The 114,165-nt window shown below is 70.4% G+C and carries 102 protein-coding genes and 6 pseudogenes (2 of these 108 only partly in view); 62 read left to right on the top strand and 46 right to left on the bottom strand.

Translation table 11 applies throughout. The annotated features are described in order from the left end of the window. Positions 1-686, top strand: partial view of a LuxR C-terminal-related transcriptional regulator gene (locus AB0D59_RS08660; protein ID WP_362562471.1) — the 3' portion only. It extends 238 nt beyond the left edge of the window; the window shows 686 of its 924 coding nt (coding positions 239-924); its start codon lies off the left edge, out of view; it ends in the stop codon at positions 684-686. Here the strand turns inward: AB0D59_RS08660 and AB0D59_RS08655 are convergent. Then, on the bottom strand, positions 671-952 hold the full coding sequence (locus tag AB0D59_RS08655) for a hypothetical protein (RefSeq protein ID WP_362562468.1): 282 nt from the start codon (positions 950-952) through the stop codon (positions 671-673). The two genes, AB0D59_RS08660 and AB0D59_RS08655, sit on opposite strands and share 16 nt — an antisense overlap. A gap of 164 nt (positions 953-1,116) precedes the next feature. Between AB0D59_RS08655 and AB0D59_RS08650 the strand changes: the two genes are divergently transcribed. After that, positions 1,117-1,857, top strand: coding sequence for a class I SAM-dependent methyltransferase (locus AB0D59_RS08650; RefSeq protein WP_362562465.1), 741 nt, complete (start codon positions 1,117-1,119; stop codon positions 1,855-1,857). A gap of 243 nt (positions 1,858-2,100) precedes the next feature. Here the strand turns inward: AB0D59_RS08650 and AB0D59_RS08645 are convergent, their stop codons facing one another. Further along, positions 2,101-2,568 (bottom strand): MarR family transcriptional regulator, encoded by a 468-nt coding sequence (locus AB0D59_RS08645; protein ID WP_362562463.1) that lies wholly within the window; start codon positions 2,566-2,568, stop codon positions 2,101-2,103. A 162-nt stretch (positions 2,569-2,730) separates the two neighbouring features. On the opposite strand from AB0D59_RS08645, the gene AB0D59_RS08640 reads away from it, so the two are divergent. The 5 genes from AB0D59_RS08640 (at position 2,731) to AB0D59_RS08620 (ending at position 7,361) form a co-directional block, all read left to right on the top strand. Continuing rightward, the gene (locus AB0D59_RS08640; protein WP_362562460.1) at positions 2,731-3,951 is read left to right on the top strand and encodes an MFS transporter; all 1,221 of its coding nucleotides are present in this window, start codon (positions 2,731-2,733) and stop codon (positions 3,949-3,951) included. A 158-nt stretch (positions 3,952-4,109) separates the two neighbouring features. Next, positions 4,110-4,934, top strand: coding sequence for an aldo/keto reductase (locus AB0D59_RS08635; protein ID WP_362562458.1), 825 nt, complete (start codon positions 4,110-4,112; stop codon positions 4,932-4,934). 84 nt (positions 4,935-5,018) lie between these two features. Further along, positions 5,019-6,038, top strand: coding sequence for an aldo/keto reductase (locus AB0D59_RS08630; protein WP_362562455.1), 1,020 nt, complete (start codon positions 5,019-5,021; stop codon positions 6,036-6,038). Beyond that, entirely contained in the window at positions 6,035-6,448 is a 414-nt protein-coding gene (locus AB0D59_RS08625) for an SRPBCC family protein (RefSeq protein ID WP_362562453.1), read from the top strand. Before AB0D59_RS08630 ends, AB0D59_RS08625 begins: the two co-directional genes overlap by 4 nt. Positions 6,449-6,575: 127 nt before the next feature. Further along, positions 6,576-7,361 carry an alpha/beta hydrolase gene (locus AB0D59_RS08620; RefSeq protein ID WP_362562451.1) on the top strand — a complete coding sequence of 262 codons (786 nt, stop codon included), beginning with the start codon at positions 6,576-6,578 and terminating at the stop codon, positions 7,359-7,361. A gap of 95 nt (positions 7,362-7,456) precedes the next feature. On the opposite strand, the gene AB0D59_RS08615 is transcribed toward AB0D59_RS08620, so the two are convergent. Then, on the bottom strand, positions 7,457-7,933 hold the full coding sequence (locus tag AB0D59_RS08615) for a MarR family transcriptional regulator (RefSeq protein WP_362562449.1): 477 nt from the start codon (positions 7,931-7,933) through the stop codon (positions 7,457-7,459). A 67-nt stretch (positions 7,934-8,000) separates the two neighbouring features. Here AB0D59_RS08615 and AB0D59_RS08610 point away from each other — a divergent pair, with 67 nt between their 5' ends. Both AB0D59_RS08610 and AB0D59_RS08605 read left to right on the top strand, forming a co-directional pair. Then, entirely contained in the window at positions 8,001-8,924 is a 924-nt protein-coding gene (locus AB0D59_RS08610) for an alpha/beta hydrolase (RefSeq protein WP_362562446.1), read from the top strand. A 165-nt stretch (positions 8,925-9,089) separates the two neighbouring features. Further along, positions 9,090-9,266, top strand: a pseudogene (locus AB0D59_RS08605) (transposase); the annotation flags it as partial. Positions 9,267-9,484: 218 nt separating this feature from the next. On the opposite strand, the gene AB0D59_RS08600 reads toward AB0D59_RS08605, so the two are convergent. Continuing rightward, positions 9,485-9,907 carry a secondary thiamine-phosphate synthase enzyme YjbQ gene (locus AB0D59_RS08600; RefSeq protein ID WP_362562444.1) on the bottom strand — a complete coding sequence of 141 codons (423 nt, stop codon included), beginning with the start codon at positions 9,905-9,907 and terminating at the stop codon, positions 9,485-9,487. A 104-nt stretch (positions 9,908-10,011) separates the two neighbouring features. On the opposite strand from AB0D59_RS08600, the gene AB0D59_RS08595 reads away from it, so the two are divergent. After that, positions 10,012-11,088 carry an NAD(P)-binding domain-containing protein gene (locus AB0D59_RS08595; RefSeq protein ID WP_362562441.1) on the top strand — a complete coding sequence of 359 codons (1,077 nt, stop codon included), beginning with the start codon at positions 10,012-10,014 and terminating at the stop codon, positions 11,086-11,088. A 92-nt stretch (positions 11,089-11,180) separates the two neighbouring features. Here AB0D59_RS08595 and mltG read toward each other — a convergent pair whose 3' ends face one another. Both mltG and AB0D59_RS08585 read right to left on the bottom strand, forming a co-directional pair. Beyond that, on the bottom strand, positions 11,181-12,029 hold the full coding sequence (mltG, locus tag AB0D59_RS08590; RefSeq protein WP_362562439.1) for an endolytic transglycosylase MltG: 849 nt from the start codon (positions 12,027-12,029) through the stop codon (positions 11,181-11,183). A gap of 118 nt (positions 12,030-12,147) precedes the next feature. Then, a complete protein-coding gene (locus AB0D59_RS08585; RefSeq protein ID WP_362562436.1) occupies positions 12,148-14,073 on the bottom strand; it encodes an ABC transporter ATP-binding protein in 1,926 nt (641 codons plus the stop codon). A 94-nt stretch (positions 14,074-14,167) separates the two neighbouring features. Here AB0D59_RS08585 and AB0D59_RS08580 point away from each other — a divergent pair, with 94 nt between their 5' ends. Continuing rightward, positions 14,168-14,620, top strand: coding sequence for a MarR family transcriptional regulator (locus tag AB0D59_RS08580; RefSeq protein WP_362562433.1), 453 nt, complete (start codon positions 14,168-14,170; stop codon positions 14,618-14,620). 59 nt (positions 14,621-14,679) lie between these two features. On the opposite strand, the gene AB0D59_RS08575 is transcribed toward AB0D59_RS08580, so the two are convergent. Then, complete coding sequence (locus AB0D59_RS08575; protein WP_362562430.1) at positions 14,680-16,032, bottom strand: cation:dicarboxylase symporter family transporter; 1,353 nt, start codon at positions 16,030-16,032, stop codon at positions 14,680-14,682. A gap of 171 nt (positions 16,033-16,203) precedes the next feature. Further along, complete coding sequence (locus AB0D59_RS08570; RefSeq protein ID WP_362562428.1) at positions 16,204-17,796, bottom strand: peptide-N4-asparagine amidase; 1,593 nt, start codon at positions 17,794-17,796, stop codon at positions 16,204-16,206. A gap of 130 nt (positions 17,797-17,926) precedes the next feature. On the opposite strand from AB0D59_RS08570, the gene AB0D59_RS08565 reads away from it, so the two are divergent. Further along, positions 17,927-19,447 (top strand): M1 family metallopeptidase, encoded by a 1,521-nt coding sequence (locus AB0D59_RS08565; protein WP_362562426.1) that lies wholly within the window; start codon positions 17,927-17,929, stop codon positions 19,445-19,447. A 215-nt stretch (positions 19,448-19,662) separates the two neighbouring features. Next, on the top strand, positions 19,663-21,654 hold the full coding sequence (locus AB0D59_RS08560) for a peptidoglycan recognition family protein (protein ID WP_362562423.1): 1,992 nt from the start codon (positions 19,663-19,665) through the stop codon (positions 21,652-21,654). Between the two features lie 24 nt (positions 21,655-21,678). Here the strand turns inward: AB0D59_RS08560 and AB0D59_RS08555 are convergent, their stop codons facing one another. After that, on the bottom strand, positions 21,679-22,413 hold the full coding sequence (locus tag AB0D59_RS08555; protein ID WP_362562691.1) for a hypothetical protein: 735 nt from the start codon (positions 22,411-22,413) through the stop codon (positions 21,679-21,681). A gap of 238 nt (positions 22,414-22,651) precedes the next feature. On the opposite strand from AB0D59_RS08555, the gene AB0D59_RS08550 reads away from it, so the two are divergent. From AB0D59_RS08550 to AB0D59_RS08535, 4 genes are all read left to right on the top strand, one after another. Continuing rightward, positions 22,652-24,571: an ABC transporter transmembrane domain-containing protein gene (locus AB0D59_RS08550; protein ID WP_362562688.1), complete on the top strand. Its 1,920-nt coding sequence runs from the start codon at positions 22,652-22,654 to the stop codon at positions 24,569-24,571. Next, on the top strand, positions 24,568-26,349 hold the full coding sequence (locus AB0D59_RS08545; RefSeq protein WP_362562422.1) for an ABC transporter ATP-binding protein: 1,782 nt from the start codon (positions 24,568-24,570) through the stop codon (positions 26,347-26,349). The genes AB0D59_RS08550 and AB0D59_RS08545 overlap by 4 nt, the downstream gene beginning before the upstream one ends. A 195-nt stretch (positions 26,350-26,544) precedes the next feature. Continuing rightward, positions 26,545-27,015, top strand: coding sequence for a DUF5709 domain-containing protein (locus AB0D59_RS08540; RefSeq protein ID WP_362562420.1), 471 nt, complete (start codon positions 26,545-26,547; stop codon positions 27,013-27,015). A gap of 60 nt (positions 27,016-27,075) precedes the next feature. Continuing rightward, complete coding sequence (locus tag AB0D59_RS08535) at positions 27,076-27,336, top strand: type B 50S ribosomal protein L31 (protein WP_351742345.1); 261 nt, start codon at positions 27,076-27,078, stop codon at positions 27,334-27,336. Between the two features lie 26 nt (positions 27,337-27,362). Here AB0D59_RS08535 and AB0D59_RS08530 read toward each other — a convergent pair whose 3' ends face one another. Next, complete coding sequence (locus AB0D59_RS08530; protein WP_362562419.1) at positions 27,363-28,157, bottom strand: metal-dependent hydrolase; 795 nt, start codon at positions 28,155-28,157, stop codon at positions 27,363-27,365. A 145-nt stretch (positions 28,158-28,302) separates the two neighbouring features. Here AB0D59_RS08530 and AB0D59_RS08525 point away from each other — a divergent pair, with 145 nt between their 5' ends. Both AB0D59_RS08525 and AB0D59_RS08520 read left to right on the top strand, forming a co-directional pair. After that, entirely contained in the window at positions 28,303-30,816 is a 2,514-nt protein-coding gene (locus tag AB0D59_RS08525) for a DUF3516 domain-containing protein (RefSeq protein WP_362562417.1), read from the top strand. A 34-nt stretch (positions 30,817-30,850) separates the two neighbouring features. Continuing rightward, complete coding sequence (locus tag AB0D59_RS08520) at positions 30,851-31,717, top strand: acyl-CoA thioesterase II (RefSeq protein ID WP_362562416.1); 867 nt, start codon at positions 30,851-30,853, stop codon at positions 31,715-31,717. 53 nt (positions 31,718-31,770) lie between these two features. On the opposite strand, the gene AB0D59_RS08515 is transcribed toward AB0D59_RS08520, so the two are convergent. Both AB0D59_RS08515 and AB0D59_RS08510 read right to left on the bottom strand, forming a co-directional pair. Continuing rightward, positions 31,771-32,679: a DUF6397 family protein gene (locus tag AB0D59_RS08515; RefSeq protein WP_362562415.1), complete on the bottom strand. Its 909-nt coding sequence runs from the start codon at positions 32,677-32,679 to the stop codon at positions 31,771-31,773. Positions 32,680-32,805: 126 nt separating this feature from the next. Continuing rightward, entirely contained in the window at positions 32,806-33,219 is a 414-nt protein-coding gene (locus tag AB0D59_RS08510) for a roadblock/LC7 domain-containing protein (RefSeq protein WP_362562412.1), read from the bottom strand. Between the two features lie 95 nt (positions 33,220-33,314). Between AB0D59_RS08510 and AB0D59_RS08505 the strand changes: the two genes are divergently transcribed. Continuing rightward, on the top strand, positions 33,315-33,743 hold the full coding sequence (locus tag AB0D59_RS08505) for a PPOX class F420-dependent oxidoreductase (protein WP_362562410.1): 429 nt from the start codon (positions 33,315-33,317) through the stop codon (positions 33,741-33,743). A gap of 4 nt (positions 33,744-33,747) precedes the next feature. On the opposite strand, the gene AB0D59_RS08500 is transcribed toward AB0D59_RS08505, so the two are convergent. The 5 genes from AB0D59_RS08500 to AB0D59_RS08480 form a co-directional block, all read right to left on the bottom strand. Beyond that, positions 33,748-34,356, bottom strand: coding sequence for an ATP/GTP-binding protein (locus AB0D59_RS08500; protein ID WP_362562407.1), 609 nt, complete (start codon positions 34,354-34,356; stop codon positions 33,748-33,750). 215 nt (positions 34,357-34,571) lie between these two features. Beyond that, positions 34,572-34,985, bottom strand: a complete 414-nt coding sequence (locus tag AB0D59_RS08495) for a DUF742 domain-containing protein (RefSeq protein ID WP_362562405.1) — start codon at positions 34,983-34,985, stop codon at positions 34,572-34,574. Positions 34,986-35,001: 16 nt separating this feature from the next. Further along, positions 35,002-35,439 (bottom strand): roadblock/LC7 domain-containing protein, encoded by a 438-nt coding sequence (locus AB0D59_RS08490; protein ID WP_362562404.1) that lies wholly within the window; start codon positions 35,437-35,439, stop codon positions 35,002-35,004. After that, positions 35,436-37,937, bottom strand: a complete 2,502-nt coding sequence (locus tag AB0D59_RS08485; protein WP_362562402.1) for a nitrate- and nitrite sensing domain-containing protein — start codon at positions 37,935-37,937, stop codon at positions 35,436-35,438. The genes AB0D59_RS08490 and AB0D59_RS08485 overlap by 4 nt, the downstream gene beginning before the upstream one ends. 91 nt (positions 37,938-38,028) lie before the next feature. Beyond that, a complete protein-coding gene (locus AB0D59_RS08480) occupies positions 38,029-38,802 on the bottom strand; it encodes an MHYT domain-containing protein (protein ID WP_362562400.1) in 774 nt (257 codons plus the stop codon). 141 nt (positions 38,803-38,943) lie between these two features. Here AB0D59_RS08480 and AB0D59_RS08475 point away from each other — a divergent pair, with 141 nt between their 5' ends. Further along, positions 38,944-39,552 (top strand): class I SAM-dependent methyltransferase, encoded by a 609-nt coding sequence (locus AB0D59_RS08475; protein WP_362562397.1) that lies wholly within the window; start codon positions 38,944-38,946, stop codon positions 39,550-39,552. Here AB0D59_RS08475 and AB0D59_RS08470 read toward each other — a convergent pair. Next, the gene (locus AB0D59_RS08470; protein ID WP_362562394.1) at positions 39,549-40,298 is read right to left on the bottom strand and encodes an alpha/beta hydrolase; all 750 of its coding nucleotides are present in this window, start codon (positions 40,296-40,298) and stop codon (positions 39,549-39,551) included. The genes AB0D59_RS08475 and AB0D59_RS08470 overlap by 4 nt on opposite strands. A 117-nt stretch (positions 40,299-40,415) precedes the next feature. Between AB0D59_RS08470 and AB0D59_RS08465 the strand changes: the two genes are divergently transcribed. From AB0D59_RS08465 to AB0D59_RS08455, 3 genes are all read left to right on the top strand, one after another. Then, a complete protein-coding gene (locus tag AB0D59_RS08465) occupies positions 40,416-40,949 on the top strand; it encodes a PadR family transcriptional regulator (RefSeq protein ID WP_362562392.1) in 534 nt (177 codons plus the stop codon). 117 nt (positions 40,950-41,066) lie between these two features. Then, positions 41,067-41,351, top strand: coding sequence for a hypothetical protein (locus AB0D59_RS08460; protein ID WP_362562685.1), 285 nt, complete (start codon positions 41,067-41,069; stop codon positions 41,349-41,351). Positions 41,352-41,485: 134 nt separating this feature from the next. Continuing rightward, a complete protein-coding gene (locus AB0D59_RS08455; protein WP_362562390.1) occupies positions 41,486-42,328 on the top strand; it encodes a hypothetical protein in 843 nt (280 codons plus the stop codon). 52 nt (positions 42,329-42,380) lie between these two features. On the opposite strand, the gene AB0D59_RS08450 is transcribed toward AB0D59_RS08455, so the two are convergent. Further along, the gene (locus tag AB0D59_RS08450) at positions 42,381-42,563 is read right to left on the bottom strand and encodes a hypothetical protein (RefSeq protein WP_181809683.1); all 183 of its coding nucleotides are present in this window, start codon (positions 42,561-42,563) and stop codon (positions 42,381-42,383) included. A 414-nt stretch (positions 42,564-42,977) separates the two neighbouring features. Here AB0D59_RS08450 and AB0D59_RS08445 point away from each other — a divergent pair. Next, a pseudogene (locus tag AB0D59_RS08445) lies at positions 42,978-43,356 on the top strand (esterase-like activity of phytase family protein); the annotation flags it as partial. A 690-nt stretch (positions 43,357-44,046) separates the two neighbouring features. Here AB0D59_RS08445 and xylA read toward each other — a convergent pair. Then, positions 44,047-45,213: a xylose isomerase gene (gene xylA / locus AB0D59_RS08440; protein WP_362562388.1), complete on the bottom strand. Its 1,167-nt coding sequence runs from the start codon at positions 45,211-45,213 to the stop codon at positions 44,047-44,049. A 232-nt stretch (positions 45,214-45,445) separates the two neighbouring features. On the opposite strand from xylA, the gene xylB reads away from it, so the two are divergent. The 8 genes and pseudogenes from xylB to AB0D59_RS08400 all read left to right on the top strand — a co-directional run. Further along, on the top strand, positions 45,446-46,891 hold the full coding sequence (xylB, locus tag AB0D59_RS08435; RefSeq protein ID WP_362562386.1) for a xylulokinase: 1,446 nt from the start codon (positions 45,446-45,448) through the stop codon (positions 46,889-46,891). Between the two features lie 55 nt (positions 46,892-46,946). Continuing rightward, positions 46,947-48,155: an ROK family transcriptional regulator gene (locus AB0D59_RS08430; protein ID WP_362562384.1), complete on the top strand. Its 1,209-nt coding sequence runs from the start codon at positions 46,947-46,949 to the stop codon at positions 48,153-48,155. A 302-nt stretch (positions 48,156-48,457) separates the two neighbouring features. Beyond that, positions 48,458-49,963 (top strand): APC family permease, encoded by a 1,506-nt coding sequence (locus AB0D59_RS08425; protein WP_362562382.1) that lies wholly within the window; start codon positions 48,458-48,460, stop codon positions 49,961-49,963. Continuing rightward, positions 49,960-50,973, top strand: a complete 1,014-nt coding sequence (locus AB0D59_RS08420) for an acetamidase/formamidase family protein (protein WP_362562379.1) — start codon at positions 49,960-49,962, stop codon at positions 50,971-50,973. Before AB0D59_RS08425 ends, AB0D59_RS08420 begins: the two co-directional genes overlap by 4 nt. Positions 50,974-51,021: 48 nt before the next feature. Continuing rightward, complete coding sequence (locus tag AB0D59_RS08415; protein ID WP_362562377.1) at positions 51,022-51,627, top strand: peptidoglycan recognition family protein; 606 nt, start codon at positions 51,022-51,024, stop codon at positions 51,625-51,627. Positions 51,628-51,669: 42 nt separating this feature from the next. Beyond that, complete coding sequence (locus AB0D59_RS08410; RefSeq protein WP_362562374.1) at positions 51,670-52,962, top strand: GAF domain-containing protein; 1,293 nt, start codon at positions 51,670-51,672, stop codon at positions 52,960-52,962. Positions 52,963-53,057: 95 nt separating this feature from the next. After that, on the top strand, positions 53,058-54,581 hold the full coding sequence (adh, locus tag AB0D59_RS08405) for an aldehyde dehydrogenase (RefSeq protein WP_362562373.1): 1,524 nt from the start codon (positions 53,058-53,060) through the stop codon (positions 54,579-54,581). A gap of 42 nt (positions 54,582-54,623) precedes the next feature. Further along, positions 54,624-54,968 (top strand): annotated as a pseudogene (locus AB0D59_RS08400) (PaaI family thioesterase); the annotation flags it as partial. A 267-nt stretch (positions 54,969-55,235) separates the two neighbouring features. Here AB0D59_RS08400 and AB0D59_RS08395 read toward each other — a convergent pair. After that, complete coding sequence (locus AB0D59_RS08395; RefSeq protein ID WP_362562371.1) at positions 55,236-55,808, bottom strand: TetR family transcriptional regulator C-terminal domain-containing protein; 573 nt, start codon at positions 55,806-55,808, stop codon at positions 55,236-55,238. 243 nt (positions 55,809-56,051) lie between these two features. Here AB0D59_RS08395 and AB0D59_RS08390 point away from each other — a divergent pair, with 243 nt between their 5' ends. The 4 genes from AB0D59_RS08390 to AB0D59_RS08375 all read left to right on the top strand — a co-directional run bounded on the left by AB0D59_RS08390 (position 56,052) and on the right by AB0D59_RS08375 (position 58,997). Next, a complete protein-coding gene (locus AB0D59_RS08390; RefSeq protein ID WP_362562368.1) occupies positions 56,052-56,204 on the top strand; it encodes a hypothetical protein in 153 nt (50 codons plus the stop codon). Positions 56,205-56,278: 74 nt separating this feature from the next. Continuing rightward, the gene (locus AB0D59_RS08385; protein WP_362562366.1) at positions 56,279-57,322 is read left to right on the top strand and encodes a hypothetical protein; all 1,044 of its coding nucleotides are present in this window, start codon (positions 56,279-56,281) and stop codon (positions 57,320-57,322) included. A 60-nt stretch (positions 57,323-57,382) separates the two neighbouring features. After that, a complete protein-coding gene (locus tag AB0D59_RS08380; protein WP_362562364.1) occupies positions 57,383-58,054 on the top strand; it encodes an enoyl-CoA hydratase-related protein in 672 nt (223 codons plus the stop codon). 676 nt (positions 58,055-58,730) lie between these two features. After that, positions 58,731-58,997 carry a hypothetical protein gene (locus AB0D59_RS08375; RefSeq protein WP_362562361.1) on the top strand — a complete coding sequence of 89 codons (267 nt, stop codon included), beginning with the start codon at positions 58,731-58,733 and terminating at the stop codon, positions 58,995-58,997. 63 nt (positions 58,998-59,060) lie between these two features. Here the strand turns inward: AB0D59_RS08375 and AB0D59_RS08370 are convergent, their stop codons facing one another. Further along, on the bottom strand, positions 59,061-59,663 hold the full coding sequence (locus AB0D59_RS08370; protein ID WP_362562359.1) for a hypothetical protein: 603 nt from the start codon (positions 59,661-59,663) through the stop codon (positions 59,061-59,063). A gap of 390 nt (positions 59,664-60,053) precedes the next feature. Further along, positions 60,054-60,569 carry an AraC family transcriptional regulator gene (locus AB0D59_RS08365; protein ID WP_362562357.1) on the bottom strand — a complete coding sequence of 172 codons (516 nt, stop codon included), beginning with the start codon at positions 60,567-60,569 and terminating at the stop codon, positions 60,054-60,056. Between AB0D59_RS08365 and AB0D59_RS08360 the strand changes: the two genes are divergently transcribed. From AB0D59_RS08360 to AB0D59_RS08350, 3 genes are all read left to right on the top strand, one after another. Then, a complete protein-coding gene (locus AB0D59_RS08360; RefSeq protein ID WP_362562355.1) occupies positions 60,514-60,900 on the top strand; it encodes a nuclear transport factor 2 family protein in 387 nt (128 codons plus the stop codon). The two genes, AB0D59_RS08365 and AB0D59_RS08360, sit on opposite strands and share 56 nt — an antisense overlap. A gap of 28 nt (positions 60,901-60,928) precedes the next feature. Beyond that, positions 60,929-61,672, top strand: a complete 744-nt coding sequence (locus AB0D59_RS08355; protein ID WP_362562353.1) for a CocE/NonD family hydrolase — start codon at positions 60,929-60,931, stop codon at positions 61,670-61,672. A 354-nt stretch (positions 61,673-62,026) separates the two neighbouring features. Further along, complete coding sequence (locus AB0D59_RS08350; RefSeq protein ID WP_362562350.1) at positions 62,027-62,863, top strand: enoyl-CoA hydratase/isomerase family protein; 837 nt, start codon at positions 62,027-62,029, stop codon at positions 62,861-62,863. 169 nt (positions 62,864-63,032) lie between these two features. Here AB0D59_RS08350 and AB0D59_RS08345 read toward each other — a convergent pair whose 3' ends face one another. Continuing rightward, complete coding sequence (locus tag AB0D59_RS08345; protein ID WP_362562348.1) at positions 63,033-65,123, bottom strand: SpoIIE family protein phosphatase; 2,091 nt, start codon at positions 65,121-65,123, stop codon at positions 63,033-63,035. A gap of 477 nt (positions 65,124-65,600) precedes the next feature. Between AB0D59_RS08345 and AB0D59_RS08340 the strand changes: the two genes are divergently transcribed. The 5 genes and pseudogenes from AB0D59_RS08340 to AB0D59_RS08320 all read left to right on the top strand — a co-directional run bounded on the left by AB0D59_RS08340 (position 65,601) and on the right by AB0D59_RS08320 (position 70,672). Beyond that, positions 65,601-65,828 carry a ferredoxin gene (locus AB0D59_RS08340; RefSeq protein ID WP_319144940.1) on the top strand — a complete coding sequence of 76 codons (228 nt, stop codon included), beginning with the start codon at positions 65,601-65,603 and terminating at the stop codon, positions 65,826-65,828. Beyond that, complete coding sequence (locus AB0D59_RS08335) at positions 65,818-67,212, top strand: FAD-dependent oxidoreductase (RefSeq protein ID WP_362562345.1); 1,395 nt, start codon at positions 65,818-65,820, stop codon at positions 67,210-67,212. The genes AB0D59_RS08340 and AB0D59_RS08335 overlap by 11 nt, the downstream gene beginning before the upstream one ends. Positions 67,213-67,251: 39 nt before the next feature. Next, positions 67,252-68,457, top strand: coding sequence for a cytochrome P450 (locus tag AB0D59_RS08330; protein ID WP_362562343.1), 1,206 nt, complete (start codon positions 67,252-67,254; stop codon positions 68,455-68,457). Between the two features lie 67 nt (positions 68,458-68,524). Further along, positions 68,525-69,384: pseudogene (locus AB0D59_RS08325) on the top strand (IS5 family transposase). 315 nt (positions 69,385-69,699) lie between these two features. Beyond that, positions 69,700-70,672, top strand: a pseudogene (locus tag AB0D59_RS08320) (alpha/beta hydrolase). An 11-nt stretch (positions 70,673-70,683) separates the two neighbouring features. Here AB0D59_RS08320 and AB0D59_RS08315 read toward each other — a convergent pair. Continuing rightward, complete coding sequence (locus AB0D59_RS08315) at positions 70,684-70,872, bottom strand: hypothetical protein (RefSeq protein ID WP_362562340.1); 189 nt, start codon at positions 70,870-70,872, stop codon at positions 70,684-70,686. A gap of 819 nt (positions 70,873-71,691) precedes the next feature. Here AB0D59_RS08315 and AB0D59_RS08310 point away from each other — a divergent pair. The 3 genes from AB0D59_RS08310 to AB0D59_RS08300 all read left to right on the top strand — a co-directional run bounded on the left by AB0D59_RS08310 (position 71,692) and on the right by AB0D59_RS08300 (position 76,256). After that, positions 71,692-71,859, top strand: coding sequence for a hypothetical protein (locus tag AB0D59_RS08310; protein WP_362562338.1), 168 nt, complete (start codon positions 71,692-71,694; stop codon positions 71,857-71,859). Beyond that, entirely contained in the window at positions 71,856-72,500 is a 645-nt protein-coding gene (locus AB0D59_RS08305) for a hydroxylase (protein WP_362562336.1), read from the top strand. Before AB0D59_RS08310 ends, AB0D59_RS08305 begins: the two co-directional genes overlap by 4 nt. Before the next feature lie 378 nt (positions 72,501-72,878). Beyond that, positions 72,879-76,256, top strand: coding sequence for a S8 family serine peptidase (locus tag AB0D59_RS08300; RefSeq protein WP_362562333.1), 3,378 nt, complete (start codon positions 72,879-72,881; stop codon positions 76,254-76,256). Positions 76,257-76,399: 143 nt separating this feature from the next. Here AB0D59_RS08300 and AB0D59_RS08295 read toward each other — a convergent pair whose 3' ends face one another. Then, positions 76,400-77,398 carry a helix-turn-helix domain-containing protein gene (locus AB0D59_RS08295; protein ID WP_362562331.1) on the bottom strand — a complete coding sequence of 333 codons (999 nt, stop codon included), beginning with the start codon at positions 77,396-77,398 and terminating at the stop codon, positions 76,400-76,402. Positions 77,399-78,408: 1,010 nt separating this feature from the next. On the opposite strand from AB0D59_RS08295, the gene AB0D59_RS08290 reads away from it, so the two are divergent. The 3 genes from AB0D59_RS08290 to AB0D59_RS08280 all read left to right on the top strand — a co-directional run bounded on the left by AB0D59_RS08290 (position 78,409) and on the right by AB0D59_RS08280 (position 81,420). Then, positions 78,409-78,645 (top strand): winged helix-turn-helix domain-containing protein, encoded by a 237-nt coding sequence (locus AB0D59_RS08290; RefSeq protein WP_362562683.1) that lies wholly within the window; start codon positions 78,409-78,411, stop codon positions 78,643-78,645. A 645-nt stretch (positions 78,646-79,290) separates the two neighbouring features. After that, the gene (ltrA, locus tag AB0D59_RS08285; RefSeq protein WP_362562329.1) at positions 79,291-80,760 is read left to right on the top strand and encodes a group II intron reverse transcriptase/maturase; all 1,470 of its coding nucleotides are present in this window, start codon (positions 79,291-79,293) and stop codon (positions 80,758-80,760) included. Between the two features lie 378 nt (positions 80,761-81,138). After that, entirely contained in the window at positions 81,139-81,420 is a 282-nt protein-coding gene (locus AB0D59_RS08280; RefSeq protein ID WP_362562326.1) for a transposase, read from the top strand. A gap of 20 nt (positions 81,421-81,440) precedes the next feature. On the opposite strand, the gene AB0D59_RS08275 is transcribed toward AB0D59_RS08280, so the two are convergent. Beyond that, positions 81,441-81,986, bottom strand: a complete 546-nt coding sequence (locus AB0D59_RS08275; RefSeq protein WP_362562325.1) for a hypothetical protein — start codon at positions 81,984-81,986, stop codon at positions 81,441-81,443. A 701-nt stretch (positions 81,987-82,687) separates the two neighbouring features. On the opposite strand from AB0D59_RS08275, the gene AB0D59_RS08270 reads away from it, so the two are divergent. Together AB0D59_RS08270 and AB0D59_RS08265 are read left to right on the top strand one after the other, a co-directional pair. Beyond that, positions 82,688-83,086 (top strand): hypothetical protein, encoded by a 399-nt coding sequence (locus AB0D59_RS08270; RefSeq protein WP_362562322.1) that lies wholly within the window; start codon positions 82,688-82,690, stop codon positions 83,084-83,086. A gap of 291 nt (positions 83,087-83,377) precedes the next feature. Further along, entirely contained in the window at positions 83,378-83,845 is a 468-nt protein-coding gene (locus AB0D59_RS08265) for a hypothetical protein (protein WP_362562321.1), read from the top strand. Here the strand turns inward: AB0D59_RS08265 and AB0D59_RS08260 are convergent. Further along, the gene (locus AB0D59_RS08260; protein WP_362562319.1) at positions 83,817-84,263 is read right to left on the bottom strand and encodes a transposase; all 447 of its coding nucleotides are present in this window, start codon (positions 84,261-84,263) and stop codon (positions 83,817-83,819) included. The genes AB0D59_RS08265 and AB0D59_RS08260 overlap by 29 nt on opposite strands. Here AB0D59_RS08260 and AB0D59_RS08255 point away from each other — a divergent pair. The 9 genes and pseudogenes from AB0D59_RS08255 to AB0D59_RS08215 all read left to right on the top strand — a co-directional run bounded on the left by AB0D59_RS08255 (position 84,250) and on the right by AB0D59_RS08215 (position 90,921). Continuing rightward, positions 84,250-84,708: a DDE-type integrase/transposase/recombinase gene (locus AB0D59_RS08255; protein ID WP_362562316.1), complete on the top strand. Its 459-nt coding sequence runs from the start codon at positions 84,250-84,252 to the stop codon at positions 84,706-84,708. The two genes, AB0D59_RS08260 and AB0D59_RS08255, sit on opposite strands and share 14 nt — an antisense overlap. Continuing rightward, on the top strand, positions 84,705-85,730 hold the full coding sequence (locus tag AB0D59_RS08250; protein WP_362562313.1) for a transposase: 1,026 nt from the start codon (positions 84,705-84,707) through the stop codon (positions 85,728-85,730). Before AB0D59_RS08255 ends, AB0D59_RS08250 begins: the two co-directional genes overlap by 4 nt. A gap of 30 nt (positions 85,731-85,760) precedes the next feature. Next, complete coding sequence (locus AB0D59_RS08245) at positions 85,761-86,426, top strand: transposase (protein WP_362562680.1); 666 nt, start codon at positions 85,761-85,763, stop codon at positions 86,424-86,426. Between the two features lie 65 nt (positions 86,427-86,491). Next, positions 86,492-86,758, top strand: a pseudogene (locus AB0D59_RS08240) (transposase family protein); the annotation flags it as partial. A 69-nt stretch (positions 86,759-86,827) separates the two neighbouring features. Next, positions 86,828-87,073 carry a DUF2283 domain-containing protein gene (locus AB0D59_RS08235; RefSeq protein WP_362562311.1) on the top strand — a complete coding sequence of 82 codons (246 nt, stop codon included), beginning with the start codon at positions 86,828-86,830 and terminating at the stop codon, positions 87,071-87,073. 48 nt (positions 87,074-87,121) lie between these two features. Continuing rightward, on the top strand, positions 87,122-88,066 hold the full coding sequence (locus AB0D59_RS08230) for an ISL3 family transposase (protein ID WP_362562308.1): 945 nt from the start codon (positions 87,122-87,124) through the stop codon (positions 88,064-88,066). A 240-nt stretch (positions 88,067-88,306) separates the two neighbouring features. Then, positions 88,307-88,681 (top strand): transposase, encoded by a 375-nt coding sequence (locus AB0D59_RS08225; protein WP_362562305.1) that lies wholly within the window; start codon positions 88,307-88,309, stop codon positions 88,679-88,681. A 230-nt stretch (positions 88,682-88,911) separates the two neighbouring features. Further along, positions 88,912-89,199, top strand: a complete 288-nt coding sequence (locus AB0D59_RS08220; protein ID WP_362562303.1) for a hypothetical protein — start codon at positions 88,912-88,914, stop codon at positions 89,197-89,199. A 999-nt stretch (positions 89,200-90,198) separates the two neighbouring features. Further along, on the top strand, positions 90,199-90,921 hold the full coding sequence (locus AB0D59_RS08215; protein ID WP_362562301.1) for a phosphatase PAP2 family protein: 723 nt from the start codon (positions 90,199-90,201) through the stop codon (positions 90,919-90,921). A gap of 7 nt (positions 90,922-90,928) precedes the next feature. Here AB0D59_RS08215 and AB0D59_RS08210 read toward each other — a convergent pair whose 3' ends face one another. The 18 genes in view from AB0D59_RS08210 to AB0D59_RS08125 are tightly spaced (at most 15 nt apart) and all read right to left on the bottom strand, a layout consistent with a single transcriptional unit that may run on beyond the window. Further along, positions 90,929-92,254, bottom strand: a complete 1,326-nt coding sequence (locus tag AB0D59_RS08210; protein ID WP_362562298.1) for a glutamate-1-semialdehyde 2,1-aminomutase — start codon at positions 92,252-92,254, stop codon at positions 90,929-90,931. Between the two features lie 7 nt (positions 92,255-92,261). Beyond that, the gene (gene rfbC, locus AB0D59_RS08205) at positions 92,262-92,813 is read right to left on the bottom strand and encodes a dTDP-4-dehydrorhamnose 3,5-epimerase (RefSeq protein WP_362562296.1); all 552 of its coding nucleotides are present in this window, start codon (positions 92,811-92,813) and stop codon (positions 92,262-92,264) included. After that, positions 92,810-94,060 carry a polysaccharide pyruvyl transferase family protein gene (locus AB0D59_RS08200; protein WP_362562295.1) on the bottom strand — a complete coding sequence of 417 codons (1,251 nt, stop codon included), beginning with the start codon at positions 94,058-94,060 and terminating at the stop codon, positions 92,810-92,812. Before AB0D59_RS08200 ends, rfbC begins: the two co-directional genes overlap by 4 nt. Continuing rightward, a complete protein-coding gene (locus AB0D59_RS08195; RefSeq protein ID WP_362562293.1) occupies positions 94,057-95,004 on the bottom strand; it encodes a glycosyltransferase family 2 protein in 948 nt (315 codons plus the stop codon). The genes AB0D59_RS08200 and AB0D59_RS08195 overlap by 4 nt, the downstream gene beginning before the upstream one ends. Further along, a complete protein-coding gene (locus tag AB0D59_RS08190; protein ID WP_362562291.1) occupies positions 95,001-96,299 on the bottom strand; it encodes a hypothetical protein in 1,299 nt (432 codons plus the stop codon). Before AB0D59_RS08190 ends, AB0D59_RS08195 begins: the two co-directional genes overlap by 4 nt. 5 nt (positions 96,300-96,304) lie before the next feature. After that, positions 96,305-97,588, bottom strand: a complete 1,284-nt coding sequence (locus tag AB0D59_RS08185) for a DUF4910 domain-containing protein (RefSeq protein ID WP_362562289.1) — start codon at positions 97,586-97,588, stop codon at positions 96,305-96,307. Beyond that, the gene (locus tag AB0D59_RS08180; RefSeq protein WP_362562288.1) at positions 97,576-98,610 is read right to left on the bottom strand and encodes an SDR family oxidoreductase; all 1,035 of its coding nucleotides are present in this window, start codon (positions 98,608-98,610) and stop codon (positions 97,576-97,578) included. Before AB0D59_RS08180 ends, AB0D59_RS08185 begins: the two co-directional genes overlap by 13 nt. Positions 98,611-98,616: 6 nt before the next feature. Beyond that, positions 98,617-99,264 carry a PIG-L deacetylase family protein gene (locus AB0D59_RS08175; protein WP_362562286.1) on the bottom strand — a complete coding sequence of 216 codons (648 nt, stop codon included), beginning with the start codon at positions 99,262-99,264 and terminating at the stop codon, positions 98,617-98,619. Beyond that, positions 99,261-100,055: a sugar phosphate nucleotidyltransferase gene (locus tag AB0D59_RS08170; protein ID WP_362562283.1), complete on the bottom strand. Its 795-nt coding sequence runs from the start codon at positions 100,053-100,055 to the stop codon at positions 99,261-99,263. The genes AB0D59_RS08175 and AB0D59_RS08170 overlap by 4 nt, the downstream gene beginning before the upstream one ends. Beyond that, positions 100,052-101,302 carry a class I SAM-dependent methyltransferase gene (locus tag AB0D59_RS08165; RefSeq protein WP_362562281.1) on the bottom strand — a complete coding sequence of 417 codons (1,251 nt, stop codon included), beginning with the start codon at positions 101,300-101,302 and terminating at the stop codon, positions 100,052-100,054. Before AB0D59_RS08165 ends, AB0D59_RS08170 begins: the two co-directional genes overlap by 4 nt. Further along, complete coding sequence (locus AB0D59_RS08160; RefSeq protein WP_362562278.1) at positions 101,299-102,540, bottom strand: glycosyltransferase; 1,242 nt, start codon at positions 102,538-102,540, stop codon at positions 101,299-101,301. The genes AB0D59_RS08165 and AB0D59_RS08160 overlap by 4 nt, the downstream gene beginning before the upstream one ends. Positions 102,541-102,542: 2 nt before the next feature. Further along, positions 102,543-103,787 (bottom strand): O-antigen ligase domain-containing protein, encoded by a 1,245-nt coding sequence (locus AB0D59_RS08155; RefSeq protein ID WP_362562277.1) that lies wholly within the window; start codon positions 103,785-103,787, stop codon positions 102,543-102,545. A 13-nt stretch (positions 103,788-103,800) separates the two neighbouring features. Then, the gene (locus AB0D59_RS08150; protein ID WP_362562275.1) at positions 103,801-105,342 is read right to left on the bottom strand and encodes a right-handed parallel beta-helix repeat-containing protein; all 1,542 of its coding nucleotides are present in this window, start codon (positions 105,340-105,342) and stop codon (positions 103,801-103,803) included. Positions 105,343-105,349: 7 nt separating this feature from the next. After that, on the bottom strand, positions 105,350-107,335 hold the full coding sequence (locus AB0D59_RS08145; protein WP_362562273.1) for an alginate lyase family protein: 1,986 nt from the start codon (positions 107,333-107,335) through the stop codon (positions 105,350-105,352). Then, a complete protein-coding gene (locus AB0D59_RS08140; RefSeq protein WP_362562271.1) occupies positions 107,332-109,521 on the bottom strand; it encodes a bi-domain-containing oxidoreductase in 2,190 nt (729 codons plus the stop codon). Before AB0D59_RS08140 ends, AB0D59_RS08145 begins: the two co-directional genes overlap by 4 nt. 15 nt (positions 109,522-109,536) lie before the next feature. Then, positions 109,537-111,471 carry an asparagine synthase (glutamine-hydrolyzing) gene (gene asnB / locus AB0D59_RS08135; RefSeq protein WP_362562268.1) on the bottom strand — a complete coding sequence of 645 codons (1,935 nt, stop codon included), beginning with the start codon at positions 111,469-111,471 and terminating at the stop codon, positions 109,537-109,539. Between the two features lie 3 nt (positions 111,472-111,474). After that, positions 111,475-113,028: a Wzz/FepE/Etk N-terminal domain-containing protein gene (locus tag AB0D59_RS08130; RefSeq protein WP_362562265.1), complete on the bottom strand. Its 1,554-nt coding sequence runs from the start codon at positions 113,026-113,028 to the stop codon at positions 111,475-111,477. After that, positions 113,025-114,165, bottom strand: the 3' portion of a protein-coding gene (locus tag AB0D59_RS08125) for a Wzz/FepE/Etk N-terminal domain-containing protein (protein WP_362562263.1). The gene runs 230 nt beyond the window's last position; the window shows 1,141 of its 1,371 coding nt (coding positions 231-1,371); the start codon falls outside the window, past its right edge; the stop codon is at positions 113,025-113,027. Before AB0D59_RS08125 ends, AB0D59_RS08130 begins: the two co-directional genes overlap by 4 nt.

Below are 114,165 nucleotides of genomic sequence, written 5' to 3'. Positions count from 1 at the left end.
TGCGCTCCGGCTATCCGTTCGCCCACCACTACGCGGCCGGCCTCGGGCGTACGCCCGTCACGGCCCGGCGGCTCGCGGGCGAGGCCTGGGCGGCGAGCGAGACCGCGCGGGTCCTCGGCCGGGCCCTGGACCTGGACCAGGTCCTGGCGCTTCCGCTGCCGGGGACGGTCGCGCCGATCACCGGCTGCCTGGTCTACCGCTCCGGCACGGACTTCACCGAGGACCATCTACGGACCGCCGAGCGCGCCCAGCCGCTGCTGGCCGCCGTCGAACAACAGCGCCAACTACTGGAGCAGTGGCGCCGGTTGGCCGCGACGGCCGGTGAGCCGGAGGAGCGGGCGGCGGACTGCGCGCTGACGCCCCGTGAACTCACCGTCCTGCTCCTGCTCACCGACGCCCTGACGGCGGACGCGATCGGCCGCCGCCTGGGCATCTCGGCCCGCACGGTGCACAAACACGTCGAGAACATCTACCGCAAACTCGGCACCCGCGACCGCCTCAGCACGGTCCTGCACGCGCAGCGCCTGGGCTTGGTGCCCGCGCCCGACCGGTCAGCGGGCAGAAGGCCTGCGCCGGACCATGGGCGCGCGCCGGGCCATGTGCGTCTGCCGGTCCGCGGGCAGTCGCCGGGTGGTGGGCGCCCGCAGGGCGGCGGCAGGCGACCGGAGGATCACAACGGCCGGTAGTCCGAGAGCCGGCCGGTGACCACCACGACGCAGACCACGTCGCCGGAGGCCGCCCGGCCCAGCCACACCGACCAGGTTCCGTCGCCCTCGGTGTAGAAGGTGACCAGGTCGCCGCCGGTCTTCTCGTCGGCGACCCGCACGGTGCCGGTCCTGACCTCCTCGACGCCGTCGTCGCCGTCCCCTGCCCCCGCCGCCGAGAGCGGCCGGTACGGGCGGCGGGTGTCGGCGTCCCAGCCCTCCGCGTACGAGATGTCCACCGTGGTCATGTCCCCCACCCCATCTGCGGTGATCCGCCTGCGCCCTGCGCAAGAACCGTACCGACCGCCACTGACAAGCCACTGACAAGCCGCTGACAACGCGGAGTTCGAGGGAATCGGGGCCGTGAAATTGCGTGGACGGCTATTCCGGCCGCCCGGCAGAGTGGCCGTCCATGACGAGCAGTGAGCTGTGGAGCCGTGCCGAGGCAGACCGCTACGACGCGGAGGAGACAGAGATGACCTCGGCGGCCGTACTCGGCCCGACCGTCGAGTTCCTCGCCGAACTCGCCGGCGAGGGGCGGGCATTGGAGTTCGCCATCGGAACGGGCCGGGTCGGTGTTCCGCTCCGGGAGCGCGGGGTGCCCGTGGTGGGCATCGAGTTCTCCGAGCACATGGCGGCCGTGCTGCGCCACAAGGTCGACGCCGAGACGCTGCCGGTGGTGGTCGGGGACATGGCGATGACCACCGTGCCCGGCGAGTTCTCCCTGGTCTATCTCGTCTACAACACGATCTCGAACCTGCTCACGCAGGACGAGCAGGTCGAGTGTTTCCGCAACGCGGCCCGGCATCTGGTGCCCGGCGGCCGGTTCGTGATCGAGCTGGGGGTACCGCCGCTGCGGCTGCTGCCGCCGGGCCAGGCCGCGGTGCCGTTCGACGTCTCCGCGGGGCACATCGGTTTCGACACCTTCGACCTGGTCGGGCAGATCCTCGTCTCGCACCACCTCACCCGGGACGGCGAGGACGGCCGCTACCGCCGCGACGACTCCCGGCACCGGTACGCGTGGCCGGCCGAGTTGGATCTGATGGCCAGGATCGCGGGGCTCGAACTGGAGCGACGCGTCGCGGACTGGGACGGTTCCCCGTTCACCCAGGAGTCACCGAAGCACATCTCCGTGTGGCGCAGGCCGTCGTAGCCGGTGGGGCGGGGTCCGGCCGGCGCTGAGGCTCGGCCGCGAGCGCGGTGCGCGCCTTCACGACAGGTCGACGCGCCTCACCGACAGGGCGATGGGGGCGGGGTCCCACCTGTACCGTGCGTCGGCCTCGTCCTTGAGAAGAACTCTGTCTCCCACCGCGTTCTCCTCGTCCGTTCATCGAGCAGCGCCCCCGGGATCTCAGCAGCGGAAGTTCCCCTGTTCTCCCCAACCCGCCGCTTCTCCTCAACCCGCCCCGTTCTCCCTGTCCTGCCGCTGGACGACCCGTACGAGCGGGGCCAGGTCGGGCTCCGCCGCGGCGGCGTCGAGCGCCTCGCGCAGCGCCTCGTTGTTGGTCGGGCGGGCCGCCTCCAGTAGGGCGAGGCCCTCGTCGGAGACGTTGGTGTAGATGCCCCGCCGGTCGGTCGGGCACAGGTAGCGGGAGAGCAGACCCCGGTCCTCCAGGCGCGTGACGAGCCGGGTGGTGGCGCTCTGGCTGAGGACGACGGCGTCGGCGACCTGCTTCATCTGCAGGTGGCCGCCGTCCCCGTCGTGCTGGCGGCTGAGGACGTCGAGCAGGGAGTACTCGCGCACGCTGAGGCCGTGCCCTGCCTGCAGGGCACGCTCGACATGCGACTCGATCCTGCCGTGCAGCAGGGACAGCGCGCACCAGCCCTGAGCGAGGGCGGTGAGCGCGGGGTCGGTGGCGGTCATGTGGCACGTCCTTCCGTGAGGGCCCTCGGAGCCCTGTTCAGAGCCTCCTGAGAGTCCGACGTTGCGTACACCACTATACCGTGCTTGCAATTAACCCGCGCATGCAATTATTGTGGTCGCTCGTAAGGCGCTACCGCAACGTCCCCTCGGAAGGTTACTTCCATGCCTCTCGCGCTCCTGGCCCTCGCCATCGGGGCCTTCGGCATCGGCACCACCGAATTCGTCATCATGGGTCTGCTGCCCGACGTCGCCGCCGACTTCGGCGTCTCGGTGCCCACCGCCGGATTCCTCGTCACCGGATACGCCCTCGGTGTCATGTTCGGCGCCCCGCTCATGACCGTCCTCGGCACCAAGATCTCCCGCAAGAACATGCTCATGCTGCTCATGGGCCTGTTCATCGTGGGCAACGTCATCTCGGCCGTCGCCCCCGTCTTCGCCGTCATGCTCCTCGGCCGTGTGGTCGCCTCACTGGCCCACGGCGCGTTCTTCGGCATCGGCTCCGTCGTCGCCGCCGAACTGGTCGCTCCCGAGAAGAAGGCCGGCGCCATCTCCATGATGTTCACCGGCCTGACCGTCGCCAATGTCGTCGGCGTGCCCCTCGGCACGTTCGTAGGCCAGAGCGCCGGCTGGCGCACCACCTTCTTCATCGTCGCCGCGCTCGGCGTGATCGGCCTGGCCGGCATAGCCAGGCTCGTCCCCGACATGCCCAGGCCGGAGGGCGTACGTCTGCGCCACGAGGTGGCCGCGTTCAAGAACGTCCAGGTGCTGCTCGCCATGGCGATGACGGTGCTCGGCTTCGGCGGGGTCTTCGCGGCCATCACGTACATCGCGCCGATGATGACCGACGTCGCCGGTTACGCGGAGTCGTCCGTGACCTGGCTGCTCGTCCTGTTCGGCCTCGGCATGGTGGCCGGCAACCTGACCGGCGGAAAGCTCGCCGACCGCAAGCTGATGCCGATGCTCTACACCGCGCTCGGCGGCCTGGCGGTGGTCCTGGCACTGTTCACCGCCGGTGCGCACAACAAGGTCACGGCCGCTGTCGCCGTGTTCCTGATCGGAGCCCTGGGCTTCGCCACGGTGCCGCCGCTGCAGAAGCGTGTACTGGACTACGCACACGGGGCGCCCACCCTCGCCTCCGCCGTCAACATCGGCGCCTTCAACCTCGGCAACGCGCTGTCCGCCTGGCTCGGCGGCATCGTCATCGCCGCCGGCTTCGGCTACACCTCGCCCAACTGGGTCGGCGCGGTCCTCGCCGCCGCGGCCCTGGTCCTGGCCGCCGTCTCCAGCGTCCTGGAGCGCCGTTCCCCCGAACGCCACTCGCCCGCCACCACGCCGTCCCCGGCTCCGGCCGGGGCCGAGCGGCCCGTCGCCGCGCGCCACTGAACCCGCGCCGCTGACCGTGCGACCGCCGACCGCGCACCACTGACCGCGCGCCGACGACGCACAGCACAGACCATCGACTAAGTACCCACAGACCGTTCCCCCCGTCGCCCCATCACCATCGGCGACCAGCAAGATCGACAAGGACAAGGAAGAACATCGTGACCTCCATCCCCACCGTGGCCCTCAACAACGGCGTCACCATGCCGCAGCTCGGCTTCGGCGTCTTCCAGGTCCCCGACGAGGAGACCACCGCCGCCGTCGCCGGCGCCCTGCGGGCCGGCTACCGCAGCATCGACACCGCCGCGATCTACGGCAACGAGCGCGGCGTGGGCCAGGCGCTCGCCGACTCCGGCATCGCCCGCGACGAGCTGTTCATCACCACGAAGCTGTGGAACGCCGACCAGGGCTACGACACCACGCTCGCCGCCTTCGACGCCTCCCTGGACAGGCTCGGCCTGGACCACGTCGACCTGTACCTCATCCACTGGCCGACCCCGGCCCGTGATCTGTACCTCGACACGTGGCGTGCGCTGGAGAAGCTGTACGCCGACGGGCGCACCCGCGCCATCGGCGTCTCCAACTTCCAGCCCGCACACCTGGAGCGCCTGCTCGGTGCCGCCTCGGTCGTCCCGGCCGTGAACCAGATCGAACTCCACCCGGGCCTCCAGCAGGCCGAGCTGCGCGCCTTCCACACCCGGCACGGCATTGCCACCGAGGCGTGGAGCCCGCTCGCCCAGGGCGCCGTCCTCAAGGACGACGCGGTCACCACGATCGCCGCCGCGCACGGCAAGAGCCCGGCCCAGGTCGTCCTGCGCTGGCACCTGCAGATCGGCAACGTGGTCATCCCCAAGTCGGTCACCGAGACCCGTATCCGCGAGAACTTCGACGTCTTCGACTTCGAGCTCGGCTCGCAGGAGATCGACGCGCTGACCGCGCTCGACCGCGGCATGCGCACGGGCCCGGACCCCGACACCCTCAACTAGCCGACCACCAGGGCCGACGCCCCACCAAGAACGACGCCCCCTTCGTACGTACCCCCCACGCAGTAAGCAGATTGAGGCACCACCATGAGCATCCGCTCCTTCCTGCCGGGCCGCATCGGCTTCGGCACCGCACCGCTCGGCAACATGTTCCGCGCCATTCCCGACGAAGAGGCCGCCGCCACCGTGCAGGCCGCCTGGGACCAGGGCATCCGCTACTTCGACACCGCGCCCCTGTACGGGGCGGGCCTGGCGGAGATCCGGCTCGGCGACGTCCTCGCCGACAAGCCGCGCGACGAGTACGTCCTGTCCACCAAGGTCGGCCGGATCATCCTGGACGAGGTCGAGGACCCCGCGAGCCGTGAACTCGGTGAGAAGGGCGCCCTGTTCGAGCACGGCCGGCCCAACAAGATGGTCAACGACTACAGCGCCGACGCGACGCTGCGCTCCGTCGAGGAGAGTCTCAAGCGCCTCAGGACGGACCGCCTGGACATCGTCTGGGTGCACGACATCGCCCAGGACTTCTACGGCGACGACTGGGTCGGCGTGTACGAGAGCGCCCGCACCGGTGCGTTCCGCGCCCTGACCCGGCTGCGCGCCGAGGGTGTCATCAAGGCCTGGGGCGTTGGCGTCAACAAGGTCGAGCCGCTGGAAATGACGCTGGACCTGGACGAACCGCGCCCCGACGCGTTCCTGCTGGCCGGCCGCTACACGCTGCTCGACCACTCCCGCGCTCTCCAGCGCCTGCTGCCGGCCGCGGCCGAGCAGGACGTCGACATCGTCGTCGGCGGCCCCTACAGCTCCGGCATCCTCGCCGGTGGCAGCCACTTCGAGTACGCCGAGGCGCCCGCCCACGTCGTCGACCAGGTCGGCCGGATCAAGGCGCTCGCGCAGCAGCACGGCATCGGCATCAAGTCCGCCGCCCTCCAGTTCGTGCTGGCCCACCCGGCCGTCGCCGCGGTCATCCCCGGCGCGACCCGGCCCAGCCGTATCGCCGAGGACCTCGCCGCGCTCGTCCAGGACATCCCGTACGGCTTCTGGAAGGCCCTGCGCGAGCAGAAGATCATCGCGCACGACGCGCCGGTCCCCCTGAAGGACGCGTCATGACCGCCGCCCGCGTCACCCTCGACGTGCGGCAGTCCGCCGACCGGGTCTGGCAGCTCATCGGCGGTTTCGGCTCCCTGCCCGACTGGCTGCCGTACATCACGGAGAGCCGGCTGAGCGAAGGCGGCCGGCTGCGCACGCTGACGAACGCCGAGGGCGGCGTCATCGTCGAGCGCCTCGAGGCCTTCGACGAGACAGCCCGCGGTTACACCTACTCGATCGTGCAGGCCCCCTTCCCCGTCACGGGCTACCGCTCCACGCTTCAGGTCGTCGACCGCGGCGGCGACGGATCCCGGGTGGAGTGGTCGGGCACGTTCACCCCGGACGGCGTCACCGACGCCGAGGCGACCGCTCTCTTCGAGGGCATCTACCGGGACGGCCTGGCCGCCCTGGCGGAGACACTCGCTGCCTGACCGGGCCGGGCGACAGCCGACGAGAGGGGCCGGGATCCCAGCGATCCCGGCCCCTCGGCCGTTTTCCGCGGTGGAGCCGTTCTTTTATCGGGTGGCGGGTTCGCTGTCGCCCTGCCACCATCTGCGGATGCTCACACTCGCCGATGATCTCGGCAACCTCTCCTACGTCGTCGCCGGCGAGGGATCACCCGTCGTACTCGTGCACGCCGGCGTCGCCGACCACCGTATGTGGGACGCGGTCGTGCCCGACCTGGCGAAACGGCACACCGTCATTCGGTACGACCTGCGCGGCTTCGGGGAATCCGCACCACCGACCGGCCCCTTCAGCGAGACCGACGATCTGCGTCGCCTCCTGGACCACCTCGGCCACGAACGGGTCCGGCTCGTCGGCGCGTCCTGGGGCGGTCGCGTGGCCGTCGACTTCACTCTCACCCACCCGGGCCGGGTGCACTCCCTGGCGCTTTTCGCCCCGCCATGGCCGGGATACCACTGGTCTGCGGACATGGTCGCGTACGACGAGGCGGAAACGGCGGCCCTGGCCTCGGGCGACCTGGACGCCGCCGTCCGCACAAACCTGGACATGTGGCTGCGCGGGCCGGCTCGAGACTGGGAAGACGTCCCCGCCGGACTGGCCGACCGACTCCGCGGCCCGATGCGGACGTCGCTGGTGAACCAGGGCGTTGTCGCGGAGCACTCGCAGGGCGCCGCCTCCGGCGACATCACCGTCATATCCGTTCCCACCCTGGTCGGGATCGGCAAGCTCGACGTCGCCGACTTCCAGGACATCGGCCGGCGCTACGCCTCCGAGATCCCCGATGCCACGCTGGTCGAGTTCGCCACCGCTGCTCATCTCATCGCGCTGGACGCGCCCGCCGAACTCACCGCGCTGCTCGGCCCGTTTCTCGCCCGCTAGGGCGCGTATCGAGTCGTGATCAATCCGCGGGATTCACCCTCGTAACGAACGCTGATCACGCGGCTACGGGCAGTCGCACCGGATGCGCATGCCGGTCAGCCTGTGGGCAGGCCGATCTGGTCGCGTTCGAGTACAGAGCGCAACTCCGAGAAGATCTGTGCGGCGGCCGGTCCTGAGGGACCGCCCAGGACGTCTGCGGTCAGCTCGGCCAGGGTTTTAGTGAAGGTCACCTCCGCCGCCTCGACGAGTTGCAGGCCTCCGGCGGTCAGGTCCAGCAGTGATGAGCGGCGATCCGATGGATTAGTTCGCCGTATGACCCATGCCTGCTTCTCCAGGCGGTCGATGCCCTTGCTGGTCGCGCCGATCCCGATGGCGAATTCGGTGGCGAGGTCCGCGACCCGGCACCCGGGGTGGTCGCGCAGGAAGCGCAGGAACTCGAACTGCGAGGTGACGATCCCGTGCCGCTCGCGAAGGCGGTCGTTCAGCGCGTTGTAGAGGCGTGTCTCGCAGCGGACGAGATCGGCGAAGAAGCCCGGGAGGTCGATCGGGCCACGGCTTGACTTAGATGCCATGGCATATATTGTAACCTAAATGCCTGGGCATATAGTTCTTTGGCATGCACTCGCGATGGAGGCGACAATGAGCAGGCAGCAGCGCGCGGAGATCGACGCGATGGTCCGACGGCCTCAGCCGGAGGCCCCTCGGTCGGTGGAGGAGATCCGCGCCGGGTTCAGGGCGATGATGGGGGAAATGATCGTCCCGGCTGGGATCCGCACCCGGACTGCGACGCTCGGCGATCGCCCCGCGGTGCTCGTCGAGCCGGTCGGCACTGCGAAGGCCGGGACGATCCTCTACTTTCACGGCGGCTCTTACGTGGTCGGTTCACCGGAGACGGCGATGTCGCTGACGGGGAACCTGGTGACCAAAACAGGGTTCAGGGCGTTCTCCCTGGATTACCGGCTCGCCCCTGAGTATCCGTTCCCGGCCGCGATCGAGGATGGAGTGAGCGCCTACCGCGCACTTCTCGACAGCGGCGAAGACCCTTCGGCGATCGCCTTCGCCGGGGACTCCGCCGGCGGCGGCCTCACCGTCACCACCTGCCTCGCCGCCCGCGACGCGGGCCTGCCCATGCCCGCCGCAATCGTGGCGTTCTCCCCCGGACTCGACATGACCCGGACAGGCGAGAGCATGGACACCAAGGCGGGCATCGACCCGTTCTTCACGCGTGAGGGCCTGGAACACACCGGGACCATGTACCTTGCGGGACAGGATCCGCATCAGCCCATGCTCAGCCCCGCCACCCTCGCCGACCTGACCGGCTTCCCTCCAATGCTTCTGCAGGCGGGCACCAACGAAATACTCCTGGACGACTCCACACGCATGGCCACGCGCGCGAGGGAAGCCGGAGTGGACGTCATCCTGGACATCACCGCTGACGTTCCACATGTCTTCCAGGCGTTCGCCGGCGTCCTGGACGAAGCCGACGAGGTACTGGACCGCGCCGCTCTCTTTCTCAGTCAGCACATCCGCACCAGGGGCACGGCACGCACGTCGGCAGGCTGAAGCCCGCAGGCGGTCTCATACGGACCACGGTCCGAACCCCAGGCCCTGGCTCGCCGTTGCTATTCCTGGCGGCCGGCACCCCACCTCGCTCCGAGGGCCGTTCAAGCCCCCGGGGGTGCGTTCTCCGTGGGCGGTGGCTCATGCGGGGATGCTAGATCTTCTTACGTGACGCGAGTGCAACCGACCGACGACGAATGGGAGTTCGTCGCGCCGTACCTGCCGATCGGCGAGTACGGCCCGTACCCCGAGCGGCTGCGACAGCAGTTCGAGGGCGTGATCAGGCGGTTCAAGACGGGCGGGCAGTGGCGGGAGATGCCGACCGAGCTCGGTGCCTGGTCGACCGCCTCGATGATCTGGATCAAAGACCTCACCTGGACCACCCATTGATCACGACTCGCTACGCGCCCTAGTGCGATGACCGCGTCCGCGTCCTCGGGCGGCAAGCACACCGGGGGCGCGCGTCCGGGTCGCCGCCGACGTCACCTGCGCCGACGCGACGCCGGGGACGTCGTGGCAGTCTTCACGCGCGTCCGGCGCCGCACTTCCAGCAGGCGCTTGGCTCATCCCAGGAAGCCCAGTCTCACCTGACGGTTGACGTTGGAGATGTTGGTGTCGACCAGGCACACCGACTGCCAGGTCCCCAGTGCCAGGTGGCCGTCGATCACCGGAAGGGTGGCATGCGGGGGCACGAGGGCCGGGAGGACGTGGTCGCGGCCGTGACCGGGGCTGCCGTGCCGGTGCTGCCAGCGGTCGTCGGCGGGAAGCAGGGTGTGCAGGGTGGCCAGCAGGTCGTCGTCGCTGCCGGAGCCGGTCTCGATGACCGCGATCCCGGCCGTCGCGTGCGGCGTGAAGATGTTCAGCAGGCCGTCGCGGCCGGCCGCGGCCTCGCGCAGAAAGGCCTCGCAGTCGGCGGTGAGGTCGACGACCCGCTCGCGGGTCCCGGTGGCGACTTGGAGCACTCGTGTGGTGAAGGCATCCGGCATTCCCCCATCCTCGCCCATCGTCGCCCGTCCACCCGCCCCGCAGGGCCGCCGGTGCGGGCGACGGTGCCGGGAAGATCCCCGGCCGGCCTCCTGTTGGTAGAACCGTGAACAACGTGCGCGAGGTCGAGGTAGTCGTCATCGGCGCTGGTCAGGCGGGTCTGTCCAGCGCCTATCACCTGCGGCGCACCGGTTTCGAGCCGGACCGCGACTTCGTGGTCCTGGACCGCTCCCCCGCCCCGGGTGGCGCCTGGCAGTTCCGGTGGCCGTCGCTGACGTACGGCAAGGTCCACGGGATGCACGCGCTGCCGGGCATGGAACTGACCGGGGCCGACCCGGCGCGGCCGTCCGCCGAGGTCATCGGTGAGTACTTCGCGGCCTACGAGCGCACCTTCGACCTGCGGGTACGACGGCCCGTGAACGTCCGCGCGGTCCGCGAGGGCGACGGCGGACAGCTGCTCGTGGAGACGGAAGCCGGCGACTGGTCGACGCGGGCGCTGATCAACGCGACCGGCACCTGGAACCGGCCGTTCTGGCCGCGTTACCCGGGCCAGGAGACCTTCCGCGGGCGGCAGTTGCACACCGCGCAGTACGCCGGGCCCGAGGAGTTCACCGGAAAGAAGGTGGTGGTGGTCGGCGGCGGGGCCTCCGGCACCCAGCACCTACTGGAACTCGCCCCGTACGCGGCCGCCACCACCTGGGTCACCCGGCGGCCGCCGGTCTTCCGTGAGGGGCCCTTCGACGAGGGCGCGGGCCGGGCCGCGGTGGCACTGGTGGAGGAGCGGGTGCGGCAGGGACTGCCGCCGAGGAGCGTGGTCTCGGTGACCGGGCTGCCCCTCAACGATGCCATCCGGCAGGGCCTGAGGGACGGCGTCCTGGACCGGCAGCCGATGTTCGACCGGATCACACCGGACGGGGTGGCATGGAACGACGGCCGGCATGTCGACGCCGACGTCATCCTCTGGGCGACCGGTTTCCGCGCCGCCCTCGACCATCTGACGCCGCTGCGGCTGCGCGAGCCGGGCGGCGGGATCCGCGTCGAGGGGACCCGTTCGGTCGCGGATCCGCGGGTCCACCTCGTGGGGTACGGCCCCTCGGCCAGCACCATCGGCGCCAACCGCGCGGGCCGCGAGGCCGTCCGGGACATCAGGCGGCTGCTCGCCGGGGAGCCGGTCGCCGCGTGACGCGCGAGTCGTCGTGAGTCACACGTCGTGCGTGATGCCTTATGCGTGATGCCTTATGCGTGATGCGCGACGACGCATGACGTACCGGCGTCTCAGCTGGACGGCTGCGCGGCCTGCGGCGACTGCCGGGCCTTGTTCTTCCGCTCCGCGTTGAAGTCGGCGACATTGCGCTGGTGTTCGGCGTAGTCGGCGGTGAACCGTGTGTCCCCCGGCTTGACCGTGACGAAGTACAGCCAGTTGCCCGGCGCCGGGTTCATCGCGGCGCGCATGGCATCCTCGCCCGGGTTGTCGATCGGGCTGGGCGGCAGGCCCATGCGCTGGTAGGAGTTGTACGGGTTCTCGATACGGGTGTCGCCCACGGTGGTGTCGAGGGTGCTGCGGTTGAGACCATAGTTGAGGGTGGAGTCCATCTGCAGCGGCATGCCGCTCTGCAGCCGGTTGAGGACGACCCGGGCCACCTTCCCCATGTCCGCCTTGTTCGCCGCCTCGGCCTGGACGATGCTGGCGATGGTCACCGCCTGGTAGACGTTCATCGCGTCGCGCTGCGCGCCGGCCGCGATCGGCGCCCCGCCGAACCGCTGGTTGGCGGTGTCGACCATGAACCGCAGCACGGACTCCGGGGTCGCGTCCTTCGCCAGGGGATAGGTGGCCGGGAAGAGATAGCCCTCCGGGTTGCCCTCGGCATCGCCCGGCAGCTTCAGGCCGGCGGTGCCGACGGACCGCTTGGTGCTGCCGGCGGGGAGGGCGAGTGCCCTGTCGACGGCGTCGTAGATCTGGGACGCCCGCCAGCCCTCCGGGATGACCAGGGTGGCGGACCTGGCATCCGCGCCGTGGACCAGGGACAGCAGCGGCACCGTCACGGCGGCGCCCGCCACGACGATGCCGGCCACACCGAGGAGGAGCCGGCCCCGGCGCGTCAGCCGGATCGACTTCCGCCGCATCGCCCTCGGCCGGATCCTGTTCCGTCGGGGCGCGCTCCCTCGGACCGCGTTCCGGCGCGGAGTGTTCATCTGCATGCAGGAACGTTAGCCCGCACATCATCGCAAACCCGACATATCGTCAGCTTGTCGGCGGAGTCGCCCGCTGGCGCCCCCGGTCACCCCGCCGCCGCCCCGGCCGCCTCACCGTCTCCCACTGGGCCGCCTCACCGGTTCCGGTCGGCCGCTCACCCGCCGCCTCCACCGCCTCCGCCGTCTGCTCCACCCGGGCGTCCCGGCGCACCAGCGCCGCGTACCGTCCGTCGAGTTCCAGCAGTTCCTCGTGCGTGCCGCGCTCGGCCACGTGCCCGGAGTCGAGGACGACGATCTGGTCGGCGCCGCGGATCGTGGACAGCCGGTGGGCGATGGTGACGGTCGTCCGATTGGCCGACAGGGCGTCGATGGCTTCCTGGACGGCGTGTTCGGTGCGGGTGTCCAGGGCGCTGGTCGCCTCGTCGAGAATGAGGACCGGCGGGTCGCGCAGGATGGTGCGCGCGATGGCCAGCCGCTGCTTCTCACCACCCGAGAAGCGGTGACCGCGTTCGCCGACGACGGTGTCGTAGCCGTCGGGCAGTGCGGCGATGTGGTCGTGGATCTGGGCCGCGCGCGCGGCCGCGTGGAGTTCCTCGTCGGTGGCGTCCGGCTTGGCGAAGCGCAGGTTGTCGGCGACCGAGGCGTGGAAGAGGTACGTCTCCTGGGAGACGACGCCGACCGTGCGGGCGAGGGTGTCGAAGTCGAGGTCACGGACGTCGACGCCGTCCAGGGTGACCCGGCCGCCGGTGACGTCGTAGAGGCGGGGCACCAGGTAGCCGAGGGTGGACTTGCCGGCGCCGGTCGGGCCGACGATCGCCAGGCTGCCGCCGGCCGGGACGGTGAGGTCGATGCCGTCGAGGACGGGGCCGCTCTTGTCGTCGTAGCGGAACTCGACCTTCTCGAAGCGCACCTCGCCCTTCACCCGGTCGAGGTGGACCGGCTCGTCCCGCTCGGTGATGTCGATGGGCAGGTCGAGGTACTCGAAGATGCGCTGGAAGAGGGCGAGCGAGGTCTGGATCTGGACGCCGGTCTGCAGCAGGCTCACGGCCGGGCGGAACAGGCCCTGCTGGAGCGAGACGAAGGCGACGATGGTGCCGAGCGAGATCTGCGGGCCGCCCAGGTGGAGGGCCATGCCGGCGGTCCAGTAGATGACGGCGGGCATCGCAGCCATCACGATCGTGATCACGGCCATGCGCCAGCGGCCGGCCATGTTCGAGCGCACTTCCAGGTCGACGAGCTGCTCGGACTCCTCCGAGAAGGAGGCGGTGAGCGAGTCGGCGCGGCCCATGGTCCGGCCGAGCAGGATGCCGCTGACGGAGAGCGACTCGGTGACCGTGGCGGCCATCGCGGCCATCTGCTTCTGGCGCTCGGTGGTGATCTTCTTGCGCTCGTTGCCGACCCGGCGGCTGATCCACACGAAGGCCGGGAGCAGAACCATCGAGACGATGGTGAGCCGCCAGTCGAGGGCGATCATCGCGACGATGGTGGCGACCACGCTGGTCAGGTTGGAGACCAGGGAGGTGGCCGTCGAGGTGACGGTGGCCTGCATGCCGCCGATGTCGTTGGCTATACGGGACTGCACCTCGCCGGTGCGGGTGCGGGTGAAGAAGGCGAGCGACATGCGCTGCAGGCGGCCGTAGACGGCGGTGCGCAGGTCGTGCATGACGCGCTGGCCGACGGTGGTGGATATCAGCGTCTGCAGGACGCCGAAGACGCTGGTGAGGACGGCGCTGAGGATCATGCCCAGCGCCAGCAGGCCGAGCAGTCCGGTGCGGCCCTGCGGGATCGCGGTGTCGAGGATCGCCTTCAGGAGGAAGGGCGTGGCGACCGAGACCAGCGAGGCGGCGCCGACCAGCAGGCCGACGATCGCGAGCCGGCCGCGGTAGGGGCGGAAGAGGGCGAGGATACGGCGCACCTGGCGGGGCTGTCCGGCCGATGTGCCGTCGGGGGTCCAGTTGATCTCGTCTCGGGGCATGGCTCCTACGGAGGGTGCGGTGTGTACGGACTGACGGAGCATAGCTCACTGTTACCTATACTCACAATGAACATGGTCCTGATATTGTTCCCGTATGAGCATCCCCGACTCCGACGGCCCGCTCGCCGAGCAGTTGCTACGCCTCACACGCCGGGTGTGGCGTATCCAGAAGCGCCATCTGCAGGCGCGCGATCTGGGCGTCACCCCGGCTCAGTCTCGGCTGCTGCGCACCCTCGCGCACTACGAGACTCCCCCGCGCATGGCCGACCTCGCCGAACGGCTGGAGGTGGTGCCGCGCGCGGTGACCACGCTGGTCGACGGCCTGGAGGCCAGCGGCAAGGTGTGCCGGGTGGCGGATCCGACGAACCGCCGGGTGACCCGGATCGAGATCACCGACGAGGGGCACGAGACCCTGCGCGAGCTGCGGGCGGCGCGGAGGTCCGCGGCCGAGGAGATCCTGGCCCCGCTGTCGGAGGAGCAACGGGAGGTGCTGAGCGGCCTGCTGGACACGCTGGTCGACGGGGCGGCGGTCGCGAAGCACTGCTGAGACATGACGAAGCGGCTCCCCTCCGGCATTCCGGAGGGGAGCCGCTCTGCTTTCGCACGTCAGCGTTCGGACACCGACTCCTTGGCCGGCACCTGCGCGGGCACCTCGGCCTCGGTGACCGCGACCTCACCACCCAGCACCTGCTTCGCCCGCTCGACGTCCAGCGCGCCCTCCCAGCGGGACACGGCGAAGACGGCGACGCAGTTGCCGAGCAGGTTGGTGACGACGCGCATCGAGTCCATGATGCGGTCGACGCCGAGCAGCAGGGCGACGGCACCGGCCGGGATCGCCCCGAGCGAGGAGGCGGTCGCGGACAGCGCGAGGAAGGCCGAACCGGGGATGCCGGCCATGCCCTTGCTGGTGAGCATCAGCACCAGGACGACGGTGATCTGCTGACCGAGGCTCAGATCGACGCCCACGGCCTGCGCGATGAACAGGGTGCCGATGGAGAGGTAGAGCGAGGCGCCGTCCAGGTTGAAGGAGTACCCGGTGGGCAGCACCAGGCCGACGGCGTCGTCACGCGCTCCCGCCTTGCGCAGCTTCTGCATCACGCGCGGCAGCACCGACTCCGTGGAGGCGGTGCCGAGCGCGAGCAGCAGCTCCTCGCGGATGTAACGGACGAACTTCCAGAGGCTGAGTCCGGTGACCGCCTTGAGGGCGACCGCCAGCAGGGCGACGAAGAGCGCGGCGGCCCCATAGCACAGGACGATCAGCTTGGCGTAGGTCTCGATGACACCGAGGCCGTACTGGCCGATCAGCACGGCCATCGCACCGAAGACGGCGATCGGGGCGAGGCGCATCACGAAGCCGACGATCGCGAAGATGATCTCCTGGGCCTGCTCGATGGCCGGCAGCACCTGGGGCACCCTGGTGTGGCCGAGATGCAGCAGGGCCGCCCCCACCAGGCAGGCCAGCACGAGCACCTGAAGCAACGAGTTCTCTGCGAAAGCGCCTATGAAACTGGTGGGCAGGGCGTCGAGGACGAACTCGGTCGTCGAAGGCAGCGAGCCGCCGCCCGTCTTCGCGTCGACCGCCTTGGCGCTCAGCGTGGCCGGGTCGACATGCATCCCCGAGCCGGGCTGGACGACGTTGGCGGCGACCAGGCCGATGACCAGGGCGAGCGTGCTCGCCACCTCGAACCAGATCAGGGCCTTGAGCCCGATCCGCCCGAAGGCCTTCAGGTCACCGGCCTTGGCGATGCCGACGACGACCACGCAGAACACCAGCGGGGAGATGATCGTCTTGATGAGCCGGGTGAAACCGTCGCCGAGCGGCTGAAGGTCCGAGGCGAAGCCGGGCCACAGCTTCCCGACGACGATTCCGAGCACGAGCGCGCAGGCGACCTGCGCGAAGAGAGAGGTACGCAGCATGCGTGCGACGCGTCGCGGCAGGGACGGTACGGACTGCGGCACGGGCACTCCTAGTGGGGGTTTCGACTCGCGGAAGCCGAGCGGGACTTCTGCCATACGGAAAGCGGTTTCCGTGTCGATCACTCTGAAGGCCTTCTTGATCCCGTCCGAGACCACCGTGTATCAGCCGTGTAAATCACGCGCCCGGTGACGCATCGCACACCATTCGGCTCGTCAGCCGTCGCCATCCTCCGTCAGCACCCCCTGTTCGGTGGCCAGCGAACGGTCGTAGCACCCGCCGGACCCGTACAGCCGATAGCGCTCGCTCGACGTACCGACCGCGTGCCGCTGGTCGCGCGGCACATCGAGGGTGTACGTCGCGTCACCTCGGTAGGTGTCGTCCAGCCGCGACCAACCGCCCCCTGGCCGGGTGACCGCCGCCCGGTCGCCGAGGGCGAGTTCGGTGCGCAGCCGGTTGTCCGCGCCCACAGTGATGGCACCGTTCATCGTGTACGCCAGGTGGGTGCGGGTCGTCCGGGGCGCCCCGCCCGCCTTCACGGTGACGTTCTGGTCGTCCGTCCAGGTGGCGTCGAGCGCGTCCGTCGTCTCGCCGTCGTTCCAGCGGTGCGCCGAGGTGTTGGCCAGCGCCCGGCTGACGGTGGTGGTCACCCGGCCGTGCGAGGTGTCGACGTATCCGGAGACGGTGAGCCGGTGCCCGGCGTCGGTGTCGACCCGGTACTCCCCCGAACCCGGTGTGTACACCGAGGAGTTGACGGGGTCGGAGGACTTGGCCTCGGTGAGCCTGCCGGTGACGTGGGCGCGGTGCGCGTCCTGCCAGACCAGTACGTTCACGGGGGCGCTCCAGCCGGCCTGCCCCTCGGGCACCCCGGCGACGGAGACCTCGACCTGGTGCGGACGGCCGTCGTTGAGGAGCCCGGCGAACGGCGTCAGGTCGTATTCGATCGGCTTGACGTCGAAGGCGCGGGGGCCCGGAACGACGTACCAGAGGAACGGGTTGGACCAGCCGCCGGTCCAGACGTTCGGGAACGGCGCGGCGATTCCGGCCGGCCGGCCGTCGACCTTGATCTGCACCTCCCGGTAGGGCCCCTTGTCCGCCTTGCAGGAGTACGACGCCGGGTCGGCCACCGTCAGATACCAGAACTCCTCGCAGCCGCCGCCGGATCCGGTGGCGTACACCTCGGCGACGATGCGTTCGCTGTTGCGCGGGGTGGTGAGGGTGGTGCCGCCGTCCAGGGTCAGCACCTGGTCGGGGACCGTGGCCTGGGGCCGTCCCGCGTAGAACGTGAGCGTGACCTTGACGTCGATGACGCCGGTGTACGTGTCGTCGACGACGTTGCCGATGAGCATCTCGACGTCCTGCGTGCCGCGGAAGGTGTCGCTGTAGCGGGTGACGTCCTTCTCCACGTGCCACTCGATGCCGTCCGGCGAGGGCTCGGGGGTGGAGGTGCGCAGCACCTCGACGCCTCCGACGTGCAGATAGCCGAGCCGGTCGTACTGACGGCCCTTCACCTTGCCGTCTAGCCGCAGCACCACCTTGCTCCAGCGGTCGCCGCAACCCTGGGGTGGCGTGTAGGTGCGCCGGTACGGCGTGAAGTCGCGGAACTGGGCCTCGGCCAGGGTGACCTGGCAGGACTTGGCACCCTTGGGCACGGACACCGGCGGGGCCGCGGTCACCGGGTCGTGCCAGTCGGTGCCGAACTCGGCCGGGACGTCGGCGGCTACCGCGGCGGGGGCACCCGCACCGAGGAGCGCGCTCACCAGGAGGGCGAGCCCGGCAAGCATGGACATGACGATCCGTTTTCTCATGGCCGGTGTTCTACGGGGAGTTGACCGTCGGCCGCAATGAGGAGACCGGCCGACCGCTCCGCGACCTGCGCGGACGCAGCCTAGAGGTACAAAAAGTGCTATAAGCGGATCTTGCTGCCACAGTGCTCCCATGGAGATCACGACCACTCGCGTCCGTCGCGTGGCCCTCGCCCTCGCTCTCGGCGGTGCCGTCGCCCTCACCTGCGACGCCGTGCTCGCCGGACTCCCGCACCAGGGCCACGGCTCCCCCGCCCCCGGCCCCTCGGCCGCCGCCTCCGACCCGGCCCCGGCGCCCGGCGCTCCGGGCATCGGCGACCCGCTGATGCCACTGGACGGCAACGGCGGCTACACAGTGGACCGTTACACGCTCGACTTCGACTGGCAGGCCCCCAGGACGCCGTTCGAGGCCGGAGCCACCATCGGCGCCACCGCCACCCAGGCGCTGTCCCGCTTCGACCTGGACTTCGCGGGCAACACCCTGCACAAGGTCAGCGTCGACGGCGCACCGGCCACCGCCGTACGGGACGGCGACGAACTCGTCGTCACGCCCGCGCGGCCGATCCCGCGCGGCCGCGCCTTCGCCGTCCGCGTCACCTACACCGCCGACCCCACCCAGCGCCGGCGGCGCGGCGACGCGATCCGGGAGTACGGCTGGGTGCCCACCGCCGACGGCACCCTGCTCTGTGCGCAGCCCGACGGCGCCAAGCTGGTCTTCCCGGTGGACGACCACCCCAGCCTGCGGGCGCCGGTCACCTTCCGCATCACCACCCCCGCGGGGCTCCGCGCGGTGGCCAACGGCCGGCTGGTCGAACGCGTCCGGCGGCCCGGTGGACGCGTGCGCTGGACGTACGACTCCGAGGAGCCCATCGCGGCCCAGCTGATCCAGGTGGCGATCGGGAGGTTCACGGTCGTCGACAGCACGGGCCCGCGCGGACTGCCCGTCCGGGACGTGGTGCCGGACGGCCTGGTCGAGGACACCGAGACCGACCGCGCGCTCACCCCGGAACACCTCGCCTGGCTGGAACGGCGGCTCGGCCCGTACCCGTTCCGCCGCTACGGCGTGCTGGTCGGGGACACCGATCTGCCGGTGGCGTTGGAGACGCAGTCGCTGTCCCTCGTGCCCAAGGACGACCTGCTGGGCGACCGGGTCGACGCCGAACGCAATCTCGTCCATGAGCTGACCCACCATTGGACGGGGGACAGCGTCGCCCTCCGGCGGTGGTCCGACCTGTGGCTGAGTGAGGGTCATGCCCGGTACTACGAGCGGCTGTACTCCGCCGAGCACGGCGGGGTGAGCATGGAGGACGCCATGCGGACGGCCTACGAGCAGCACGACCAGTGGCGGCACGACGACGGAGCCCCCGCCGAGCCGACGGAGCCGACGCTGTTCAAGGTGATGCGGTACGACGGCTCGGCGCTGGTGCTGTACGCCCTGCGGGAGAAGGTCGGTGACGAAACGTTCGACCGGATCGAGCGCACCTGGGTGACCCGGTACCGGGGCCGCGCGGTCGGCACCAAGGACTTCGTCGCGCTCGCCTCCGAGGTCGCGGGCGAGGATCTGACGCCCTTTCTGACGCCCTGGCTGTACGGGCCGGACACCCCGCCCATGCCCGGCCATCCCGACTGGCAGGTGGACCCGGTCGAGGACTGAGCCCGGGACGGTGGGCGACCGTCCCTCGGACGCCGATCCGCTGCCGCCGACCGGGTGGCCTGTGCCGGACCGCTGGTCCACCCGGTTGACGTTCGGCGCGCCGTGCCGCGCAGGACACGGAAACGTACGAGGGGTGACGTTAAGGGCGTCCCCTTCGCCCTGGTTGCGACGAGCGTGGTTGGAGACCCTCAGCAAGCGGTTGGAGACCCTCCGGTATGAGAAGAAATGTCGCCCCACGTGTGCCCGGCGCCCTGCGGACCTGCCGGCTGACGGCCTGTCTGCTCGCGACGGCCGCGCTGCTGCCACCGCTGCTGATCCTCCCGGCGTCGGGCGCCGACGAGGCGGAGGACCAGCGCCTGCAGAACGCCTTCACCGATGCCGCCCGCGAGTTCCACGTGCCACGCAGTGTGCTCCTGAGCGTGTCCTACATGCAGTCGCGCTGGGACTCCCACCCGGGCACCCCCAGCGTCGCGGGCGGCTACGGGCCGATGCACCTGGTGGAGCCCGCCCGCAGCCACGCCCCCGCACCGGCGGCCGCGCCGACGGCGCCGAACGGCCGTGCGAACAGCTCCCCCACGGGGACGGTGTCCGCCTCGGGCGGGCACGCCGTGCAGCCGGCGGACCTGGCACGCGCCGCCCGGCTGATCAAGGTCCCGCCCGCGGCGCTGCGGACGGACGCCGTCGCCAACGTACGCGGCGGCGCGGCCCTGCTGGCCGCCGCGCAACGGCATCTCGGCAAGCCGCTCAGCGAGGACCCGGAGGACTGGTGGCAGGCGGTGGAACGTTTCCCCGGCACCCGTGACGTCACCTCGGCCACGACGTACGCCGACGACGTCTTCGCCCTGATCCGCCGGGGGGCGCACCGGACCACCGCCGAAGGCCAGGAGGTCACACTCCCCGCCAGCCCCGGCGTCCGCGCGCACCCCGGACCGCAGGTCCCCCACCGGCCCAAGGAGGTCGAGTGCCCTGCGGAGCTGTCCTGTGACTGGCTCGCCGCGCCCTACGAGGAGATCGACGAGGACGGCGACTACGGCAATCACGACCTGGCCGACCGGCCCCGGGACCAGAAGATCGAGTACATCGTCATCCACGACACCGAGTCGACGCTGCCGAACATGTTCAAGACCGTGCAGGACCCGACCGAGGCGTCCTGGCACTACTCGATCCGCTCCAGCGACGGCCACGTCACCCAGCACGTCAGGACGAAGGACGAGGCCTGGCACTCCGGCAGCAAGTTCGTCAACGGCCGTTCGATCGGCATCGAACACGAGGGGTTCCTCACCCACCCAGGCACCTGGTACACGGAGCAGATGTACCGGTCCTCGGCCCGCCTGGTGCGCTTCCTGGCGAAGAAGTACGGCGTACCGCTCGACCGGCAGCACATCTTCGGCCATGACAACGTGCCGGCTCCGACCGGCGACAGCATCCCCGAGATGCACGAGGACCCCGGCCCCTTCTGGGACTGGCAGCACTACTTCGACCTGCTCGGCGCGCCGCTGAAAGCCACGGCCGGACCGGACAGCGACATGGTGATGATCCTGCCGGACTACGCCACCCACAAACCGCGGTACACCGGGTGCGACGGCGACGGAAAGCGGTGCCAGCCGCACGGCTCCAGCGCCGTTCGCCTGCACACCGAACCGGCCGACAACGCCCCGCTGATCCAGGACCCGGGCCGCAGGCCGGACGGCGAGGAGTCCACCGAGGACGTCAGCGACCTCGGTTCGCGCGTCTCCACCGGCCAGACCTTCGCCGTCGCCGACCGCAGCGGCGAGTGGACGGCGATCTGGTTCCAGGGCAACAAGGCCTGGTTCAAGAACCCCCAGGACCACCCGACGGCCGTCGGTGCGAGCGGCCGCATGGTGACACCCAAGGAGGGCCTGGACGAGATCCCGGTGTACGGGCGTGCCCTGCCGGAGGAGGAGGCCTACCCGGAGGGAATGGAGGAGGAGTCCGACTCGCCGCTCCCGTACAGCCTCCGGGCGGGCCAGCGTTATGTGACGCAGTCCGGCGTCGACAGTTCCTATGTCGACAGGTCAACCTTCTCCGGCACGCCCCAGCCTGTGGTGGTGGGTCAGGAGAGGTACTACGAGATCCAGTTCGGCCACCGGCTCGCCTACGTCCGGGCGAACGACGTGGACCTGGTGCACGCGAGCACCGGCTCGGCGGGGGCGCCCGACCAGCAGCCCGGCCCGGCCGGCCGGTGACCCCACGCGGCAACCGGGGTCTCGTCAGGCCAGCAGGTCCGCCCGGTCCCCCATCACCACGACGGGATCGCGCTCCGGGTCGAGCGTGCGGAGCAGGAACCGCATGGCCTCCCCGGAGAGGCTGACGCAGGCCGAGGTACCGCTGCCGTGGTCGAGGTGCAGCCAGATGCCGCCGCCCCGCTCGGCACCCCAGGGGCGGGTGACGTCGTGCGGCGGTGCGCCCCGCAGCCGGTTGTAGTCGATGGCGATGACGTGGTCGAAGTCGTGCCGGTGCGCCGAGTCCCAGTAGTACGGGGGCGCGTAGACGTCCACGTCGTGGGTGTAGGAGAGCCGGGTGCCCGGGTCGGGGAGCACACCGCCCGCGTCGGTGACGGTGAACACGCCGACCGGGCTGCGTCCGTCGCCCGCGTAGTGGTCGGTGGTCCAGCCGTTCCGCCCGTTGTGGGCGGGCCAACTGCCCACCGGGCGCCAGCCATCGCCCCGCAGGCTGTACAGCACGACCATGGCATCGGCCGAGTCCTGGCCCTCGCCGTAGACGGCCAGGACCTGGCTGGAATCGGCGGGGATCTCCGCGCGCAGCCGCTCGCCGACACCGGGCAGCGCGGTCGGGTCGCCGACGGGGACGGCCGGCCTCGGCTGCGCGGCCCGGCCCTCGCCGGCTGCTCTGCCGGGCGCCCCCGGTACGCCGTTCTTCGCACCACCGCCGCTCTCCGGTCCCCCGCAGGCGCTCAGGGCCATCAGGACGGCCCCGAGGGCCATCGCGGTCACAGCGGCCGCACGCCGAACGCTCTTGATCTGCACCCAGCCATCCTGGCATCACATATGCACCCGTTAGCTGAATTTCCCGACGTGGACCGCGTGTTGGGCGGCAAGCCTTGGCCGGAAGACGGTGGATTCCGCCGATCGTCCGGGAAAACCGTTTGATTTCGACCACGCTCCGACGCGAACCTTTCACGGCTTGTCGCCACCTTCCCCCGACACGAGCCGCTGGGACGTCATGCACATTCAAGATCTTCCGTATTCCGATCCGGGCGTGCCGGACGCACGTTCGGGTCCTCGCTTCCTGTGGTGGCTCGGGCGGAATCAGCTGGGTGGCCAGCTCAAGGCGCTGGCCTGGGGACTACTGCACTTCACGGCCGTCTCCGCGCTGCCCTTCTGCGTGGGGTTCGCCGTCCAGGCCGTCGTGGACCGCTCCGGCACCCGTCTGGCGCTGACGGGCGGTCTGCTCGTGCTGTGCGGTGCGGCGATCGCCGTCGGCGACACCTTCCTGCACCGGGCCGCCGTCACCAACTGGATCACTGCGGCCGCCCGCGTCCAGCAACTGCTCGCCCGCAAGGCCGCCCAGCTGGGTTCGGCGCTGACCCAGAGGGTGGCGGCCGGCGAGGTGGTCGCCGTCTCCACCGGCGACGTCGAGAAGATCGGCTGGTTCGTCGAGGCGGTCTCCCGGTTCACCGCGGCCGCCCTGACGGTCGTCGTGGTCGGCGTGGGCCTGCTCTTCTACCAGCCCGCACTCGGCTGGGTGGTTGCCGCGGGACTGCCGCTGGTGGCGCTGGCCGTGCTGCCGCTGCTGCCCCGGGCGACCCGGCGCGCCGACTTCCAGCGCGCGAAGGCCGGCCGGGCCACCGAGCTGGCCTCGGACACCGTGGCGGGGCTGCGCGTGCTGCGCGGCATCGGCGGCGAGGACCTCTTCCTCGACCGCTACCGCCGTGCCTCCCAGGAGGTGCGGCGGGCCGCCGTGCGCAGCGCCCGGATGTGGTCCCTGATCGCCGCGATCCAGGTGCTGGTGCCCGGGCTGCTGCTGATCGCGGTGGTCTGGCACGGCGTCCACCTCGCCCGGCAGGGCCGTGTCACCGTCGGCGAACTGGTCACCGTCTACAGCTCGGTCATGATCCTCAATTACCCCTTGCAGCACTTCACCGAGATCGCGATGGCGTACTCCTTCTCGCGCCCCTCGGCGAAACGGGCCGCCCGGGTGCTCTCCCTGGAACGGGCCACCGACACCGGCGGCTCGCGCACGGACGCGGTGCCGGACGGCGACCTGTACGACCCGGACACCGGTCTGCTGGCACCCGCGGGCCGGCTGACCGCCGTGGTCTGCGGCGACCCGGACGCGGCCGGCCACCTCGCCGAACGGCTGGGCGGCCACCCCGCCGAGGCCGCCACCTCCGTGCTGCTCGGCGGCGTACCGCTCGACGAACTGCCTCTGGAGACCGCCCGCACCGCGGTGCTCGTCCAGGACAAGGACCCGGTGCTGCTCTCCGGTTCGCTGCGCGAACTGCTCGACGTCCCGGCCTCCGGCGCCGTGCGGGCCGAGGACGCGCTGGCCGCCGCCCAGTGCGCGGACGTCCTGGAAGCCCTGGTCCAGGGCTCGTTGGACGTCATCGACCCGCTGGACGCCCGGATCACCGAGCGGGGCCGCTCCCTGTCGGGCGGCCAGCGCCAGCGGCTCGCGCTGGCCCGGTCGCTGATCACCGACCCCGAGGTGCTCGTCCTGGACGAGCCGACCTCCGCCGTCGACTCGCACACCGAGGCGCGGATCGCGGAGGGCATCCGCGAGGTTCGGTCCGGCCGTACGACCGTGCTGTTCACCTCCTCGCCGCTGCTGCTCGACCGGGCCGACCGGGTCGTCCTCGTCCACGAGGGCGAGGTCGGGGCGGTCGGCGTGCACCGCGAACTGGTGCGCACCGAGCCCCGGTACCGGGCGGTGGTGACCCGGGAGACGGACGACGAAGCCGCCCTCCGGAACACGAGGGACCACGACGGCGCCCCGCGAGGCGGCGCGCTCAAGGAGAAAGAGGCCGCGCTGCGAGGCGGCACGCCCGAGCAGAAAGAAGCCGCGCTGCGAGGCGGCGCGCCCGAGCAGAAAGAAGCCGCGCTGCGAGGCGGCGCGCTGGAAGAGATCGAGGAAAGCGCATGATCGGCGTCGCACCACCGGCGTACGACCCGGCGGCCCCGACGACGGCCACCACGCTGCCCGTCGGCGCCACCTCGACCGTGCGCGCCTACGTGGCCGAACTGTTCCGCCGGCATCGCCGGGCCTTCTCCGTCCTCATCATGGTCAACACGGTGGCCGTGATCGCCTCCATGGCCGGCCCGTACCTGCTCGGCGGACTGATCGACCGGGTGTCGGACGGTGCCCGTGAACTCCATCTGGGCCTGACCATCGGCCTGTTCGTGCTCGCGCTCGCCGTCCAGGCCGTGTTCGTGCGCGAGGTACGGCTGCGCGGCGCCGTGCTCGGCGAGCGGATGCTGGCCGACCTGCGCGAGGACTTCCTCGTCCGGTCCGTCGGGCTGCCGCCGGGCGTCCTGGAGCGGGCGGGCACGGGCGACCTGTTGTCCCGGATCACCACCGACATCGACCGGCTCGCCAACGCCATGCGGGAGGCCGTGCCGCAGCTGTCGATCGGCGTCGTGTGGGTGGTGCTGCTGCTCGGCGGGCTCGTGGTCACGGCACCGCCGCTGGCCGCCGCCGTGCTGCTCGCCCTGCCGATCCTGGTGATCGTCTGCCGCTGGTACTTCAGGCGGGCGCCCTCCGGCTACCGCTCCGAGGCCGCCGGGTACGCGTCCGTGGCCGCCGCCCTCGCGGAGTCCGTGGACGCCGGGCACACCGTCGAGGCGCACCGGCTCGGCGCCCGGCGCATCGCCCTGTCGGAACGCCGGGTCAAGGAGTGGACGGCATGGGAGCGCTACACGCTGTGGCTGCGGTCGGTGCTGTTCCCGGCCGTGAACGCCACCCACACCACCGTGCTGGGCTCGGTGCTGATGATCGGCGGCGTCCTCGTCCTCAACGGCCGGCTCGACGTGGGCCAGCTGACCACGGGCGCCCTCATCGCCCAGATGCTCGTCGAGCCGGTGAACCTGATCCTGCGCTGGTACGACGAGGTGCAGGTCGCCCAGGTGTCGCTGGCCCGGCTGGTCGGCGTCCGGGACATCGAGCCGGACGCCGGTGACGCCTCGCTGGCCCCCGACGGCCGGGAGGTGCACGCGGACGAGGTCCGCTTCGGCTACCTGCAGGGAGTCGACGTGCTGCGCGAGGTCTCCCTTGAGGTCGCGCCCGGCACCCGGCTCGCCCTGGTCGGCCCCTCGGGCGCGGGCAAGTCCACCCTGGGCCGGCTGCTCGCCGGGATCTACGCGCCCCGCGACGGCCGGATCACCCTCGGCGGCGCCGAGCTGTCCCGGATGACCGCCGAACGGGTCCGCTCCCATGTCGCCCTCGTCAACCAGGAACACCACGTCTTCGTGGGCTCTCTGCGCGACAACCTGCTGCTCGCCCGGACCGGCGCCGAGGACGCCGAGCTGTGGGCGGCCCTGGGCGCGGTCGACGCGGACGGCTGGGCGCGGGCCCTGGAGCAGGGTCTGGACACCGAGGTCGGCTCCGGCGGTCTCACGCTGACCCCGGCACAGGCCCAGCAGATCGCGCTGGCCCGGCTGGTGCTGGCCGACCCGCACACCCTGGTCCTGGACGAGGCGACCTCGCTCCTCGACCCGCGCGCGGCCCGCCATCTGGAGCGGTCCCTGGCCCGGGTCCTCGACGGCCGCACCGTGGTCGCCATCGCCCACCGGCTGCACACGGCCCATGACGCGGATGTCATCGCCGTGGTCGAGAACGGCCGGATCAGCGAGCTCGGCAGCCACGACGAGCTGGTGGCGGCCGACGGCGCCTACGCGGCGCTGTGGCGGTCGTGGCACGGGTGACCGGCCGTGGCACGGGGTGCGCGTCGCAGGTCGCGCCCCGTGCCGTTGCGCGGGTACGAGCAGGGGTGGAAGGCTGGAGAGCGGCACCGGTTCGGGGACGGGCCGGGAACCGTAGGGTTCGCGGCGCGTGTGGCCCGTGCCGAGCGTGCCGGCGGCCCGCCCCTCGGACCGCCGCCTCACCCCCTGGAGGTAGCCGTGACCACCGCCGACGGATGGGGGGACGACGTCTACCAGCCCGACGGATCCGAGATCCGCGAGGACACGGGACTGCTCGACGTGGAGGACACGCTGGAGTCCGACGGCGTCAGCGATCCCCTGGACCGGGGCTGGTCCCCGCCCGAGCGGCCGTGGGCCGTGGAGCACACCGGGGTCACCGCGGCGGAGGGCCACCGCGGCGAGACCCTGGACCAGCGCCTCGCCGAGGAGCTGCCCGATCCGGCCGTGCCCGACGGCGACGGCATCGGCGACTGTCAGGGCAGCGACGGCGAACTGCTGGACAACGAGGTCGGCGATCTGCGCTCCGGCCGCCTCGTGGCACCCGACGAGGGGGCGCACGAGGACGACGAGAACGGTCTCGTCGCCACGGACGTCGGCATCGACGGCGCCGGCGCCTCCGCCGAGGAGGCCGCGATGCACATCGTCGACGAGGACACCGCCTACGGCTGACGCCGAATCCCTCTGCTCGACCGCCCCGACCGCCCCGACCGCCTTGTTCGAGGAGCCTCCATGCAGCAGGACAAGCACCCCGACTACCACCCGGTGGTCTTCCGCGACCGCGCCGCCGGATACGCGTTCCTGACCCGGTCCACCGCGACCAGCGACCAGACCATCGACTGGGACGACGGCCAGACCTACCCGGTGGTCGACGTGGAGATCTCCTCGGAGAGCCACCCCTTCTACACCGGGAAGGCCCGCACGGTGGACACCGAGGGCCGCGTCGCCGCGTTCGAGCGGCGCTACGGGGGTGGCTCGGGGCAGACCGGTTGACTCCGGAGCCCCTGGAGCCCCTGCGGTCAGATCACGTTCAGGGCAGCCGCGCAGCCTATGCCGCCCAGCACCATGAACACGGGCATCAGCACCTTGAGCTCGACCCAGCTGCCCGCGCGGAAACGCATCACCTTCGGCGGGCCCAGCGGGTACCAGCGCTTGCGGCCGATCGGGATGGGCCACAGGATCGGGCAGCCGGAGACGGTCAGCGCGTCCCCGATGTCGTGCACCAGCGCCCCCAGCACCACCGGCAGCCCCAGCCACAGGTACTCCTGGCCGGGCTGGGTGAACAGCCAGTCCGAGCCGTTGCCCGGCTTGTCCAGGATGCCCGCCAGGATCCAGGCGCTGGTCCCCGCGAGCAGCCACACCAGCACGTCGCTGCTGGAGCCGCGGGCGGCCCGCCACAGCAGGCCTTCGATCGCCAGCACCATGTGTGCGAAGAGGATCGCCAGCACTGCCCAGCGGCCACCGAGAATGGCCGCGGCGGAACAGCCCCCGCCGATCAGCGCCGCCCACACCCAGGTGTGGGTCAGCGTGCGGTGACCGCCGGAGCGGCGCGGGTCGCCCGGCTTCCGGGTCGCCTTGTAGACGGCGTAGGAGAGCTTGTCGACGATCTCGCAGAGCCAGCGCGACAGCGGTCCGAAGGCGCGCGAGATGGTGGCGGCCTTGTGGTCGAGGTCCGGAGCGAGGGCGGCGCCGGCGCAGATCAGTGCCCCGACCAGGAGCACCGGCCAGGGCATCCCGTGCCCGGCCGCGGCGGCCGCGGCTCCGACGCCGAGCCAGGCGGCGGCTCCCGACAGTGAGTGTGCTGGTCCCATCATGGCCGCTGTGCGCCCCATTCCTCGTGTGCCGCTGTCCAGTTGACCGGGTGCGATGACGCTCCGTCGGCGACACAGCATAGGGGTCGTGATCTTCGGGCTCGCAGCCGATTCCCCCCTCGGCGGTCGGGCCAGGCAAGATGGGTGCGTGACCCTCATCGATCGACTGCCGCCGACCGCCGACCCCGACGCCCTGTACGAAGCCTTCGAGTCCTGGGCTCAGGAGCGCGGTCTCACGCTCTACCCCCACCAGGAGGAGGCGCTGATCGAGGCGGTCTCCGGGGCGAACGTGATCGTGTCGACACCGACCGGCTCCGGCAAGAGCATGATCGCCGCGGGCGCGCACTTCGCCGCCCTGGCCCGGGACGAGGTCACCTTCTACACGGCGCCGATCAAGGCGCTGGTGTCGGAGAAGTTCTTCGAGCTGTGCAAGATCTTCGGCACCGAGAACGTCGGCATGCTCACCGGCGACGCCTCCGTGAACTCCGACGCACCCGTCATCTGCTGCACCGCCGAGGTGCTCGCCTCCATCGCCCTGCGCGACGGCAAGCAGGCGGACGTCGGCCAGGTCGTCATGGACGAGTTCCACTTCTACGCCGAGGGCGACCGCGGCTGGGCCTGGCAGATTCCGCTCCTGGAACTGCCGCGGGCGCAGTTCATCCTGATGTCCGCCACCCTCGGCGACGTCTCCTTCTTCGAGCAGGACCTCGCCCGCCGCACCGGCCGTCCCACCTCGGTGGTCCGCTCGGCGACCCGACCGGTGCCGCTGTCCTACGAGTACAAGTTCACCCCGCTCACCGAGACGCTCACCGAACTGCTGGAGAGCAGGCAGGCGCCGGTGTACATCGTGCACTTCACCCAGGCGCAGGCGGTGGAGCGGGCACAGGCGCTGATGAGCATCAACATGTGCTCGAAGGAGGAGAAGGAGCAGATCGCCGAGCTGATCGGCAACTTCCGGTTCACCACCAAGTTCGGCCGCAACCTCTCCCGGTACGTCCGGCACGGCATCGGCGTGCACCACGCCGGCATGCTCCCCAAGTACCGACGTCTGGTGGAGAAGCTCGCGCAGGCCGGTCTGCTGAAGGTCATCTGCGGCACCGACACCCTGGGCGTGGGGGTCAACGTGCCCATCCGCACGGTGTTGTTCACCGCCCTCACCAAGTACGACGGCAACCGGGTGCGTACGCTGCGCGCCCGGGAGTTCCACCAGATCGCCGGCCGCGCGGGCCGGGCCGGCTTCGACACGGCCGGGCTGGTGGTCGCGCAGGCGCCCGAGCACGTCATCGAGAACGAGAAGGCACTCGCGAAGGCGGGCGACGACCCGAAGAAGCGGCGCAAGGTGGTGCGCAAGAAGGCGCCGGAGGGCTTCGTCGCCTGGTCGGAGACCACGTTCGAGAAGCTGATCGCGTCCGAGCCGGAGCCGCTGACGTCGCGTTTCCGGGTGACGCACACCATGCTGCTGTCGGTGATCGCCCGCCCGGGCAACGCCTTCGAGGCGATGCGCCATCTGCTGGAGGACAACCACGAGCCGCGCAAGCAGCAGCTGCGCCACATCCGCCGGGCGATCGCCATCTACCGCTCGCTCCTCGACGGCGGCATCGTCGAGAAGCTGGACGAACCGGACGCGACCGGCCGTATCGTCCGCCTCACGGTCGACCTCCAGCAGGACTTCGCGCTCAACCAGCCGCTGTCCACGTTCGCCCTCGCCGCGTTCGAACTCCTCGACCCCGAATCGCCGTCCTACGCCCTTGACATGGTGTCCGTCGTCGAGTCCACCCTGGACGACCCGCGGCAGATCCTGGTCGCCCAGCTGAACAAGGCGAAGGGCGAGGCGGTGGCCGCGATGAAGGCGGACGGCGTCGAGTACGAGGAGCGCATGGAGCGCCTCCAGGACGTCACCTACCCGAAGCCCCTGGAAGAGCTGCTCTTCCACGCGTACGACACCTACCGCAAGAGCCACCCGTGGGTCGGCGACCATCCGCTGTCGCCGAAGTCGGTCATCCGGGACATGTACGAACGGGCGATGTCCTTCACCGAGTTGGTGTCCTTCTACGAGCTGGCCCGCACCGAGGGCATCGTGCTGCGCTACCTGGCGAGCGCGTACAAGACGCTGGACCACAACATCCCCGACGACCTCAAGTCCGAGGACCTGCAGGACCTGATCGAGTGGCTGGGCGAGATGGTCCGCCAGGTCGACTCCAGTCTGCTGGACGAGTGGGAGCAGCTCGCCAATCCGGAGGAGATGACGGCCGAGGAGGCCCAGGAGAAGGCCGACGAGGTCAAGCCGGTCACCGCCAACGCGCGCGCCTTCCGGGTCCTGGTCCGCAACGCGATGTTCCGGCGCGTGGAGCTGGCCGCCCTCGACCACGTCGAGGAACTGGGCGAGCTGGACGCGGAGTCCGGCTGGGACGCCGACGCCTGGGGCGAGGCCATGGACAAGTACTGGGACGAGTACGAGGACCTGGGCACCGGCCCCGACGCCCGCGGCCCCAAGCTGCTCGTGATCCAGGAGGAGCCGCAGAACGCGCTGTGGCGCGTCCGGCAGATCTTCGACGACCCGAACGACGACCACGACTGGGGCATCAGCGCGGAGGTCGACCTGACGGCCTCCGACGCCGAAGGCCGCGCGGTCGTTCGCGTCACCGATGTCGGCCAGCTCTGACCCGGCCCGTTCTGACCACAGGAGAACCCCACCGATGACGAACCCGGCCGAGAGACTGGTCGACCTGCTCGACCTGGAGCAGATCGAGGTCAACATCTTCCGTGGCCGCAGTCCCCAGGAGTCCATCCAGCGGGTCTTCGGCGGCCAGGTGGCGGGCCAGGCGCTGGTCGCCGCCGGCCGCACCACCGAGTGCGACCGCCCGGTGCACTCGCTGCACGCGTACTTCCTGCGCCCGGGCCGGCCCGGCGTGCCGATCGTGTACCAGGTCGAACGGATCCGGGACGGGCGGTCGTTCACGACGCGCCGGGTCACCGCCGTGCAGCACGGCCGCACGATCTTCAATCTGACCGCCTCCTTCCACAAGCCTGAGGTGGGAGCTTTCGAGCACCAGCTGCCGCCGGCCCGCGAGATGCCGCACCCGGAGTCGCTGCCGACGCTCGCCGAGGAGATCCGCAAGCATCTGGGTGAGCTGCCCGAGCAGTTGGAGCGGATGGCGCGCCGTCAGCCCTTCGACATCCGCTATGTCGACCGGCTGCGCTGGAACCCCGAGGAGATAGCGGGCGCCGAGCCGCGCAGCGCGGTGTGGATGCGTGCGGTCGGTCCGCTGGGCGACGATCCGCTGGTGCACACCTGCGCGCTGACCTACGCCAGCGACATGACTCTCCTGGACGCGGTGCGGGTCCCCGTCGAGCCCCTGTGGGGGCCGCGGAACTTCGACATGGCCTCGCTGGACCACGCCATGTGGTTCCACCGGCCGTTCCGTGCGGACGAGTGGTTCCTGTACGAGCAGGAGTCCCCCATCGCCACGGGTGGCCTGGGCCTGGCCCGCGGGCGGGTCTATGACCTGGAGGGGCGACTGCTGGTGTCAGTCGTCCAGGAGGGGCTGTTCAGGGCTCTGTAGAAGAGAAGAGCCGCGAGAGAGCCGCTTGGGCCCGGAGCTCCTTCAGGGCGTCATCAGTGGGCGAGGCGGGGGCTTCTGCGGCGCAGCCAGCCTCGCAGGCCGTGCGCGGGCCCCGATTGGGCCGGTGCCTGATGCTGCGCCTGCGCGACAGGGCGGGGCGGATGCGCGGCCGAGCGGTGCGGTTGCTCGGCAGGGTGGGGCGCGGGGCGGAAAGTGCGGGCTTCCGTCACGGCCCGTGCCAGGTCGTTGCGGAACCAGTCGATCTCGTCCGGCTCGTCCGCCGTCATCAGCTCCTCGGCGAGCAGCGCGGTCGGCGAGCCCGGTGCGCCGTGGGCGGGCGGGGCGGGCCGGAAGGCCTGGACATACGCCCGCTCGTGAGGATCCGTCACAGCGTCGTCGATCTCACCGGGGTCCAGGAAGCCGGCCACCACCCCGGCTCGCTCCCACGGCCCGCCGGCCGCCCGCAGCAGGAAACCGCAGTGGCGTCCGCGCCAGTTACGGGCCCGCTGGTCCGCTCCCGCCCTGAGCCGGTCACGCAACTCCTCGGGCGTACGGCCGGTGAACAGCCGTGCGTTCTTCTCGTCGGCCGCGAACTGCCGTAGCTCATCCGCCAGATAGAGCCAGACCACGGCCCGGTAGCGGTTCGGGTACCAGTTCACGGGAGTCACCAGGCCGAGTTTCGCGAAGCGGGTGAACCTGCCCGCCGGGATCTCCATCAGGGCCGCGCCCTCGGTCGTACCGACGGCTCGCACGCTCTCGCGGAGGGTGTCGGCCCGTACCTGGAGCCGCTCGATCTCGCTCCGGGAGACACGGCGGCCTCCGCCGCCCTCGTCAGGCACTGTGCGGATCCGGCCAAGATGTACCGCGAGGTCGAACTCGCCTCGCCTGAGGCCCAGTTCACGAGCGGCGCGGCTGAACGTGCAGGTGAGCTGGCGAGGTCGGGCGATGGTGGTGCCGGTCATGGTCGTTCTCCCCCGTGGAGCGGGTGGCTCGCGCCGGATGCGCTCGCCGTGGAAAAACCGTAGCCGCTCCGGCGGATCTCGTGGCGGGCCTGTGGATAACTCCGCGGCAGAGGATGAAATGGCAGGTCAGAGGTCTACTATCGAGGAACGCTCTGGTTGCCGGGCGTCCACGCCGAGGTGTTCACCGACCCGGTTGACGAGCAGTGTCATCTCGTAGGCGATCTGGCCGATGTCCGCCTCCGCGCCGCTGAGGACGCACAGACAGCTGCCGGTTCCGGCGGCGGTGACGAACAGGACGGCGTCGTCGTACTCGATCATCGTCTGGCGGACCTGGCCCGCGCCGAAGTGGCGTCCCGAGCCCTTGGCAAGGCTGTGCAGCCCGGAGGCGACGGCGGCCAGATGCTCCGCGTCCTCCCGGCGAAGGCCCGTGCTCGCTCCGGTGACCAGCCCGTCGTTCGACAGGACCAGCGCATGACGTACGTGCTCCACGCGCTCGGTCAGGTCGTCGAGCAGCCAGCCGAGTCCCTGGTTCTGCGCCATGTCGTAGCGTCTCCCCGTATGCCGTCTCCCCCTGGCTGGAGGATCTCCCCGCCAGCCTTCACCACCACCGGCGTCCGGGCAAGGAGGATGGGGACATGGCACAGAAGATGACCGACGAGGAATGGCGGGCGTTCGTCTCGCACGGCACCCGCACCGGCAAACTGTCCACCGTCAACGCCGACGGCAGTCCGCACGTGGCCCCCGTCTGGTTCCTGCTGGACGGGGACGACCTGGTCTTCAACACCGGCAAGGAGACCGTGAAGGGACGCAATCTCACCCGCGACGGGCGGGTCGCCCTGTGCGTGGACGACGACCGGCCCCCCTTCCATTTCGTGGTGCTGAACGGGCGCGCCCGGCTGTCCGAGGAACTGGGTGAGTTGCGTGATGCGGCCACCCGGATCGCGGCCCGTTACATGGGAGAGGAGCGCGCGGAGGAGTTCGGTGCCCGCAACGGCGTCCCGGGTGAGCTGCTGGTCCGGGTCACTGTGGAGAAGGTGGTGGCGCACAAGGACCTCACGGGCTGAGGCCTCAGCCCACCGAGTCGAGGAGCCGGGCGGTGTGCATCCGCCCGGCGTACTCGACGAGCCGGATCAGCACCTCCTTGCCGGAGTCCCGGTCCCGGGCGTCGCACAGCACCACGGGCGTGCCCGGGTCCAGGTCCAGGGCGCGGGAGACGTCGCGCGCACCGTAGGTCCGGGTGCCGACGAAGCAGTTGACGGCGACTACGAACGGGATGTGCCGGTGCTCGAAGTAGTCGACCGCCGGGAAGCAGTCCTCCAGGCGGCGGGTGTCGGCGAGGACGACGGCGCCGAGGGCTCCTTGCGACAGCTCGTCCCAGAGGAACCAGAAGCGGTCCTGGCCGGGGGTGCCGAAGAGGTAGAGGGAGAGCCCGGAGCGGATGGTGATGCGGCCGAAGTCCATGGCGACGGTGGTGGTGACTTTCTGGTCCACCCCGTCCGTGTCGTCCACCAGCTGGCCTGCTTCGCTGAGCATTTCCTCGGTGCGCAGCGGCCGGATCTCACTGACGGCGCCGACCAGGGTCGTCTTCCCGACCCCGAAGCCGCCGGCGACCAATATCTTGAGCGCCATGGCCGACGTGTCGTCGTCGGCGGCGGGCTCGGAGTACTCGGAGACCATGATCACTTCTCTCGGGAGGGCCGGCTGCGGTCGACATGCTCGGGAGGCAAGAGGGCTCGGGACGGGCGGTGGCGCGGCTCGGGCTGCGCGGGGCGCCGCTCGGGCTGCGCGGGACGCGAAGCCAGCATCATGACAACCGCAGCCCCCTCGCGGGCGGTTGTACCGGAACGCGTCTGTTCTGACCGGTGCGCGCCCGGTTGGTTCCGGATGCTCATCTACAGTGCCCGCAATCCCGCGATGACCTCGCGCAGAATCCGTTCGTCGGGAAGCTGGGCCGGTGGCACCGGACGGCTCACGGTGACACAGCCCAGTTCCAGCAGGTCGCCCAGGAGCACCCGGACCACGCCCACGGGAAGGTCGGCACCGGCGGCGAGCTCGGCGACGGACTGTGTCTCCACCCGGCACAGGTCGATCAGCGCCCGGTGTTCGGGGCCGAGCACGGTGTCGTCGTCGACACCGGGTGCGCCCGGGTCGAGTGTGACCAGGGCGATCAGGTCGAACCGCACTCCGGTGGGGCCGGGTTTGGTGCGGCCGCCGGTCATGGCGTAGGGGCGGACGAGAGGTCCGGCCTCGCCGTCGTACCACTGGCTGCCCGGCTCGCGCGGGGCGCCGATCGTGTGTTCGGTCATCGGTGGTGCTTCCGGGTCATCCGACGACGGGCGGCCGGGCGGCGACCCGGGGCGCGGTGTAGAGGTGCTCGCCGACCCGCTTGACGAGGCGTGCCATCTCGTAGGCGACCAGGCCGATGTCGGCGGTGACGGCGGTGAGCACGGCGAGGCAGGATCCGTCGCCGGCGGCGGCCACGAAGAGAAAGGCGTCGTCCATCTCGACCATGGTCTGGCGCACCCCGCCCGCCCCGAAGTGCCGTCCCGTGCCCTTGGCGAGGCTGTTGAAGCCGGAGGCGACGGCGGCGAGGTGCTCGGCGTCCTCACGCCCGAGGGCGGTCGAGGCGCCGACGGCGAGGCCGTCGTTGGACAGCACCACGGCATGCTGTACTTCCTCGACGCGCAGCACCAGGTCGTCCAGCAGCCAGTCGAGTTCGCCGGAGCGGCGGTCGGCCCTCATGCTCGGGTCCTGGATCATGCGCGGTCTCCTTCGGTGCTGTCGGTGCCCTCTTCGGGTTCCGGTGTGGCTGCACGGCCGGATTGCCTGCCGCCGCCGCGCGCCCAGCCGTCCCGGTAGGCCGTCATGCGGTCACGGACGAGTTCGGGGGTGCGTTCGTCCCGTCGCCGGACGGGCGCGGGTTCCTCGGTGCGTGGATCGCGCAGTTGGGAGGCGAGGTTCGCCTGCCGCACCCGGCGTGGGAGGTCGTCCTCGCCGGCCTCGGAGTCGTGCGGTGGGCGGTGCGGCCTCAAGGTCGTGACTCCGGGGGGTGGCGGCTCGGGCGCCGGGTGCGGGGTGGTGTGGGCGGTGGCGAGGGCGGGACGGGCGGCGGGGACGGCGGTCTGTGGAAGGGCGGGCCCGGGCACGCGCGCGTACTCGCGTTCCGGAGCCTGTTCGATGCCGGCCGCCGGACGGCCGGATCGTTCCGCCGCACCACCGTGCAGCAGGGCCTTCGGCAGCAGGACCACCGCGGTGGTGCCGCCGTAGGGGGAGGTGCGCAGGTGCACCTTGATGCCGTGGCGGGCCGCGAGCCTGCTGACGACGAAGAGGCCGAGCCGGTCGCTGTCGAACAGGTCGAGGGCCTCGGACTGCTCGATGCGCCGGTTGGCCTCGGCGAGGGTCTCCTCGCCCATGCCGAGTCCGCGGTCCTCGACCTCCAGGGCGTAGCCGTTGCCGACGGGTTCCCCGGTGACGCGCACGCGCGTGTGCGGGGGCGAGAACTGGGCGGCGTTCTCGACGACCTCGGCGAGCAGATGGGTGAGGTCGGCGACGGCCGCGCCGACGACGGCTGCCTCGGGGAGCTGGCGTACCTCCACGCGCGCGTAGTCCTCGACTTCGGACACGGCGGCCCGTACGACGTTGGTCAGGGACACCGGCATGCGCCAGGCCCGGCCGGGGGCCGCCCCGGAGAGGATGATCAGGCTCTCCGCGTGGCGGCGCATCCGGGTGGTGAGGTGGTCGAGGCGGAAGAGGTCGCTCAGTTCGTTGGGGTCGTCGGACCGGCGTTCCATGCTGTCCAGCAGGCTCAGCTGGCGGTGGACCAGGACCTGGCTGCGGCGGGCGAGGTTGACGAACACGCCCGAGATGCCGCTGGCGAGTTCGGCGCGCTCCACGGCGGCGCGCAGGGCGGCACGGTGGACGGTGCCGAGGGCCTCCGCGACCTGTGCGGTCTCGTCCTCCGCGGGCGGCCCCGGGGGTGCCTCCGCGCGGACGTCGATCTCCTCGCCGGCCCGCAGTCTGCGCATCGCCTCGGGGAGCTTGCGCCGGGCGATCTCGAGAGCGCCGTTGCGCAGGCTCACCAGCTCGACCACGAGGCCGCGTCCGATGCGTACGGAGATGACGAGCGAGGCGACCACCGCGAGGAGACCGAACAGGACGGCGGCTCCGGCCGGGGTGAGCAGACCGCGTGCGAACGGATCGGCCCGGCCCGCGACCGCGTGTGCCGTTCCGGTCTGGACGCTCCGCATTCCGTCCTGCACGCGTGCGTGAGCGGTGATCCAGGTCGCTTCCGGGACCGCGTCGAGCGCCTTGGCTCCAGGTTGACTCGCGAGGATCTTGTCCTCGGCGGCTTCCAGCGTGGTGTAGTCGTCGCCATGGGCGAGCCGGTGCCAGGTGGTGCCCTGTGCGCCTGGCAGGTCGGCGACGGCCGTGTCGGTGAGGACACGGCGGGTGTCGACGGCGCCGGTGAACAGCCGCAGTCGCTCGCCGTCCAGGCCGCCGGACGGCCGGGCGCCGGCGAGGATCGCGTCCTCCTGGGCCAGCGCCTCTCCCGCGCGGGAGAGTTCGAGCAGCACGCGCGCGTCGGCGCCCATGTCGTCGGCCTGGATGCCGGTGAGGGCGCCGTCCACGGCGAAAGCCATGGCGATGGCCTGTGTGTACCGCCCGTAGGTCTCGTCCCAGCCGACGCCCCGGTTCCGTACCGCCGTGCGCAGCGTGCGCAGCTGCTCGGCGCCGGTGACGAAGGCCTGAAGGCGCTGGGCGACGCCCGAGGGCAGTTCCTCGCTGTCGGCGACGGTGCTGTCCTTGCCGAGCCGCAGCCCCGCCACGGCCTGGTCGGTACGGGCACCGAGCCTCTTGAGGTCGCCGGCCTGTTCGGCGGTGGGGTCGGTCGCGTACCGGACGGCTGCGGTGCGCTCGGCCTGGAGCGCGGCGACAGCGCCTGCGACCGGGGTCCGCAACGCGGCGTCGACGCGTTGGGACTGGCGCAGCCGGGAGACGTCCTGTGCGGTGGTGACCGTGGCGTACGCCCACAGGGCCAGCAGGGACATGACCGGCACCATGAGCAGGCAGACGACCTTGGCCCGCACGGTCCGGGGACGGATTCGCCAGCCTCCGGTGGGCGCGTGGTCGGCCGCGATGCCGACGACGTCGTCGACCGGTTCGTCGGCGGGTGGTCCGGCGTGCGCGCGGCGGCCGCTGGGTGGCCGCTGGGACGGCGTCTGCGGGCCTGCTGTGGGGGTCCTACGGGGTGTACGCATGGCCTCCTCGCTCGGGAGTGGGTCGGGGACCGCGGGGCCGGGTCGGGTCGGCGGGCGGCACTCGGTCGGGTCGGCGCGGGACCGGGGCCGGTCAGCGTGCGGCGCTCGTGACGGGCCGCTGGGCCGAGGCGGACGCCTCGCGCTCCCCGGCCGTGGGCGAGAGCGCGACGAAGGCCGAGGTGAGGAACAGGTAGGACCCGAGGCCTACGGCGAGGGGGAAGATGAACTGCATCGCCGTGGCCCCGGGCAGGGAGGCGCCGGACGGCGTGACGTGCACGCTGACCGCGAACATCCCGGTGTAGTGCATGCTGCTGACGGCCGCTCCCATGACCAGCGACGCGATGGTTACCGCGACGGGTGACTCGATGTTGAGCGCCGCCCACAGGGCCGCGGTCGCGGCGGCCACGGCGATGAGCACGGAGAGCCCGACGAGCATCGGGTCGTAGTGCACGTCACCGTGCAGCCGGACCGCCGCCATGCCGAGGTAGTGCATGCTGGCGACGCCCAGGCCGGTGGTGAGCCCGCCCAGCAGAAGTGCTCGGTTGCGGTCACGGCTGTAGCCGACGGCGAAGACGCCGGCGGTGACCACGATGACGGCGACGAGCAGGCTGAGGATGGTCAGCGGCACGTCGTAGCGGATGTCGGTGCCGCTGACGCCGAAGCCGAGCATGGCCACGAAGTGCATGGTCCAGATGCCGGTACCGAGCGCGGATGCCGCGGTGAGGAGCCAGTTACGGCGCGCGCGGCCGGTGCTGCCGAGCGCGCGGACGGTGCAGCGCAGCCCCAGTGCGGCGCCTATGCAGGCCATGACGTACGACAGCACGGGGGTCAGCCAACCGAAGGTGGCGTGGTCCAGGTGTCCCATGGCCAAGGGACGCTAGGGGGCACGGGAGCACAAAGGGGGCGCATTTCGAAAGGTGTCGCAATATGACCCGGAGATGCGCCGGAACGATCGCGTCCCGCTCGAACGTGCGCGCAGGTTCGTCCTCCGTGACGGTGAGGGAACATGCGGAACATGAGCGAAGACCACACGCACGTCCGGGAGTTCTTCACCGCGCGAGCGGCCGACTGGGACGCCAAGTTCCCCGACGACGGTCCCGCGTACGCGGCGGCCGTGACCGAGTTGGGGCTGCGCACGGGTGACCGGGTGCTCGACGCGGGCTGCGGCACGGGCCGTGCGCTGACACCGCTGCGAGCGGCCGTGGGGCCCTCGGGCGCGGTCCTCGGAATGGACCTGACCCCGGCGATGCTCCAGGCCGCCGTGCAGGCCGGACGGCACCGTGACGGGCGGTTGTTGCTCGCCGACGTCGCCGCCCTACCGGTGCGCTCGGAGTCCCTCGACGCCGTGTTCGCCGCGGGTCTGATCGCTCACCTGCCCCGGCCCGCCCGGAATCTGCGGGAGTTGGCGCGCGTGGTCCGCCCCGGCGGCACGCTCGCCCTGTTCCACCCCATAGGCCGGGCCGCCCTGGCGGCGCGCCAGGGACGGCGGATCACACCCGACGACCTGCGCGCGGAGGGCAACCTCGGGTCGCTGCTGGCCGCTTCGGGCTGGCGCATGGCCTCGTACGTGGACGAGGACGCCCGATTCCTCGCCCTGGCGGTCCGCGGAGGCTAGCCGGCGACCGCCGCGGCGAAGGCGTCGGGACGGTCGAACATGATGTTGTGCCCGGCGCCGGGCACCGTCACCACCCGCACTCCGGACGCCTCCAGCCGGTCCCGCCCGGCGAGTTCACCGCTGAGCTCGCCCTGGAGGTAGACGCGGTCGGCCGTCAGCTCCTCCAGAAGGGTGCGCATCACCGGGTCCGAGCCGCGCCGGAGGCCCACCGCGCTGCGGTGCAGTGCACGCGGGTCGGCCAGCCGCATGGTCGCCGCCCAGACGGGACCCACCTTGTCGAGCACACGCGCGTGGCCGCCGTCGACGAACTCGTCCTCCTCATAGGCGGCGATTCCGCTGCTGCCGGCGGTCGGCGGCGGAAACGCGTCCAGGTTGGCCTCCGTGAGCACCAGCCGCGAGACCAACTCCGGCCGCCGGTGGGCGAGCACGACGGCGACGGAGCCGCCCATGCTGTGCGCGATCAACTCGGCGCCGGCGACTCCCGCCGCGTCCAGTGCGGTGGCCAGCGCGGCGGCGTGGTCGTCCAGCGTGTACCCGAAGTGGGCGGGCCGGTCGCTGATGCCGTGCCCGGGCAGATCGACGAACAGGCTGCGCCTGTCGGAGAGTTCGGGACGGGCCGCGATGTGCGCGTGGTACGCGGCCGATGCCGCCCCGAGCCCGTGGACATACACGCGCGCGGGTTCCGCACCGGGCGACTCCGTCCAGCGGATCCGGCTTCCCCTGCCGTCGAACTCGGCCTGCCGCACAGCACCCTCCCCGATCTCGTCACCGCGTACACCTCAGACAATACATCGCTGTCGAGGTATTGCAAGTCCGATGTATCTGAGGCTGGATGTACAGCGGGAGTGCGGGACAATGCCCGCATGCTGGAACTCGCCATCCTCGGATTCCTGTACGACGCCCCCTTGCACGGCTATGTCCTGCGCAAGCACATCGCCGCACTGACCGGACATGTGCGGCCCGTCGCCGAAGGCACGCTGTATCCGGCGATCAAGCGCCTCGAGAAGGCGGGTCTGCTGGCCCGGGCCACCGAGCCCGGCTCCGTGGCCGCACCGCGCCATGTGCTCACACTCACCGAGGACGGCAGGAGCGAGCTGCGCCGGCGTCTGGCCGAACCGGCGGAGCGCGACATCACCGACGAGAACCGCTGGTTCACGGTGCTCGCCTTCCTCCGTCACCTCGACGCCCCCGCCGCCCAGGCGGCCGTACTGCGCCGGCGGCTGGCCTTCCTGGAGGAACCCTCCAGCTTCTTCTACGACGGCGACCGGCCGATGCGCGCCGAGGAGGTGGACGATCCGTTCCGGCGCGGCATCCTCACCATCGCGCGTGCCACGAGCCGCGCCGAACTCGCCTGGCTGCGCGCCACCGTCGCCTCCCTTGAGGCCGAAGCCGGCTGAGGCGTGCCGTCGGCACCCTCTTCTGTTGCCGGAGCTTCAACCCTACGTTCGGTAGGGGAAGACGAATGTTCGCAAGCGACAGCCGACAGGGGGAAGGTGGCCGGAGTGTTCGACCGGATACGCAAGTACGCAGACCGATTTCGTGGCACCGGGGGCGGGGAACCGCCGGCGCGACGTGAGAGGCGTGGGCACAACTTGTTCGAGGCCGCGGCCGCCTATGTCGCGGCCCGCACGGAGGACGACCAGGACCGGATCGAGGAGGCGGCGGGCTGGGTGTCGCCGGAGGCGCTGTCGTTCGGGGTGAGCGAACTGGCTTGCCGTGCCGTCGTCGCGCTGGCGCGGGAGCGCGGGCAGTCGCCGCGGACGGTGGCGCGCGACCTCCTCGGGCTGCCGGTCGCCTGAAGCTTCGCCCCACCGAGGTCGATTCGTCCCGTCCCGGTGGAAAACTGCAGCTCCGGGTGTGGTGACGGGTCGTGACAACGACCTTCCGGTCACACTAGGGTGCGCGCCGTTGGACGAACGACTGGGAGGCAGGCATGACCGGGACGGACGAGGAGGCCCTCGCCGCCGCGGACGAGGCGCTGTATGTGCTCACAGCGGTGCTGCTGACGCCGGCGCAGTTTCCGAGCGTGCTGGGCGACGACTACCCGGAGGCCTGCGCGGCCCTGGAGCTGGCGCCGCGCGCCGACGGCTACGGCCTGGTCCTCGGCCAGGACGGCGTCGGGGCCCGCTGGACGGTCGTCGTCGACGACGTCTCGCTGGTCGCCGTGGCGATCGCTTCGTGGGACTGCGGCATGGAGCACGACCTCTCCCCGGACGAGCGCACGGTGGTCGTCGCTCTGCCCGGCTGGCCGCTCGCGGTCGCCGTGGCGGCCCCGAACGTGCCCGCACCGCACGACCCCGGCCCGGAGACGGCGGACCGCGCTCCGCTGACCCCGCCGGACACCAGCTCGTGGGGCGCGGCGCAGCGGCGGCTGGGCGCGGACGAGATCGCCCTCCAGTGGGCGGTCTGGCGGGAGCAGATCGGCGACGACCACTTCCCGGCACCCGCGGCCGAGGCCCCGCAGACCGCCGAGAACGCCTCCGGAGACGGCGAGGCGGCCCCGAAGGGTCACCTCGGGATCCGGCGCGTCCTGGCCGAGGCGCGGGCCTATGTGGACACGCCTCCGCCGCTGGGCCGGGTCCGCTCCTCGTTCGCCCCGGGCGACGCACGCACGCTGCGCGCCGACGGGCCCGGCTGGTCGATGGTGGCCCGCACCGACGACATCGCCTTCGTACTTCTCGACGAGGAGCCCGGCGAGGTCCTGCCCGTCGGCCGGGGCCCGGAGCTCCCCGGCCTCCTGGAAGCCCTCGGCAAGATCGCTGTACGACCCCTGTGAGCCCGCCCGAGGCCGCCACCCCACCGAGGGGTCGCGGCCTCAGGCGGACGGCTCAGCGGCCGATCTCCTTGCGCGTGACCCTGCGCAGCCTGCGCCGTTGCGAGGGGTCGAGGGTGAGGTAGGCGGCCACCGGGACGCCGACCACGATCAGGAACGTCACCCACCAAGGCAGCCATATCAGCAGGATGAGCCCGACCGCCACACCTCCTGCGGCGATCTTCGCGTTCTTCGACATCAGCGTCGCCTCCTTCGCGGCCACTGCCGCTCTCTGATCTGAAAACGGGTCCGCGCCTCCCGCGGTTCCGGACCGCGACCCTGAGACATCCCTGACGAGCGACCCCTACTGGTCCCCGAGACCGAGTCGAACAGTTTGTGAAGCAGTCCCGCTCTCAGCGTAGCCACTCCCGGTCGGCTGCCGGCACGGACTGCTCCGCGATCGCCGGTCTCGCGGAAGACAATGACCGGCCCTGCGGAAGACGATCGCCGGCCCTGCGGAAAACCCCACTCGCACAGGCCGGAACCGCCGGCGTGGTCCGATGGTTCGGGCCCCTGGGCTGAGCGGGGCTGCTGGATTCGCCGTAGCGGCGGAGCGCCCGGCGAACAGATGACACACCGGAACCTGACAGTCCGCCGTCCGGCGACCGCTCTCCTCCCCGACGAGGACCCCGGGGGTGCCTTGCTCACCACCCGTCTGCTGCATTTCTCGCCGTGCAAGGAGGCGGTCGGGGCCGAGTGCGTCTACCGGTTCGATCCGGTGAACCTGGCGGACCCCAGCGCAGCCGGCCGGGGCCCGGGCGCCGCCGGTGCCCCGGTGCTCGCCAAGCGTCTGGTCGTCGGCCTGGTCACGGTGACGGGCGTGCCGCTGAAGATCGTGAACCTCGCGCGCGTGGACCACGACACGCTCGCCCTGATCAACGACAACGACTTCGGGACGACCGACGGGGCGGACGCCTTCGACGCGCAGGGCCGGCCTGGCCGGCAGGGGCATCGAGACGCCCCTGGTGTACCTCCGGCTGCCCCAGTCTGTAGTCGGGTCCGGTTCGGCTGTGGTCACCTCAGCAGTGAGGGCAGCAACGAGTCCAGACCGCTCGGCAGCTCACTGGGGAGTCCCGACGGCCAATCGGAGGGGAGTTCGCTCGGCAGTCCCGACGGCAGGCTGCTGGGCAGCTCCGTCGGGAGGCTGAAGGAGGGCCGCGACGAGCCGGAGGCGCTCGGTCCGCTCGTGGTGGGCTTCTCGCCGGGTGAGCCGTCGCCACCGGACGCCATCAGGACGACGACGGCGACGGCCACCGCGGCCGCCACGACGACCAGTACGGCGTACAGCGGGCCCCTGCGGCGACGGGGCGGCTCCGGGGGCGGCTGTGGCGTCCAGCCGACGGCGGTGGGCGGGTCGTGGTCTCCGAAGCCCCCTCCCGAGGGTGGCCCGAACCCTCCGTACGGAGGCGGGTCGTAGCCGCCGTCCGAAGGTGGGGGGCCGTTCGGCGGGCGGGGCGGTACGGGTGGCATGGCCATACCGCCAAGAGTCACCGCGTACCGGTCATCGCGCGAGCCCCACGCGGGAGTTGATACGGACTCATGCAACGGATCGCACGATTCCGGAGCATTTCCCGCACGAACCGGTCATGCGAGTGCTGGCTACTCGTACAGGATGCGGGCAACGACACGCGCGCGTGCGGGCGTGTCGTTGCGAGAGCCACCCGTACGCGCGCGTGCGCGCGTCAGCCCCGGGCGCCCAGCAGGTGGTCCATCGCCAGCTGGTCGAGCTGCTCGAAGGCCATCCCGCGCGCGGCGACCGAGTCCGCGTCGAACTCCTCGAAGGCCGCGCGGTCGGCCAGAAGCGCCTGGAGACCGTCGGCGGCCGTCGCCTGGGCCAGCTGGTCCAGGCGGGAGGCGCGCAGGGCCTCCTGGACCTCCGGGTCCGCACGGAAGGCGGCGGCGCGCTCCTTGAGGATGAGGTAGTTGCGCATGCAGCCGGCTGCAGAGGCCCACACGCCGTCGAGGTCCTCGGTCCGCGGCGGCTTGAAGTCGAAGTGCTTGGGCCCCTCGTAGCCGGCCGTCTCCAGCAGGTCGACCAGCCAGAAGGCGGCACGCAGGTCGCCGGCGCCGAAGCGCAGGTCCTGGTCGTACTTGATGCCGGACTGGCCGTTGAGGTCGATGTGGAAGAGCTTGCCCGCCCACAGGGCCTGCGCGATGCCGTGCGGGAAGTTCAGGCCGGCCATCTGCTCGTGGCCCACCTCGGGGTTGACGCCGTACAGCTCGGGGCGCTCCAGGCGCTCGATGAAGGCGAGTGCGTGGCCGACGGTGGGAAGCAGGATGTCGCCGCGGGGCTCGTTCGGCTTGGGCTCGATGGCGAAGCGCAGGTCGTAGCCCTGGGAGATGACGTACTCGCCGAGGAGGTCGAAGGCCTCCTTCATGCGGTCGAGAGCGACGCGCACATCCTTGGCGGCACCGGACTCGGCGCCTTCGCGGCCACCCCAGGCTACGTACGTCTTCGCGCCCAGCTCGGCGGCCAGGTCGATGTTGCGGATGGTCTTGCGCAGCGCGTAACGGCGCACGTCACGGTCGTTCGCGGTGAACGCGCCGTCCTTGAAGACCGGGTGGGTGAAGAGGTTGGTGGTGGCCATCGGCACGGTCATGCCGGTCGCGTCGAGGGCCTGACGGAAGCGCTTGATGTGCGATTCACGCTCGGTGTCCGAGGACCCGAAGGGGATCAGGTCGTCGTCGTGGAACGTCACACCGTAGGCGCCCAGTTCGGACAGGCGCTGCACCGTCTCGACCGGGTCGAGGGCGCGGCGGGTGGCGTCGCCGAACGGATCCCTTCCCTGCCAGCCGACGGTCCACAGGCCGAAGGTGAACCTGTCCTCGGGGGTGGGCTGGAAGCTCATGCCGCGGCTCCTTGCTTGATGCCTGTGCTTGATGAGTGTGCTCGACGACCGTCGGACACACTGTCGGGCCGACTATTTCGTCATGGCCGTTTACAAATTAGTATGCCGACGCATCCCTGGGAAGGGTCACCCTGTCCCCGAGGGATGAAATCCGGGTCGCGACACCCCGGTGAACCAGGAAAACTGCAGGTCAGGTCAGACCGCGAGATGCGGAAAAAAGGGAGAGAGCCCGATGTCAGCAGCCGAGGGTCCGCTCGTCGTCGGCGTGGACACGTCCACCCAGTCCACCAAGGCGCTGGTGGTCGACGCGTCCACCGGCCAGGTCGTGGCGAGCGGCCAGGCGCCGCACACCGTGTCCTCCGGCGCGGGCCGGGAGAGCGATCCGCGTCAGTGGTGGGACGCGCTGTGCGAGGCGCTGCGCCAGTGCGGGGACGCGGCGCACGAAGCGGCGGCCGTGTCGATCGGCGGGCAGCAGCACGGTCTGGTCACGCTGGACGAGCGGGGCGAGCCGGTGCGGCCGGCCATGCTGTGGAACGACGTCCGTTCGGCGCCCCAGGCGCAGCGGCTGATCGAGGAGCTGGGCGGCCCCAAAGCCTGGGCCGAGCGGACCGGCAGTGTTCCGGGCGCTTCGTTCACCGTCACCAAATGGGCCTGGCTGGCGGAGCACGAGCCGGAGGCGGTCCGTGCGACCAGGGCCGTACGCCTCCCCCACGACTACCTCACCGAGCGCCTCACCGGCCAGGGCACGACCGACCGCGGCGACGCCTCCGGCACCGGCTGGTGGGCGTCGGTGACCGAGGCGTACGACGAGGAGACCCTCGCCCACGTGGGCCTGGACCCGGCGTTCCTGCCCCGGGTGGTCCGCCCCGGCGAGATCGCCGGCACCGTGCGCGACAGCCATGAACTGCCGTTCTCCAAGGGCACCCTGGTCGCGCCCGGTACCGGCGACAACGCGGCGGCCGCGCTGGGGCTCGGGCTGCGCCCCGGGACCCCGGTACTGAGCCTCGGCACGTCGGGAACGGTGTACGCGGTCTCGAGGCACCGCCCCGCCGACCCGACCGGCACCGTCGCGGGCTTCGCCGACGCGCACGGCGACTGGCTGCCGCTCGCCTGCACGCTGAACTGCACCCTCGCGGTCGACCGGGTCGCGGCGCTGCTCGGCCTGGACCGCGAGGCCGTCGAGCCCGGCACCTCGGTCACCCTGCTGCCGTACCTGGACGGCGAGCGCACCCCCAACCTGCCGAACGCCTCCGGGCTGCTGCACGGCCTGCGCCATGACACCACCGCCGGCCAGCTCCTCCAAGCCGCCTACGACGGTGCCGTGCACGCGCTGCTCGGTGCCCTGGACCTGGTGCTCGACGAGGACGCCGACCGGACCACGCCGCTGCTGCTGATCGGCGGCGGCGCCCGGGGCCGGGCCTGGCAGGAGACGGTACGGCGGCTGTCGGGGCGCCCGGTGCAGGTGCCCGAGGCGAAGGAGCTGGTCGCCCTCGGCGCCGCCGCGCAGGCGGCCGGCCTGCTGACCGGCGAGGACCCGGCGGCGGTGGCGCGGCGCTGGAACACGGCGGCGGGGCCGGTGCTGGACGCGGTGGAGCGGGACGCGGCGACGCTGGCCAGGATCTCCGGGGTACTCTCCGACGCGGCCCCGCTGCTGGAGCGGGCACCGGAGGACCGCTGACCGCACAGCAGGCCGACCGCAGAACCGTCCCGGGGGACTGAGGATTGATGGAGGCATGACCGCACCGCTGCACGAGGCCCGCCCGACGGCGACCGGCCGTGCCCTGCCGGACACCCAGCAGGGCATGCGCCGACGCAACCTCGCGCGTGTGATGCACGCGGTCAGTGCGGAGGGCTCGCTGTCGCGGGCCGCGGTCGCCTCACGCATCGGCCTCACCAGAGCGGCCGTGTCGACCCTCGTCGACGAGCTGATCCGCTGGGGACTCCTGGAGGAGCTGGGCCCCGAGCGGCCCAGCCGCGTCGGGCGGCCGGGCTCGGCGCTCGCGGTGAGCGGGCGCGGCCCGGCCGGTATCGGGGCGGAGGTCGGGGTCGACCATCTCTCCGTGTGCGCGATGGATCTGCGCGGCGAGGTACGCGCGCGTGCCGTGCGGCACGGCGCCAACCGGGGCCGGGCGCCGAAGCCGGTGGTCGAGGAGCTGACCGCGCTGGTCCGGCGGGTCGTGACGGACGCGGAGCGGGAAGGCCTGTGGCCGGCCGGTCTCGCGGTCGCCGTCCCCGGCCTGGTGGCGCGTGACGGGCACACGGTCGTCCATGCCCCGAACCTCGACTGGCACGACACCGATCTCGGCGCGCTGCTGCCCGCGGACCTCCCGCTGACGGTCGACAACGAGGCCAACTTCGGTGCCCTGGCGGAGCTGTGGCTCGGCGACGCCACCCCACCGGATTTCCTGCATGTGTCCGCGGAGATCGGTATCGGCGCCGCGGTCGTCGTGGACGGTCAGTTGCTGCGCGGGAAGCGGGGTTTCGCGGGCGAGCTCGGCCATGTACCGGTCCACCCCGACGGGCCGCACTGCGCCTGCGGCGGACGCGGCTGCCTGGAGCAGTACGCCGGCGAGGAGGCGGTGCTGCGCGCGGCCGGTCTCGAATCCCGCGAGGACGCGGTAGGCCTGCTCGCGCGGCGGGCAGCCGAGGACCACGAGGGTGTACGGCGTGCCCTGCACGACGCCGGCACGGCCCTGGGCATCGCCCTGACCGGCGCCGTCAATCTCCTCGACCCCGAGTCGGTGGTCCTGGGCGGCGCGCTGGCCGGCCTCGCTCCATGGCTCCTCCCGTCCCTGCAGACCGAACTGGCCGACCGCACGACCGGCCCGGCCTGCCCGGTCACCGTCTCCCACCTCGGCCCCGAGGGACCCCTCCTGGGCGCCGCCCACTCGGTGGTCCGCGCCGTCCTGGACGATCCGGCGACGGTGGCGGAACGGGTCTGAGGACCGGCTGCCCCAGCCGATCCGAGCACGGGCCGACCAGCCGATCCGAGCCCTGGCCGCCCGGCCGGTCCGAAGCCACGGCCAACCAGCCGGCCCGAAGCCTCGCCGACTGGCGGTTACCCTCGATCGACCAGGCGTCCCGCGCTTCTTGCCTCACCCGTTCGGATGGCGAGGTTTTCCACAACCGCCGCCCTGTCCACGGAATCACTCGGCGCTCTTCTGCCCAACCCGCGAGCGCCGTACCGTGATTCACGCGAAGCGGTCCGTGGGACCGATGGATTCACGCACGTCGGGGGGTGTGTATGGCCGAGGAGATGGCCGGAGGGGCGGCCACAGGGCTGCGGCGGGACGCGGTCGGGCTGCGGGAGGTTCTGTTCCAGAGCGTCACGGCAATGGCGCCTGCCGCCGCCGTCGCCGCGTCCATTCCGTCAGGAGCGGCCTTCGCCGGGGGCAGTCTGCCGCTGGCGGTGGTGATCGCTCTGGTGGCCTGTCTGTTCACCGCGTCCTGTGTGGCCGAGCTGGCTCGGGAATTACCGGCGGCGGGCTCCGTGGCCACGTATGCGGCGCGGGGGCTGCATCCGGCCGTGGGGTTCCTGGTCGGTTGGGGCTATGTGTTCGTGGAGGCGTTGGTACCGCCGTTGCTGCTGCTCCAGCTCGGGTTCACCGCGGCGGGCACCCTGCACGAGGAGTGGGCCTCCTGGCCGGCCGACCTGTGGTGGCCGTGGTCGCTCGCCGGCGCCGCCGTGATAGCCGTCACCGGGTATCTGGGGGTGCGTGCCTCGGCGCGTTTCGGGACGGTCCTCGGGGTCTTCGAGATCGCGGTCTTCCTCGTCTTCGCCATCTGGCTGATCGGCAAGGCCGGTTCGCACAACACCCTCTCCGTGTTCGGTACCTCGCACACGGCGAAGGGGTACGGGGGCATCAGCGGGGTGTTCGCCGGTTCCGTCTACACCGTGCTGGCGTTCGCCGGTTTCGAGGCGGCCGCGCCGCTCGCCGAGGAGACCCGCGACCCGCGCCGCACGATGCACCGCGCGGTGCTCGGTGCGGCCCTGGGGATCGGCCTGTTCTACGTGGTGACGACCTATGCGATGACCGTGTACTTCGGGCCGGACCGGTTCGCCGGCTTCGGCGCGGCGGGCGAGGCGTCCTGGGAAGGTGTCGCCCGGGCCTCCTTCGGGCTCTTCTGGGTGCTGGTGTTCCTCGCCGTGGTCAACTCGACGATCGCCAACGCCAACGCCTGTGCCAACGTGTCCACCCGGACGGCCTTCGCGCTGGCCCGCATCCGGGTCCTGCCGCGCGTCCTCGCCACGCTCCACCCCCGGTACCGCTCCCCCGTCGTCGGTATCGCCCTCCAGACGGTCGTGGCGGTCGGCGCCGTGCTGGGGCTGGGCTTCGGCTACGACCCGGTGACCGCGTTCCTGCTGCTGGCCACGGTGATCGTCACGGTGGTCATCGGCGTCTACATCGTCGTCAACCTCGCCTGTGCGGGCTACTTCCTGCGCCGCGGTCGCGCGTCCCTCCGACCGGTACGGCACCTGCTCCTGCCGCTGCTGGGCATCGTGGCCTTCGTGCCCGCCCTGCTCACCGCGGCCGGTCTGCCCGTCTTCGACTTCGTGACGAAGCTGACCGCCCCGGTGTCGTACGCCGGTCCGGTGGTCGGCGTCTGGATGGCGGCCGGAGTGGTCGTGCTCCTCGTGCTGATACGCCGTCACCCCGAGCGCATAGCCGAGATGGCGCGTGTCCATCTCGAAGAAGGCGACGACCGAGCAGACGCCGTCGACCGGCGGATCGGAGACCTCCCACGATGACCGACCCCCTCATCCTCACCGTCCGGCCCGGACCGGGCGAGTACGCGTGGACGTTCGGCGGAGCGCCGCCGGTGGCGCGGATCGCGCCCGGCACGGTGCTCGACCTGTACACGGAGGACTGCTTCGCCGGACGGGTGCGGTCCGAGAAGGACCTGGTGTCCGAGGTGTGCGAGTTCCCGTTCCTCAACCCGCAGACCGGGCCCTTCCACATCGAGGGCGCGGAGCCGGGGGACACCGTCGCCGTGCACTTCGTGTCGATCGAACCGGCACGGGACTGGGCGGCGTCCACGACGGTCCCCCTGTTCGGCGCGCTCACCTCGACGCACACCACGGCCACCTTGCAGCCTCCGCTCCCGGAAAAGGTCTGGATCTGGCAGCTGGACCGGACCCGGCGCACGGCCCTGTTCCGGGCTCACGAGGGCGATATCGAGCTGGAGCTGCCGCTGGACCCGATGCACGGGACGGTCGGCGTGGCCCCGGCCAACCTGGAGGTCCGCTCGGCCCTGGTGCCCGACGCGCACGGCGGGAACATGGACACCCCCGAGATGCGGGAGGGCGTCACCTGCTATCTCGGCGTGAACGTCGAGGGCGCGCTGCTCAGTCTCGGTGACGGGCACGCCCGACAGGGCGAGGGCGAGACCTGCGGGGTGGCCGTCGAGTGCGCGATGAACACCGTGGTGATCGTCGAGCTGCTGAAGGGGATCGCGACGCCGTGGCCCCGGCTGGAGTCGGACACGCACATCGTCTCGACGGGGTCGGCGCGTCCGTTGGAGGACGCCTTCCGGATATCGCAGCTCGACCTGGTGCAGTGGCTGGTGCGCGACTACGGATTCGCCGAACTGGACGCCTACCAGTACGCGACTCAGACGGTGGAATCACCGTTGGCCAACGTATGCGACACCAACTACACGTGTGTGGCCAAGCTCCGCAAGGAGTGGCTGCCCGCGCGCGAGACTTACCGCGGACTGCACACGCGGCTGCGCGAGACCGCGGCGGCCCTGCGCAGTTGACCGCGACTCCCCCATGCTTCAGGCACGCTTCCGAAAGGCACCTCACCCATGGACCGGGCACGACCGCTCCCCAGCAGGCGATGGCTCCTGAAGGGCGCGGCTCTCGCCGCTGTCCCGTACGCGCTGCTCCCCGAGAGCCGAGCGGGCGCGCAGACCGGAGTCGTCGACTATCCGAAGGCCGAGTGGCAGGCGGCGAGCAGTGAGAACCACACATCGGCCCAGCGCCCCGACGAGTACGACATCGACCGGGTGATCATCCATGTCACACAGCAGGCGTACGCCGGCACGCTGTCCATCTTCCAGAATCCGAAGAAGCGGGTGTCCGCGCACTATCTGGTGCGTTCGGCCGACGGCCATGTGGCGCAGTGCGTCCGGGAGTCGGACGTCGCCTGGCACGCGGGGAACTGGGACTACAACACACGCAGTGTCGGCATCGAGCACGAGGGCTGGGTGGACAAGCCGGAGTACTTGACCGACGCCCTGTACGCGGAGTCGGCGCGGCTGACGGCGTCGATCTGCGACAGATACGGCATTCCCAAGGACCGCGACCACATCATCGGCCATGTCGAGGTGCCGGGGACCAACCACACGGATCCGGGAAAGTACTGGGACTGGGTCCGTTACATGAGGCTGGTCGACCTGTCCTCGGAGTGAGAGCGGTCGAAACGGTTGTCGGCGCGAACACCCCGAGTGACGATGTCCCCAGCCGCATCGCCGTCCGGGGAGGCCGAGTTGACCGATCCGTGGGTGGCCCTGGAGCCGGGGGCCGACCCCGCCGAGCGTGTCCGGGTGCTGCGCCGGGCGCACGAGACGTTCACCACGGCGGGTACCGTGCCGCGCCCGGTGCGGTCGGTGGTGGCCGAGTCGTGGCGGCGTTCGGTACGGGCCGGGGTGGGACCGGACGGCGCGGCGCGGGTGGAACTGACGGACGGCGACCTCGGGGCCTACCGGGCGGAGCATCCGCTGGCCAGGGTGATGCCGCTGGTCCGAGAGCTGATGGGCACGTTCGCGGCGGACGGCGAGCATTTGCTGGCGGTATGCGACGCGGACGGCAGGCTGCTGTGGGTGGAGGGGCATCCGGCGACCCGGCGCCGGGCGGACCGGATGAACTTCGTGCCGGGCGCGCGCTGGTCGGAGACCGCGGTCGGTACCAACGCGCCGGGGACGGCGGTCGCCGTGGACCGGCCGGTACAGGTGTTCGCGGCGGAGCACTTCATCCGCCGGGTGCAGCCGTGGACGTGCGCGGCGGCGCCCGTCCACGACCCGCGCACCGGGCGGGTGCTGGGCGCCGTCGACATCACCGGTGGCGACCGGCTGGCGCATCCGCACAGCCTGGGCTTCGTCCAGGCTGTGGCGCGGGCCGCCGAGTCGCAGCTGGCGCTGCTGGATCCGCCGACACCCGCCGACGAGGCGCCCGCGCTGGCGGCGCTCGGCCGTGACGAGGCCGAACTCCGGCTGGGTGGGCACCGGATCAGGCTCGGCCGCCGGCACAGCGAGCTGCTGGTGCTGCTGTCCCGCCACCCGGAGGGGCTGACCGGCGACGAGCTGCTGTGCGCGCTGTACGAGGACGAGTCGGTGACACCGGTGACGCTGCGGGCCGAACTGGCCCGGCTGCGGCGGCTGCTGGGGCCCGGGCTGCTCGCGTCCCGGCCGTACCGGCTGACCGCTCCGGTCGAGTCCGACGCGACCGTCGTCGAGCGGCGGCTGGAGGCGGGGGCGGTGACGGCGGCCGTGACGGCGTACCCGGGTCCGTTGCTGCCCGGTTCGCAGGCGCCGGCGGTCGTACTGCTCAGGCAGCGGCTGGCGGACGGTCTGCGGGCCGCGCTGATCGCGCGCCGTGACCCCGATCTGCTCGCGGACTGGGCGCACGCTCCGTGGGGCGAGGACGACATCGAGGTGTGGCGGGCCCTCGCGGCGGTGCGGCCGACGGCGGTCGTACGGAGCCGGTTGACCTCGCTGGAGTCCGAGTTGGCGGCGCCCGCACGCTGACCTGCGGTGCAACGGGGGCGCAACGTCCGCTTCACTAGCCTGCGCGCCGGAGCTGCCCAACGGCGGGCAGCGCATCTGCAAGGAGGCAGGCCACCATGACCCGTTTCGCGGCGCCCGGCACCGAGGGCGCGATCGTCTCCTACCAGGCGCGCTACGACCACTTCATCGGCGGCGAGTATGTGCCGCCGGCCCGGGGGCAGTACTTCGAGAACCCGTCGCCGGTGAACGGTCAGCCGTTCACCGAGGTCGCGCGGGGCACCGCCGAGGACGTGGAGCGGGCGCTGGACGCGGCGCACGCGGCCGCGCCGGGCTGGGGGCGTACGTCGGTGACCGAGCGCTCCGACATCCTCCTCAAGATCGCCGACCGGATGGAGGCCCACCTCGAACCGCTCGCGGTCGCCGAGAGCTGGGAGAACGGCAAACCGGTGCGGGAGACGCTGGTCGCGGACATCCCGCTCGCCATCGACCACTTCCGCTACTTCGCGGGGGCGATCCGCGCGCAGGAGGGTTCGCTGAGCGAGATCGACGACGACACGGTGGCGTACCACTTCCATGAGCCGCTCGGGGTGGTGGCACAGATCATCCCGTGGAACTTCCCGATCCTGATGGCCACTTGGAAGCTGGCGCCGGCCCTGGCCGCCGGCAACGCCGTCATCATCAAGCCGGCCGAGCAGACCCCCGCCTCCATCCACTACTGGATGAGCCTGATCGCGGACCTGCTGCCGCCGGGCGTGGTGAACATCGTCAACGGCTTCGGTGTGGAGGCGGGCAAGCCGCTGGCCTCCAGTCCGCGAGTGGCGAAGGTGGCGTTCACCGGGGAGACCACAACCGGGCGGCTGATCATGCAGTACGCCTCGGAGAACATCAAGCCGGTCACCCTCGAGCTGGGCGGCAAGTCCCCGAACATCTTCTTCGACGACGTCTGGGCGCACGACGACGACTTCCGCGACAAGGCCCTCGAGGGCTTCACGATGTTCGCGCTCAACCAGGGCGAGGTCTGCACCTGCCCGTCCCGGGGTCTCGTCCAGCGCGGCCACTACGCCGAGTTCATGGCGGCGGCGGTCGCCCGCACCCAGCAGATCAAGCCGGGCCACCCTCTCGACACCGACACGATGATCGGCGCGCAGGCCTCCAACGACCAGCTGGAGAAGATCCTCTCCTACCTGGACATCGGCCGGCAGGAGGGCGCGAAGGTCCTCACGGGCGGCGAACGCGTCGAGTACGACGGCGAGTTGAAGGGCGGCTACTACGTCCAGCCGACGATCTTCGAGGGCGACAACCGGATGCGGATCTTCCAGGAGGAGATCTTCGGCCCGGTCGTGTCGGTGACGTCCTTCGACGACTTCGACGATGCCATCAAGATCGCCAACGACACGCTGTACGGCCTCGGTGCGGGCGTCTGGACTCGCGACACCAACACCGCGTACCGCGCGGGCCGCGCGATCCAGGCGGGCCGGGTGTGGACGAACTGCTACCACGCGTACCCCGCGCACGCCGCGTTCGGCGGCTACAAGCAGTCCGGGATCGGCCGCGAGACCCACAAGATGATGCTGGACCACTACCAGCAGACGAAGAACATTCTTTGTTCTTACAGCCCTAAGAAGCTTGGGTTCTTCTAGAGCCTGAAGTCGGGTTGCTTGGAGGCATCGTTGCGCTCCAGGCAACCCGAGCACGGCCGGGCAGTGTTCGTACTGGTGCCGGCCGAGGAGCACTACAACCCGATCGGCAGCGTCCACGGCGGCGTCTACGCCACACTGCTCGACTCGGCGGCCGGCTGCGCGGTGCAGTCCGTGCCGCCCCGGGGCATGGGATACACCTCGATCGACCTGACCTTGAAATTCCTGCGCCCGATCACCGTCGACACCGGCAAGGTCCGCGCCATCGGCACCGTCCTCAACAGCGGCCGCCGCACCGCCCTCGCCCAGGCAGAGCTCCGCGACTCCGACGACCGGCTCCTGGCCCACGCCACCAGCAGCTGCATCCTCTTCCCGATGCCGGTGCCCTGAGCGCGATGGGGCCCGAGAGAACTGGCCAGCCTGTCGAGGCTGCTGCATCGGTCAGGTGCTCTCCTTGCCGTCAGCGCCCTTTGCGCGCGCCTTCACCGAGAACGGGTTCGTCGTCCTGGGGACGCGATCCATCGGTCGCACAGGGAGGCATACGGCAGGAAGACGACGATCCTGGCGCCCCAGGACCCGTGCGACGACGTCCGGTACCGGCTGCGTCTCCCCACGACCGCACCCTCACCTGCGGGGTCCAGAAGCGGCCGGTCGCGATCAGCGCAGGAGGACGCCGAAGACCATGTGGAAGAAGGCGTCGAAGGGAGCGGAGGACTTGTCGGCTCGGGCCGCGATCAGCGTGCCCTCCCAGGCGCTGAGGATGAACAGCGCGGCCTCCTCGACCTCGAGAGCGGCGTCCAGCTCACCTGCTTCCCGGGCTTCGGTGAGGACCCGCCGGATGCGCGCGGCCCACCGCTGGAAGCCGCCCTGGACGGCGGAGCGGATCTCCTCGGAGTGGTCCGCCACCTCGGCGCCGAGGTTGCCCACCAGGCATCCGCGGGCGAAGCCGCTGTCGACCGTGTCCGCGCCCAGGAACTCGAAGTGCGCCCGAAGCCGCTCCAGCGCAGGGCGTCCGGGCGTGTCGAGCAGGTCGAACCGCAACCCTGCCGCGTAGCGGCTCAGTGCCTCAAGGGCGCTCTCCTCCTTGCTGGCGAAGTGGTTGTAGAACGAGCCCTTGGGAGCCCCGGCCGCCGAGGTGATGTCGCTGATACCCGTGGCATTGAAGCCCCGCGTGCGGAACTGCTCCAGGGCTGCCTGCGCGATCTCCTCGCGCTTGGACGCGCGTGCCATCCTCACCACCACCTCGGGGTCAATATGTCCGGTCGCCTTGCCGCAGGTCAAACCCTGTTCACCGGGGAAGCGGCTCCCGCCCCCGACGCCACGTGACCCACGGCTCCCCCCTCGGACCTGCTTGACTAAGCATAAAGCGACCGGTCATATTGAAGTGACCGGTCATATTGAACGGACCCCAGTCCCGCCCCCCAGCCCTCGGCCCTCCCCGGGCCGGCAGAGGCAGCACCGAGGAGAAGTGTCATGTCCGCGTACCGAGCCTTCGAGGCCACCGGTGTCCACCAGCTCCGGCTCGTCGAGCGCGAGTTGGTCGACCCCCAGCCCGGACACGTCCGGCTCAGGGTGCAGGCGTGCGGTGTATGCCACTCCGACGTGCTGTCCGACATGGACGCCTGACCACGCCACGACCTGCGTCGCCGGGCAGGCGAGTCCTGGCCCGCGCCCCTGGCAATCCCCTTGAGGTTCCCCCCATGACCGACATGGTCGATACGACAGAGCACACCGGCACGGCCCCGCGCGGCCGCGGGCCTGCGTGCCCAGCCGACGACATCGTCTCCGACATCAACGGTCCTCGTGCGACCCGCGCCGCTCGGATCAGGCTGCTCTCCATCTCCCTCGGCACTGCCGGCCTCGGCGGTGCCTGGCAGGCAGCGGTGACCACCTTCCCACCCGCTCTCCAGGTCAGCGACGCGCTGTTCACCGTCAGCGGTCTCATCTGGCTGGTGTTGCTGGCGCAGTACCTGCGCCATGGCGGGACCCGGTGGCGCAACCTGCGCCACGACCTGCGTCATCCCGGCGATGGCTTCACTCTCGGGTACGTCCCCATCATCGGCATGCTGATCGCAGGCCACTTCTCGCGGTACGGGATCACAGGCCCACGATGGGCCTACGCCGTGTTCGTCACCGTGGCCGCCCTCATCGCCGCACGCCTGCTGGCCCACTGGCTCACTGGTGCCCTGAGCGCAACCGTCCTGCACCCGGGCTACTTGCTGCCGGTGACCTCCGCACCGTTCGTGGCGAGTGCCGTCGCCTCCACGCTCAGGCTGCCCGGTGTCGCCGACGCCGCCTTCGCGGTGGGGCTGTTGTACTGGCTCGCCTTCGGCACCGTCATCCTCGGCAGCCTCGTCACTGGTGGCCCCCTGCCCGGGCCCGCCCGCCCGGCCCTCACCGTCCTGACCATCCCACCGGCCACCGGCGGAATCGCCTGGACCGCCGCTCACAAGGGCGTCTTCGACGCCGTCGGCTACGGCTTCGCCGGCACGCTGCTCTTCACTGTCCTCCTCGTCGTCTTCCTCCTCCCCGATCTGCGCCAGCCCTCGTTCCATCCGGGTCTGTGGATCTTCAGCTTCCCCATAGCGGCAAGCACCAATTTCGCCATCCGCTGGATCCACGCCTCCGCGCTTCCCGAAGGGCCGACCCTCACCGGCATCCTCCTGACCGGTGCGACCGCGGCTCTGGGTCTCCTGGCAGCAGCCACCCTGCTCCACCGCGCCCGGCGAACACTTTCCAGTTGACTTCCGCTTTGGCGGCGGAGAGACCTCCCTGCCCCACCGAAACGTCTCCAAGGAGCCCTCATGCCCATGCTCGACCGCCACGACGCCGTCTTCGTTCTCGACCTCGGCGACGGGGAGAACCGCTTCCACCCCGACTGGATCGCCTCGGTCAACACAGCCCTGGACGAGGTGGAGAAGTCAGAAGGCCCTCGCGCCCTGGTGACCGCTGCGACCGGGAAGTTCTACTCCAACGGTCTCGATCTCGAATGGCTCGCTGCGCACAGCGACGAGCACCTGGACTACGTCAACTCCGTTCACGGTCTGTTCGCAAGGTTCCTGTCCCTCCCGCTGATCACCGTAGCCGCCCTGCAGGGACACACGTTCGCCGCCGCAGCGATGTTCTCTCTGGCCCACGACTTCCGTCTCATGCGTGCCGACCGGGGCTTCTGGTGCCTGCCCGAGGCAGAGATCAACATCCCCTTCACTCGGGGCATGTCCGCCCTCATCCAGTCCCGGCTGACCCCGCAGACAGCCCAGCACGCCATGGTCTCCGCCCGTCGTTTCGGCGGCACGGAAGCCGCCGCCGCCGGAATCGTCGATCAGGCCGTGGACGAGGGCGCCCTGCGCACGGCCGCCCTCGAACTCGCCCAGTCTCACGCGAACAAGGCCGGCGACAGCCTCGGAACCATCAAGACGCGCATGTACGCCCCTGTCCTCACCCTCCTCCGCGACACGACCAACCCGCTGGGCTGACGCCGCGCCGGGGGCGGTCGCCGGCCTCGCGTTGGGGAGCAAGGCTTCTTACGACATGACAGTGCTCGCGCAGGAGCGCAAGCTGGGAGCAAGGCAGGGGTGACACCTGGCGATCGATGAGGCAAGGCTGCACACATGGCGCCGTGACTCGCCGTAGGTTGCGTCGTTCCTGCCCAGAACGTTCGCCGACTTCGTCGGGTGCTGAGAGACGAAAGGTCACTCATGCCGCAGTCCATGCGCGCGCTCGTAGCCGGAGAGGTCGGCGAGCCGAACGATGTCCTGCGCCTGGAATCCCGGCCTGTTCCCACGCCGGAAGCCGGCCACCGTCGATCCGTGTGAAGGCGACGCCGATTCACGCCAGCGATCTGCACGTGCTGCGGGGTCGCTACGGTTTCTCCCCGAAGTTTCCCAACTGTAGGCGGGCACATGGAATGCGTGGGCTGTATTGAGGCCCTGGGTTCGGACACCGAGGGACTGAAGATCGGCGAGCGTGACGAGGACCTGTTGCAGTGTGTGACTGAGGTCGCAGGACCGGCCGGCGTGTGCAAGGCCATCGTCTGCGTCGCCGGCCACGTAGGTGCCCAGGTGTCCCAGGCATTGGCTCCGGAAGGAGAGCTCGTGGTCTACGGCGCGCTCCACCCATCGGCAGACTGACCCGGCGGCCCTGACGATCCCGTTGCAGACGCGCTCGGTCATCTACGAGACCGAAGTGGTCCGTGGCTTCTGGCTGAACCGCTGGTTCGGCACTGCCTCACCTGCGGACGCGCTGCGCGCGCTGTCTGAAGTTCGCGGCCTCGTCACGGACGAAGTGCTGAGCATCCCCCAAGGCCGGCCCTTCCCGCTCGAACGCTTCACCGAAGCCATCTCGTTCGCCGAAACACCCGCTCATGACGCCAAACCGCTCCTCGTCTTCGAAGATGGCCGGGACAACGACGACGAGTAGGGCACGGTACTTGAACGAACTCATCGCCGTCATCGAGCCCATCGGCCAGGCGTTCTGCTGCTGTCAGCCGAAGTGGATGTCGCTGAGGTCGATCGAGACCATGACCTCATCGAGGATGGGGTGACCATCGGCATCGCGGCGGTAGGCCCGGCGCTTGGTGGGCAGCACGATGCCGTCCGCTTCCACGCAGTCGTAGACGTACTGCGCGGCGGCGAACCCGCCTGCCACATCGACGTGATAGTCGTGTCGGCGCAGCAGCCGGTCGGGGCCGAAGTAGAAGTCCTGGTGGGTGCTGTGGCTGGCGATCTCGGGTGGGAACGTAGCGCGAAGTCCTCGCCACAGTTCGTCTCCTTCCCGCCACGGCTCGATTTCGGTGACCGTGAAGCCGGGCATGGCCAGCAGGAACGGTGTGGTGAGGTAGGTCCACAGGGCGTAGCCGTTGAAGTAGGCCCGGTCCAGCGCGTCCCAGGGGGTCTCCAAAGTGTGGCCGCTGAAGGACGACCGTGGATCCTCACGTTCGGCCACCACTCGCCCGTCGAGCTTGTAGATGCTCACACATCCGGGCGTGAAGTCGGTCTTCTGGTCAGGGGCGCCGAAGGGTCTGACCGAGGCGTGCTCCTCGTGGAGGAGAACGGTCATCTCGCGCGGCGCGGGATCCTGCGGCAAGCCTTTGACGGCGAAAAGATGACCGCCGCTGACAAGGGTGACTCGCGCCCGAGTCAGCTGGCGCCAGCGTGCGTTCCCGCCGTGGGCTTCGATCGCCTCAGTGAGTAGTTCGTTCATGTAGGTCTCCTGAGGTGCGGCGCCTGCGGACAGGATGATGCGGTCAGCACAGACGGTTCGTCGACGGACCGCTGGCGAAAACGCTCTCCCGCCCAAATCCACGCACAGGCACCCCACGCGAGGGGAATCCGTGGGCCCGTGATCACCGGTGCGGCAGACGAGAACCTGAGTCCGGACGACCGTCCGTGACCAGCACCGATCGCTCATATTAGGTCGTAACCAGACGGCTTCAAGATGGTGGATCTTCATTGTATCGAGACTGATCACGGGCCGTCAGCGCAGTGCAGCCTCGCCCGAGTGGACGGCGCGCATGGCCCGATCGACGGTCTCCTGGTTTTCGCCGACCGGAGCAACGTAGCCGATGACGTCGCGCGCGGCATCCTCCCCGAGCATGCGGGCGATCACCCACGTGGCGAGATGCTGTGACGCCAGGCAGCCGCCCGCTGTGGCGATGTTCCCCTCGGCGTGGAACGGCGCGTCCGGAACGGGGACGTCGCAGGCTTCGACAAAGGGCCGGCTCTTCATGTCCGTGCAGGCCGGCATGCCGTCCAGCAACCCCAGCCGGGCGATCACCAGCGCGCCGGAGCACTGGGCACCGATCAGCTGTCGCGAAGGGTCGAGCCGCAGCCGGGAGATCAGTCGGTCGTCCGCGACGACGTCGCGCGTCTGCACGCCACTACCGTCGCCGCGAAGTGTCTTGCCCCGCGCCGGGAGTCCGCCACGCCTGCAGGGGTTGACGAACGCCTTCGCACAGAAGTCCGCCGCCGCATTCGGTGAGGCGTTCACCAAGGACGTGGTCCTGGAGGCGAGCGTCCTAACCCGCCCGGTGGAAGGCCGCAACCAGGTGAAGAAGGTAATGGGCGCGGCGAGCGTGATCTACGAGTCGCTCCGCTTCATCCGGGAGACCGTCAACGGCCCACGAACCTACCTGGAGTGGGAGGCCACCGCGTTCGGCGGCCTGCCGATCGAGGGCGTCACCATCCTGACCAAGAATGCGGACGGCCAGACCCTCCGAGCCGCCATCCACCACCGGCCACTGGGCGCCGCGCTCCGCTTCTCCGCGGAACTGCGTACCCGGCTGGCCGGCGAGATCGACGCCGACTACTTCCACCAGGGCTGAACGCCCACCCTACTAAGAAGGTGGTCCCATGATTCAGCGCAAGGATGTCCAGTTCGAGGCCGACGGCGCGGTACAGCTGCGTGGATGGCTCTTCCTGCCGGACGGCCCGGCCCCGCATCCGGCGATCACCATGGCCCACGGCTACGCCGGGGTCAAGGAGCACGGACTCGAGCCGTTCGCACGGGCCTTCGCCGAGAACGGCTTCGTCGTCCTGACCCATGACCACCGCGGCTTCGGAGCGAGCGACGGCCAGCCGCGCCAGGACGTCGACCCATGGCGGCAGATCGCCGACTGGCGGCGAGCCATCTCCTACCTGGAGAGCCTCCCAGAGGTCGACCCGGAGCAGATCGGCCTGTGGGGCACCAGCTACGCCGACGGCCACGCCATCGTCCTGGGCGCGACCGACCGCCGACTGCGGGCCGTGGTCTCCCAGGTGCCGACCATCAGCGGCTTCGAGCAGGGCCGGCGCCGCATCGTCCCCGAGACCGTCGCGGCCCTGGAGGAAAGCTTCTCCGAGGACGAGCGCGCCCAGTCGCGTGGCGAGGCCCCCCGCACCCTGGCCATCGTCGGCAGCGACCCGGCGGTGCCCGCGTCCTACCGGACACAGGAAGCCATCGACTTCTACCTCCAGCCCAAGCCCGACGGTGAGTGGGAGAATGAGGTCACCGTCCGCTCCACCCGGGCGCACGCATGTACGAGCCCGGAATCTGGGTCAACAGGGTCTCGCCCACACCGCTCATGGTGGTCGCGCTCAACGACACCGTCACCGTGACCGACCTGGCCCTCGCGGCCTACGAGCGAGGCTGGAGCCCAAGCGACTGCGGACGATCCCGGGTGGCCACTTCGACCCGTACACCACCCAGTTCGACAAGGCGAGCAGCGCCGCCATCGAGTGGTTCCGCGAGCACCTCGCCTGAGGGGCACCCCGCACGCCACCACGCCCGGCACACGGGGGCCCGTGTGCGATTTGGCGCTGCAGCCCAAAGGTGTCCTGCTGCTAGGCGCGTGCTTCGAGCCGTACCAGGCGCAGTGCGAATCGCGTCCGGGCACGGCCCTTGAGTGGTTCCAGTAGTACCTCGGCCACTTCCCGGCACCCCTCCGTACCCCCCACCCATAGGAAATGATCATGACATTCGCCTACTCGTCGATTCAGACCCGAGAGGAGGCCGGTGTCCTGTCCGCCACCCTCGACGCCGGCCCCCTCAACCTCCTCGGTGTCGACCTCGTCCGTGACCTCGTCTCCCTCGTCGACACGCTGTACACCGACCCCGGTGACGTGCGGGTCGTCGTCATCGACAGCGCCTCACCAGAATTCTTCTCGGCCCACGTGGACCTCACGGCGATCCCGCAGTACACCGCAGAGGCCGCGAAGGCCGGCGGTCCCGGTGACGCCTCGCTCGGCATGTTTCTGTACAAGCTGGCACAGGTGCCGGTGATCACCATCGCCAAGGTGCGTGGCAGGGCCCGTGGCGGTGGCAACGAACTTGCCCTGGCCTGCGACATGATCTTCGCCGCGCGTGAGAACTCGGTATTCGGGCAGTTCGAGTCCGGCACAGGCGCCCTGCCCGGCGCCGGCGGAATCCAGCACCTGACCCGGCGCTTGGGCAGGACACGTGCCATCGAGGTCATCACCGGCGCCGACGACTTCGACGCCGATCTCGCGGAGCGCTACGGCTGGATCAACCGCGCCCTGCCCGACGCCGAGCTGGACGGCTTCGTCGAGCGCCTGGCCAGGCGCATTGCAGGCTTTCCACCTGAGGGGGTCAAGGCCGCCAAGCGCTCGATCAATGACCTCACGCTGCCACACCCGTCGAACGTCCGCTCCGACTCGGCCACGTTCCTCAGCCTGGTTGCACTGCCCGAATCCCGTGAGCGCCTCGACTACCTCGCGAACCGGGGCCTTCAGACGCCTGGTGACCTCGAACGTGACCTCGGCAAGGCCGTGGCGGAGTTCCCCGGCTGACAGTGCCGGCTGCTGCAGGGTTGCTGGATCCGGACGGTTGCCCTGGCCAAGGTGGGAGCGGTGTCAATGCTGTGCTTCGCGGCGTCTTCGGCGGAATCCTGCCGAGCAGCTGCACCGACGCGCGCTTGCCGGCACGGTCGGCTGGCGACGATTCGGGCGACCTTGCTGTCTAGGACCGCTGTGGGGGACGGGGCGAGGTTGCGGGCGGGAGAGTCTGCTCGGCCCAGACGGTCTTGCCGTCGAGGGAGTAACGGACGCCCCAGGTCCGTGCGAGCTGGGCGATGATGAACAAGCCGCGCCCGCCTTCGTCGACCGTCTTCGCGTGGCGCAGCCGCGGCGCGAGGGCATTGCTGTCGTGGACTTCGCAGGAGAGCGTGCGGTCCTTGATGAGGCGCAACCGCACAGGCGGTGCGCCGTAGCGGATGGCGTTGGTGACCAGCTCGCTGACGATCATTTCGGCGGTGTACGCGGTTTCCTCGTCCACTCCCCAATGGCTCAGCTGGAGTTGGGTGTGGTCGCGCGCCACGGCGACAGCTTTGGGATGGTGGTCGAGATGCCACGCGGCGACCTCATCAGGGGGGAATGTGTGGGTGCGGGCGAGGAGGAGTATGACGTCGCCGTGGCGGGTGTCGCTCCGCAGCCGGTAGAGCACGTCGTCGCACAGATCCTGCAGCGGCCGGTCGGTGTGGGCCAGCACCCGTTGGAGTGTCTCCGGGGACCGGGAGGTGGTCAGGAGGGATGGGGTGTAGAAGGCGAGGACGCTGCCGTCGGTGACAGAGACCGTGGTGGCAGCGAAGGGGGGCCCTTCGGTGCTCCCCAGGCGAGGCCCGCTCGGCAGCTGAGGGATCTCGGTACTGCCATCGGGATGGGCGATCACGGGTGGGGGGTGGCCGGCCAGGGCGATGGTGCAGGTCTGGGCGAGCGGGTCGTAGACCGCGTACACGCAGCTTCCCGTCAGCGGCATGGGATCGCCGGGCGGCAGAGCTGTGCGTTCCTGGGCCAGGCTGATGGTCGTGTCGTTGAGGCGGGCGAGGAGTTCGTCGGGCTCCAGGTCGAGCGCGGCCAGGGAGCGCGTGGCGGTCCCTATCTGTCCCAGGGTGGTGGCCGCGTGGATGCCCTGGCCGGCTACTTCGCCGACCACCAGTGCGGTGCGGGCGCCGGAGAGGGCGAATGTGTCGAACCCGCTGCCTCCGCCGGTTTCAGAGGGCACCAGCATGTTCACGGTTTCAACGGTCGTCTGCGTCGCAGGCTCGGGAAGGAGCAGGTGGCGCTGGATGGTCAAGGCGATGGTGTGTTCGCGGGTGTAACGGCGGGCGTTGTCGATGCACAGCGCGGCGTGAGCGGCCACTGCGACGGCGAGGGTGACATCGCCCTGGTCGTAGACGTCACCCTGGCCGGTGCGGTACAGGCTCATCAGTCCCAGCACGGTTCCCCGCAGCGTCAGGGGCGTGGTGATAAGACTGTGGGCACCGGAGGCGAGGATCGCCTCGGCGCGCTGCGGGACGGCCGCCAGCCAGGGCGTTTCGGGGCCCAGGGCGACCAGGCGGGGCTTGAGGTCGGTGAGCGTCTGCGCGTAAGGCGTCGGAAACGGCAGAGCCCGCACATCACCCACCGGATGTGCCTGAACCTGTTCCTCGCCGCCACTGCGGCCGAAGGCGGCACGGCGCAGCGGCATCTCCCGTCCGAGAGGACTCGGCGGAGGTTCCTCGCCACGCACCGCTGCCTCCACCACTTCCACCACGGCGATGTCGGCGAGGTCTGGCACCACCGCCTGCACCAGTTCCTCGCAGGTGGCCACCACGTCGAGGGTCTGCCCCACTCGCTCGCGCACCGAGCCGAGGACGCGCAGCCGGGCGCGTACCTTTTCGCGTTCGGTGACATCGAGTATCTCCGTCAGTACCCCCAAGATCCTCCCCTTCGTGTCCTCAAGGCGACTTGCCGAGACGGAGACCTGGTACTCCGGCCCCGGCCCGCCCTTCGGACGCACCCCCACCGGTCGGCCCCGTGCGGGCGCGCCGCTCTCCAGCACGCCGCGCAGCATCGCCTCGACCTCACCAGGCGCGGAGAGGTCGTACACGTCGGTGAAGTGCCGGCCCATGATCTGTTCAAAGGGCGCTGTGTGCAGGACCGGCATTTTGACGCTGCCCCGCAGGATTCGCAGCTCCGTGTCCAGGACCATCAGACCAGTCGGGGACTGGTGGAACAGAGCCTCCAGTACTGCCGCATCCTCGACGGGCGAAATGTCTTCGTTTCGCGCCACGGCAACCCACCTCCCCTATCCAGCCTGCCTCTGCCTCCTGCGCGCCGCTCCCTCGCATTCCGGGACGTGCCCGAACGTCTGGGCCGAGCAGCCCCTCCCGCCCGCAACCGCGGCCCGACCCACCAGCGGTCGGCCGGTTTGTCGCTACACGTATCGTTCGGCGCCTGTCCGGAGTTCCCGCCGGACCGCCCCATCGGGTTGGTGGTCGCGCAGGTCCACCTCAACGCGGGGGCGAGCGCAGACGGCCGCTCGGGTCACGCCCGGCCCGTCCGGTGTTGAGGCGGCCGGCAGCGCCTTGTCTCCCTTGAGGGTGGCCGGTCGGGTGCGCATGGGCCTGCCCGGCAGCCGGCAGCCTCGCCTTGCGAGCGCCCTGCGCAGAGGCCCATCCTGAGAGAGGCATGTCGACCACCGTGTGGACCGAGCGCAGACGGCTGCGGAGCCGGCGGCGACCGCAGCCTCGCAGAGAGCGTGTTCCAGATGAGGCTTGTCGTCGATCTCAACCGGTGTCAGGGATTCGCGCAGTGCGTCTTTCTCGCCCCGGACGTCTTCTCCCTCCACGGTGAAGAGGCGCTGCTGTCCTCCCCTCGCTTCGACGAGGAACAACGTGACCGGGTGGAGAAGGCCGCTGCTGCCTGCCCGGTCCAGGCCATCCTCGTCGACTACTCCGACGAGCCGACCAAGGGTGTGCAGCCTCATGTCGGCTGACACGGACGTCCAGGCCCTGCGGCGCCAGGGCCGCATCGTCGTGGTCGGTGCCTCGCTGGCCGGTCTGCGCGCGGCGGAGACCCTGCGCGAGCAGGGCTTCACCGGGTCGTTGACCATGATCGGCGACGAGCCGTACGAGCCCTACGACCGGCCGCCGCTGTCCAAGCAGGCACTGCTCGGGCGGGCACGGCCCGAGGACACTGCGCTGCCGCGACGGCGCGACATCGACGCCGACTGGCGTCTGGGCGTCGCCGCCGAGAGCCTGGACCGGGCCGCCAAGCAGGTACGCCTGACGAACGGCGACACCGTCCCCTACGACCGCCTGCTGATCACCACCGGGACCAGGGCACGGCCCTGGTTCCACCCAGAAGAGGCCGCGCTGGACGGAGTGTTCGTGTTGCGCACCCGCGACGACTCCGCACGCCTGCACCGCAAGCTGACCGGCGGCGTGTCCCGGGCGCTGGTGATCGGCGCCGGTTTCACGGGCTCCGAGGTCGCCTCCGCCTGCCGGGAGCTGGGCCTCGACGTCACCGTCGCCGAACGTGGCCCGGCGCCGCTGGTCGGCGCGCTCGGCGGAGTGATCGGCGCGGTCGCGGACCGGCTGCAGCGCAAGCACGGAGTCGATCTGAGGTGCGGCGTCAGCGTCACCGCCCTCGAGGGCGACGACCTGGGACGGCTCAGGCGCGCCCATCTGTCCGACGGTTCGGCGATCGACGTGGAGGTGGCGGTCGTCTCGCTCGGTGCCATGCGGAACACGGAATGGCTTGCCGGCTCGGGGGTGGCCGCGGGTCCCCGGGGGATCGCGTGCGACGCCGGGTGCCGGGTGTTCGACGTCAACGGCATCGTCACCGACGACATCTACGCCGCCGGTGACGTCGCCCGCAGCCCCCACCCGCTGTTCGACTACCAGTTCCTGGCGCTGGAGCACTGGGGCAACGCGGTCGAACAGGCCGAGATCGCCGCCCACAACATGATCTGTGCGGGTCCGGACCGTCGTCCGCACCTGTGGCTGCCGATGTTCTGGTCCACCCAGTTCGGTGTCAACATCAAGTCGGTGGGTGTTCCCTCGCTGGGCGACCAACTGGTCGTCGCCCAGGGGGCGCTCGCCGAGGCACGGTTCGTCGCGGTGTACGGCTACCGCGGCCGCGTCATCGCCGCGGCGTCCTTTGACGGAGCCAAGTGGCTGGGGTTCTACGAGCAGCAGATCGCGTCCGGCGCCCCCTTCCCGCCGGAGTACCGCTCGGTCGACCGCCGGACCGAGACGTTGGAGCCGATCGACCCGGCCTTTCCCGACCCTCATCTGCCCAGCCACGGGCCCACCGTCACGCTGACGGGCCACTCACCGAGCGAGCGGCGTGTCACGTTCGTTCCGTCGCATGCCTGATCACCGGCCCTGCACCGCTCGGAGCCCTTAGGAGCCACCATGACGTCCGGCACCATCTCCGCGCAGATCACCGACTACGCCAATCGGGCCGATCCCTATCCGCTCTACGCGGAACTGCGCAAGCAACCGGTCAGGCGGGAGGAGGACGGCACCTATCTGGTCAGCACCTACTACGAGGTGCGGAGCCTGGCCAACGACCCGCGGATGAGCAACGACACGAGCAACCGTCTACCCGGCTACGCCCGCGTCGGGCAACCGGTGGAGTCCGGACTGCCGCCCAGCTTCATCTTCACCGACCCGCCCGTGCACGACCGGCTGCGTGACACCATCAACCGGCCGTTCGGCCCGCCGCACAGCCCCAGGTTCCTCGACGGCCTGCGCGAAGAGATGGCCAAGGTCGTCACCGAGCTGCTCGACGCCTTCGAGGGCAAGGACCAGGTCGACATCGTGGAGGACTTCTCCTACCCCCTTCCCGTCACCGCCATCTGCAAGGTCCTGGGCGTGCCGCGCGAGGACGAACCGCGCTTCCACGTCTGGGCCGATGCCCTGGCGTCGTCACTCGACCCCCGCTCCGGCGACGACGGCGGCCCTGAAAAGGCAGGGCGGGCCCGCCAGGACATTGGCGCCTACCTGTCCGATCTGATCGAGACCAAACGCCGCCACCCCGGCCCCGGGATGCTCAGCGCGCTTGCCCCCGTCATGACACCGGCGGACCTGGAGGCCACCGCGGTGCTGCTCCTGGTCGCCGGCCACGAGACCACCGTCAACGCCATTAGCAACACGACCCTCACCCTGCTGCGCCACCCCGACCTCCTCGACCGGTTCCAGAAAGACCCGGACCTGGCCGTCCCGCTCATCGAGGAAGTGCTCCGCTACGAGCCCCCGGTCCAGTTCGTCCCATGGATCACCGCCCTGGCCGACATCGACGTCGCCGGCACCACGATCCCCAAGGGCTCGCCGGTCTGGCTCATGCTGGCCGCGGCCAACCGCGATCCCCGGCGCTTCGAGGATCCCGACCGGTTCGATCCCGACCGCAAGGACAACGAGCACCTGGGCTTCTACACCGGCATCCACTACTGCTTCGGCGCCCCTCTCGCCCGCATAGAACTCCATTTGGCTGTGCCCGAACTCTTCCGCCGGGTCAAGTTCTCCCGGCTGCTCGAGGACCCGCCGCCGTACCGTGCCAACGCGGTGCTGCGCGGCCCCCGCCACCTTCCTGTGGCGATCGAAGGCCTGCTGGCCTGAGCACCGTCACAAGGGCCGGGAGAACTGGGGAGCGTGTCTCTTTCGTGCGCTCATCAGTTGATCGAACGTGCCTGTCCGACTAGTGATCACTGATGCGACGTGGGACCGGATCGAACCGCTTATGCCGGCCGACCCGGTCCGCGGACGACGGTGGGCCAACCACCGCCGCACCCTCGAGGCCCCGCGTGGAAGTACCGCACCATCTCGCCCTGACGGGACCTGCCCGACGAACTGGGCTCGTACCAGACCGCTCACAGACGGCTGGTCAAGTGGGCCGTCGACGGCACCCGGGAACAGATGCTCGCCGCCGTCCTCGCGGCAGCGGACGCCGTCGACGACATCGCGTGGACCGCGTCGGTCGACTCCACCGTCGTCCGGGCCCACCAGCACGCCGCCGGAGCACTCAAAAGGGTGCGGCAGGTCACAGCGAGCCGGCCTACCACGCGCTCGGACGCTCCCGCGGCGGGCTGAGCAGGAAGATCCACCTCGCCGCAGACGGCCATGCGCGGCCCCTGCTCTGGCCGTCACGGCGGGCCAGGCTGGTGACGCGCCTGCCTTCGAGACGGTCATGGCCCGCATCCGGGTGCCGAGAACCGGACCTGGCCGGCCTCGCACCCACCCCGTCGTGGCCCTGGCCGACCGTGCCTCCTCATCCCAGGCAATCCGCGGCCATCTGCGCCGTCAGTAGATCCGCGCGGTCATCCCGCAGCCGTCGGACCAGGTCGGCCACCGTCTGCGGCCCGCCCGCCAAGGCGGGGGTGGCCGCCCGGCTTCGACGCGGATGCCTACAAGCAGCGCCACACCATCGGACGGTGCACCAACCGCCTCAAGCAGTGGCGCAGCCTGGTCACACAAACCGACAAACTCGCCTCCGCCTACCAGGCCGCACTCCACCTCGCCGCCATCCTCATGTGGACACGACGCTGACCAAAGAGACAGAACCTACTGCTGTGACCGCGAAGGTTCACCGGGTGGGGCATGCTGATCGGTTGGGCCGCCTGAGCGAGCAGCCGGCCCGTCGGTTTGTTCGGCAGGCCATTTCGGATGCGGCGGTGCCCCGCTTAGGGACGGAAGTACAGCCACAAGCCGGGACCCGATCCGCGCCATGGTGTGACCTCGACGACCCAACGTGACCTGGGTTTCACGCCTGTCCCGCGGTTTGCACCGATGCGCTGCTGAGAGACGATGGGAGGTGGGTGAGCCAGCCGCATGTACCGCTACATCTGAGGCAGGAGGCGCACCATGCCCGCTTCTCGATCCGTCGCAACCCCAGTCCTGGAACCCTCTGCCCGGGAGCTGACGGAGGCCACGTCGCCACATCCGCGCATCTACGAGGTCTCGCCGGAGAACGGCCGCGAGATTCTCGATGGTCTCCAGGAAGGGAAAGGGGTGGCCAAGCCGGCGGTGGACGAGGATTGGGTGACCATCGACGCCGGGCAGTACGGCAACGTCCGCACGCGTATCATCCGCCCCCGGGGAACGATGAAAACCCTCCCCGTGGTCCTGTTACATCCACGGCGCCGGATGGGTGTTCGGCGACGAGAAGACGCACGACCGGCTGATCCGCGAACTGGCGGTCGGAGCGGACGCCGCGGTGGTCTTCCCCGTCTACGACAGGGCCCCCGAGGCGAAGTACCCGACTCAGATTGAGCAGAACTACGCGGTCGGGAAGTGGATCCTCCAAAACGGCGGGGAACAGAACCTCGATGCCTCACGGATGGCGGTCTGCGGCGATTCGGTGGGCGGCAACATGTCGACGGTCTTCGCGCTGATGGCCAAGGAACGCGGAGATGTGCAACTGGCTGCCCAGGTGCTGCTGTATCCCGTCACCGACGCGAACTTCGACACTCCGTCCTACCAGCAGTTCGCCGACGGCTACTACCTCACTCGCGACGGGATGAAGTGGTTCTGGGACGCCTACACCTCGGACCCCAAGCAGCGCACCGGAATCCATGCCTCGCCGCTGCGGGCCGGCATCGAGCAGCTCCGTGGCCTTCCCACCACATTGGTCATCACCGACGAGGCCGACGTACTGCGTGACGAAGGCGAGGCCTACGCCGCCAAGCTCCGCGAGGCAGGAGTGGACGTCACCGCGGTCCGAGTGCTGGGAATGGTCCACGACTTCCTGATGCTCGACAGCCTCCGCGACTCCAAGGCAACCACGGTCGCGCGCACGCTCGCCATCGAGGCACTGCAACGAGCACTGCACCCCTGAAGCGTGTCGTATTACGCCGTGAGGCGGATGAGGGCCTCCTGCGGCCGGCGGGCCACGTCCGGGTCCAGGCGTGTTGTGGAGTCGACGCGCAGGCTGACGGTCTCGCTGCCGGTCTCCTCGGCGTCCATGAGGTAGCGCTCCTCGGCGTCCTGGGCTGAGGCGGCAGGCAGGCGGAAGGTGATCATCTCTGTGCGGAGCACGGTCACGTCGTAGTCGTCCGTCGGGGTTCGGCAGTCCCTGTCGGTCGGTCGCGCAGGCCCATGGAGGCTTCGATTACCTCGGCTTCCGCGTCCGCGTCCTGGGTGCACGGCTCGCACGGGTCGATCTCGGTGCACTCTGGCGGGCGGTTGCCGTTCGGGCTTGTCACGCCGGCCAGCACTCGGTGATGGGGTGAGGGGGATGACGGGGTCGGTGTGGGCCACGGCGGGGGTCTCCTGTCGGCGGGGAGGGGATGGGTCCGGCCTGCGGGGGTGGCGGAGTGTGGTCAGCTCGCCCACGGGCCGGTGCCCGGACCGTGGGCGAGGCCGGGGAAAGCCGGTGCTGGGAAGAGCCCGCCCCCGGGCCAGAACAACCGGGGGGCGAGCACACCGCTCCCGCCCGGCCCGCAGCCATCAGGCGCGCGGGAACGCGCGGTCCACTCGGGACCTTTCGAAGGTAGCCGACCCCGCCGACAGCCCACCCCCTCGCTACCGACCGCGTTCCCGTATGCCCCGGCGTGTCACCCCGGCCACTGCACGGACCACACTCCGCGCCGAGCGGTACAGAGGACGGCCTCGGAACCCGAGGCGGACGAACAGGCCGACCTGCTTCACAGACGGTGACTGCCTGGCACAACGTCGGCGAGGCCGGCCGTCTCCGGTTGCGCCGTGGCGGTGCGCACCCCAGTCTGCTCGTATGGACGGCACCCCGGAAGCCCGTGCGCTGCCCATTCTGGTGACAGGCGCGGCGGGCAGTGTCGGTGCCGTCGGCCGATCTGTGGTCGAGGGCCTAAAGCAAAGAGGGGCCTGTGCGTCCGGGCCATGGCGCATCGCGAGGATGAGCGAGCGGAGGCGCTGCGCACGATGGGAGCGGAGGTCGTCGTCGGAGACCTGACGCGCGCGGTCGACGTTGCCGACGCCCTGGCCGGTTGTGGACGTATGTACTTCGGTATGGGTGTGTCGGCACAGTATCTGGAGGCTGTGCCGTGACGGCAGCGGCCGTCGCCCGCGCGTACGGACGCCTGGAAGTGTTCGTGAACATGTCGCAGCTCACTGTCTCGGAGATGGATCTCACCAGCACCTCTGAGTCCGTGCAGCAGCGGCAGCACTGGTTGGTGGAGCAGGTCCTCGGCTGGTCAGGCCTGCCCGTCGTCCAGATCAGGCCCACTGTGTTCATGGAGAACCCGCTGTTCCGTGTCGGCTTCTCCTCGATCGCGAAGAACGGAAGCATCAGACTGCCCTTCGGCCGGGCGAAAACCTCCCCTGTGACGGCTCGGGACGTCGCCGCGGTTGTTGAGGAGATCCTGGCCGATCCGTCCCCGCACATCGGCCGAATCTACGAGCTGACCGGCCCGCACTCGGAGGACGCCGCCGTCATGGCGGCAGAGCTTTCCACAGCTCTGGGACGACCGGTCAGGTACACGGACGTCCCGCTGCAGGAATGGATCACCGATGATCTCAGACCGCTGGGGCTGCCGGACCATGCCTTTCAGCACATCTCCACCATGGCTCGTCTTCACGCCGAGAATCGATACGACCGCAAGGCGGACGGGGTCGAGCAGGTCACCGGGCGGCCTCCATCGGGGGTGGCCGATTACGTCCGCGCCAACCCCAGCCTGTTCAGCCTCTGAACCCTGTCCTCGTCGTGCGGTGTACGCCCCCTTCGACAGCACGGCCGTACAGGTGTTCCATGTCGAGGGCCCAGCTCCACCGCCGTCTCCCCGGCCTTCACCGGTCTCTTGCCCGCAGACCGCCGCTCCTCCAGCATGTCCAGAATCCGCAGGCAAAATCACGGGATCACGTTCGGTTGAGACACGGGATCTCCGGCGGCCTGCTTGACACCACCCGGGGAGCGGCTCGATCGGTTCGTCTACGAGCCGCCAACGTGGCCACGTTTGCCCGCTTTATGAAGTACAGGAGTTGGCGCATAGGTGACTTGACGCCTGGTGGACAGGGCAATCTGCTGACCTCGGCACTTGACTGCACCACGCTGTCCTCCCATGAGAGACATGAACAACAGGTGGCGCCGCGGGGCCCGCCCTCCCCGGCCTCGGCACACGGCGGCGACCGCTGCCCTCGTGGCGCTCGTGGCCGGTCTGACCGCCGCCCCCGGCGCCGCTCAGGACCTCGGCCCGCACACAGGGCGAACGGAAGCCGCCGCGCAGACCGGAGCGGCCCGGTCGCCGATCGTCTCCCGGCATCAGCTCACCCTGATCACCGGCGACCGCGTCACGCTGGAGACGGACAGCTCGGGTAAGCAGAGTGTGTCGGTCGAGCCCGCCGAGGGCCGCGAACGAGTCGCGTTCATCAAGCGCCAGGCCGGTCGCGACTGGACGGTCATACCCGCCGACACGCTCCCGCTGCTTGCGACGGGCCGCCTCGACAAGGCGCTGTTCAACGTCTCCGCCCTGGTCCGGGGCAAGTACGCGCAGCGGTCGAGCCTGCCGCTGATCGTCGAGTACGCCGGGGACGCGGGCACCGTCCGGCGACAGCTGACCGCCGCCGGTGCCGACACCGTCCGCCCCATCGGCGGGACCGCCTTCGCGACCCTCGGCGAACACCGCGCGGACGCCGCCGGGTTCTGGAAGGGCATCGCCCCCGGCCGGGTGGACGCCACGTCCTTCGGAGCGGGTGTGCGCCGGGTCTGGCTGGACGGCCACTCCAGGATCCAGCTCGACAGCACGGTGCCGCGCATCGGCGCCCCGCACGCCTGGGAGAAGGGCTACACCGGCACCGGCGTCAAGGTCGCCGTGCTCGACACCGGTTACGACCCCGACCACCCGGACCTCAAGGGCCTCGTCACCGAGTCCGCGAACTTCACGACCGAGCCGAACACCGACGACCTGAACGGCCACGGTACCCACGTGACCTCCACGGTGGCCGGTTCCGGCGCGGCCTCCGACGGCACGTTCAAGGGTGTGGCACCCGGTGTGCGGATCCTGTCCGGCAAGGTGTGCACCGCGGACGGCAACTGCGACAACTCCGACATCGTCGAGGGACTGGCCTGGGCCGCCCAGCACGGCGCCAAGGTGATCAACCTCAGCCTGGGTGACACGGACACCCCGGAGACCGACGCCCTCGAGGCCATGGTCGACACCGTGTCCCGTGACTACGGCACGCTGGTCGTGGCCGCGGCCGGCAACAGCGGTCCCGACAAGGTCTCCTCGCCCGCCTCCGACGACCGGGCGCTGGCCGTCGGCGCGGCCGAGGCGGACGACGACCTCGCCGTCTTCAGCTCGGTCGGCCCGCGGGTGGGCGACTCCGGCCTCAAGCCGGACATCATCGCCCCCGGCGTCAACGTCGTCGCCGCCCAGGCGGGCGGCACCACCGCCGACGACGGATATGTCGCGATGAGCGGCACGTCCATGGCCACGCCCCATGTGACCGGAGCCGCCGCCATCCTGTTCCAGCAGCACCCCGACTGGACGGCGGAGCAGGTCAAGCGCCAGCTGATGCAGTCGGCGACCGGCGCCAAGGATCACGGCGCCTACTTCCAGGGCGCCGGACGCGTCGACGTCGCCCGGGCGGTCGACCAGGACGTCACCGCCGACACCACCGCACTGGACTTCGGGCTGATCCGCTGGACGGACGGCAAGCGGCCTCCGGTGACCAAGACCATCACCTACCGCAACCCGGGCGCAGCGCCGGTCACCCTTCAGCTGAAGGACAACCCGAGCAGCGGGAAGATGGACGTGCCCGCTCCCGCCGGCCTGTTCCGGCTCAGCGCCGACACGGTCACCGTGCCCGCGCACGGAACCGCGGACGTCACCCTCACCGCGACCCCGGAAGCCGCCACGACGTACGCCGCCTACAGCGGTGTGGTGACCGCGAGCACCGCGGACGACCAGGTGTCGGTGCGCGTCCCGTTCGGCATGGACGTCGAGCAGCCGTCCTACGACCTGCGCATCGGCATGAAGAGCCGCACGGGCGCCGCCCCCGACAACGCCTACCTGCTGGTCAACTCGGCCGACGGCAAGGCGTACGAGGTCGAGGCGCTCGGGAAGAGCAGCACGGTGGTGCGACTGCCGAAGGACACCTACTCGGTGAGCGGCTTCTACTTCGACGCCTCCTTCACCGAGGGCACCATCGTCGGCGTGCCGAAGGTCGTGATGAACGCCGACCGGCAGGTGACCATCGACGCCCGGAAGGCGAAGCCCGTCACGGTGTCGGCACCGAGCCGCTCCGCGCGCATCATGTCGGCCGAGATCGGCACGATCAGCATGGCCGACCAGCTTCTCTCGGTCACCATGTACAACGCGATCGGCACCGACCACATCGACGGCGTGTACGCGGTGCCGACAACCCGGTACAAGGACTCGAAGTTCACCTACCTCGTCACCAGCGTCTGGGGCGACCCGGCCGGCGCGGACGGGAACCCCGCCTCGGTCTACTACCTCACACGACCGGTGCACGGCGGCATCCCCGCGGATCCCGCCTACAACCCCCGTAGGTCGGAACTGGCCAGGGTGAACACCACGTTCGCCGCCACCACGCCCGGCACCACGGCCACGCGCATCGTGTGGACGTACGTCGACAACGTCCGCTTCAGCGGCCGGGCGATGGAGGGAATTCCGGTTCCGACCCGGCGCGTCGACTACTTCTCGGCGGCCGAGGGCCTGCGCTGGCAGGCGGCCTTCGACCAGAACAACCTCTTCGACCCGGACACGCGCGGGCAGAGTTACCTGAGCGACCTGCACGGCTACAAGGCCGGCTCCCAGGTCGAGGAGCGCTGGAACGGCGGGATCCAGGCCGTGGGCCTCTCGTCCCAGATGGCCGCCTTCCGTGAGGGCGACACGATGTACCGGCCCTTCCTGTCGGCCGCGAACGGCAACCTCGACCTGGTGGCCGACACCACGTCCGGCCTGCCCGAGGTGAAGCTGTGGCGCAACGGCGAGCTGGTCTCCCAGGACTGGAGCATGAGCGACGTCCCGGCCGACGCCGCCCCCGCCGACTACCGTCTGGCGGTCGAGCTCAACCGTGAGATGGCCCCCAGCTCCGTCTCCACGCGCGTGCGGGTGGAATGGCGGTTCCGGTCGCAGACCACGGCGACCCGGCAGGCGCTGCCGCTGTACGCGGTCCGTATGTCGCCGAAGCTGGACGAGTGGAACCGGGCCGAGGCCGGCCGCAAGCTCGACATCCCGGTCCTGATCCAGCGGACGGCCGGCGCCCCGGCGTCGCCCGTCCGCGTCTTCACCACCGAGGTCTCCTTCGACGAGGGGAAGACCTGGCAGTCGGTGCGGGTCAAGGGTTCCGGAATGGAGCGCACCGTGACCGTGGAGCACCCGCGCCGCGCCGCGGGCGGCTCGGTCAGCCTGCGCGTCCACGTCGAGGACGCGGCGGGCAACTCCTTCAAGGAGACCGTCATCAAGGGCTACCTGCTCAAGTAGCCGCCTTCGCGGAGCAGCCACGTCCTCGAGCAACAGCTTCCGCCACTGGCGCGGCCCGGCCGCAGCGGCCGGACGGACGGGGACAGGGCCCACCGGACACGTCCGGTGGGCCCTGTCCGTGTGCGTTGCGGCGTCCGCCGTACTCAGAGCCAGTCGCGGCGGGCCGCGTGCCAGCCCAGCTGCATACGGGTCGCGACGCCCGCCAGGCTCATCAGGCCCTGGATGCGCCGCTGGACGGTGCGTTTGCTGACCCGCAGCTGTCCGGCGATCGCCTCGTCCGTCATGCCGGCGACCATCAGGGAGAGCAGGTGCCGGTCCTCCCCGACCGGCGAGGCGGCGTCCGCGGTGCCGGCGCCGCCGATCTGGCCCTCCTCGGTCACCCGGAGCGGGGCACCGATCTCCCAGTGGTGTTCGAACAGGGCGATGAGCGCGTCCAGCAGGCTGCTCTCCCGCACCACCGCGGCCCGTAGTTCCCGGGGGTTGCGGGACGTACCCGAGGCGGTCAGTGGCAGGATGGCCACCGAGCGGTCGGCGATCGCCATCCGCAGCGGCAGCAGAGGCACCGCCCGGGCGACCTCTCCGGCGCACACGCCCTTGACGACGTAGTCCACCGAGTCGGGGTCGTCGAAGTACGCCTGCTCGTACAGGGCCCGGTAGAGCACGCCCCGGTCCAGCGCGTCGTACTCCTCCTGGTTGCTCTCCGGGGACATGGCCACGTACTGGGCCTTCACGAACCACATCATCTCGCGGTCGGCGCCGTGCTGGAGCTGGCGCAGATGCTGGCGCAGTGCCGCCGCGCCGGTGATGATCTCGACGGCCTCGCCCGTGCTCCGGGCCCATGCGCTGCGGCGGTGTGTCTCCGCCAGTTCGTAGACGGCGGCCCGGGTCTGTTCCAGGGCGTCGAAGCGGCGTTGGAGCCGGGGCATGAGGGCCACCTGCGGCGGCACGGCCGTGAACCATTCGGGACTGTCCTCGACCGCCGACGCCAGGCCCTTGCGCTCCAGCGCGCGCAGCAGCACCAGCGCGGTCACGACGTCGACGGCCGAGCGGCCGGAGATGTCCTGAGCGGACGCCGTCCCGGTGGTGACCAGAAGGCGGTACACCTCGCTCTCGTCGGCCGTCAGGCCCACCGTCTCCAGCATGTCGCCACCTTTCTCACCATCCTGGCCGCCTCCGCCCCGGGTTCCGGTGGGGGAACGCGGTGCACCCGGCGGATGTTCCACCAGCCCCTGCGCCCAGGCACCACGACGGTTGTCACCGGCGATCTGGTTCACCGTGACGGGGCGGTGCCGTCAGCATCTGGTGGATGCGGCTAAGGCTCCGCCAACGCAAAGGCTGTCCCCGAACGCAGGAACCCCCGTCGCCACCTGGCCGACGGGGGTTCCTCAGCTGTCACGTTCCTGTCACCAACACCATCGACGCACCTGGACCCCGAAGGCCCCACCTGCGTGAACGGCATCGATCTAGACCACGTGGACACCAGCAGACGCTTCCGCCTACCTGTGCCATGTGGTACTGCGGCCCACTCGCTAGCACCACGTACCACTCATCAAGATCCGGACCAGGTGCGGACCGAACCAGCCTGGCACTCGACGTTTCCACTCTTTGTCGCAGGTAAGGAGCGAGGTCAGGCGTGTACCACCAGCAGACGAAGAACATTCTTTGTTCTTACAGCCCTCAGAAGCTTGGTTTCTTCTAGGGCCTCAAGTGGGTTGCCTGGCGGCTTGGTTGGACGCCAGGCAACCCGAACATGTGAGATACCCACTGTAATCAATTGGGTTCTTCGAGTTACTGCCTGACATCCAAGGGAGTCCCCGCCGGACCAGTCGCGGACCTCATAGCGCCGAAGGACATCACCCCACGAGCCGCCCGCTCACGAGCCTAGCGACCCGTCGATACCCGTCAGCAGCGCCGGAACCGCCAGCAGCGCCAGAGATCTTTAACGGTGCGGGTTACAACGGGCCGTGACGGCGGTTGTGGTCTGCGTTATGCCGGGAGGATGAGGTATCCCGATGGCGGTGGATAGACGGCCGAGGAGCGGGCTCGGCGTGAGCAGGTCCGGCTCGAAGGCGCTGGCCTCATCGAGCTCGGGGCCAGCGACAGGGAGGTGGCCCTGGTCTCCAAGGGCCCGGCGGGGCCCGCTGCAAGCTCCATGCGGGACTCCCTTTCCTGGAAGCCGTATTGGATGCCGGCCCGGCCGCTTCCGGCTGGTCCGACCAGTGCTGGACGTTGTCGAGGATCGCCGAGATCGTGCGTCGCTGAATTCGGTGCGGAATACACCCTGGCCGGGCTGGACCTGCTGCTGCACCGCATCGGCTGGAGCCTGCAGGTGCCCTCCCGCAAGGCCACCGAGCGAAACGAGGCGAAGATCGCCGCCTGGAAGGACTAACAGTGGCCCCTCATAAAAAGAGGGCGGCGGACTTGGGCGCCTGGCTCTGCTTCGAATTGCGCCGTGAGGCGCTGTGTTTCGTGTGGAGGTGAGAGACCTTCACCGCCGACCTGTCGTAGCGGGGAGGTGGAGCTGGGGGCAGCCTGATCCGGGTGATGCCGGGGAGGCCAGGAGCGGCCCTGACAAAGCCGGGACGTGCCAGTACTGCCAGATGGTGCGGGTCCGGCGAGCGGGACGGAGAGGAGTACGCGAGGAACCGGCGTCTTTACGTCTCTTAACGATGCCTTCGGCTCGAACCTGGTGGATCTGGGCCGGAAGCGGTGCGCACCTGCCGCCGTTGGCGGTGGGGAACTCTTTGGCCGGTATTTCGAAGCCGTCCGGGAGGCACGAGGAAGGACTACGGCGTACTAGTGGCAATGCCGCAGGGACACAGTCGGGTTCCTACTCCGACGAGCGAAGCACAGTGAACACGGGAACCATCCGCTCTCAACTCCCCAACAGTGGGCTGCCAGTTCGTTGGCGGGGATAGGTGCGTCGACCGCCGAACGGCCCGGGTGGGGCGGAGCCGCCGTAGTACTCCGAGCCGGGGAAAGCCCGGAGCATGGGGAAGGGCGGCAGCGGTATCGGGATGGAAAGGATGCTGCAATGCCGAAAGACGCACCGCCGAATGGAGGTGCCACGCCGGACGCAGACCTCATCGGTCCGCGCCAGCGGGTATCGGAGATGCAGGTCAAGCTTCACCGTTGGGCGGTGGCGGATCCAGGCCGCCGATTCGACGATCTGTTCAACTTCGTGCACGACCCGGCAACGCTGCAAGTGGCGTTCGACCGGGTCGCCGGCAACCGGGGAGCCAACACTCCCGGCATCGACGGCCTGAGTGCCACCGACGTCGAGGAGAGGATCGGTATTCCCGGGTTCCTGGACGACCTTCGTGCCCAGCTCAGGCAGGGCACCTTCCGGCCGTTGCCGGTGCGGGAACGCAAGATTCCCAAGCCGGGTGGGTCGGGAAAGGTGCGACGGCTGGGGATCCCAGTGATCGCCGACCGGGTCGTTCAGGCCGCGTTGAAGCTGGTGCTGGAACCGATCTTCGGGGCCGACTTCAAGCCGGTCTCCTACGGGTTCCGGCCCAAGCGGCGGGCCCAGGACGCGATTGCCGAGATCCATTTCTATGGCACCCACGGCTACCGCTGGGTGCTGGACGCGGACATCGCGGCGCGCTTCGACGAGATCGACCACGCCGCGCTGATGGACCGGGTCCGGATGAGGATCAAGGAGAAGCGGGTTCTGGCACTGGTGAAAGCGTTCTTGAAGGCCGGTCTCCTGACGGAGCTCGGCGAATATCAGGACACCTTCACCGGCACGCCGCAAGGGGGCATTCTCTCCCCGCTTCTGGCCAACATCGCCCTGTCGGTGCTCGATGAGCACCTGCACCGGGGATGGGAGCCAGGCGGAGAACTGTCCACCGACTACCGTCGCGGCCGACGCCGGGCTATTGGTCTGCCGTCGTGGCGGCTGGTCCGCTACGCGGACGACTTCGTCGTCCTGGTCGACGGGACCAGGCAGGACACCGAGACACTGCACGAAGAGATCGCCCAGGTTCTCGCACCAATGGGATTGCGGCTGTCGCCGGCCAAGACCCAAGTGGTGCACCTGAGCGAGGGGTTCGACTTCCTGGGGTTCCACATCCAGTGGCGCCGCAAGCGCGGAACGAACAAGTGGTACGTCTACACCTTCATCGCCGACCGGCCTCTTCGGTCGGTGAAAGCGAAGATCCGTCACCTCACCCACAGAACGTCGCAGCAGGACCTCGCCGTGGTGCTGATCAATCTCAACCGGATCACCCACGGCTGGGCCCACTACTTCAGACATGCCGTCGCGAAACACATCTTCAGCAAGCTGGACGACCTCCTCTGGTGGAGGCTCATCCGGCTGCTGAGGACACGGCATCACTGGAACTGGTCCGACGTCCGCAGACGGCTCACCACCCCCACCGGGCGGTGGCTGCCAATCAACGCGGACGGGATCAAGTTGCGGAAGATCAGCGCGATCCCGGTCACCCGGTATCGCTACCGCGGCAACAAGATCCCCAACCCCTGGGCCCCTGCAACCACCTGACGGCAGAGACCGTGGAGAGCCCGTTGCCTGGTAACAGGCACGGCGGGTTCGGCGAGGGTCCGGGGAAACGGACCGGGAGCAATCCCGGCACCGCGCCCCGGGCCTACTCAGCGACGAAGCCGGCCAGGACCTGAAGCCCGGCAAGGGCCGCACCTGGGGCCACCGGGACCGCACCCCGCTGGTGCGCGTCACCGCCCAGGACACCAAACGTGTCTCGATGGCAGCGCTGATCTGCACCAAAGCCGGCCCCCGACGCGGCTGATCTACCGCAGCCACCTCGACCGCGACCCTGCCAAAGGCCGTCGCAAGGGCTTCACCGAGACCGACTACGTCCGCCTGCGGGATGCCGCGCACCAGCAGCTCGGCGGGCCGACCTTTTTGGTCTGGGGCAATCTGAACACGCACGTCAGCCGCGCCATGCACGGGCTGGCCTCCGCCCGATTATGGCTGACCATCTACCAGCTGCCGCCGTACGCTCCCGAGCTCAACCCCGTCGAGGGTGTGTGGTTTCACCAGAAGAGGTCGCTGGCCAACCTCACCAAACACAGCCTCGACCAGCTCACCACGTTGGTGAAGACGCGGCTGAAACGGATGCGGTACCGGCCCCGCCTCATCGAGGGACTCGTCGCCGAGACCGGGCTCGACCTCCAACCGCCATAACCCGGCAGGTCACAGACCTCCTAGTAGTAGGAAGCCACCAGGTCGCGGTCCACCGTGATGGTGTCGCGATTCAGTGCGGGCAGCCCCAGGTGGTCACAGATCAGCTGGGTCAGCTGCTCCTCATAGGTCTCGTGCTGGCGGTCCAGTCCGGCCGCCGTGATGAGAGGGGCCATCTTGTTGGGCCAGTACTCTCCGACGCAGTCGGGGTCCTCGTAGTTGATGCAGGACGATAGCTGGCCGTCCTTGTAGTGGTACGCCTTGGGCCCGTGGGCCTTGGCAACGCACGGATTGGGAACGAACACCATCAGCTCAGCGCCCCGAGGGCACAGCTCACCGTAGTCGATCTCATCGTAGTCGTCGCGGTTGAACATGTGGTGCACGATCACGCCCCAGTCGCCGGGTGCTATGTCGTTGCCGTAGGCGAACGGCGGCCGATGCTGCGCGGACAGGCCTTCGGCCATGACGGCCAGGCTGGTCCCCTTGAAGTACACCAAGACGGTTTCGTCTTCCCGGTACCGCTGTTCGTCCACCCACGCCATGACGCCGCGGTCGATCCAACTTGCCATGCCTGGCAACATAACCGGCGCCACTGACACAACAGCCTCAGAATCGCCAATCAACGCCAAGATCCACCGCCGCCCCGCATCGTCGGAACGTAGCGCTTCGTCGTCGGCTCACGCCGCCATTCGCTCAAACGCAGTCACATCCAGAAGACCACGAAGAGGACAGCAGCCCGGAAAGGGCCGGGCAAGAAGGCCGCCGCGAGGAAGCCCGCCCCAAGCTCCTGACGTGAACAAGGCCGTTGTCAGTGCCGCGTGCGACCCTCACCCCGGAAGCGGGCACTTCAGAAGGAGGCCGGGTGGCGACGGGACGTCCGCGGAAGGATCCACGCGATCCTGTGCTGATTATGCGGGATGCCGGGCTCGAACCACTGGAGCCCTATCCAGGAAGTGAACAGCCCTGGCACTGCCGCCATGAAGCGTGCGGTAGAGAAAAGTCACCGCGGCTGGACAACATTGCTGCGGGCCGGCAAGGCGGCTGCCGGTACTGCTCAGGCACGGCTCCGATTCCTCCGGAGGAGGTGTCCACGGACAGTGGGACATCCGGGTGAGCGGACAACTCCAGTCCTTGCTGACGGGCAGTTGATCTCCCTGCCCGGTATGACTATTTGTCGCCTGTTCGGCGGCTCGTGCAAGTACGGTCCCCGTGTCGGGCTCGCGGCTCCTGTGCCATCTGCGATGTCAGTGGTGGCTGCGAGGCTGGAGTCATGCTCCCTTGGAACCTGCTCGATCTCGACAGAGCCCTGCGTGCCAGTTGGGCCGCCGACACCTGTTCGCCCGATAACCAAGCCGACTGGCAGCCCGGCAACCCGGCCTGGGGGCACTGTGACATCACGGCCTTGGTCGTCAACGACGTCTTCGGCGGTGATCTCATAGTTGGTGAGGTGCACCTTGACGGGACCCAGCACGGCTTCCACTGGTGGAACCGGCTGCCCAGCGGTGTTGAACTCGACCTGACGCGCGAGCAGTTCCAGCTCGGACAGACCGTCGCTGCTGCCCATGTCGTCGAGCGCCCGCCGGGCCCTCTGCCGCGCCGCTGGGAGGAGTACCTCCTTCTGCGTGTGCGCGTCATCAAGCACCTCGGCCCACTTCCGGAGCCCGTCTGAGGGAGAGCCGGGGTCAGCCCGGCTGGTTCAGCGGGACGATGCCCTGACCGCTGGCGGCCTGGGTCAGACGGAGCGAGGAGCCTTCGAGACGATCCATGGCGATGTCCCCACACCGAACCGAACGCTCAACTCCTGCCCCGGACCCGGCGACCAGGGCTGACCCACCTCATTGAGACGCCATCCGCTTTCCGAACGCGATCGGTTGGTTCGGGGTAGGTGGGCATGAACTGCGGTCGGTGGCGGGAGAGATGGGCGTGGTTGCTCCGCTTGTCTGGCTCGTGGAGGTGGCTGGTGCCGTCGGTGCTCGGTCTGCTGGAGGCCCGGGAGAAGAGGGTCCGGGAAGAGATCGCGGGGTTGCGGGAGGAGGCCGAGCGGGTGCAGGCCGCGCTCGGTGAGGCGGAAGGAGCCCTTCAGCGGCTGGTGGATGCCCGGGCGACGGTGGCCGAGGTACTGGCCGAGCCGCCTTCGGCAGTCGCGGAGCCGGTACGGGGCGCGATGACGGGCTCGCCGGTGCCGCACCGGAGTGAAGGAATGTCGACGTCGGTGCTCGCGGCGGACTACCAGCGGATCGTGTCGGTGCTGGAGTCGGCGGGCCGGGAGGGGATGCGCTGCCAGCAGTTGGCCGTGGCCCTGGGCCTGCAGGCGGTCCCGGCGAAGGTCGAGGGGCTGCGGTCGAAGGCGAAACGCCTGGTGGAGCGGGGCTGGGCCCTGCAGGTGCGGCCGGGGGTGTTCACCGCGCCCGCAGGGCCGGCCGGCTGAAAGCACCGGGGCGGCGTCCGGCCAGGCGGCCGCTCATGAGCATGGTCATCGACCACAGCACCATGGCCTCGTGCATGGCGGGCAGCCTCTCGTAGTCGCGCGCCAGACTACGTGAGCGCATCAGCCGGCTCAGCGTTCTTTCCACCACCCACCTGCGGGGCAGCACCACGAACCCGGTGGTGTCGTCGGAGCGTTTGACGATGTCGAGGGCGAGCTGGAGTTTCTCGGCCGCCCAGTCGACCAGGCGCCCGGCACAGCCGCCGTCCGCCCACACCAGGCGGATGGAGAAATACGTCTTGCGAAGCCGCTCAAGCAGTGGGACGGCGGCGTCGCGGTCCTGCACGCTCGCCGCGGTCACCCACACGGCCAGGACGAGGCCGAGGCAGTCCACCACCAGGTGCCGCTTGCGGCCGCCCACCTTCTTCCCGTCCGCGATCCGCGACGCGTTCTCCCGCCGGGTGGTGGCCTGGGAAACCTCCGCCCGCGCGGACGCCGACCTGGTCCTGACCACGCTGGAGTATGCCCTGGCCAGCCGCGAAGTCGCCCCCGGCGAGCTCATTCACCACGCCGACCACGGCTGTCAATACACGTCCGTGAAGCTCACAACTCGCCTGCTCAGGGCAGGTATCCAGGCGTCTATGGGCTCGGTCGGCGACTCGTTCGACAACGCCCTGGCGGAGAACCTATGGATGGTCATCAAGACCGAGTGCATCCGCGGCCGCGTCTTCGCCACCAGAGCCGAAGCGAACCTCCCACTCTTCGAGTACATCGACGGACCCTGTTGCCCAATTCGAGGGAATTTGCGTCGATCACTCGGTCGGAGGCAGGCGGCGAGACGGATCCTGCTGGTCAGGGGCGCGTGAATGGGGTCGCCCTACGACAGGGGGTGGCGGCTGTGGCCGGGTCAGTCTTCTCGAACGAGGAGTTCCGCGAGGCGTTCGGAGACCGCGGCCGGCCTGGCATCTCGCCCGGACAGCTCGCCCTGGTAAGCGTGCTGCAATTCGTTGAGGACCTGACGGACCGACAGGCAGCGCACGCGGTGCGGGCCAGGATCGACGTGAAGTACCTGCTGGGACTGGAGCTCACCGATCCCGGCTTCGACTTCACGGTGCTGACCGGGTTCCGGCAACGGCTGCCGGACCACGGCCTGGAGGAGCGGGTGCTGGACCTGCTGCTGGAGCGCCTGGCCGGTCAGGGCCTGGTCAGCGCCGGAGGGCGGCAGCGCACCGACTCCACTCATGTCTTGGCGGCCGTCCGGCGCTTGAACCGGTTGGAGTTCATCGGCGAGACGCTCCGGGCCTGCCTGGAAGCAGTGCCCGCGGCCAGTGCCCAGTGGCTCGTGAGCTGGATGGACCCGGCATGGCAGAAGCGCTACGGCGCCAGGACCGATGCCTACCGGCTGCCCTCCGAACGGTCCGAACGCGACCGGCTGGCCCAGCAGATTGCTGCCGACGGCTACCGTTTACTCGAAGCCGTACACACTTCCACGGCACCGACATGGCTGCGCGAGATCCCCGCGGTGACCGTGCTTCGGACGGTCTGGATCCAGCAGTTCACACGCACCGTCACCGACGGAGTGCAGGAGGTGGGCTGGCGAGGCAAGGATGATCTCCCGCCGGGCAGAGCGCTGATCGCCTCGCCGTACGATCCCCAGGCCCGGTATTCACACAAGCGCGGCTCGGCCTGCACCGGCTACAAGGTCCACTTGAGCGAGGACTGCACCGGCTCCGGGCAGCCGCATCTGATCACCCACGTGGTGACCACCGATGCCACCGCGAACGACGCCACCGTCGTCGACGCAGTGCACGACGCCTCACCACCAAGAGCCTCAAGCCCGCCGAACACCTCCTGGACTCGGGATACTCCTCCGCCGAACTCCTGCTGACCGCCCCTGTCGAACGCGAAATCTGTGTGAATCGCACCGGTCCGGCCGAACAGCACCCCGCAACAGATCAGGTCCGCCGGGTTCGGCAAGTCCGCCTTCACCATCAACTGGCAGGAAAGGACTGCCACTTGTCCGTCCGGCCGGACCAGCCGCTACTGGACAGTCGGCCTCGACAACAACGGCCGCGACGCGATCAGAATCCGCTTCGCGACCACGACCTGCTCTCCCTGCCCCGTCCGGGACCAGTGCACCCGCTCCACCCAGTACGGCCGACAGCTCACCGTCCCGCCTCAAGGGCAAGACGCCCTGCTCGAACGCGTCCGCGCCGAGCAGACCACCAAGGCGTGGAAGGAACGCCACGCCGCCAGGGCCGGTGTTGAGGGAACCATCCACCAAGCCGTCGCCGTCGGCGGTATGCGTCGCACCCGCTGTCGCGGCCTAGCCAAAACACACCTCGGCCATGTCCTGACAGCCACTGCAGTCAACTTGATCCGGCTCGACGCCTGGTGGACCGGCACCCCGCTCGCCCAGACCAGAACCTCCCGGCTCGCGGCCCTCGAACTCGCCACAAGAACCAATTGGGCAACAGGGTCATGCTTCTACAACCCCGCCGCATCCAAAAACGACTCGGCTACCTCAGCCCCATCGAGTACGAGGAGAAGCACTACGCCAACCAGGCAACGGCCGAACAAGTGAACCTGAAACCACGTCAAACCGCCCTGACCAGCTAGTCAGCCACCCCGCACAGCGGGGGTACCTCAACCCAAGCCGGCATCCGGACGTGGGCAGACAAGGGATATCAGGGAGCTCGAGGGACGATCCGGGTGCCTTACCGGGGCCGCAGGAGCACGCTCCCAGCCGGGAAGCGGGCGGTGAACTCCTCCCACGCCAGGATCCGAGCCGTCGGAGAGCAGGCCAACGCCATACTGAAGAGTTGGCGGCTCCTGCGCAAACTCCGTTGCAGCACCGCCCGCATCACCGACATCGTCAAGGCCGTCCTGGCCTTGCACCTTGCCACGGCAGCCTGAGGTCGCTGTGGCCGGAGGCATGGACAAGGACAGCGCCCCCGTCAACGACAGCAGGGGAGACTGCTCACCGTGACAGACGTCAGAGTCACCTACGACAAAACCGTGAACGCAGCGTACGTTTACCTCACCGAACCGCAGGCCCGCGTGCAGTCCGTGCGCATGTATCCCTGCGATCCAGTGGACGTCGACGGCATGATCAACCTCGACTTCGACGAGCAGGGCCGCCTCATCGGCATCGAGGTGTTGGCGGCCAGTTCAAAACTGCCCGAGTACCTGCTCCAGTCCGCGGAGCGACTGGACACCGAAGGTGCATGACCAGTCGAGCACCACGCTCGCAGCGAGCAGGTTGGAAAAGGCTCACTGATGTTCGACGGGATCGACGAGGTGTACGTCGAGACGGTTACAGCCGCATTCGACACGGTCGAGGTGGTGGCGAGAGGCCGCGAGACCGGGGCCGCATGCCCGGACTGCGGCCGCTTCTCGGACCGAATCCACGACCGGTGCCAGCGCAGGCTGAAAGACCTTCCGCTCGCTGAGCAGGGCTTCGTGATCCGACTGACGGTCCGGCGCTTCATCTGCGGAGCGGCGGACTGCCCGCGCCGGACGTTCGCCGAGCCGTTCTCCCGGCTGGCCGCCCCGCACGCACGGTTCGCCACTCGGCTCAACCACGCCCTGGAGCGAGTGGGGCTCGCCCTGGCCGGGCGGCCCGGCGCTCGGCTGACGGCCCAACTGGGTTTCGGCGCGGGAAGGATGACCTTGTTACGCAGGGTCACATCATTGCCCGATCCACGGTTCAGTACTCCGCGTGTGCTGGGCGTGGACGACTTCGCGATCCGCCGCGGCCAGACGTACTCCACTGTCTTGACCAGCGTCGAAGACCATCGCGTGGTCGATGTGCTCCCGACGCGTGAAGCCGGACCGCTGGCCGCCTGGCTGACCCGCCACCCGGGCGTGCAGATCATCTGCCGGGACCGGGCGGGCGCCAACGCCGAGGGTGCCCGGCGCGGTGCCCCGAACGCTCTGCAGGTCGCCGACCGGTTCCATCTGTGGCAGGGCCTCGGCCGGGCCGTGGAGACCTGCATCGCCGCCCACGGCGACCGCCTGCGCAACCCTTCGCCCAGAAGCGTGTTGCCGGAGGCCACCGGAGGGGCTTCGGGTCGACCGCAGGACGACTCAGAGCCCGTCGGCCGGCGGCCCGAGCGGAAGAAGGCAGCACATGCCCTGGTCCACGAGATGCTTGCCCAAGGTCACTCACGCCGGGCGATTGCCCGGCACCTGGGCTGGGGTCTCAACACCGTGCTCCGATAAGCGGCCGCCGCACGCTGGCAGGACACCTTCCGTGAAAACCCGCCCCGGCCCAGCAGGCTGGACCCCTACAAGCCCTACTTGGAACGCCGATTTGCTGCGGGGTGCATCAGCATCACCCGACTGCACGGCGAGCTGGTTGCCAGGCAAGCTCCTGTCACCTACGCCATGGTCCGCGCGCACATCGCTACTTTGCGCGGGACTCCGTCCGCCGCACCGCCTCGGCCGCCGACAGTGCGGCAGGTGACCGGCTGGCTCACCAAGCACCCCGCGACTCTGACAGAGGAAGACCGGGCCGGCCTGAAGGAGGTCCTGGCCCGCTGCCCGGAACTGGACAAGGCGGCTGGACACGTCCGCGACTTCGGCAAGATGCTCACCGACCGCCTCGGCTCCACACTCCCAACCTGGATCGACGCAGTCGACGCCAGCCAGTTACCCGGCCTCACCGGCTTCGCACTCCACCTGCTCCGAGTCCTCGACGCCGTGACAGCCGGGCTCACTCTCGACTGGAGCTCAGGCAGCATCGAGGGTGCTGTGAACCGCATCAAGAAGATCAAGCGGCAGCTCTACGGCCGAGCCGGATTCGAGCTACTCCGCAAGATGATCCTGCTCCAGTAACACTCCGAGACGTCCACCAAGATCGGCGCGAGAACCGAGGACTGGGGTCCATGGAGGTGCCCAGCCGTGGAAGGATGGCCTCATGTTGATCCGAAAGGGCGATGCCGCGTAGGCGTCCCAAGGCCGTCCGTGCAGAGCGGTGGCGGCCACGATGGCAGTATCCGGTCCTGAGGGTTCCCGGTGTCTCCGCGCGGACCCGTGCAGCGATCCGCCGGGTCGAAGACCAGGAGATGTGGCCCAACGCGGTCGCTCATGGGCTCTCTCGTTTCGAGTGGGCTTTTAAGCAGCCCGGACGGTATCTGGACGCCTCCGAGGTCTGTTCGCCCGGTATAGAGGTGGAAGATGCCCGTGATGACCTGGAGTGGGCGATGCTGCACCTTCCTCCCGGGGCCAAACGGGACTTGGGTCGACTGATCACGCGCATTGATGAGGAATTCGAGCGCCGTACCCTTCCCGAGCCCAACAACATCGAGTGGGCAATGTCGGGCTGGTGGTGGACCAGAATGCGTGAACGTTGACGGGCCCGGGATCGTAGCCCTCTCCTGCAATCGAACGTCCCGTCACCCTCTGCGACCGCTCCCCAAGATCTGTGCCAGAATCCAAAACTCATCGACGTGTCGGCGGGCAAGCCCCCTCAAGCGTTCCCAGAAGACGATGGCTGATGCCGCGCGGCATGAGAACCAACAGATCAGGCTGTGGCCGCCGAGGGAGCACTGCACGCAGGCAACCGCGCGGCCTCCCGTGGGGAGCCGGGAGGCGTGGCGGGCGCCGCCGCAACAGGGAGCGGCAGGGCCCGAGAGGCCTCCGCCTGGGGGAGGGTGAGGCGCCGTCCGCACACCATGCACCACAAACCAGCCATCAGGATAGATCCCGCCCGAAAATAGGCACTGCCGGCGCCAACGGCAATGTTGGGCCCATGACGATCAAGATGAACAGCTTTGGGCTCACCTGGACCGACGCCGAAGGAGTCAACGGCGGCCCTGGTTCCCATACTCGCAACGCTCCTACTGGGCGGCGGTATCGCCGACCGCTACCGGCGCGACACCGTCCTCCGCCTCACCAGCCTGGGCGCCGGCCTCGCCCAGGTCGGCGTCGCGCTCCTCCTCCTGACTCATAAGCACCCGGCGTTCCTGCTGCCGCTGTCGGGCCTCAACGGCATTTTCCAGGGACTGACCAGGCTCGCGCTGCGCGGCATCGTCGCAAATCTGGCGGCAGGGCGTGGTATCCAGCGGGCCAGCTCCCTGCTGGCTTCCGTCAGGAACGCCACGCAGATCCTCGGTGCGACGGCAGCCGGCCTGGTGACCGCTTCCGTGAGAACTCTCGCAGAACGCCCACACAGGCCGGTCAGGGTGACGCGTTTGTCCTTACGGAGTTGTTTTGGCACTGCTCGTATGTCTGCGCGGGTTGTTGGTTAGGGTGACCAACAGAGGCTGATCCCGATGCCCTTGGCCAGGGCGATGGCGACGGGGGCTCGCGTTGGATCGCCTGGCAGGAGCGGACCGCGGCGCGGTGGGCTTATGACCCGCAGGTCGGCGCGCGCGACGCTGCCCCCGTCGCTGCGTGTGTCACTCTGGCTGATCTCAGTGCTCGCCACGCTGGTGGTCGTCGCGCTCGGGGTCCTGTTCGCCGGCCACGGCGAGCCCAGCAGGGTGGACAGGTGGATCGTCCGGCCGACGGCGGACAGTGTGCGTCCGCCGTGGCGGTACGTCGCTCTGGCCTTGGACTTCTTGGGGGAACCCGCGGGATCGGCGATGCTGATCGTGGCCGGCGTGGCGGGCTGCCTGCTGCTGCGGCGTCCCCGCGCAGCGGTGCTCGTGGTGGCCGGCGCCGGCCTGACCGTGGGGACGACCACGCTGCTCAAGCAACTGGTGGGTCGCACCATCCACGGCGCCGGCAACCTCTCCTACCCGAGCGGGCACACAGCCTTCTTCACCGCGCTCGCCCTCATGGCCGCGCTGCTCGCGACCGGTCGGCTCGGCCTCGGCTGGAAGGCCGGCCTGTCACTCGTACTCGCCGCGGCGCTGGTCGCCGGCGCCACCATGGGCTGGGCGGAGGTCGGCCTGGGCGCGCACTACCCGACCGACGCCCTCGGCGGCTGGTGCACCGCGCTGGCGGTGATACCGGCGACCGCGTGGCTGGTCGACCGGGCGGTCGACAGGATGACCGACCGGACGACCGACCGGACGACCGACCAGGTGACCGACCGGACGACCGGCGTGGGCCGGCGGGAGCGCCGCTGACGTCTCGTCACGCCAAGCTGCGGAATACGGGCTTCACCGCTCGCCCGGCCAGCCAGGGAGTGGGGTCGGCGGCGTCCAGTGCCTTCCGGTACACCGCACATGCCTGGGCCACCACGCCGATGGTGCGGTCGATGTCCGCGTCGTCGAGTGCGCTGCTCACCACGAACGACGGGGCGAGCACCCCGCCCGCGAGGAGCCGGCGCAGGAACAGGGTGCGGTACTGCTGCGACGGTTGCAGGTTCTCGTCGAGGGTGGCGAAGACCAGGTTGCTGGCCCGGCCCCGGACGACGACGTGGTCGCCGACGCCCATGGCGGCCGCGGCGTCGCGGACACCGGCGGCCAGCCGCTCGCCGAGGGCGTGCAGCCGCGCGGTGACGCCCTCCTCGACGTAGGTGGCCTGCACGGCCATCGCGGCTGCCAGGGAGTGCGTCTCCGCACCGTGCGTGGTGGACAGCAGGAACACCCGCTCGCCGGAACCGCGCAGTCCGCCCCGTTCCATCAGGTCACGGCGGCCGGCCAGCGCGGAGACGGCGAATCCGTTGCCCAGCGCCTTGCCGAACGTGGAGAGGTCGGGGACGACGCCGTACAGGCCCTGGGCGCCCGCCTCGGACCAGCGGAAGCCGGTGATCATCTCGTCGAAGACCAGTACGCAGCCGTGCCGGTCGGCCAGCTCGCGCAGTCCGGCGAGGTACCCGGGCGGCGGCTCGGTGTGGGTGGCGGGTTCCAGGATCAGGCAGGCGATGTCGTCCGGGTACCGGGTGAGCAGTTCCTCCGTGGCGGCCAGGTCCCCGTAGGGGAAGGACACGGTGAGCTCGGTGGTCGCCGCCGGAATGCCGGCGGACATCGGTGTGGTGCCGATGAACCAGTCGTCGACGGAGAAGAACGGGTGGTCGGAGCAGAGGGCCACCCGCGAGCGGCCGGTGGCGGCGCGGGCGAGGCGCACCGCGGCGGTGGTGGCGTCGGAGCCGTTCTTCGCGAACTTCACCATCTCGGCGGTCGGTACCGTGGCCAGGAAGCGTTCCGCGGCCTCGACCTCCACGATGGACGGCCGGACGAAGTTGCTGCCGCGGTCGAGTTCCCGCCGGACCGCCTCGAGCACGCGTGGGTGGGCGTGGCCGAGGCTGACCGACCGCAAGCCGGAGCCGTACTCGATGTAGCGGTTGCCGTCGACGTCCCACACGTGGGCGCCGCTGCCGTGGCTGATGACCGGGGCCAGGTTCTCGGGGTACTGGTCGTCGCCCTTGGCGTAGGTGTGCGCGCCCCCGGGGATCATGGTGTGAAGCCGCTCGTTGGCTGTCCGCGACAGGGGCAGGTGAAGCTCTTCGGTGTCCACGGGGACCTCAACTTTCTCTGTGCTTCAGGACCTGGGCGAGGCTCGGCGCCTCCCGGTCCCGTTGGGACATCAGTGCGGCCGGCAGCGGCCAGGGAATGGCGAGTTCCGGGTCGTCGAAGGCGATCGTCACGTCCTCGGCCGGGTCGTGCGGGCGGTCGATCCGGTAGGAGGTGTCGGCGGTTTCGGTCAGGGCCTGGAAGCCGTGCGCACACCCCGCGGGGATGTACACGGTCACCTGTGTCTCGCCGGACAGTTGGAAGAAGGCCCGGTTCAGGTAGGTCGGCGAGTCCGGCCGCAGGTCCACGACGACGTCGAAGATCCTCCCGTACGAGCACCGCACCAGCTTTGCCTCGCCGGCGCCGGAGCGCAGGTGCAGGCCGCGCAGCACGCCCCGGACCGAGCGGGACACGCTGTCCTGGACGAAGGCGTGTGGGTCGAGGCCCACCGAGCGGACCACGTCGGCGTCGAAGGTGCGGCAGAAGAAGCCGCGCTCGTCGGCGTACGGCGTCGGCTCGAACAGGAACGCGCCGGCGATCTCCGGGACTTCGGTCGCTTTCATGGAGACTCCTGCCGAGGGCGGGCCTGGGTGTGGGCGTGGGTGTGGGCGGTCGCCGGGAACAGGGCGGCGGTCAAGGCGGTGAACTGGTCGTCGAGTTGCCGGGCGGCGTCCAGGTTCCGCTCGGCGAGGGTCCCCCGCAGTTCGGCCGACCGCTTCTCCAGCGCCCGGAACTGCTCGAGGAGCCGGTCGGCGTCGACCTCGCGCGCCGGGTGGCAGTACGCGCCGAGGCCCATCCGGGCCATGAGCGCGTCGCTCTTCGCTGCGTAGCAGAGGGCGAGCACGGGCGTGCCGGTCTTCAGCGCGCAGATCACGTTGTGGTAGCGGACGGCCACTACGGTGTCGGCGGCCGCCATCTCGTTCATCAGGTCGGCCAGTGAGGCCGGCTCGGCGGCGGTGACCAGCGGTGAGTCCACCGCGTCGAGGATCGCGGCGACCACCGAAGCATCGCACTCGTCGCCGGTGAGCAGCCGGACCTGCCTGCCCTCCTCGACCAGCACGCGGACGAACCGGATCGTCCCGTCGAGGTAGCGCCGGTGGATCTCGTCCGCCCGGGCGCGGTCGTCGTTGCCGCCGTGGAAGTCCATGACACCGAGGCAGACCGGGCCCGGTGAGCCCGAGGGCGCGCTCGCCGGCGGTGTCGGCAGGGCGAACGCCAGATCCGGGTAGATCTCGTCGCGCGCGGTGTCCACGCCCATCGCCCGCATCGCGTCCCGGGACTGGGCGTCCCGGTACGACCGGTACGCGGCCAGCCGTGCCGACCAGCGCACCAGGGCCCGGGTGGGCCGGTTGCGGATCTCGGCGGCGCCGACGCTGACCAGCGCGACCCGGGTGCCGAGCAGCCGGCCGCTCGCGCAGAGCAGGAACAGCGAGTACGGGAAGCCCCAGGGCCGCAGCGGCAGGGTGGCCTCCAGGACGCCCATGCCCGGCACGATCACCACGTCGTGCCGGCGCACCCAGGCGGCGGTGCGGAAGACGTCGACGAGTTTGCCGAGCCCCTTCGACGCGATCGCGCCCGCACGTGAGGCGGTCCGGTACTCCGCGCGGTTCCAGTGCATCCGAGTGGCGGGGATCCCGAACCGGGCCGTCACGGCCTCGGGTCCGCCGCACAGCGCGTCCACGACCGCCTCCGGGTGCTCGGCGCGCAGGTACCCGAGGACGGCCTGGAGCGACCCGTCGTTGCCGAGGTTTCCGGAGCCGAGCAGGCCGAACACCCCGACGCGCACCGGGGTTTCGTCCGTCGGCGTCATGACTGCCTTCCCTCACGGCCGGCGACGAGGGCGTCGACGGAGACCGTGAGCAGGGCCGGGTCGACCGGGGCACGGTCCTCGACGCGCTCGCCGGCGCCCGGCCGGGCCCGGCTGGTCATCCACGCGGCCAGGTGGCGGTAGCACGCGCGCCGGTCGGCCGGGGACAGGGGCGCCCGTCGGATCGCCGAGGCGAAGCCCCAGACGTACTCGGCGAGCAACCGGGGCGTCGGGTGCAGCAAGCCGGCCCGGCGCGGGTCCAGGTTGACGCACCGGGAGCGCTTGGACGGGTTCGCCCGCTCGGCGCGGGTGGGGTGATCGCGGCGGAAGTACAGCAGCTCCGGCACCTGGTGGAAGGGCCCGTGCAGGGTGATCTCGGCGACGAACGTGCGGTCCGCGTGGTGGTAGCTGTCCATCGCTTTCACCCGGCGCAGCATGTCGGCCCGCATCACTCCGTAGAAGTCGTCGCCGCCCGGCTCGAACAGCAGACTGCGGAAGCGCTCCGGCGCGTGCGGCGAGTCGGTGGCGAGGGTGTACTCGTAGGGGACCGTCACCTGGCCGTCGCCGTCGATGACCGCCTGGCCGGTGTGCGCGAGGATCACGTCCGGCCGCTCGTCCAGCGCCTCCACGCAGCGCCGCAGCAGGTCACGGCCGTAAAGGTCGTCGTGGGAGGCCCACTTGAACAGTTCGCCGCGGGACTCGGCGAACACATGGTTGTGGTTCGGCGTGGCGCCGATGTTCCGGGGCAGCCGGAGGTACCGGATGCGGGAGTCCTGCGCGGCGTACTTGCGGCAGATGTCCTCGGTCCCGTCCGTCGAGGCGTTGTCGGAGACGACCAGTTCGAAGTCCTCGTAGGTCTGGCCGAGCAGGGCGTCGAACGACTCGGCCAGGTACTCCTCGCCGTTGTACACGGGCAGGCCGATGCTCAGCCTGGGTCGGTCGGTCATGCGGTCCTCACTTCGGGGATGGGATGGCGGTGACGCTCGCGCAGGGCGGACCGCAGTTGCAGCCACCACACGACCGAGCCGCTGAGGGTCGCGGCGGCGACGCCCCAGGCCGAGCCGGCCGTACCGGCGACGGCCGCGCCGCCGAGCCCGCCGCCGACATAGCAGGCGGAGGCGAACAGTTGGCAGCGCAGGCTGCGCCGGGCCGCGCCAAGCGCGCGCAGCCCGGCCGCCGCGCCGGTGCCGAGGCCCGCTCCCGCGACACTGAGGGTGATCTGCACGATGAGGTGCGAGGAGGAGTGCCAGACATCGCCGAGCGCCAGTCCGCCGAGCCGGTCCGGCATCAGCAGCAGCGCCGAACCCCAGAGCAGCGCTCCGGCGGCCTGCCCGCCGCCGAGGAGGAGGCAGAACCTGCCCAGTTGGTGCGGGGCCCGCCGCAGCACCCGTGCCGCCTCCGGGACGGTGACCAGCGAAAGCCCCATCAGCACGGCGAGGAACGGGCCCATCAGGAGTTCGGCGCCCCGCACCGCGCCCACCGCGCCGACCCCGACGATCACGCCGAGCCCGTACGCCCGCACCTGGCTGGCGCCGCTGAGGCTGACGTTCTCGACCAGGTACCGGTAGCCGAGATCGCGCTGCTCGCGAAGCCACCCGCGGGCCTGTGCCATGTGCGGCCGGATGCCGGACTGGAGGTAGCCGTAGCCAGCGGCCACCGTGGCGGACGCGCCCCAGGCGAGCACGAAGGCGGCCACGCTGTCCACGTGGGCCGCCACCACCATGGCCGGGACGAGCGCGATGCCCCACACGACGTCGTTGACGAACGCCTTCCGCCCGGCTCCGGCGGCGAAGAACGAGAACCGCCAGGCGTCCTGGAGGAGCAGCCCCGGCAGCATGATGCCGAGGGCGGCGAACGCGGGCCCCACGCGGCCGCCGAGACCGAGCCCGGCCGCCAGGCACACCACGCCGAGAGCCGTGCCGACGCCGAGCGCGGTACCCGTCGAGCGGGCCACCGCACCGCGCCAGGACGTGTCCGGCACGCCGCTGAAGCGCACCACGAGCGGGTCGGTGGCGAGGCCGCGCGAGACGTTGAGGACGACGCCGTAGGTCACCCAGGCCAGGCTGAACACGCCGAACGCGGTCACCCCCAGCGAGCGGGCCACGTAGATGCCCACCGCGAAGTTGCTGATGCTGGAGGCCGCCTGGTCGGCAAGTCCCCAGGACAGCCGGCCGACCAGGGCCCGCTTGGCCGATACGGCCGGTGGCGCCGTCTTCTGCGGATTCTCCCCCTCGGTGGTCATCCGTGTCATTCCTTGATCAGCCCGGCGCCGAGCAGCGCGCCCGCCGCGGCGGCGACGGTGTCGAAGGGCAGCCCGGACCGCTCGGCGACGTCCAGCAGACTGTGCTCGCCGTCGGAGAGGTTGAGCACCCAGAGCATGGCCATCTGGGCCTGCTTGGTGTCGCTGCGGCCGCCGAGCGCGTCGTACAGCCCGCGTCGGCCCAGTTGCGGTTCGCCGTAGGGGCTGAGGTTGAGGTACTGCCGGTTGCGGTCGAGGACGGCGAACGCCTCGCGGCAGACCGCGAGGGTGTCCGCCATCGCCTTCGGGGAGACGAAGTCCAGGTTGTCCGCCGAGGTGTGGTACTCGGGGTAGCCGGCATACGGGGTCCGGGTGAGCGAGCCCACGCCCAGATTGAACCCGGGCGAGCAGAACTGCCGCTCGTCGTAGCCGTACGGGGTGAACTCGGTGATGTGGTGCGGGCGTTCGGATGCGGTCAGCACGTGCCGCAGCACCCGGTCGATCTCCGCGTCGCCGCGCCTGCTCTGTTTGTACGTCAGGTGGCCCGGGTCCCCGGCGCAGGCCAGCACGAGGCCGTGCTTGACCCGGTCCACCCGCTCCGCGTTGCGGGCCAGCCAGGTGATCGCCCCGATGGTGCCGGGCGCGAACAGGAACCGGTAGGTGTAGTGCGTCGGCTGCTCCGCAAGGGCCCGGGCCAGATAGGTGGCCACGGAGATGCCGGCCAGGTTGTCGTTGGCCAGCGACGGGTGGCAGACGTGGCAGGAGACGATGACCTCGTCGGCGACCTGTCCGGGGACCACGTACTCGGCGTAGGTGAGGTGGCCGTCCGCGAGGGTGGAGTCGATGTGCACCTCGTACTCGCCGTCCGGCAGCGCGTCCAGGGTCTCCTGGGCCAGGCAGAACCCCCAGTCCGGCTTGTAGTAGCTGGTGCGGTACGGCACCCAACTCGGGTGGTCCGGCAGGGTGTGCAGGTGCGCGCGCAGTTCGGCGAGCGGCATGGTCGCCGACACCGGCACGCTGTAGCCGAGCACGTGCAGGCTGGACGCGGCGAAGTCGACGACCCGCCGGCCGGCGGTGTCGGCGATGTACGCGTCCCGGATGTTCCACTCCTGCGGAACCGTCCAGTCGAGCACCTGCGTCCCGGTCGGCACCTCGTGCACCTGGAGCGGGATGTACTCGCCGACGATGTCCAGGGTGGCGCGTACACCGTCGCCGGTGATGCTGCGGCAGAGCGGGTACATCCGCTCCACCAGCGTGTACATCTCTTCGCCGGCGTTGGTCATCGGCGCCACCGCAGGGTGTCGTCGACGGTGCCGGCGTCGGTCGCCGCGCGCAGCACGGCAAGGCGGGTGAAGCGCTGCTCGAAGTCCTCCCGGGTCAGCCCGAAATTCCGGTAGGCGTCGGCGAGTTCGAGCGCGCCCTGCTTCACCGTCCACTCGCAGTCGAAGCCGGGAATCGCGGCGCGGAACCGGGAGAAGTCCACCCGGTACGACCGCGGATCGGCACCGTTCTCCCCCGTGATCACCACCTTCGCGCCGGACACCGCCTCGGCGACCTGCTCGGCGATCTCGGCGACGGTGACGTTGTTGATCTCGCTGCCGATGTTGAACGCCCGGTCGTGCACCGCCTCGCGCGGCGCGGTCAGCGCGGCCGTGAAGGCGCGTGCGATGTCGGCGGCGTGCACCAGCGGGCGCCAGGGGGTGCCGTCGGAGAGCACCAACACCTCGCCGGACAGGAGCGCGTGGCCCACCAGATTGTTCAGCACGATGTCGGCGCGCAGCCGGGGCGAGTAGCCGAAGGCGGTGGCGTTGCGCATGAACACCGGGGTGAAGTCGCCGTCGGCCAGCGCGTGCAGGTCGTCCTCCACCCGGACCTTCGACTCCGCGTACGGCGTCACCGGGCGCAGTGGGGCGTCCTCGGCCACCAAGTTCGACAAGTCGGGGTCGCCGGAGGCGCCGTAGACGGAGCAGGTCGACGCGTACAGGAAGCGCCGTACTCCGGCGTCGCGGGCCAGTCGGGCCAGCCGTACGGACGCGTGGTGGTTGATGTCGTAGGTGAGTTCCGGCGCCAGGGAGCCGAGCGGGTCGTTGGAGAGCGCGGCCAGGTGGATCACGGCGTCCACCCCGGCCACGTGGTCGGCCGTGACGTCGCGCAGGTCCACCCGCTCCCCCGGCGGGTCGGCGGGCTGCGGGCCAAGGACGCAGTCGGCGAACAGGCCGGCGTCGAGGCCGACGACCTCGTGTCCGGCAGCCTTGAGGACCGGGGCCATCACGGTGCCCAGATAGCCCTGGTGTCCGGTCAGTAGTACGCGCAAGGTGGTTCAACCCCCCAGGTTGAGCGTGAGTTTGGTGACGGCGAACGCCTCGGCGTAGCGCGCGTGGCATTCGATGCCGCGGATCCGGGCGAGGCCGAGGAAGGCCTCCCGGTCGTACCAGGGCCGTTGCCGCTGCGAGGGGTAGTGCTCCTGCAGCAGCCGCACCTTCTGTTCGGCGGTCTCCGGCGCCAGCGGCTGGTACGCCGCCGGACGGCCGAGATCGCCGTCCCACTTGACGATCTCGTAGCCGAGCACGAGGTGGTCACGGAACGCGGTGGGCAGCAACTGCGCCAGGCCGCGGTGGTCCTGGTGGGCGTCGTCGGTGCGCGGTCCGAGGATCAGGTCCGGTTCGGTCTGCGCACGCAGTTCCTCGACGGTGGCCTTGGCCTCCTCCCAGTGCGCGGGCAGTCGGCCGTCCGGCAGCTTGTGCACGGTCAGCCGCAGGTCGGCGCCCGGGCAGAAGGCGGCGAGCGCGGCCTGCTCCTCCTGCTCGCGCTCGCTGCCGCCGCCGGAGAGCACCAGCGCGTCGACCCGGATACCGGGCCGCGCCTGGCACAGCGTCAGCAGCGTGCCGCCGGCGCCGATGGCGATGTCGTCGCAGTGGGCGCCCACCGCGACGATCCGGTCAAGACGACCGGCCCCGAGCCGGATCACGCACGCACCCCCGCGACGTCCCGTTCCCACACGGCCCACGGGCGGTCGCCCCGGGTGTAGGCCTCGTCGAGCGCGGCCCGCTCCTTCACGGTGTCGGTCGGCTTCCAGAAGCCGCGGTGCTGATGGGCCACCAGCCGCCCCTGCTTGGCCAGTTGGGCGCATCCGTCGGCGACCAGGTCCCCGTTCTCCGGTATGTGGTCGAAGACCTCCTGGCGGAGCACGAAGTAGCCGCCGTTCTCCCACAGCGGCAGTTCGCTCACCGCGGTGATGCCTCCCACCAGGCCGTCCTCGCCCAGCTCCACACAGTGGAACGACGACTGCGGCGGCACCACCATCATCGACGCCCCGGCGTCGCGCGCGGCGAACCGGTCGATCATCTCCGGCAGCGGGGCGTCGGTGAGCACGTCGGCGTAGTTGGCGAGGAACATCTCGTCGCCGTCCAGGTGGTGCCGCACCCGGCGCAGCCGCTCCCCGATCGGTGACTCGATGCCGGTCTGCGCGAACGTGATCGTCCAGTCGGCGATGTCGGTGGAGAGCAGCTCGGTCTTCCCGCCCCGCAGGACGAAGTCGTTGGACGTCGTCTCCTCGTAGTTGAGGAAGAAGTCCTTGATGTGGTGGGCCCCGTACCCGAGGCACAGGATGAACTCCGTGTGCCCGAAGTACGCGTAGTAGCGCATGACATGCCAGATCAGCGGTCGCGGGCCGACCATCGCCATGGGTTTGGGCACGTCGTCGGAGGTTCCGTTGCGCATCCGCATCCCGTAACCGCCGCAGAACAGGACGACCTTCATGCTGTGACCTCTTTCAAGACGCCCTCGACAATGCTCAGTTCCGGGATGGGAAAGACGAGCCGGCCGCCCCACTCGTGCACGAAGGACAGTTGCTCGACGAGCTCGGCCCGCAGGTTCCACGGGAGGACGAGGACGTAGTCCGGCTTGTCGGCGGCTATCTGCTCCGGCGCCAGGACGGGGATGCGGGTCCCCGGGGTGAACCTGCCGTGCTTGTACGGGTTGCGGTCGACGGTGTAGGCAAGCAGGTCGGGGCGGATGCCGCAGTGGTTGAGCAGGGTGTTGCCCTTGCCCGGGGCGCCGTAGCCGACGACCGTCTCACCGCGCTCTGCCGCCTCGATGAGGAACCGGAGCAGGTCCCGGCGTACTTTGGCCACCCGGGCGGAGAACTCGGCGTACCCGGACAGCTCCTGGAGTCCGGCGGCCTTCTCCCGGTCCAGTACGTCGGCCACCCGCCGCGTCGGCTCGCCGGTCGCCTCGGCCGGACGGGCCCACAGCCGGATGGAGCCGCCGTGCGTGGGCAGCAACTCGACGTCCACGAGCGCGAGTCCGCCGCTCGCCAGGGCCCGGATCGCGGAAGCGACCGTGTAGTACTGGAAGTGCTCGTGGTAGATCGTGTCGTACTGGTTCTCCTCGATCAGGGTCAGCAGGTGCTGCACCTCGATGGAGACCCAGCCGTCGTCGGCGACCAGGGCGCGCAACCCCTGGGTGAAGCCGACCACGTCGGGGATGTGCGCGTACACGTTGTTGGCCACGACCAGGTCCGCCGGGCCGTGCTCCTCGCGGACCGCGGTGCCGGTCTCCGGGGAGAGGAACTCCGTGAGCGTGGGCACGCCCGCCTCCCGTGCCGTGGCGCCGACGTTCACCGACGGCTCGATGCCGAGGCAGCGGATCCCCTGGTCCACCACGTGCCTGAGCAGGTACCCGTCGTTGCTCGCCACCTCGACCACGAAGGCCTCGGGGCCGAGCGGCAGCCGCTCGACGGCGTCGGCGACGAAGGCGCGCGCGTGCTCCACCCAGGAGGTCGAGTAGGAGGAGAAGTACGCGTACTCCTTGAACGTCTCCTCCGGCGTGATCAGCGGCGGGATCTGCGCGAGCCAGCAGTCGGCGCAGACCCGCAGGTGCAGCGGGTACGCCGGCTCCGGCTGATCCAGTTGGTCCGCGGCGAGAAAGCTCTCACACGGCGGCGTCGCCCCCAGGTCGACGACGCTCGCCATCGCTTCCGAGCCGCAGAGTCGGCATCGTGTCATGTGCTGTCCCCATCCCCCCTGCTCGCGCGGGTGTCCCCGCCGCGAGCCTGTGCCGACCGTCCCGCGATCGCGGTGCGGTACTCCTCCAGCAGGCGCTCCAGGCCGACGGCCGGGCTGAATCCCTGCTCGTAGCGGCGGCGGGCCGCCTGGCCCATCTCCCGGTTGCGGTCGGGTTCGGCCGCGATCCGGCGTATGCGGGACGCGAGCGAGCCCGCCTCGCCAGGCTCGTGCAGCAGCCCGGTGACACCGTCCTCGACAAGTTCGACGAAGGCGCCGTGGCCGGCGGCGACGGTCGGGACCCCGGCCGCCATCGCCTCGACGACCACCAGGCCGAACGCCTCCAGCCACGTCGAGGGAGCCACCACCGCGACCGACCGCTCGATGGCCTTCCGGCACTCCGCCGTGTCCAGCAGGCCGACGTAGCGCACGTCGTCCCGGCCCGCCGCCCAGGCGGTCACCTCCGGCTCCAGCGGTCCGGTGCCGGCGATCACGAGCGGCACGCCCACACCGCCGCTCGCCGTGATCTCGTCCCACGCGGCCATGAGCAGCCGTACGCCCTTGGCCTCCGCGAGCCTGCCCAGGTAGAGCAGGTGCTCTCCCTCGCCGTCCCGGCACGTGCCGGGGTCGGGCACGAAGTTGTTCTTCACCGTGAGCCGCTCGGCCGGCATGCCGGACCGCACCAGGACGTCGCGCTGCGCCGCGGAGATGCAGAAGAACCGCTCCACGCCGGACCACCACCGCCGCCGGTTGACCGACAGGCTGACCGCGAGCGGCACCGTCGCGAGGCGGGAGTTGCGGTAGCACCCGTGCCGGACGGCGGGCAGTGGTGCGGAGCCGACGCACTCGGTGCACGGTCGGCCGTCCCGCTGCAGCGTGCCGGGCGGGCAGACCTGGGTGTAGTTGTGCAGCGTGGCGACGGCGGGCACCCCGGCGTCGGCGCACGCGGCCAGGACCGCGGGCGACAGGAGCGGGAAGACGTTGTGGACATGCACCACGTCCGGTCGCTCGGCGCGCAGCCGGGCCGCGAGTTCCGTGCGGACCGCCGGGTTCCACGGCACCAGGAGCGGCACCGCGACCTTGCCGAGGAGGGACCGGACGGCGATGTCGTCGCTGCGCCGCTCGAACACGTCGACCCGGTGGCCGGCCGCGCGCAGCAGCTCCACCTCCTGGTCGACGACCTTGTTCTCGCCGCTCGGCTGCGCGGAGGCATAGCGGTTGTGCACCACGAGGACGTGCATGGTCAGGTCACCTCCGATCGTCTGGCGGGTTCGGGCGTCGAGAGGGGTGTCGTCGCGGTGGGTGCGGCCAGCAGTGCGGCGGCCAGGGCCAGATGCAGCAGATACGGCGAGGCGTCGCCGAGACCGGCCTCGGTGTACGAGGCGATCGCGCAGTAGCTGATCAGGAAGATCGCGCAGGCCCTCTGCAGCGACGGTGGCCGCAGCAACGCGACGGCGCCCAGCACGATGATGATCGCCGCGACGAGGGTGACGCCGCTCAGACCCTGTTCGTTGTAGACGGCCAGCCAGCTGTTGTCGATCGGCAGCCCGCCGAACGACTTGTCGCCCAGGCCCACGCCGAGCCACTGCTCCGAGGTCGACCGGGGCGCGCCAAGCAGGGCGTCCCAGACCTTGGCCCGGCCGGTGAGGCTGGAGAAGTTCTCCTTGCTCTGTCCGCGCAGGAACCACGTCTGCAGAGCGGAGGCGAACCCCACCGCGGCCACCACGGCGCACAGCACCGCCCAGGTGAAGGACCGGCGGGCGGCCGCGCTGGTCAGGATGAGCGAGCCGATCGCCAGCGCCAGCCCGATGAGCAGGCCGAGCGTGGCCGTCCGGGTATGGGTCAGCGCGAGCAGCACGAGGGACGGCACGATGATCACCACGGCGCTGGTCCGGTCGGTCCGGCGGCCCAGTACGAGCAGCACGGTGAGCCCGATGATCACCGCTGCGTACTGCCCGATCTGCGGCGGGGTGAGCGGCCACAGAGCGCCGACCAGGCGTCCGCCGTACAGGTCGGGCAGGGCCGCGCCCGGTGAGACGACGAGGCCGGCGGCCACCGATCCGAGCACCGCGAAGTACGCCCGGATGTGGTACCGGACGAACGTCAGACTGCCGTCCCACCAGCGGCTGAGCAGCCACAGGGTGCCGATGAAGAGAGCCAGCCGGAAGCAGCGGAACAGTGCGCCGAACCCGGACTCCAGGTTCGCGCTGGAGATCACGCTCGTTACCAGCAGCAGAGTGAGCAGGAGCAGGTAGGCGCTGGCTCGGATGCGCAGCCGCAGATTGACCGCGAGCGCCAGCGCGAACGCGGCGACCAGCGCGCCCATGGTGACCATCTGGATGAGGGAGCGGGGCAGCGGGACGATGGTCTTCGCCCCGGCGGAGCCGAGCGTGTTGAGGACCAGCAGCCCCCAGACGACCCCGACGACCCTCGGTGTACCGGCGGCGCCCGGTTCGGCGCCGGACTGCGTGTCCGTCTGCCTGTTCATCCGCGATTCCATCTCAACCACCGGCCCGTGGGTCGAGGGCGCTGCCCGCGTCCTGCCGGTAACCCGCGCCCTGCCACTCCCCGAAGTCGAGCACCCGGCTCGGGTCGTAGGCGACGAACTTCCACGGCCCGACGTAGACGTTGTCGTGCCAGCGGTTGTCCTGCTTGTGGGTGATCGCCTCGGCCACCTTCTCGCCCTTGTACGGCGACCAGGCCGGATAGGTCCCGTAGTTGGACAGCACCGCCATGCGGTCGCACATCTCCGTGCACTCGACCACGGACTCGTCGAGCACGAAGCGGTTGTCGTGGATGTCCACGCGCTGGGTCTTCCACCGGCAGTCGGCGTAGAGCGGCGCCTTGGCGATCGCCGGCCTCGCGCAGCGGTCGGCGTTCTTCACCAGCAGCGTGCAGTCACCGGACGAGGTGTTGGCCGGACTGTTGCAGAACCGGTCGGCGTTCTCCCACAGGGTGATACCGGACCAGTTGTTCTGCAGCACGTTCCGGTAGATCTTGATCCTGTCGGTGCGGGCCCGGATCCGTGGTTCGCCGCCGGACTCGGACAGGTAGACGGTCCCGTACGGGAAGTTGTCGCCGCGGTCGGCGTACCTGCGGCCCTCGACCCAGTTGTTCCGCCGGATCGTGTTGCTCCGGATGATCGCGTTGTAGCTGGTCTCGTAGATCAGCGCGGCACCGTCGTTGGCCTCGAGCACGTTGTTCTCGATGAGGAAGTCGTTGTTGTCGGTGTCCGCCCACAACCCTGTTCCGCGGTTGTCGTGCACCCAGTTGCCGCGTACGTCGGCGCCGTCGACGGCCCAGAACTTGATGCCTCCGGTGCAGCCGCAGCCCTGCTGCCGCCGCTCCCAGTCGTCGGTGTTGTTGCCCACGATCTCGTTGTCCTCGACCACCAGGTCGCTGATACCGCCGCCGCCCTTGTACGCGTTCATTCCGTACTGTCCGTTGTCGCGCAGGCAGCTGGCGCGGACCTGCTGGTGGGCACCGGCCATCAGCCCGGCCCCGGAGTTGTCCTGGATCGTCGCGTGCTCGATCACCCACCCGTCGGCCGAGTCGTGGTTGACCACGCCCTCGTTCTGCGGTGCGACGAAATGCTGCACGGTCAGGTAGCGGATGGTGACGTCGCGGGCGGTACCCGCGAACGCGTACTGGTTCTTCTTCCCGCCGTCGAGCACCGCGCCCGGCGCACCGAGGTAGCGGTCCCCCTTCTTGGGGATGACCTGCGCGTAGCGGTCCGGGTCGAGCCTGTGCTTGCCCGGTCGCAGCCAGAACGTGGTGTTCGCAGGGCTGTTCTTGGTCTTCGACGCCAGGTCACCGATCACCGCGGGGTCGACCGTCACCGCGCCCGCCGGCGCCTTCGCCGGCCCGGCCGCGGGGTTGGCGCACACCCGGGCCACGGATCGGGCCGCGGACGTGGACGTGGACGGCGCGGCGGTCGGCTCCGCCCCCGGGGCGCCCGGCGAGCTCTCACAGCCGGTCGCCGTCAGCAGGGCCAGCGCCAGCGGTGCCGCCGCCAACGCCCAGTGCCGCCTCTTGATCACCACGTGCCCCCTAGCCGCCGAACCTGAGCACGGTGATGAACCCGCCAGCGCCGTCGGCGGTGCCGGTGCCGGTGCCGGTGCCGGTGCCGACCAGCGTTGTGGTGGGTTCCTTGCACCCGAATCCCGCGGAGTACCAGCCCAGCGGCGGGTCGGTCTCGCCGCGATGCGCCCGCCAGGACAGCTGCCCGGGCAGGTCGAGCACCGCGGAACGCCCCTCGCCGTCCCGGATCCAGGTGAGCACCGCCCGGTTCCCCACCAGGTCCGCGGCGATCTCCGGGCCGAGGTGGAACGCCAGCCGCACGGCCCGGCGCGGGCCGCGCACCTCGTCGACCACCTTCAACTCCTGGCTCGCGGCCGTCAGCTCCACCCGGCGGCGATGTACCAAGCCCTGGTACCCGTCGTGCTCGGCACACCAGCGAGCCACGCCCTCGCCGGACGTGTCCGCGGTCAGGACGCGGGTGCGGGCATGACGGGTCCACAGGAACGGGCCGCCGGAGACGGACTGGTCACCGCCGTCCAGTTGCAGCGTGTTGTGGCCGAGGGTCGACCGGAAGTACTGCCGCCACGCGGGCTGCCCGTGGTAGCAGAACGTCCCCGGGTCGGCGAGCACGTCGATCCCGTCGTGCCGGACCTCCACGGACAGCGCGTCCGCGTGGGCATGCGCGGCGATGGAGAGGAAGCCGTGCGGACCACCGTCGCAGCGGCACCAGATCTCGCCCGGGCCGCGCAGGACGGTGAGCCCCGCGTCGGCGAAGTGGGCCGGCCTGCGAGCCGGGCGGTTCACGGCCGGTGCGGTGCCGTTTCCCGGGTACGGCCGGATGAGCGCGGCCAGCAGCGGGGTGCGCACATCGGAACCGGCCACCGCCGGCCACCAGTCGAGCCGGCCGAACACGGCCTCGCCGGTGGCAAGGAGCGAGGCCCAGCGGTCGGTGCCCGTGCCGTCCACGACCAGGCCGTGCCCGTCGTCCGCGTCCCCCTGGCGCGGCGGCCGCATCCGATTGTCCACGACGGCCGCGAGCGCGTCGGTCATCCGCAGCAGCACCAGCCGGACGGACGGCGGGACCGGCACGCCTGCGGCATCCGCCTCGGCCACCGCGGCCAGGCCGAGTTCCAGGACGAGTCCGTGATACTCGGTGGCCAGCTCGCGGTTGAGGCCGGAGGCGAAGGTGTTGCTGCGCAGGTGCCGCTCCAGCGAGCGCAGCGCGTCCGCCCGCCAGCGCCCCGAGGACGGGAACCAGCCGAACGCGCAGGCCGCTGCGAACTGCCCGGCGGCCTCGGCGATGACGTGGTTGTTCGCCGAGGACCCTCGGCTGGGGAAGGCGGCCAGCCAGCGCTGGTGGTGCCAGATCTGGTTCAGCGCCACCGGGTTGTCCTCGAACAGCCCGGCCGCGCCCGGCCAGTCGTCGAGCAGCCTGCGGATCCACACCCAGGACAGCAGCCGGATACCCAGCTCGATGCCGCTGATCCAGTGCACGCCCCGCAGCGGGGGGTTGGCCGCCCACCACGACCGCAGATGCTCGGCCACGCGCTCGGCGTACCGCTCGTTCCCGGTGATCGCGTAGGCGGCGGCGAGGACGGTGAGGTACTGGTGCCGGGACAGCTCCCAGATCTGCTTGATGTCCCCGACCGCGTCCTCGTTCCGGTACGGCACGTCGAAGGCGTAGCCCCACGGAGCCCGGCGCCCGGTCTTCGGGTCGCACCACCAGTCCGGGTCGGTGAGGTCGTCGCGGACCACCCCGAAGTACTCGACGTGCCCGTACATCAGCCGGTCGGCCTCGGCGACGAGACGCTTCGCGGCGTCCGGTGGCACGGCGGCGATCGTCCCGGCGGGCAGTACCGCCGTGAACCGGGCGCCGGTCACGCTCGGGCAGTCCGGCCGGGCGGACCGCCACCGCCGTCTGCGCACCGTGTCGCCCACCCGGCCCGCGACCTCCCCCGGCCCCATCCGGGACAGCCGCCGCAGGTACCAGCCCGCGCTCCCCGAGCTCACAGTCATCGCGTCCTCGCCAACTCCACCGGCACACCGCCGGCCAGGCCGGTCCGCACGGCGAGGGTGGCCGCCGTGGTGGCGACCAGCGACTCCAGCGGCACCGGCATCGGCCCGCCGGTCCGAACCGCCTTGACGAACGCGGCCAGTTCGGCGTTCTGGCCCTTGTCCCGGGCCTTGGGCAGCCGCGAACTGACCCACCGCTTGCGGTCGTACACCGAGGCACGGACGAAGTCATCGAGCCGCAGCACCTTGCCGTCCGCGACCAGGTCCAGCGTCTCCTTGGGGAAGCCGGGCGCGCCGGTGGTGACGTAGCTGATGGTGGCCGTGGACCCGTCCGGGTAGCGCAGCACGACCTGGAGGTCGTCGTTGCCGGACGTGGCGACCGCGTAGACGGAGACCGGGTCTGCCTCGAGCAGCCAGCTCGCCGTGTCGATGAAGTGGCCGCCCTCGCCCGCGAACCGCGAGCCCTCGGTGCCCTGTTGGAGATACCAGCTGCCGTGCTGGAGTCGGCCGGCGTTGACCAGGTAGCGCAGGCTCGCCGGACCGGTCCGGGTGCCGAACCGCTCTCTGGCCTCCGTCAGCAGCGGCGCGAACCGGCGGTTGAAGCCCACCTGCACCCGGTCGTTGCCGGACTCCTCCACCGCCGCGAGTACGCCGGCCAGTTCGTCCTCGGTGAGGGCCAGGGGCTTCTCCACGAACACCGTCTTGCCGGCCAGCAGCGCCTTGCGGGTCAGTTCGGCGTGCGAGCTGTGCCGGGTGACGACGAACACCGCGTCGATGGACTTGTCGCCGAGCACGGCGTCGAGATCGGTGGTCGCCTCGGCGAAGCCGAACTTCCGCTGCGCGTTGGCCGCGGAGAGCGCCGTCGTGGTGACGACGGTCGACAGCTCGACGCCGTCGCGCTGTGCCAGGTGCGGCAGCAGCATCGACGTCGCGTAGTTTCCCGCGCCTACGAACGCGAGGCGCACCGGCGTCGTGGCCGACCGGGCCGGCGTGGACACTGCGCCGCCGGTTCGCTGCACCGCGGGCACGGCCACCGACGGGGCCTCCGCCTCGCCTTCCGCCGCCTTTTCGGGGTACCGGAACAGCACGGCCACGGCCTTCAGGTCGCCGTCCTTCAGGCGCTGGTACGTCTCGACCGCGTCGTCGAAGTCGGCGACGTGGGAGACCAGGGGCTCCACGTCGACGCTGCCGCGGGCGACCAGGTCGAGGAAGCACGCGAGGTTACGGCGCTCGGTCCAGCGCACGTAGCCGATCGGGTAGTCGCGTCCCTCCAGTTCGTACTCCGGGTCGTAGCGCCCGGGGCCGTAACTGCGGGAGAACCGGACGTCGAGTTCCTTCTCGTAGTACGCGTTCCACGGCAGGTCCAGGCGGCACTTGCCGATGTCGACGACCCGGCCGCGGTCCCGGCAGAGCCGGGCGGCCAGCTCGACGGGCTGGTTGCTGCCGCCGCCGGCGGCCAGGTACACCTGGTCCACACCGTGCCCGTCGGTGAGTTCGGCGACGGCGGCTTCCACGGCCGCGGACGCGGGGTCGCCGCAGGACGCGGCGCCCAGGCGCGCGGCGAGTTCGCAGCGCGTCGGGTCGGGGTCGACGCCGACGACGAGGACTCCGCAGGCGCCAAGGAGCTGGACCACCAGCTGACCGATCAGGCCGAGGCCGATGACCAGGGCCACCTCGCCGAGCTGCGGCTCGCCGCGGCGGACGCCCTGCATCGCGATCGACCCGACGGTGCCGAAGGCGGCGTGGCGTGGCGCGAGGCCGTCCGGCACCGGGGTGTAGAGGTTCTTCGGCACCCAGTTCAGTTCGGCGTGCAGCGCGTGCTCGTTGCCGGCGCAGGCCACGAGGTCGCCGACCTTCACATCGCCGATGCCGGTGCCGACCTGCTCGACCACCCCGCACAGCGAGTAGCCCAGCGGCGTGTAGGAGTCCAGCTTGCCCATCACCTTGCGGTAGGTGGCGGGCACCCCGTTGGTGGCCACGCTCTGCATGACCTTGGCCACCTGGTCCGGCCGGGAGCGGGCCTTGCCCACCATCGACATGCCGGCCTCGGACACCTTCATGAGTTCGGTCCCGGTGGAGATCAGCGAGTAGGCGCTGCGGACCAGCACACCGCCCGGCTTGCACCCCGGCACTGGTACGTCGAGCACCGCCAGCTCGCCGCTCTTGTAGTTCTGTACGACCTGCTTCACCCGAACTCCTGATTCCTAAGCCGTCAACCGAGTGCTCTGGCCGGACCCGGAGGTCGCGTCGCGATACCAGTACTCGAGGGTCAGTACGTGCCACAGATGCTTGGAGAAGTCCCGCTGTCCGGAGGCGTCCTCGGCGACCATGCGCGCCAGCGCGTCGCGGCGCAGGAGTCCGGAGTTGACGAGCACGCCGTCGTCGACCACCTCGCGCACCAGCGGTGCCAGGTCCCGGCTCATCCAGGCCCGCAGCGGGGCGCTGAACAGGCCCTTGGGCCGGTACACGATCTCCCGGGGCAGGATCGAGGTGGCCGCCTCCTTGAGGACGACCTTGCCCTGCCGTCCGACGATCTTGCGATCGCCGGGCACGGCGAACGCCGCCCTGACCACCTCGACGTCCACGTACGGCACGCGTACCTCGGTCGAGGCGGCCATGCTGGAGCGGTCCGTGTACGTGAGGTTCAGGCCCGGCAGGAACATCCGGGCGTCGGTGAGGCACATGCGGTTGACGAAGTCGTCGAGGTCGTTGTCCTGGTAGACGTCCGCGTGCTCGGTCAGCACGTCCTCGACCGTCGCGGCCAGATCCGGGTCGACGAGGGCGAGCAACTCGTCCTGGTCGTACATGGTGTAGCTGCGCCGGAAGGCGGTCTCCTCCGGCAGACCGGCGAAGGAGAGGAACCGCTTCGCGAAGCGCACCGACCGGTACCCGCGGCGGCTCGTTGCGACCGGCAGCCGGTCCACGGCCGCGGACACCCCGCGCCGCAGCGGCCGCGGGACGCGCTGGTAGCGCAGCGCGATCAGGTTGGCCAGGTGCTTGCGGTAACCGGCGAACAGCTCGTCCGCGCCCATCCCCGAGAGCATCACCTTCACCCCGGCCTCTCGTGCGGCCGAGCAGATCAGGTAGGTGTTGATCGCGGCGGGGTCGCCGATCGGCTCGTCCAGGTGGTACGTCATCCGCGGCAGCAGGTCGAGCACGTTCGGCGCGATCTCGATCTCGTGCAGGTCGACGCCGAACCGCTCGGCGACCTGCCGGGCGTAGCGCAGGTCGTCCGGCATCGCCTCGAACTTGGCGTCCTCGGCGCGGAATCCGATCGTGTAGGCGGAGATCCCCGGTTGGTGGCGGGCCGCCAGCGCGGTCAGGTAGCTGGAGTCGAGGCCGCCGGAGAGGAAGGTCGCCACGGGTACGTCGGAGAGCAGGTGGCGCCGGGTCGACTCCTCGACGACGGCGGCCAGGTCCGGCTGCTCGCCGGCCAGGGCCCGCTCCCGGCCCTCGGCGGCGACGTCCTTCAGGTTCCAGAACCGGCCGCGCTCCACCCGGCCGTCGGGCCGGCACCTCAGCCAGCTCCCCGGGGGCAGCTTCTCCGCTTCGCGGAACGCGCACCGTGAGTCCGGCACCCAGTAGTACAGCAGCGAGGCCACCAGCGCCGCCTGGTCCACCTCCAGCGGCCGACCGGTCGCGCCGGCGAGCGCCTTGAGCTCGGAGGCGAACATCAGGCCCGCGCCGCGCCGGAGCAGGAACAGCGGCTTGATGCCGAGCTGGTCGCGGGCGAGCACCAGGTCACCGGTGCGCTCGTCGAAGACGCCGAACGCGAACATGCCGCGCAGCCGGGGCAGGCAGTCCGTGCCCCAGCGCCGCCAGGCCTCCAGGAGTACCTCGGTGTCGGAGGTACCGCGAAAGCGCACCCCGGTGGCCGCCAGCTCGGCACGCAGCTCGGGCGCGTTGTACAGCTCGCCGTTGTACGTCAGGACGAGGCCGTCCGAGACCATCGGCTGGGCGCCGGTCTCGGACAGGTCGATGATGGCCAGCCGGCGGTGCCCGAGGTGCACTTCGCCGTCCCCCACGGGGTGGCTGTACCGGCCCGCTCCGTCCGGACCGCGGTGGGCGAGGGTGTCGGTGAGCCGGTCGGTCACGACCTTTCCGTCCGGCCATCGGTAAGTGCCCGCGATGCCACACATGTCCTACCGCACCTCCTGGTCGCTGTCCGGGCCCCGGGCGGCCCACACCGGCTGGCGCTCTGTCCGCCGCTGGCCCTCCCCCACTGCCTGAACGGCGTGCGAGGTACCCCCACCCGTCTGCCGGGCCGGCCGTTCGCTCCGGCCGCGCAGCGCGGTGTGCAGCCCGTCCCACAGGGTGCCGTCGGTCCGGTCACGCGGATCGGGGTCGATCAGCACCACACCGATCACCGGAATGCGCTGGTCCGCGAGCTGCCGCGCCACGGTGTGCAGCCATGCGGCGCTGCCGTGTCCGGCACGCACCACGAGCACGGTCCGGCTACCGAGGTACTGGAGGTCGGTCCACGCCGTGCCGGGCGCCACCGAGCCGACGCCGATCCGGCGCTCCTGAGGCGGCACGGTCGCGGCACGCTCGCCGCCGACCACGGTCGGGTCTCCCGGCTTCTGGCGGCGGCCTGCGAGCCGCGGGCGGGGCAGACCGTCGATGACGGTCACCGGCCCCTCCGCCGACATGGCCCTGGCGAGGTCCAGAGCGACCGCGCCGGCGCTGCGCGCACAGCCCAGTTCCAGCAGCGACACCGGTTCCGCGGAACCGCGCGTGGTGCGGGCCAGGGTCGCGGTGAGCCGTTCGCGGGTCAACCGGGTGCGTCGGCGCTGCCATGGCCCGCCCGACCGGCGGGGCAGCTCCGCGATGACCGAGGCGCCCAGATTCGCAGCGATGTCCCGGCGCAGCACGGGGCGGTCCGCCACCACCGTGCCGACCGCGGCCAGCGCGAGCCCGAGGACGAGCCCGAGGACGAGCCCGATCGCGGCGTCGGTGACCACGGCCTTGGGCAGGGAGTGCCGCAGCGCGCGCGGGGCGTCCACGATCTGCGTGCCGGCGACGACCTGGGGTGTGCCGGTCCGCGCGTCCGCGGCGCGCTCGTCGAAATCGGAGATGCGCGAGTCGAGTTCGGCGCGGCGGGCGAAGAGCGACTCGAGGCTCGCCGACGCTTTCGGGTCGCTGTCCGCCGTCTGGCCTCCGATCTCCTTGTTGACCTGGGCGAGCTCGTCCCGCATGCGGTCACGCTGGTCGAGCAGGGCCTGGGCTTCGGCCTGCGCGGTGTTCTGCATCCGCTGCACATGGTCCGTGACGAACGCGTCGGCCAGCGCCTTGGCGCGGGCCACCGCCTGTGCGTCGCTGTCTCCTGTCACGGTGATCTGGAGCAGGTTGTTGGTCAGCCCGGTACCTCGGTAGTCCTGCATGAAGTCCTCGGGTTTCTCCGGGGACTTGAGGGACTGCAGGGCCTTGCCGGCGATCTGCGTGGTCTGCAGCAGCTGGACGTCGGTGCGGATCAGCGTTCCGGTGTCGTTCGGCTGGTCCTCCGCGTGCGCGACCAGCACTTCGGTCACCGCGGTCGGCGACGGCGGCATCAGGACCGCCAGCGCGGCGCCGGCCAGCAGGCCGAGGAGCGCCATGGCGTACCAGAGGCGGCGGCGCCTGCGCACCGCCACCACCAGCGCCTGCAGGTCGAGAAGCGGAGTGGCGGCCGGCGACTCCGCAGTCGTGCTCGTCGTCACGCTGAACCTCCCGCCGCATGGCCGGGGACCGCGAACGCGAGCGTGGCGTCATCCGGAGGAGGGGCGGCGGACCGCGTCTCACGGGCGCGGACCGTGTCGGCGACGACGATGCCGAGGACCTCATGCCCGCCGTCCGCACATGACTCGGCGATGCCGGTGAGTTCCTCCGCGGTCCAGCTGCCCGCGCTGAGGACGACCAGGGCACCCGACTCGGTGTCGCGGTCCGGCACGATCGGCCGGTCCACCGAGACCTCCACCATCCGCAGTTGCGGATCGCTCCCGGCCTCGGCGGCGAGTTGCCCTGCGGCCCGGCGGGCGATCTCGTCGCCGTCCGGTACGACCACCAGCAGCCGCCGGGGGGCGGGCAGTTGGTCCCGGAGACGGGCGCACACCCGCCGGTAGCGGATCCGGCGGCCGGCCTCGTCGTCGGACCGCTGCGGGGTCGGCAGGTCCCAGCGGGTGTCGACGCCGAGGATTCGGCGGATCCAGCTCCGTCGGCCACTGCCTTCCGGCCGGTGCGCGCCGCGCCGGTCACCGGGCACGTCGACGGTGCCCAGCAGCGCCGAGCCCAGCGCCGCGGCGATCTCCGGTTCGGTGCGCAGTCGGCGGTTCATCCGTGCGGCGGCGAGATGGCCGATGATCGCGAGCAGGAAGGACAGCAGCGCTCCCGCGCCGACGAGTTGCACCCTCGTCGGCGGCGCCTCGCCGGTCGGCCGGGCCGCCGGCCCCATGACGACCATGCCGGCCTTGTTGGTCGCCGGGTCGGCCTCGTCCAGCTTCGTCATGGCCTCCTCCAGCGAGGTGCTCAGCTTCTCCAGCTCTGTCCGGGCCTGCACGCCTTCCACGGTCTGCCCCGGATCGGCCGCGTCGGCCAGGTCGGTGATGCGGCGGTTGGTCTCCTCGACCTGCTTGCGCAGCGCCTCGGCCTCCGTGGCAGCCGCGGAGTCGGTGCCGCCGCCCACGATCCGCGCGGCGAACTTGACGAACTGGCCGGCCACTTGGTCGGACAGCTGCTGCGCGCGCTTCGGGGTGTCGGCCGTACCGGAGATCTTGATGATGTTCCCGTCGGTGGCCTGGGCGGTCACGCGGTCCCGCAGCTCGGCACCGCTCACGCCCCTCCAGCGGAGCGTGGCGGCC

The organism is Streptomyces sp. NPDC048417 (assembly GCF_040651615.1).
Lineage (GTDB): Bacteria > Actinomycetota > Actinomycetes > Streptomycetales > Streptomycetaceae > Streptomyces.
This window is presented reverse-complemented; position numbering and strand designations above follow the sequence as displayed.

Bases quoted from the DNA above. Each gene is read 5' to 3' on its own strand.
- AB0D59_RS08295 (WP_362562331.1), bottom strand. From the start codon at position 77,398: ATGCTGGAGACGGTGGGCCTGACGGCCGACGAGAGCGAGGTGTACCGC.
- AB0D59_RS08275 (WP_362562325.1), bottom strand. From the start codon at position 81,986: ATGGCAAGTTGGATCGACCGCGGCGTCATGGCGTGGGTGGACGAACAG.
- AB0D59_RS08580 (WP_362562433.1), top strand. From the start codon at position 14,168: ATGAGCATCCCCGACTCCGACGGCCCGCTCGCCGAGCAGTTGCTACGC.
- AB0D59_RS08560 (WP_362562423.1), top strand. From the start codon at position 19,663: ATGAGAAGAAATGTCGCCCCACGTGTGCCCGGCGCCCTGCGGACCTGC.
- AB0D59_RS08515 (WP_362562415.1), bottom strand. From the start codon at position 32,679: ATGACCGGCACCACCATCGCCCGACCTCGCCAGCTCACCTGCACGTTC.
- ltrA (WP_362562329.1), top strand. From the start codon at position 79,291: ATGCCGAAAGACGCACCGCCGAATGGAGGTGCCACGCCGGACGCAGAC.
- AB0D59_RS08535 (WP_351742345.1), top strand. From the start codon at position 27,076: ATGCAGCAGGACAAGCACCCCGACTACCACCCGGTGGTCTTCCGCGAC.
- AB0D59_RS08415 (WP_362562377.1), top strand. From the start codon at position 51,022: ATGGACCGGGCACGACCGCTCCCCAGCAGGCGATGGCTCCTGAAGGGC.
- AB0D59_RS08570 (WP_362562428.1), bottom strand. From the start codon at position 17,796: ATGAGAAAACGGATCGTCATGTCCATGCTTGCCGGGCTCGCCCTCCTG.
- xylA (WP_362562388.1), bottom strand. From the start codon at position 45,213: ATGAGCTTCCAGCCCACCCCCGAGGACAGGTTCACCTTCGGCCTGTGG.
- AB0D59_RS08510 (WP_362562412.1), bottom strand. From the start codon at position 33,219: ATGGCGCAGAACCAGGGACTCGGCTGGCTGCTCGACGACCTGACCGAG.
- AB0D59_RS08155 (WP_362562277.1), bottom strand. From the start codon at position 103,787: ATGAACAGGCAGACGGACACGCAGTCCGGCGCCGAACCGGGCGCCGCC.
- AB0D59_RS08480 (WP_362562400.1), bottom strand. From the start codon at position 38,802: ATGGGACACCTGGACCACGCCACCTTCGGTTGGCTGACCCCCGTGCTG.
- AB0D59_RS08270 (WP_362562322.1), top strand. From the start codon at position 82,688: ATGCTCCCTTGGAACCTGCTCGATCTCGACAGAGCCCTGCGTGCCAGT.
- AB0D59_RS08475 (WP_362562397.1), top strand. From the start codon at position 38,944: ATGCGGAACATGAGCGAAGACCACACGCACGTCCGGGAGTTCTTCACC.
- rfbC (WP_362562296.1), bottom strand. From the start codon at position 92,813: ATGAAAGCGACCGAAGTCCCGGAGATCGCCGGCGCGTTCCTGTTCGAG.
- AB0D59_RS08450 (WP_181809683.1), bottom strand. From the start codon at position 42,563: ATGTCGAAGAACGCGAAGATCGCCGCAGGAGGTGTGGCGGTCGGGCTC.
- AB0D59_RS08565 (WP_362562426.1), top strand. From the start codon at position 17,927: ATGGAGATCACGACCACTCGCGTCCGTCGCGTGGCCCTCGCCCTCGCT.
- AB0D59_RS08500 (WP_362562407.1), bottom strand. From the start codon at position 34,356: ATGGTCTCCGAGTACTCCGAGCCCGCCGCCGACGACGACACGTCGGCC.
- AB0D59_RS08165 (WP_362562281.1), bottom strand. From the start codon at position 101,302: ATGACACGATGCCGACTCTGCGGCTCGGAAGCGATGGCGAGCGTCGTC.
- AB0D59_RS08620 (WP_362562451.1), top strand. From the start codon at position 6,576: ATGCTCACACTCGCCGATGATCTCGGCAACCTCTCCTACGTCGTCGCC.
- AB0D59_RS08310 (WP_362562338.1), top strand. From the start codon at position 71,692: ATGGCGCATCGCGAGGATGAGCGAGCGGAGGCGCTGCGCACGATGGGA.
- AB0D59_RS08420 (WP_362562379.1), top strand. From the start codon at position 49,960: ATGACCGACCCCCTCATCCTCACCGTCCGGCCCGGACCGGGCGAGTAC.
- AB0D59_RS08430 (WP_362562384.1), top strand. From the start codon at position 46,947: ATGACCGCACCGCTGCACGAGGCCCGCCCGACGGCGACCGGCCGTGCC.
- AB0D59_RS08385 (WP_362562366.1), top strand. From the start codon at position 56,279: ATGACCGACATGGTCGATACGACAGAGCACACCGGCACGGCCCCGCGC.
- AB0D59_RS08230 (WP_362562308.1), top strand. From the start codon at position 87,122: ATGTTCGACGGGATCGACGAGGTGTACGTCGAGACGGTTACAGCCGCA.
- AB0D59_RS08520 (WP_362562416.1), top strand. From the start codon at position 30,851: ATGACGAACCCGGCCGAGAGACTGGTCGACCTGCTCGACCTGGAGCAG.
- AB0D59_RS08390 (WP_362562368.1), top strand. From the start codon at position 56,052: ATGTCCGCGTACCGAGCCTTCGAGGCCACCGGTGTCCACCAGCTCCGG.
- AB0D59_RS08610 (WP_362562446.1), top strand. From the start codon at position 8,001: ATGAGCAGGCAGCAGCGCGCGGAGATCGACGCGATGGTCCGACGGCCT.
- AB0D59_RS08555 (WP_362562691.1), bottom strand. From the start codon at position 22,413: ATGGCCCTCGGGGCCGTCCTGATGGCCCTGAGCGCCTGCGGGGGACCG.
- AB0D59_RS08330 (WP_362562343.1), top strand. From the start codon at position 67,252: ATGACGTCCGGCACCATCTCCGCGCAGATCACCGACTACGCCAATCGG.
- AB0D59_RS08425 (WP_362562382.1), top strand. From the start codon at position 48,458: ATGGCCGAGGAGATGGCCGGAGGGGCGGCCACAGGGCTGCGGCGGGAC.
- AB0D59_RS08190 (WP_362562291.1), bottom strand. From the start codon at position 96,299: ATGACCACCGAGGGGGAGAATCCGCAGAAGACGGCGCCACCGGCCGTA.
- AB0D59_RS08505 (WP_362562410.1), top strand. From the start codon at position 33,315: ATGGCACAGAAGATGACCGACGAGGAATGGCGGGCGTTCGTCTCGCAC.
- AB0D59_RS08615 (WP_362562449.1), bottom strand. From the start codon at position 7,933: ATGGCATCTAAGTCAAGCCGTGGCCCGATCGACCTCCCGGGCTTCTTC.
- AB0D59_RS08495 (WP_362562405.1), bottom strand. From the start codon at position 34,985: ATGACCGAACACACGATCGGCGCCCCGCGCGAGCCGGGCAGCCAGTGG.
- AB0D59_RS08340 (WP_319144940.1), top strand. From the start codon at position 65,601: ATGAGGCTTGTCGTCGATCTCAACCGGTGTCAGGGATTCGCGCAGTGC.
- AB0D59_RS08630 (WP_362562455.1), top strand. From the start codon at position 5,019: ATGAGCATCCGCTCCTTCCTGCCGGGCCGCATCGGCTTCGGCACCGCA.
- AB0D59_RS08350 (WP_362562350.1), top strand. From the start codon at position 62,027: ATGACATTCGCCTACTCGTCGATTCAGACCCGAGAGGAGGCCGGTGTC.
- AB0D59_RS08600 (WP_362562444.1), bottom strand. From the start codon at position 9,907: ATGCCGGATGCCTTCACCACACGAGTGCTCCAAGTCGCCACCGGGACC.
- mltG (WP_362562439.1), bottom strand. From the start codon at position 12,029: ATGCGGCGGAAGTCGATCCGGCTGACGCGCCGGGGCCGGCTCCTCCTC.
- AB0D59_RS08170 (WP_362562283.1), bottom strand. From the start codon at position 100,055: ATGAAGGTCGTCCTGTTCTGCGGCGGTTACGGGATGCGGATGCGCAAC.
- AB0D59_RS08530 (WP_362562419.1), bottom strand. From the start codon at position 28,157: ATGATGGGACCAGCACACTCACTGTCGGGAGCCGCCGCCTGGCTCGGC.
- AB0D59_RS08410 (WP_362562374.1), top strand. From the start codon at position 51,670: ATGTCCCCAGCCGCATCGCCGTCCGGGGAGGCCGAGTTGACCGATCCG.
- AB0D59_RS08640 (WP_362562460.1), top strand. From the start codon at position 2,731: ATGCCTCTCGCGCTCCTGGCCCTCGCCATCGGGGCCTTCGGCATCGGC.
- AB0D59_RS08655 (WP_362562468.1), bottom strand. From the start codon at position 952: ATGACCACGGTGGACATCTCGTACGCGGAGGGCTGGGACGCCGACACC.
- adh (WP_362562373.1), top strand. From the start codon at position 53,058: ATGACCCGTTTCGCGGCGCCCGGCACCGAGGGCGCGATCGTCTCCTAC.
- AB0D59_RS08645 (WP_362562463.1), bottom strand. From the start codon at position 2,568: ATGACCGCCACCGACCCCGCGCTCACCGCCCTCGCTCAGGGCTGGTGC.
- AB0D59_RS08650 (WP_362562465.1), top strand. From the start codon at position 1,117: ATGACGAGCAGTGAGCTGTGGAGCCGTGCCGAGGCAGACCGCTACGAC.
- AB0D59_RS08395 (WP_362562371.1), bottom strand. From the start codon at position 55,808: ATGGCACGCGCGTCCAAGCGCGAGGAGATCGCGCAGGCAGCCCTGGAG.
- AB0D59_RS08220 (WP_362562303.1), top strand. From the start codon at position 88,912: ATGTGGCCCAACGCGGTCGCTCATGGGCTCTCTCGTTTCGAGTGGGCT.
- AB0D59_RS08355 (WP_362562353.1), top strand. From the start codon at position 60,929: ATGATTCAGCGCAAGGATGTCCAGTTCGAGGCCGACGGCGCGGTACAG.
- AB0D59_RS08585 (WP_362562436.1), bottom strand. From the start codon at position 14,073: ATGCCCCGAGACGAGATCAACTGGACCCCCGACGGCACATCGGCCGGA.
- asnB (WP_362562268.1), bottom strand. From the start codon at position 111,471: ATGTGTGGCATCGCGGGCACTTACCGATGGCCGGACGGAAAGGTCGTG.
- AB0D59_RS08485 (WP_362562402.1), bottom strand. From the start codon at position 37,937: ATGCGTACACCCCGTAGGACCCCCACAGCAGGCCCGCAGACGCCGTCC.
- AB0D59_RS08455 (WP_362562390.1), top strand. From the start codon at position 41,486: ATGACCGGGACGGACGAGGAGGCCCTCGCCGCCGCGGACGAGGCGCTG.
- AB0D59_RS08215 (WP_362562301.1), top strand. From the start codon at position 90,199: ATGACCCGCAGGTCGGCGCGCGCGACGCTGCCCCCGTCGCTGCGTGTG.
- xylB (WP_362562386.1), top strand. From the start codon at position 45,446: ATGTCAGCAGCCGAGGGTCCGCTCGTCGTCGGCGTGGACACGTCCACC.
- AB0D59_RS08335 (WP_362562345.1), top strand. From the start codon at position 65,818: ATGTCGGCTGACACGGACGTCCAGGCCCTGCGGCGCCAGGGCCGCATC.
- AB0D59_RS08625 (WP_362562453.1), top strand. From the start codon at position 6,035: ATGACCGCCGCCCGCGTCACCCTCGACGTGCGGCAGTCCGCCGACCGG.
- AB0D59_RS08290 (WP_362562683.1), top strand. From the start codon at position 78,409: ATGCGGGACTCCCTTTCCTGGAAGCCGTATTGGATGCCGGCCCGGCCG.
- AB0D59_RS08160 (WP_362562278.1), bottom strand. From the start codon at position 102,540: ATGCACGTCCTCGTGGTGCACAACCGCTATGCCTCCGCGCAGCCGAGC.
- AB0D59_RS08300 (WP_362562333.1), top strand. From the start codon at position 72,879: ATGAACAACAGGTGGCGCCGCGGGGCCCGCCCTCCCCGGCCTCGGCAC.
- AB0D59_RS08200 (WP_362562295.1), bottom strand. From the start codon at position 94,060: ATGACGCCGACGGACGAAACCCCGGTGCGCGTCGGGGTGTTCGGCCTG.
- AB0D59_RS08195 (WP_362562293.1), bottom strand. From the start codon at position 95,004: ATGACCGACCGACCCAGGCTGAGCATCGGCCTGCCCGTGTACAACGGC.
- AB0D59_RS08380 (WP_362562364.1), top strand. From the start codon at position 57,383: ATGCCCATGCTCGACCGCCACGACGCCGTCTTCGTTCTCGACCTCGGC.
- AB0D59_RS08465 (WP_362562392.1), top strand. From the start codon at position 40,416: ATGCTGGAACTCGCCATCCTCGGATTCCTGTACGACGCCCCCTTGCAC.
- AB0D59_RS08490 (WP_362562404.1), bottom strand. From the start codon at position 35,439: ATGATCCAGGACCCGAGCATGAGGGCCGACCGCCGCTCCGGCGAACTC.
- AB0D59_RS08145 (WP_362562273.1), bottom strand. From the start codon at position 107,335: ATGACTGTGAGCTCGGGGAGCGCGGGCTGGTACCTGCGGCGGCTGTCC.
- AB0D59_RS08550 (WP_362562688.1), top strand. From the start codon at position 22,652: ATGCACATTCAAGATCTTCCGTATTCCGATCCGGGCGTGCCGGACGCA.
- AB0D59_RS08545 (WP_362562422.1), top strand. From the start codon at position 24,568: ATGATCGGCGTCGCACCACCGGCGTACGACCCGGCGGCCCCGACGACG.